The 114,198-nt window shown below is 70.5% G+C and carries 97 protein-coding genes and 1 tRNA gene (2 of these 98 only partly in view); 64 read left to right on the top strand and 34 right to left on the bottom strand.

What is annotated here, in order from left to right:
• Positions 1-381 carry the 3' end of an adenosylhomocysteinase gene (gene ahcY, locus JMJ55_RS17800; protein ID WP_202826928.1) on the top strand. It extends 1,014 nt beyond the left edge of the window, so only the last 381 of its 1,395 coding nucleotides appear in the window; its start codon lies off the left edge, out of view; its stop codon occupies positions 379-381.
• On the opposite strand, the gene JMJ55_RS17795 is transcribed toward ahcY, so the two are convergent.
• The gene (locus JMJ55_RS17795) at positions 375-1,031 is read right to left on the bottom strand and encodes a DUF1275 family protein (protein WP_202826927.1); all 657 of its coding nucleotides are present in this window, start codon (positions 1,029-1,031) and stop codon (positions 375-377) included. The two genes, ahcY and JMJ55_RS17795, sit on opposite strands and share 7 nt — an antisense overlap.
• 104 nt (positions 1,032-1,135) lie before the next feature.
• Here JMJ55_RS17795 and JMJ55_RS17790 point away from each other — a divergent pair, with 104 nt between their 5' ends.
• Entirely contained in the window at positions 1,136-2,221 is a 1,086-nt protein-coding gene (locus JMJ55_RS17790) for a TRAP transporter substrate-binding protein (RefSeq protein ID WP_202826926.1), read from the top strand.
• Between the two features lie 68 nt (positions 2,222-2,289).
• Positions 2,290-3,093: an undecaprenyl-diphosphate phosphatase gene (locus tag JMJ55_RS17785; protein ID WP_202826925.1), complete on the top strand. Its 804-nt coding sequence runs from the start codon at positions 2,290-2,292 to the stop codon at positions 3,091-3,093.
• A 3-nt stretch (positions 3,094-3,096) separates the two neighbouring features.
• Here the strand turns inward: JMJ55_RS17785 and JMJ55_RS17780 are convergent, their stop codons facing one another.
• From JMJ55_RS17780 to JMJ55_RS17770, 3 genes are all read right to left on the bottom strand, one after another.
• Entirely contained in the window at positions 3,097-3,606 is a 510-nt protein-coding gene (locus tag JMJ55_RS17780) for a hypothetical protein (RefSeq protein ID WP_202826924.1), read from the bottom strand.
• Between the two features lie 60 nt (positions 3,607-3,666).
• A complete protein-coding gene (locus tag JMJ55_RS17775; RefSeq protein WP_202826923.1) occupies positions 3,667-6,147 on the bottom strand; it encodes a PAS domain-containing protein in 2,481 nt (826 codons plus the stop codon).
• A gap of 92 nt (positions 6,148-6,239) precedes the next feature.
• The gene (locus JMJ55_RS17770; protein ID WP_202826922.1) at positions 6,240-7,190 is read right to left on the bottom strand and encodes a serine/threonine dehydratase; all 951 of its coding nucleotides are present in this window, start codon (positions 7,188-7,190) and stop codon (positions 6,240-6,242) included.
• A 102-nt stretch (positions 7,191-7,292) separates the two neighbouring features.
• Here JMJ55_RS17770 and JMJ55_RS17765 point away from each other — a divergent pair, with 102 nt between their 5' ends.
• From JMJ55_RS17765 to JMJ55_RS17695, 15 genes are all read left to right on the top strand, one after another.
• Positions 7,293-7,754: an HPr kinase/phosphorylase gene (locus JMJ55_RS17765; RefSeq protein ID WP_202826921.1), complete on the top strand. Its 462-nt coding sequence runs from the start codon at positions 7,293-7,295 to the stop codon at positions 7,752-7,754.
• Positions 7,754-8,683 (top strand): RNase adapter RapZ, encoded by a 930-nt coding sequence (rapZ, locus tag JMJ55_RS17760; protein WP_202826920.1) that lies wholly within the window; start codon positions 7,754-7,756, stop codon positions 8,681-8,683. The genes JMJ55_RS17765 and rapZ overlap by 1 nt, the downstream gene beginning before the upstream one ends.
• Positions 8,680-9,126, top strand: coding sequence for a PTS sugar transporter subunit IIA (locus tag JMJ55_RS17755; protein ID WP_202826919.1), 447 nt, complete (start codon positions 8,680-8,682; stop codon positions 9,124-9,126). Before rapZ ends, JMJ55_RS17755 begins: the two co-directional genes overlap by 4 nt.
• Entirely contained in the window at positions 9,123-9,476 is a 354-nt protein-coding gene (locus JMJ55_RS17750) for an HPr family phosphocarrier protein (protein WP_202826918.1), read from the top strand. Before JMJ55_RS17755 ends, JMJ55_RS17750 begins: the two co-directional genes overlap by 4 nt.
• Positions 9,466-11,313, top strand: coding sequence for a phosphoenolpyruvate--protein phosphotransferase (ptsP, locus tag JMJ55_RS17745; protein ID WP_202826917.1), 1,848 nt, complete (start codon positions 9,466-9,468; stop codon positions 11,311-11,313). Before JMJ55_RS17750 ends, ptsP begins: the two co-directional genes overlap by 11 nt.
• 50 nt (positions 11,314-11,363) lie before the next feature.
• Positions 11,364-13,211, top strand: a complete 1,848-nt coding sequence (locus JMJ55_RS17740; RefSeq protein ID WP_202826916.1) for a transglycosylase domain-containing protein — start codon at positions 11,364-11,366, stop codon at positions 13,209-13,211.
• A 103-nt stretch (positions 13,212-13,314) separates the two neighbouring features.
• Positions 13,315-13,932, top strand: a complete 618-nt coding sequence (locus JMJ55_RS17735; protein WP_202826915.1) for a histidine kinase dimerization/phospho-acceptor domain-containing protein — start codon at positions 13,315-13,317, stop codon at positions 13,930-13,932.
• 274 nt (positions 13,933-14,206) lie between these two features.
• The gene (locus JMJ55_RS17730; RefSeq protein ID WP_202826914.1) at positions 14,207-15,259 is read left to right on the top strand and encodes an amino acid ABC transporter substrate-binding protein; all 1,053 of its coding nucleotides are present in this window, start codon (positions 14,207-14,209) and stop codon (positions 15,257-15,259) included.
• Positions 15,260-15,337: 78 nt separating this feature from the next.
• Positions 15,338-16,540, top strand: a complete 1,203-nt coding sequence (locus tag JMJ55_RS17725; RefSeq protein ID WP_202826913.1) for an amino acid ABC transporter permease — start codon at positions 15,338-15,340, stop codon at positions 16,538-16,540.
• Positions 16,541-16,544: 4 nt separating this feature from the next.
• Positions 16,545-17,675: an amino acid ABC transporter permease gene (locus JMJ55_RS17720; protein ID WP_202826912.1), complete on the top strand. Its 1,131-nt coding sequence runs from the start codon at positions 16,545-16,547 to the stop codon at positions 17,673-17,675.
• Between the two features lie 13 nt (positions 17,676-17,688).
• Positions 17,689-18,474 (top strand): amino acid ABC transporter ATP-binding protein, encoded by a 786-nt coding sequence (locus JMJ55_RS17715; RefSeq protein WP_328702687.1) that lies wholly within the window; start codon positions 17,689-17,691, stop codon positions 18,472-18,474.
• Positions 18,475-18,532: 58 nt separating this feature from the next.
• Positions 18,533-20,434, top strand: coding sequence for a potassium transporter Kup (locus JMJ55_RS17710; RefSeq protein ID WP_236033800.1), 1,902 nt, complete (start codon positions 18,533-18,535; stop codon positions 20,432-20,434).
• Between the two features lie 91 nt (positions 20,435-20,525).
• Positions 20,526-20,891 carry a hypothetical protein gene (locus JMJ55_RS17705; protein WP_202826911.1) on the top strand — a complete coding sequence of 122 codons (366 nt, stop codon included), beginning with the start codon at positions 20,526-20,528 and terminating at the stop codon, positions 20,889-20,891.
• 114 nt (positions 20,892-21,005) lie between these two features.
• Positions 21,006-21,539 carry a YciE/YciF ferroxidase family protein gene (locus JMJ55_RS17700; protein WP_202826910.1) on the top strand — a complete coding sequence of 178 codons (534 nt, stop codon included), beginning with the start codon at positions 21,006-21,008 and terminating at the stop codon, positions 21,537-21,539.
• Positions 21,540-21,605: 66 nt separating this feature from the next.
• Complete coding sequence (locus JMJ55_RS17695; RefSeq protein ID WP_202826909.1) at positions 21,606-25,250, top strand: DEAD/DEAH box helicase; 3,645 nt, start codon at positions 21,606-21,608, stop codon at positions 25,248-25,250.
• 27 nt (positions 25,251-25,277) lie between these two features.
• Here JMJ55_RS17695 and JMJ55_RS17690 read toward each other — a convergent pair whose 3' ends face one another.
• The 3 genes from JMJ55_RS17690 to JMJ55_RS17680 all read right to left on the bottom strand — a co-directional run bounded on the left by JMJ55_RS17690 (position 25,278) and on the right by JMJ55_RS17680 (position 35,348).
• Entirely contained in the window at positions 25,278-27,764 is a 2,487-nt protein-coding gene (locus JMJ55_RS17690; protein ID WP_202826908.1) for a response regulator, read from the bottom strand.
• Positions 27,765-27,779: 15 nt separating this feature from the next.
• A complete protein-coding gene (locus JMJ55_RS17685; RefSeq protein ID WP_202826907.1) occupies positions 27,780-34,055 on the bottom strand; it encodes a HAMP domain-containing protein in 6,276 nt (2,091 codons plus the stop codon).
• Between the two features lie 270 nt (positions 34,056-34,325).
• Positions 34,326-35,348: an isocitrate/isopropylmalate dehydrogenase family protein gene (locus JMJ55_RS17680; protein WP_202826906.1), complete on the bottom strand. Its 1,023-nt coding sequence runs from the start codon at positions 35,346-35,348 to the stop codon at positions 34,326-34,328.
• Between the two features lie 682 nt (positions 35,349-36,030).
• Between JMJ55_RS17680 and JMJ55_RS17675 the strand changes: the two genes are divergently transcribed.
• The 11 genes from JMJ55_RS17675 (at position 36,031) to JMJ55_RS17625 (ending at position 47,327) form a co-directional block, all read left to right on the top strand.
• On the top strand, positions 36,031-36,198 hold the full coding sequence (locus tag JMJ55_RS17675; protein WP_202826905.1) for a hypothetical protein: 168 nt from the start codon (positions 36,031-36,033) through the stop codon (positions 36,196-36,198).
• An 87-nt stretch (positions 36,199-36,285) separates the two neighbouring features.
• The gene (locus JMJ55_RS17670) at positions 36,286-36,801 is read left to right on the top strand and encodes an A24 family peptidase (RefSeq protein WP_202826904.1); all 516 of its coding nucleotides are present in this window, start codon (positions 36,286-36,288) and stop codon (positions 36,799-36,801) included.
• 3 nt (positions 36,802-36,804) lie between these two features.
• Positions 36,805-37,647 carry a Flp pilus assembly protein CpaB gene (gene cpaB / locus JMJ55_RS17665; protein WP_202826903.1) on the top strand — a complete coding sequence of 281 codons (843 nt, stop codon included), beginning with the start codon at positions 36,805-36,807 and terminating at the stop codon, positions 37,645-37,647.
• Positions 37,644-39,206: a type II and III secretion system protein family protein gene (locus JMJ55_RS17660; protein WP_202826902.1), complete on the top strand. Its 1,563-nt coding sequence runs from the start codon at positions 37,644-37,646 to the stop codon at positions 39,204-39,206. Before cpaB ends, JMJ55_RS17660 begins: the two co-directional genes overlap by 4 nt.
• On the top strand, positions 39,203-39,511 hold the full coding sequence (locus JMJ55_RS17655) for a hypothetical protein (protein ID WP_202826901.1): 309 nt from the start codon (positions 39,203-39,205) through the stop codon (positions 39,509-39,511). The genes JMJ55_RS17660 and JMJ55_RS17655 overlap by 4 nt, the downstream gene beginning before the upstream one ends.
• Positions 39,501-40,760: an AAA family ATPase gene (locus tag JMJ55_RS17650; RefSeq protein WP_202826900.1), complete on the top strand. Its 1,260-nt coding sequence runs from the start codon at positions 39,501-39,503 to the stop codon at positions 40,758-40,760. The genes JMJ55_RS17655 and JMJ55_RS17650 overlap by 11 nt, the downstream gene beginning before the upstream one ends.
• Complete coding sequence (locus JMJ55_RS17645) at positions 40,757-42,121, top strand: CpaF family protein (protein ID WP_202826899.1); 1,365 nt, start codon at positions 40,757-40,759, stop codon at positions 42,119-42,121. The genes JMJ55_RS17650 and JMJ55_RS17645 overlap by 4 nt, the downstream gene beginning before the upstream one ends.
• Before the next feature lie 2 nt (positions 42,122-42,123).
• Positions 42,124-43,077, top strand: a complete 954-nt coding sequence (locus JMJ55_RS17640) for a type II secretion system F family protein (protein ID WP_202826898.1) — start codon at positions 42,124-42,126, stop codon at positions 43,075-43,077.
• Positions 43,077-44,036, top strand: a complete 960-nt coding sequence (locus JMJ55_RS17635) for a type II secretion system F family protein (RefSeq protein ID WP_202826897.1) — start codon at positions 43,077-43,079, stop codon at positions 44,034-44,036. The genes JMJ55_RS17640 and JMJ55_RS17635 overlap by 1 nt, the downstream gene beginning before the upstream one ends.
• A 2-nt stretch (positions 44,037-44,038) precedes the next feature.
• A complete protein-coding gene (locus JMJ55_RS17630) occupies positions 44,039-44,776 on the top strand; it encodes a tetratricopeptide repeat protein (protein WP_202826896.1) in 738 nt (245 codons plus the stop codon).
• Between the two features lie 88 nt (positions 44,777-44,864).
• The gene (locus JMJ55_RS17625) at positions 44,865-47,327 is read left to right on the top strand and encodes a sensor domain-containing protein (RefSeq protein WP_202826895.1); all 2,463 of its coding nucleotides are present in this window, start codon (positions 44,865-44,867) and stop codon (positions 47,325-47,327) included.
• A 15-nt stretch (positions 47,328-47,342) separates the two neighbouring features.
• Here the strand turns inward: JMJ55_RS17625 and JMJ55_RS17620 are convergent, their stop codons facing one another.
• The gene (locus tag JMJ55_RS17620) at positions 47,343-47,942 is read right to left on the bottom strand and encodes a helix-turn-helix domain-containing protein (RefSeq protein WP_202826894.1); all 600 of its coding nucleotides are present in this window, start codon (positions 47,940-47,942) and stop codon (positions 47,343-47,345) included.
• Positions 47,943-48,190: 248 nt separating this feature from the next.
• On the opposite strand from JMJ55_RS17620, the gene JMJ55_RS17615 reads away from it, so the two are divergent.
• Genes JMJ55_RS17615 through JMJ55_RS17595 form a run of 5 tightly spaced genes read left to right on the top strand, consistent with a single transcriptional unit; the run spans position 48,191 to position 53,774 of the window.
• Positions 48,191-49,855 (top strand): peptide ABC transporter substrate-binding protein, encoded by a 1,665-nt coding sequence (locus JMJ55_RS17615; protein ID WP_202826893.1) that lies wholly within the window; start codon positions 48,191-48,193, stop codon positions 49,853-49,855.
• Between the two features lie 4 nt (positions 49,856-49,859).
• Positions 49,860-50,816 carry an ABC transporter permease gene (locus JMJ55_RS17610; protein WP_202826892.1) on the top strand — a complete coding sequence of 319 codons (957 nt, stop codon included), beginning with the start codon at positions 49,860-49,862 and terminating at the stop codon, positions 50,814-50,816.
• Entirely contained in the window at positions 50,813-51,718 is a 906-nt protein-coding gene (locus JMJ55_RS17605) for an ABC transporter permease (protein ID WP_202826891.1), read from the top strand. The genes JMJ55_RS17610 and JMJ55_RS17605 overlap by 4 nt, the downstream gene beginning before the upstream one ends.
• Positions 51,715-52,779, top strand: a complete 1,065-nt coding sequence (locus JMJ55_RS17600; RefSeq protein ID WP_236033799.1) for an ABC transporter ATP-binding protein — start codon at positions 51,715-51,717, stop codon at positions 52,777-52,779. Before JMJ55_RS17605 ends, JMJ55_RS17600 begins: the two co-directional genes overlap by 4 nt.
• Positions 52,776-53,774 (top strand): ABC transporter ATP-binding protein, encoded by a 999-nt coding sequence (locus tag JMJ55_RS17595; protein ID WP_202826890.1) that lies wholly within the window; start codon positions 52,776-52,778, stop codon positions 53,772-53,774. Before JMJ55_RS17600 ends, JMJ55_RS17595 begins: the two co-directional genes overlap by 4 nt.
• Positions 53,775-53,787: 13 nt before the next feature.
• Here JMJ55_RS17595 and JMJ55_RS17590 read toward each other — a convergent pair whose 3' ends face one another.
• Genes JMJ55_RS17590 through JMJ55_RS17575 form a run of 4 tightly spaced genes read right to left on the bottom strand, consistent with a single transcriptional unit; the run spans position 53,788 to position 58,817 of the window.
• Positions 53,788-55,458 (bottom strand): peptide ABC transporter substrate-binding protein, encoded by a 1,671-nt coding sequence (locus JMJ55_RS17590; RefSeq protein ID WP_202826889.1) that lies wholly within the window; start codon positions 55,456-55,458, stop codon positions 53,788-53,790.
• A 45-nt stretch (positions 55,459-55,503) separates the two neighbouring features.
• On the bottom strand, positions 55,504-56,775 hold the full coding sequence (locus tag JMJ55_RS17585; RefSeq protein ID WP_202826888.1) for an NAD(P)/FAD-dependent oxidoreductase: 1,272 nt from the start codon (positions 56,773-56,775) through the stop codon (positions 55,504-55,506).
• A 2-nt stretch (positions 56,776-56,777) separates the two neighbouring features.
• Entirely contained in the window at positions 56,778-58,115 is a 1,338-nt protein-coding gene (locus tag JMJ55_RS17580) for an NAD(P)/FAD-dependent oxidoreductase (RefSeq protein ID WP_202826887.1), read from the bottom strand.
• A 30-nt stretch (positions 58,116-58,145) separates the two neighbouring features.
• Positions 58,146-58,817, bottom strand: a complete 672-nt coding sequence (locus JMJ55_RS17575) for a haloacid dehalogenase type II (RefSeq protein WP_202826886.1) — start codon at positions 58,815-58,817, stop codon at positions 58,146-58,148.
• Between the two features lie 250 nt (positions 58,818-59,067).
• Here JMJ55_RS17575 and JMJ55_RS17570 point away from each other — a divergent pair, with 250 nt between their 5' ends.
• The 4 genes from JMJ55_RS17570 (at position 59,068) to JMJ55_RS17555 (ending at position 62,688) form a co-directional block, all read left to right on the top strand.
• A complete protein-coding gene (locus JMJ55_RS17570; RefSeq protein ID WP_236033798.1) occupies positions 59,068-59,937 on the top strand; it encodes a GNAT family N-acetyltransferase in 870 nt (289 codons plus the stop codon).
• 4 nt (positions 59,938-59,941) lie between these two features.
• A complete protein-coding gene (locus tag JMJ55_RS17565) occupies positions 59,942-60,868 on the top strand; it encodes a 2-hydroxyacid dehydrogenase (protein WP_202826884.1) in 927 nt (308 codons plus the stop codon).
• A 78-nt stretch (positions 60,869-60,946) separates the two neighbouring features.
• On the top strand, positions 60,947-61,444 hold the full coding sequence (locus JMJ55_RS17560) for an Lrp/AsnC family transcriptional regulator (protein ID WP_236033797.1): 498 nt from the start codon (positions 60,947-60,949) through the stop codon (positions 61,442-61,444).
• Positions 61,445-61,728: 284 nt separating this feature from the next.
• Complete coding sequence (locus JMJ55_RS17555) at positions 61,729-62,688, top strand: Bug family tripartite tricarboxylate transporter substrate binding protein (protein ID WP_202826883.1); 960 nt, start codon at positions 61,729-61,731, stop codon at positions 62,686-62,688.
• Positions 62,689-62,695: 7 nt separating this feature from the next.
• On the opposite strand, the gene JMJ55_RS17550 is transcribed toward JMJ55_RS17555, so the two are convergent.
• Complete coding sequence (locus JMJ55_RS17550) at positions 62,696-63,940, bottom strand: NAD(P)/FAD-dependent oxidoreductase (RefSeq protein WP_328702684.1); 1,245 nt, start codon at positions 63,938-63,940, stop codon at positions 62,696-62,698.
• A gap of 136 nt (positions 63,941-64,076) precedes the next feature.
• On the opposite strand from JMJ55_RS17550, the gene JMJ55_RS17545 reads away from it, so the two are divergent.
• Positions 64,077-64,991 carry an SMP-30/gluconolactonase/LRE family protein gene (locus JMJ55_RS17545; protein ID WP_202826882.1) on the top strand — a complete coding sequence of 305 codons (915 nt, stop codon included), beginning with the start codon at positions 64,077-64,079 and terminating at the stop codon, positions 64,989-64,991.
• Between the two features lie 6 nt (positions 64,992-64,997).
• On the opposite strand, the gene JMJ55_RS17540 is transcribed toward JMJ55_RS17545, so the two are convergent.
• The 5 genes from JMJ55_RS17540 to JMJ55_RS17520 all read right to left on the bottom strand — a co-directional run bounded on the left by JMJ55_RS17540 (position 64,998) and on the right by JMJ55_RS17520 (position 70,116).
• Positions 64,998-65,846: a formate/nitrite transporter family protein gene (locus JMJ55_RS17540; RefSeq protein ID WP_202826881.1), complete on the bottom strand. Its 849-nt coding sequence runs from the start codon at positions 65,844-65,846 to the stop codon at positions 64,998-65,000.
• A gap of 28 nt (positions 65,847-65,874) precedes the next feature.
• Positions 65,875-66,198 (bottom strand): nitrite reductase small subunit NirD, encoded by a 324-nt coding sequence (gene nirD / locus JMJ55_RS17535; RefSeq protein ID WP_202826880.1) that lies wholly within the window; start codon positions 66,196-66,198, stop codon positions 65,875-65,877.
• Between the two features lie 5 nt (positions 66,199-66,203).
• Entirely contained in the window at positions 66,204-68,648 is a 2,445-nt protein-coding gene (nirB, locus tag JMJ55_RS17530; protein ID WP_456237078.1) for a nitrite reductase large subunit NirB, read from the bottom strand.
• 384 nt (positions 68,649-69,032) lie between these two features.
• The gene (locus JMJ55_RS17525; RefSeq protein ID WP_236033796.1) at positions 69,033-69,848 is read right to left on the bottom strand and encodes a Crp/Fnr family transcriptional regulator; all 816 of its coding nucleotides are present in this window, start codon (positions 69,846-69,848) and stop codon (positions 69,033-69,035) included.
• A 58-nt stretch (positions 69,849-69,906) separates the two neighbouring features.
• Positions 69,907-70,116, bottom strand: coding sequence for a hypothetical protein (locus tag JMJ55_RS17520; RefSeq protein ID WP_202826879.1), 210 nt, complete (start codon positions 70,114-70,116; stop codon positions 69,907-69,909).
• Between the two features lie 571 nt (positions 70,117-70,687).
• Here JMJ55_RS17520 and JMJ55_RS17515 point away from each other — a divergent pair.
• Positions 70,688-71,635 carry a polysaccharide deacetylase family protein gene (locus JMJ55_RS17515; protein WP_202826878.1) on the top strand — a complete coding sequence of 316 codons (948 nt, stop codon included), beginning with the start codon at positions 70,688-70,690 and terminating at the stop codon, positions 71,633-71,635.
• Positions 71,636-71,853: 218 nt separating this feature from the next.
• Here JMJ55_RS17515 and JMJ55_RS17510 read toward each other — a convergent pair whose 3' ends face one another.
• Positions 71,854-72,540: an O-methyltransferase gene (locus JMJ55_RS17510; RefSeq protein WP_202826877.1), complete on the bottom strand. Its 687-nt coding sequence runs from the start codon at positions 72,538-72,540 to the stop codon at positions 71,854-71,856.
• Between the two features lie 229 nt (positions 72,541-72,769).
• On the opposite strand from JMJ55_RS17510, the gene JMJ55_RS17505 reads away from it, so the two are divergent.
• The gene (locus JMJ55_RS17505) at positions 72,770-73,849 is read left to right on the top strand and encodes an acyltransferase family protein (RefSeq protein WP_202826876.1); all 1,080 of its coding nucleotides are present in this window, start codon (positions 72,770-72,772) and stop codon (positions 73,847-73,849) included.
• Positions 73,850-74,558: 709 nt separating this feature from the next.
• On the opposite strand, the gene JMJ55_RS17500 is transcribed toward JMJ55_RS17505, so the two are convergent.
• The 3 genes from JMJ55_RS17500 to JMJ55_RS17490 all read right to left on the bottom strand — a co-directional run bounded on the left by JMJ55_RS17500 (position 74,559) and on the right by JMJ55_RS17490 (position 75,411).
• Positions 74,559-74,633 (bottom strand) — tRNA-Thr (locus JMJ55_RS17500).
• 39 nt (positions 74,634-74,672) lie between these two features.
• Complete coding sequence (locus JMJ55_RS17495) at positions 74,673-75,005, bottom strand: FKBP-type peptidyl-prolyl cis-trans isomerase (RefSeq protein ID WP_202826875.1); 333 nt, start codon at positions 75,003-75,005, stop codon at positions 74,673-74,675.
• A gap of 73 nt (positions 75,006-75,078) precedes the next feature.
• The gene (locus JMJ55_RS17490; protein WP_202826874.1) at positions 75,079-75,411 is read right to left on the bottom strand and encodes a hypothetical protein; all 333 of its coding nucleotides are present in this window, start codon (positions 75,409-75,411) and stop codon (positions 75,079-75,081) included.
• Between the two features lie 172 nt (positions 75,412-75,583).
• On the opposite strand from JMJ55_RS17490, the gene JMJ55_RS17485 reads away from it, so the two are divergent.
• The 3 genes from JMJ55_RS17485 to dut all read left to right on the top strand — a co-directional run bounded on the left by JMJ55_RS17485 (position 75,584) and on the right by dut (position 76,911).
• Positions 75,584-75,814 (top strand): hypothetical protein, encoded by a 231-nt coding sequence (locus JMJ55_RS17485; RefSeq protein WP_202826873.1) that lies wholly within the window; start codon positions 75,584-75,586, stop codon positions 75,812-75,814.
• 74 nt (positions 75,815-75,888) lie between these two features.
• Entirely contained in the window at positions 75,889-76,440 is a 552-nt protein-coding gene (locus JMJ55_RS17480; RefSeq protein ID WP_202826872.1) for a pyridoxamine 5'-phosphate oxidase family protein, read from the top strand.
• A 3-nt stretch (positions 76,441-76,443) separates the two neighbouring features.
• Positions 76,444-76,911 carry a dUTP diphosphatase gene (gene dut / locus JMJ55_RS17475; RefSeq protein WP_202826871.1) on the top strand — a complete coding sequence of 156 codons (468 nt, stop codon included), beginning with the start codon at positions 76,444-76,446 and terminating at the stop codon, positions 76,909-76,911.
• Here the strand turns inward: dut and JMJ55_RS17470 are convergent, their stop codons facing one another.
• Positions 76,912-77,739: an SDR family NAD(P)-dependent oxidoreductase gene (locus JMJ55_RS17470; protein ID WP_202826870.1), complete on the bottom strand. Its 828-nt coding sequence runs from the start codon at positions 77,737-77,739 to the stop codon at positions 76,912-76,914.
• Positions 77,740-77,765: 26 nt separating this feature from the next.
• Positions 77,766-79,322: an acetyl-CoA acetyltransferase gene (locus tag JMJ55_RS17465; protein WP_202826869.1), complete on the bottom strand. Its 1,557-nt coding sequence runs from the start codon at positions 79,320-79,322 to the stop codon at positions 77,766-77,768.
• Between the two features lie 70 nt (positions 79,323-79,392).
• On the opposite strand from JMJ55_RS17465, the gene JMJ55_RS17460 reads away from it, so the two are divergent.
• From JMJ55_RS17460 to JMJ55_RS17400, 13 genes are all read left to right on the top strand, one after another.
• The gene (locus JMJ55_RS17460) at positions 79,393-80,778 is read left to right on the top strand and encodes an amidohydrolase family protein (RefSeq protein ID WP_202826868.1); all 1,386 of its coding nucleotides are present in this window, start codon (positions 79,393-79,395) and stop codon (positions 80,776-80,778) included.
• 126 nt (positions 80,779-80,904) lie between these two features.
• Positions 80,905-82,479: an ABC transporter substrate-binding protein gene (locus tag JMJ55_RS17455; RefSeq protein WP_202826867.1), complete on the top strand. Its 1,575-nt coding sequence runs from the start codon at positions 80,905-80,907 to the stop codon at positions 82,477-82,479.
• Positions 82,480-82,537: 58 nt separating this feature from the next.
• The gene (locus tag JMJ55_RS17450) at positions 82,538-83,602 is read left to right on the top strand and encodes a ketopantoate reductase family protein (RefSeq protein ID WP_202826866.1); all 1,065 of its coding nucleotides are present in this window, start codon (positions 82,538-82,540) and stop codon (positions 83,600-83,602) included.
• A 14-nt stretch (positions 83,603-83,616) separates the two neighbouring features.
• Positions 83,617-84,579: a tripartite tricarboxylate transporter substrate-binding protein gene (locus JMJ55_RS17445; protein WP_202826865.1), complete on the top strand. Its 963-nt coding sequence runs from the start codon at positions 83,617-83,619 to the stop codon at positions 84,577-84,579.
• Positions 84,580-84,601: 22 nt separating this feature from the next.
• Entirely contained in the window at positions 84,602-85,411 is an 810-nt protein-coding gene (locus JMJ55_RS17440) for a HesA/MoeB/ThiF family protein (RefSeq protein WP_202826993.1), read from the top strand.
• Positions 85,411-85,785 (top strand): DsrE family protein, encoded by a 375-nt coding sequence (locus JMJ55_RS17435; protein WP_202826864.1) that lies wholly within the window; start codon positions 85,411-85,413, stop codon positions 85,783-85,785. Before JMJ55_RS17440 ends, JMJ55_RS17435 begins: the two co-directional genes overlap by 1 nt.
• Positions 85,786-85,825: 40 nt before the next feature.
• A complete protein-coding gene (locus JMJ55_RS17430; RefSeq protein WP_202826863.1) occupies positions 85,826-86,746 on the top strand; it encodes an SH3 domain-containing protein in 921 nt (306 codons plus the stop codon).
• Between the two features lie 41 nt (positions 86,747-86,787).
• Positions 86,788-87,078, top strand: a complete 291-nt coding sequence (locus JMJ55_RS31645) for an SH3-like domain-containing protein (RefSeq protein WP_202826862.1) — start codon at positions 86,788-86,790, stop codon at positions 87,076-87,078.
• Entirely contained in the window at positions 87,075-87,389 is a 315-nt protein-coding gene (locus tag JMJ55_RS31640; protein ID WP_202826861.1) for an SH3-like domain-containing protein, read from the top strand. Before JMJ55_RS31645 ends, JMJ55_RS31640 begins: the two co-directional genes overlap by 4 nt.
• Positions 87,386-87,988, top strand: a complete 603-nt coding sequence (locus JMJ55_RS17415; protein WP_202826860.1) for a nitrile hydratase subunit alpha — start codon at positions 87,386-87,388, stop codon at positions 87,986-87,988. The genes JMJ55_RS31640 and JMJ55_RS17415 overlap by 4 nt, the downstream gene beginning before the upstream one ends.
• A gap of 36 nt (positions 87,989-88,024) precedes the next feature.
• On the top strand, positions 88,025-89,371 hold the full coding sequence (locus JMJ55_RS17410) for an MFS transporter (RefSeq protein WP_202826859.1): 1,347 nt from the start codon (positions 88,025-88,027) through the stop codon (positions 89,369-89,371).
• A gap of 3 nt (positions 89,372-89,374) precedes the next feature.
• The gene (locus JMJ55_RS17405; protein WP_202826858.1) at positions 89,375-90,484 is read left to right on the top strand and encodes an acyl-CoA dehydrogenase family protein; all 1,110 of its coding nucleotides are present in this window, start codon (positions 89,375-89,377) and stop codon (positions 90,482-90,484) included.
• A gap of 2 nt (positions 90,485-90,486) precedes the next feature.
• On the top strand, positions 90,487-91,656 hold the full coding sequence (locus JMJ55_RS17400) for an acyl-CoA dehydrogenase family protein (protein ID WP_202826857.1): 1,170 nt from the start codon (positions 90,487-90,489) through the stop codon (positions 91,654-91,656).
• A 10-nt stretch (positions 91,657-91,666) separates the two neighbouring features.
• Here the strand turns inward: JMJ55_RS17400 and JMJ55_RS17395 are convergent, their stop codons facing one another.
• Entirely contained in the window at positions 91,667-92,554 is an 888-nt protein-coding gene (locus JMJ55_RS17395; protein WP_202826853.1) for a TauD/TfdA dioxygenase family protein, read from the bottom strand.
• A gap of 319 nt (positions 92,555-92,873) precedes the next feature.
• Between JMJ55_RS17395 and JMJ55_RS17390 the strand changes: the two genes are divergently transcribed.
• Positions 92,874-93,608: a hypothetical protein gene (locus JMJ55_RS17390; protein WP_202826851.1), complete on the top strand. Its 735-nt coding sequence runs from the start codon at positions 92,874-92,876 to the stop codon at positions 93,606-93,608.
• Between the two features lie 117 nt (positions 93,609-93,725).
• Here the strand turns inward: JMJ55_RS17390 and JMJ55_RS17385 are convergent, their stop codons facing one another.
• The 5 genes from JMJ55_RS17385 to JMJ55_RS17370 are packed head-to-tail and all read right to left on the bottom strand — an operon-like array spanning position 93,726 to position 97,518.
• Entirely contained in the window at positions 93,726-94,715 is a 990-nt protein-coding gene (locus JMJ55_RS17385) for a Bug family tripartite tricarboxylate transporter substrate binding protein (RefSeq protein ID WP_202826850.1), read from the bottom strand.
• A gap of 14 nt (positions 94,716-94,729) precedes the next feature.
• Entirely contained in the window at positions 94,730-95,434 is a 705-nt protein-coding gene (locus tag JMJ55_RS31635) for an NAD(P)/FAD-dependent oxidoreductase (RefSeq protein ID WP_268885332.1), read from the bottom strand.
• Complete coding sequence (locus tag JMJ55_RS31630; protein WP_268885331.1) at positions 95,328-95,870, bottom strand: NAD(P)/FAD-dependent oxidoreductase; 543 nt, start codon at positions 95,868-95,870, stop codon at positions 95,328-95,330. Before JMJ55_RS31630 ends, JMJ55_RS31635 begins: the two co-directional genes overlap by 107 nt.
• Positions 95,867-97,234 (bottom strand): FAD/NAD(P)-dependent oxidoreductase, encoded by a 1,368-nt coding sequence (locus tag JMJ55_RS17375; protein WP_202826849.1) that lies wholly within the window; start codon positions 97,232-97,234, stop codon positions 95,867-95,869. Before JMJ55_RS17375 ends, JMJ55_RS31630 begins: the two co-directional genes overlap by 4 nt.
• Positions 97,216-97,518, bottom strand: a complete 303-nt coding sequence (locus tag JMJ55_RS17370) for a (2Fe-2S)-binding protein (protein WP_202826848.1) — start codon at positions 97,516-97,518, stop codon at positions 97,216-97,218. The genes JMJ55_RS17375 and JMJ55_RS17370 overlap by 19 nt, the downstream gene beginning before the upstream one ends.
• A gap of 109 nt (positions 97,519-97,627) precedes the next feature.
• On the opposite strand from JMJ55_RS17370, the gene JMJ55_RS17365 reads away from it, so the two are divergent.
• The 3 genes from JMJ55_RS17365 to JMJ55_RS17355 all read left to right on the top strand — a co-directional run bounded on the left by JMJ55_RS17365 (position 97,628) and on the right by JMJ55_RS17355 (position 102,641).
• A complete protein-coding gene (locus tag JMJ55_RS17365; protein WP_202826847.1) occupies positions 97,628-98,548 on the top strand; it encodes a LysR substrate-binding domain-containing protein in 921 nt (306 codons plus the stop codon).
• Between the two features lie 89 nt (positions 98,549-98,637).
• Positions 98,638-100,680, top strand: coding sequence for a hydantoinase/oxoprolinase family protein (locus JMJ55_RS17360; protein ID WP_202826846.1), 2,043 nt, complete (start codon positions 98,638-98,640; stop codon positions 100,678-100,680).
• A gap of 5 nt (positions 100,681-100,685) precedes the next feature.
• Entirely contained in the window at positions 100,686-102,641 is a 1,956-nt protein-coding gene (locus JMJ55_RS17355; protein ID WP_202826845.1) for a hydantoinase B/oxoprolinase family protein, read from the top strand.
• Between the two features lie 12 nt (positions 102,642-102,653).
• Here the strand turns inward: JMJ55_RS17355 and prfB are convergent.
• Positions 102,654-103,785 (bottom strand): peptide chain release factor 2 gene (prfB, locus tag JMJ55_RS17350; protein ID WP_202826844.1). Its coding sequence is split into 2 segments (ribosomal slippage): positions 102,654-103,715 and positions 103,717-103,785, totalling 1,131 coding nucleotides; the frame shifts between segments, so codons are not numbered across the junction.
• A gap of 156 nt (positions 103,786-103,941) precedes the next feature.
• On the opposite strand from prfB, the gene JMJ55_RS17345 reads away from it, so the two are divergent.
• Positions 103,942-105,504: a DUF1800 domain-containing protein gene (locus JMJ55_RS17345; protein ID WP_202826843.1), complete on the top strand. Its 1,563-nt coding sequence runs from the start codon at positions 103,942-103,944 to the stop codon at positions 105,502-105,504.
• Between the two features lie 15 nt (positions 105,505-105,519).
• A complete protein-coding gene (locus JMJ55_RS17340; protein WP_202826842.1) occupies positions 105,520-106,731 on the top strand; it encodes a DUF1501 domain-containing protein in 1,212 nt (403 codons plus the stop codon).
• A gap of 155 nt (positions 106,732-106,886) precedes the next feature.
• On the opposite strand, the gene argC is transcribed toward JMJ55_RS17340, so the two are convergent.
• The 3 genes from argC to JMJ55_RS17325 form a co-directional block, all read right to left on the bottom strand.
• Positions 106,887-107,864, bottom strand: coding sequence for an N-acetyl-gamma-glutamyl-phosphate reductase (gene argC, locus JMJ55_RS17335; RefSeq protein ID WP_202826841.1), 978 nt, complete (start codon positions 107,862-107,864; stop codon positions 106,887-106,889).
• Between the two features lie 299 nt (positions 107,865-108,163).
• Positions 108,164-110,698 carry a penicillin-binding protein 1A gene (locus JMJ55_RS17330; protein WP_202826840.1) on the bottom strand — a complete coding sequence of 845 codons (2,535 nt, stop codon included), beginning with the start codon at positions 110,696-110,698 and terminating at the stop codon, positions 108,164-108,166.
• Between the two features lie 72 nt (positions 110,699-110,770).
• Positions 110,771-111,913 carry an N-acetylmuramoyl-L-alanine amidase family protein gene (locus JMJ55_RS17325; RefSeq protein WP_202826839.1) on the bottom strand — a complete coding sequence of 381 codons (1,143 nt, stop codon included), beginning with the start codon at positions 111,911-111,913 and terminating at the stop codon, positions 110,771-110,773.
• A 669-nt stretch (positions 111,914-112,582) separates the two neighbouring features.
• Here JMJ55_RS17325 and JMJ55_RS17320 point away from each other — a divergent pair.
• On the top strand, positions 112,583-114,198 hold the 5' portion of the coding sequence (locus JMJ55_RS17320; RefSeq protein WP_202826838.1) for an Rne/Rng family ribonuclease. 1,351 nt of this gene lie beyond the right edge of the window; 1,616 of the gene's 2,967 nt are visible here — the first part of the coding sequence; the start codon lies at positions 112,583-112,585; the stop codon falls past the right edge of the window.

Here is a 114,198-nt window from a genome sequence, read left to right as displayed (position 1 = left end):
GAAATCCAGGTCGCGGCGCTGAAGAACCTGAAGTGGCAGAATGTGAAGCCGCAGGTCGATGAGATCGAGTTCCCGGATGGCAAGCGCATCATCCTGCTCTCCGAGGGGCGGCTGGTGAATCTCGGCAATGCCACGGGCCATCCGAGCTTCGTGATGTCGGCCAGCTTCACCAACCAGACGCTGGCGCAGATCGAGCTGTGGTCGAACCCCGGCAAATACGAGAAGAAGGTCTACGTCCTGCCGAAGCACCTGGACGAGAAGGTGGCCGCCCTGCACCTGGAGAAGGTCGGCGCCAAGCTGACCAAGCTCAGCGCGCAGCAGGCCGCCTATATCGGCGTGCCGGAGCAGGGCCCCTTCAAGGCCGAGCAGTACCGCTACTGAGCCCGACCTGACTGAGGCCAACCGGCGGCGGCCAGCCCGGCCGCCGCCAATGCCGCCGCCAGGGCCGGCACGACCAGCGCGTCCTGGCCCATACGCGTTTCGAGCCAGGCGCCCGCCGTGGCGCCGGCCACCAGCGCCATCCAGGCCGCGATCTGCACCATCCAGGCGCCGTGCCGCCCTGCCCCGGCCAGCGCCGTGATCAGCGCATCGGCGAAGCGGGTCAGCGCGCCGGTGACGAAGGTGATACCCCCGACGCCGGGCAGCGCCATGTTCAGCGCCCCCATGGCCGGCACCATGGCGAAGGCCATGGGCGGCAGCCCCGCCCCGCCGATCCAGGAGAGGCGCCAGGCACAGGCCAGCAGCGCCGCCACCACGCCGAGCACCACCGGCGCCCGCCAGGCCCCGGCCAGCCGCGCCAGCCCCGCCCCGGCCACCGCCCCGCCGGCAAACAGCAGGACCACCAGCCCCAGCTCCGCCGCCCGGTCCGGCTGCCCCTCGGCCAGGGCCAGGCCGAGCAGCGTGCTGGTTCCGCTCATGAAGCTGACGAAAAGCTCCCGCAGGCGCAGCCAGCCGATCGCATCGACGCAGCCGCCGATCGCCACCAGCGGCACCGCCATCCAGGCCCGCCGCAGCGCCCCATCTACCGCCATCCACCTCTCCACCATGAAGGGGGTATTGCGTCCGCGCCCGGTTCGGGCTTTTCCATCCCCCGCCTTCGCACGCAATTCCGCCAAGCCCGGGAGGATCGAATTCCATGAACCGTCGCCGCATCCTGGGCGCCGCCACGCTGGCCGCGCCCGTCGCCCTTGCCACACCCGCCTTGGCGCAAACGGCGCCGGAGGTGAATTGGCGCGTCTCCTCCGCCTTTCCGCGCAATCTCGATGTGCTGTTCGGCACCGGCGACGCCATCGCCAAGCGGGTCGGCCAGCTGACCGAGAACCGCTTCCGCATCCGCTTCTTCCCGGCCGGCGAGGTGGTCCCGGGCCCGGCGGTGCTGGATGCGGTGCAGTCCGGCTCGCTCGAGGGCGGGCATGCGCCGCTCTATTACTTCTCGGGCAAGGATGCGGCGCTCAACTTCTTCACCGCGGTGCCCTTCGGCCTGAATGCCCGGCAGAACATGGCCTGGCTGCAGTATGGCGGCGGGCAGCAGCTCTGCAACGAGCTGCTGGCCGAGTTCAACTGCGTCGGCTTCCCGGCCGGCGATACCGGCGCCCAGATGGGCGGCTGGTTCCGCAACGAGGTGCGGAACCTCGAGGAGCTGAAGGGGCTGAAATTCCGCACCCCGGGGCTGAACGGCCAGCTCTTCTCCCGGCTCGGCGCCGTGCCGCAGGCGATCGCGCCGGCCGATATCTATCCCTCGCTGGAGCGCGGCGCGCTGGATGCGGTGGAATTCGTCGGCCCGCACGATGACGAGAAGCTCGGCTTCGTCCGGGTCGCCCGCTACTACTACTATCCGGGCTTCTGGGAGGCCGGGGCGCATCTGCACTTCATCGCCAACCGCGACGCCCTGGCCAAGCTGCCGGAGACCTACAAGGCGGCGCTGGAAGTGGCCTGCGGCGAGGCCAATGCGAACATGCTGGCGCAGTATGACCACCTGAACCCGCAGGCGCTGCGCCGCCTGGTCGCCGCCGGCGCCCAGCTCCGCCCCTGGCCGCGCGAGGTCCTGCAGGCCGCCTGGCGCGAGGCGACCGCCATGTATGAGGAGATGTCGGGCAAGAACGAGCGGTTCAAGAAGATCTGGACCGCCTACCGCGCCTACCGGGATGAGGAATACCAGTGGTTCCGCATCGCCGAGAGCAGCTTCGACAATTTCGCGTTCCCGGCCTCGGCGCAGCGCTAGCGGCCGCTACCCGGATGCGGCGGCGGCAGCTATAGCCGGCTGCCGCCGCATCCGGAGCCTGCCCCTTCATGGACCTCGCCGCGATCCTTTCCGCCATCGCCATGGGCGTGCTGGAGGGGCTGACCGAATTCCTGCCGATCTCCTCGACCGGCCATCTGATCCTCCTCGGCTCGCTGATCGGCTTCCAGGGCCCGCCGGGCAAGGTCTTCGAGATCGGCATCCAGCTCGGCGCCATCTGCGCCGTGGTCTGGATCTACCGCGACCTGCTGCTGCGGCTGATCGGCGGCTTCTGGCGGCCGGGGCAGGAACGCTACTACGTGTCGAACCTGTTGCTGGCCTTCATCCCGGCGGCCGTCATCGGCGCGACGCTGCACAAGACCATCACCGAGCGGTTGTTCAATCCCTGGGTCGTCTCCGTCGCGCTGATCCTGGGCGGCATCGCCATCATCCTGATCGAGCGGGCCCGCCCGCGCCCGAACATCCATTCGGTGCCGGAGATCGGCCCAGTGGCGGCCCTGCTGGTCGGCTTCGGCCAAGCGCTGGCGATGATCCCCGGCACCTCACGCTCCGGGGCGACCATCATCACCGCCCTGCTGCTCGGCGTGGACCGCAAGGCGGCGGCGGAGTTCAGCTTCGTCCTCGCCATCCCAACCATGCTGGCGGCCAGCGCCTACAGCCTGCTCAAGGTCCGGCACGAGATCGCGGCCGACGGCCTGGGCCAAGTGGCGATCGGCTTCGTCACCGCCTTCGTGGTGGCGCTGCTGACGGTGCGCTGGGTGCTCTCCGTCATCGGCCGCATCGGCTTCACGCCCTTCGGCTGGTACCGGATCGCGATCGGGACCGTCATGCTGCTCTGGCTGGCCCTTCACTAGACTTCAGCGGCCAGTCCCGGCAGCCGGGGGCGTAGCGCCTCCGCTACCCGAGGCGCTGGCCGCCTGCATCACCTGCTGCCGCAGCCCGGCCAGGATCTGCACCGCCCGGTCGGCCGCCTGCAGGCTGCCCTGCCCGCCCTCCCGCTGGGCGGAGATGAAGCCCGACAGCGCCTCCCGCAGCTCCCGGTCGGCGGTCTTGTAGGCGTCCGTGCCCATGAAATCGGCCGGCGCGCGGTGCAGGCTCTCCTGCGCGCCACGCGCCACCTGGCTCAGCTCGACCCGCTGCTGGGAGACGGCGCCGCCCTGCCGCTGGGTCGGCGCCCCGGTCGCCTCCTGCTGCGCCTGGCGCAGCCGGTTCTCCGCATCCTGCAGCATGGTGGCGTAGGATTGCAGGTCGGTCGCCGCCGGACGCCCGGTGCCCTGGTCCTGATCGGGGGTGGAGCGGAACTGCGCCCAAGCCCCGGGCACCGGCCCGGCCAGCATCGCCGCCACCAGCAGAATTCTCGCGCGCATCCCCGCCTCCTCGCTCACGCCTCAGCGAACGCGAGGCGCGGCGGCGGGGTTGCCCGAGGCTCAGACCGGCTCGCGCTGCGTGGCCTGGTCCAGGGCGATGGCATCCTCCGGCTCGGGCTCCGGCCCGTCCCGCTGGACGATCCGGCTCAGCGGCAGGTCCAGGGTGCAGGCGAGGCCGGCCGGGCGCCAGTCGAGGGAGAGGCTGCCGCCGAGCTGCCGCAGGGTCGCCTTCAGCAGCCGGGACCCGAAGCCCGCCCGCCTGGGCGCCCCGGCGATGGCCGGACCGCCGGTCTCCACCCAGTCGAACAGGAGCTGGTCCGCCGCGCCGTCGAGCCGCCAGGCGATCGAGACCGCGCCTTCCGCCACCGAAAGCGCGCCGTATTTCACGGCATTGGTGGCGAGTTCGTGGAGGACCATGGAGATCGGCTGCGCCGCCTCCGCCGAGACGGTGAGCGGCGGGCCGGCGATGCCGATCCGGGGTCCGCTCTCGAGGTTGATGAAGCCCGCCAGCTCGGCCTCGACGAGGGTGCGGAGATCGGCCCCGGTCCAACGCCCCTGGGCGAGCAGGGTCTGGGCGCGGGCCAGGGCGCCGACCCGGCCGGAAATGGCGGCCGCGAAGGCCTGCGCATCATCCTTCGTCGTCAGCCGCAGCGCGGCCTGCACGACCGCGAGCGCATTCTTCGACCGGTGGTCCACCTCCCGCGCCAGCAGCATCTGGCGCTCCTCCGCGAGGTGGCGGTCGGTGACGTCCTGCACCGCGGCGATCAGCCGCGCCTTCTGCCGGCCGGCCTGCGGCACCAGGGATGCGGTGATGCAGGCCCAGCGGATGGCGCCATCCCTGCGGCGGAAGCGTACCTCGCCCTGATAGGGCTGCCCGCCCGCCAGCGTGGCGCGGAAGGCCGGCTCCCAGCGCGCGCGGTCGTCCTCATAGACGATGTCGAGCAGGCTCAGGCCGGTCAGCGGCTCGCCGGCCGCGGCGCCGATGACATCGCGGAAACAGGCATTGGCCCGCGTCAGGCGAAGCGAGGCGGCATCGCACTGGATGTTGCCGATGGCCGAATTCTCGAAGATGGCGCGGAATTCGGCCTCGCGGCCGGCGATCTCCTGCTCGGCCGCCTTGCGTTCGGTCACGTCGATGCTGATGCCGATGAAGCGTTCCCCCGCCGCGCCCTGGCGGCGAATCCAGCGGGCCCGGGCCAGGATCACGCGCTCCTCGCCGGTATCGGCGCGGCGGATGCGGAACTCGTCGCTATAGGTGGCGCGGGAGTCGAGGGCGGCCCGCCGACGCGCCGCGGCCCGGTCCCGGTCCTCGGGATGCAGCATGGCCAGCCAGGCCTCCCAGCCCAGCCCATCGGGGAAGGCATCTTCGGGCAGCCCATACAGCCGGAGCTGGGAGGCGCTGGCCAGCATCCGCAGGTTCTGCGGCTCGATCTCCCAGGACCCGATCCCGCCGGCGTCCTGGGCCAGCAGGAGCCGCTCCTCGCTGGTGGCCAATTCCCGGGTGCGCCATTCCACCCGGGCTTCCAGGTCGAGATTGGCCCGGCGCAGGCGCTGCTGCTGCCGATGGATGGTTCGGGCCAGGAGGCAGAGCAGGGCGGAGGCCAGCAGGCTGATCGGCACCTCCCAGGCGATGGAGGCGAGCCATTGCGCCCGGATCGCCCCCCGCGGCCGGCTGGTGACGGCATAGACCGGCCAGCCGGCGACGCGCCGGGCCGCCGCGATGCTGCCATCGGTCTCCGCCTCGATCCTGGCATCGCCGCGCCGCATCGCGGCGACGATCGGACGCTCCGGCGGGATCGGCGGCAGCGGCGCGTCGAGGCCGGTGGAGCGGGCCAGGATCTCGCCATCGCTGCGGACGAGGGTGAGGACATCGCCCTCGTCCCGCGTCAGCTGCGTCAGGCCGGCGGCGAGATCCCTGGGATAGACGGAGACATTGACCAGGCCGTCATACTCGGTCGGCGGCAGCCCGCTCCCGGTCTCGGTGCGGCGGCGGCTGACGGCGAAGAAGGTCTGCCCGACGGCCCGGCCGCGATAGATGCGGCTGACATGGGTCTCCGGCGGGTCCGCCTGGCGGAGCGCCTGGCTGAATTCCCGGTCCGAGAGATCGAGGTTCGGCGGCACGGGGTAGAGGTTGGTCGCAAGCAGGAGCCGCCCGTCCCGGCCATGCACGAAGCCCGAGAGTCCGGGATGCTGCGCCAGCAGGGCACGGGTCTTCTGGTGGAGGGCCTCCTCCCGGGCGCGGATCTCCGCATCGGTGATGCCATGCAGGGTGTCGTCGAGCCGCATGACCATGATCCGGTGGGTGTCGAGCACCCGTCCGGCATATTCGGCCGCCGCATCGGCGGCCCGTGCCAACTCGGCGCGCGTCCTGACCTGGGCATCGTCCCGGGCGGACCAGAGACGGATGCCGGCAACCGCCAGGGGAAGCAGGGCCACCGCCGCCAGCAGCACCGTCGAAGCGCGCCGCCATGGCCCGCCCCGATCGCCACCTCCGGCCTTGGCGCCACCGTCCTCGGGATCGCTGGAAGGTTGCTCCGACAACTCGGCCCGCGCTCACATTGGTCGTTAACCATGGACAATGGCAGGGGCGAGATGGCTTGTCTGTAGACGACTCGCAGGGGTCGTCCAGGCTGTCAGGCGCCCGCTACACTCCCGGGTGCACAATTGCCGCCACAGACCAGCACGCCCACCTGCGCGCCCGGCGGCGCCACCCAGGCGCCGCAGATCAGCGCCGCCAGCGCCACGGCGCCGCCCGGTTCCGCCACCAGCCGCGCCGCATCCCAGAGCAGCCGCTGCGCCGCGAGGATCGCCGCATCCGGCACCAGCACCGCGGCCGTGACGGCGCGTTGCGCCAGCGGGAACATCAGCGCGCCCACCTGCCGCGCGCCCAGGCTGTCCGCCGCCACGCCGCCGACCGGCGCCGGCACCGGCCGGCCCTCGCGCAGCGCGGTGGCCAGCGTCGGGCAGCCCTCCGGCTCCACGCTGACCAGGGCGGTGCCGCTGCCGGCATACCAGGCGGACATGCCGCCGATCAGCCCGCCGCCGCCGGTCGCCACCAGCACATGCGTCAGCGCCGGCGCGTCTTCCGAGAATTCCAGCGCGACGGTGCCCTGGCCCGCCAGCACCGTCGCCTGGTCATAGGCATGGACCTGCAGCGCCCCGGTTTCGGCCGCCCTCGCCTCGCTCGCCTGGCGTGCCGCGTCATAGGCGGCGCCGCCCACCACCAGCCGGGCGCCATACCCCTCGATCCGCGCCCGCTTGGCCGGGCCGGTGAGTTCGGGGACGAAGATCTCCGCCGGGATGCCCAGCGCCCGCGCCGCATAGGCCACCGCCGCACCGTGGTTGCCGCCCGAGGCGGCGACCACGCCGGCCGCCGGCACCGGGCCCGACAGCAAGGTGTTGAAGGCGCCGCGCGGCTTGAAGCTGCCGCTCGCCTGCAGCAGCTCCAGCTTCAGGATCACGTCATGCGGCAGGCCCAGATCGGCGCCGGCCAGCCGCATCAGCGGCGTCCGGCGGATATGGGGGGCGATGCGCGCGGCCGCGGCGCGGATCGCCGCCTGGTCCGGAAGGGATGTGTCGGTCATGCGGCGCCACGGGTGGCATGGCCTGCCCCCCGGCGCAACCTGTAGTGCCCTTGGAACGTTCGGGCCTTTCTGCCATGGTGAAAATCCTGTTCGGTGGCGGCCATGATGCTGCTCCATGCAAGTTCGGTCGCCCGGGGCAGGGATGCCGTCCTCCTCCTCGGGCCGTCAGGGTCAGGGAAGTCCGATCTGGTGCTGCGCCTGCTGCAATCGGGATGGTGCCTGGTCGCCGATGACCAGGTTGCGCTCCGGGCGGAGGCAGGCGAACTGCGCCCGGATGCGCCCGCCGCCCTGGCCGGCCTGCTGGAAGTGCGGGGCCTCGGCATCCTCGGCCCCTTCCCTCGTGCCATTGCTCCCGTGCTGCGCCTCGTCGCCCGGCTGATGCCGCGCACCGAGATTCCCCGCATGCCCGAAGCCGAAGCCTGGACGGCCGAGGGCGTCAGCCTGCCCGCCATCCGCCTGCATGCCTTCGATGCCTCTGCCCCCGCGCGCCTGGCCTTCGCCCTGGATGCCGCGCTCGGCCGTCTCGGCGCGCCGGCCGGCGCCTTCGCCAAAGGCATGCCGTGATGGCGGCGCGGCCGGTCGTGCTCGTCACGGGACTTTCGGGCGCCGGCCGTGCCTCCATCCTCCGGACACTGGAGGATCTCGGCTTCGAGACGGTGGACAATCCGCCGCTCGACCTGCTGGAGGAGCTGGTCGGCGATGGCGACCTGCCACTGGCCGCCGGCGTCGATATCCGCAGCCGCGGCTTCGATCCGGCCGGTGTGCTCCGCACCCTCTCGCGCCTCCGGCTGCGTCCCGACATCGCGGTGACGCTGGTCTATGCCACCGCCGAGGATGCCGTCCTGCTGCGCCGCTTCAGCGAGACACGGCGGCGTCATCCGCTGGCCCCTGGCGGCTCGCTCGGCAGCCGCGTCGCCGACGGCATCGCCCGTGAGCAGGAGCTGATGGCGCCGCTGCGCGACGCTGCCGACATGCTGATCGACACCTCCGACCTGCCGCTGCCGGCGCTGCGGCAGATGATCGACCGCCGCTTCCGCGGCGAGGGCGCGCCCGGGCTGCTGATCCACATCCAGTCCTTCGCCTTCCCGCGCGGCCTGCCGCGGGAGGCGGATCTGGTCTTCGACCTGCGCTTCCTGCGCAACCCGCATTACGACCCGGTGCTGCGCCCGCTGACCGGCCGCGACCCGGCCGTCGCCGCCTATGTCGAGGCCGATCCGGACTTCCCCGGCTTCTGGACCCGGCTGACCGGCTTCCTCGACCCGCTGCTGCCGCGCTATGTCGCCGAGGGGAAGAAATACCTCACGGTCGCGATCGGCTGCACCGGCGGCCGCCACCGTTCGGTCCTTGTCGCGGAGAGGCTGGCTGCCCATTTGCGCGCCCTGGGCTGGCGGGCCGATGTGACGCATCGGGAACTCGATGGTATGGCGCCCCGCGCCGCCACCACGCCGGAAGCCCATCTAGGGGGTCGGGAGGCCCTTTCACCGTCCCCATGATCGGATTGGTCCTGGTTACCCATGGCCGGCTGGCCGACGAGCTTCGCCTCGCCATGGAACATGTGGTGGGCCCGCAACGCGCGGTCGCCACCGTCTGCATCGGTCCCGAAGACGACATGGAGCGTCGCCGGCAGGACATCCGCGAGAGCATCGCGGCGGTCGAGCAGGGCGATGGCGTGGTGGTGCTGACCGACATCATGGGCGGCACCCCCTGCAACCTCGCCGTCTCGCTGGCCGATCACAACCATGTCGAGGTCATCGCTGGCGTGAACCTGCCGCTGCTGGTGAAGCTGGCGAAGATCCGCTCCTCGGAACCCCTGGCCGAGGCGGTGGACCATGCCGCCGCCGCCGGTCGCAAATACATCGCCGCCGCCGGAGACATCCCGAACGGGATCGCCCGCGCCCATGGCGGCACCAACGGAACGGGTGGAAGCAAGCCATGAGCGAAACCGGCAGCCAGGCGACCAGCACCGCCCCCAGCACCGCCCCTGGGACCGAAGGCTCCGCCGCCGGCGGCGAGGATCTGGTGCTGCGGCAATGCGTCACCATCCGCAACAGCCGAGGGCTGCATGCCCGCGCCGCCGCCAAGCTGGTGACGCTGGCCGAGCGCTATTCCGCCTGCCTCAGCGTCACCCGCGATGGGCAGAAGGTGCCGGCCTGTTCCATCATGGGGCTGATGATGCTGGGCGCCGGCCAGGGCAGCCGGATCACCATCGAGGCGGAGGGCTGGGACGCGCGCGAAGCCCTGGACGCGGTCACCGGCCTGGTCGAGGCCGGGTTCCATGAAGACTGAGCGCGGCGAGAAGACCGAGGCGCGGCCCGCCGACATCCTTCGCAAGCCCGGGCCGCGGCGCGGCCGGGAACATGCCATCCGCGGCATCCCGGTCTCGCCCGGGGTCGCGATCGGCCCGATCTTCGACACCGCCGAGGTGCCGACGGAGGCGCCGCGCCGCGCCATCGGCACGGAGCAGGTCGAGGCCGAGAAGGCCCGCCTCGCCGAGGCCGTCAATCTCTCCCGCAAGCAGCTCGGCAAGCTGAAGATGCGGCTCTCCGTCCTGCCGGAGGAAGCGCAGGAGGAGCTGGCGCCGCTGCTCGACGCCTATGTGCTGATGCTGGGCAATTCCCGGCTGCTGCGCGGCGCCCGCAAGCGGATCGAGACCGAGCTGCTGGCCGCCGAGACCGCCGTGCAGGACGAGGCGGAGGCGATCGCCGCACTGATCCTCGCGGCGCGGGACGACGACAAGCCCGGCCTGCAACGCCGCGCCGGGGAGGTGCGGGAGATCGCCCGCCGCCTGACCCGCAACCTGACCTCCACCCCCTTCCGCAGCCTGAAGGGCGTGCCGGAAGGCGCCATCCTGGTCGCCGAGGAACTGACCCCGGCCGATGCCGCCCTGCTCGACCCGACGCGCATCGCCGGCGTCGCCACGGATGAGGGCGGGGCCGATGGCCATACCGCCATCATGCTGCGGGCGCTGGGCATCCCCGCCATCCTCGGCGCGACCGGCCTCAGCGAGAGTGCCGAGCGCGGCGACATGGCGGTGCTGGACGGTGCCGCCGGCACCCTCGTGCTCCGCCCCGGCGAGAAGGCGCTGGAGAAGGGGCGCGCGGCGCTCACCGCCTTCGCCAAGGAACGCACGAAGCTTGCCAAGCTGCGCCGCCTGCCCGCCGTCACCACCGATGGCGAGCTTGTGGAGTTGCAGGCCAATCTCGAGATTCCCGCCGAGCTGCCGCTGATCGCCCAGTCGGGCGCCATCGGCATCGGCCTGCTGCGCACCGAATTCCTCTTCATGGGCCGGGAGGATCTGCCGGACGAGGAAGCCCAGCTCATCGCCTATACCCAGGTGGTGGAGGCGATGGGCGGTGACCCGGTCACCATCCGCGTCCTCGACTGGGGCGGCGAGAAGGACATGCAGGCGCTGAGCGAGGGCGTGGCGCCGACCCATTCCGGGCCGAACCCGGCGCTCGGCCTGCGCGGGCTGCGCCTGCTGCTGAAGCGGCCGGAACTGCTGGAGGCGCAATTCGCCGCCATCCTCCGTGTCTCCGAGCGCGGCAAGGTGCGCATCCTGCTGCCGATGGTCACCAACCCCTCCGAGGTGAAGGCCGCCCGTGACATCTATGAGCGCGTCGCCCGCCGCCTCCGCCGCAAGGGCGTGACGCTGCCGGAGAAGCTGCCCGAGCTCGGCGTGATGATCGAGACGCCGGGTGCCGCGCTGGCGGCCGATGCCATCGCGCTGGAGGCGGATTTCTTCGCCATCGGCACCAATGACCTGGCCATGTACACCCTGGCGGTGGACCGGGCGGAGGCGGAGGTCAGCCACCTGTACGACTCGCTGCACCCGGCCGTGCTGCGGCTGATGCAATTCGCCACCGAGGCAGCGCTGCGGCTGCGCATGCCGGTTTCGGTCTGCGGCGAGATGGCGGGCAATCCGCGGCTGGTGCCCTTGCTGCTGGGCCTCGGCATCCGCTGCCTGTCGATGAATGCCAGCGCCATCCCGCGCGTGAAGCAGGCGGTCCGTGCGCTCGATATTGCCGATTGCGCCCGCTTCGCCCGGCGGGTGATGGAACAGTCGGATCCGGCTCGCATCCATGAACTGGTGCTGAACTTCGAGACCGGGTCGGAGAAGGGGTAGGGCGCTCTATCCGGATTCCGCGCCGGCCTGAGGGGCGCTATACCGGGGCCATGCCGCCGGCGCAGGCCGGCCGGACACGGTCGCGCCGGCCCCCCCCGCCCGCCCCGCCGTCCCGGCCAGCCCCAGCATCCCCCCCTGCCCCGTCCCGCGCGGCCCGCCGCAGCGGCTGGCACTGGCTGCGCTGGCCGCTGCTCATCGCCATCTGGGGCGCGGTGGCGCTGGCCCTGCTGCTGCTGGTCTTCGCCTGGGACCTGCCGCGGCCGGACAGCCTGCCGGCCGCCACCCGCCGTCCCTCCGTCACCCTGCTGGCGGCCGATGGCACCATGCTCGCCACCCAGGGCGACCTCTATGGCGAGGTGGTGCGGCTGCGCGACCTGCCGGCGCATCTGCCAGCCGCCCTCATGGCGGTCGAGGATCGCCGCTTCCGCAGCCATTTCGGCATCGACCCCTGGGGCATGGCCCGCGCGGCCCTGGCCAATTGGCGCGCCGGGGAAGTCGTCCAGGGCGGCTCCACCCTCACCCAGCAGCTCGCCAAGAATCTGTTCCTGACGCCGGAGCGGAATTTCCGCCGCAAGGTGCAGGAGGCCCTGCTGGCCCTCTGGCTGGAGCGCCGCTTCAGCAAGGACCAGCTGATGGAGATCTACCTCAACCGCGTTTATCTCGGCGCCGGCGCCTATGGGGTGGATGCCGCCGCGCGGCTGTTTTTCGGCCTGCCCGCCCGGCGCCTCCAGCTCTGGCAATCGGCGCTGCTGGCGGGGCTGCCCAAGGCGCCCTCGCGGCTCAACCCGCGCGCCTCGCCCGACCTCGCCGTCGCCCGCGCCTCGGAGGTGCTGGAGGCGATGGTGGTCAACCGCGCCATCACCCAGGCCCAGATGGAGGCGGAGCTGGGCCGGATGCGCCTGCCATCGCCGCGCGCCGGCCAGGCCGGCTGGTTCGCCGACTGGGCGCTGGAGGATCTGGCCGAGGCCTTCCCCGGCAATGCCGACCTGGTGCTGCGCGCGACGCTCGACACCCGGCTCCAGGCGGCGGTCGAGGCCCGGCTGGAAGCGCTGCTGGCCGGGCCCGGAGCGCGGGCCGGCGTCACTCAGGGCGCGGTGGTGGTGCTGGAGGCATCGAGCGGCGCGGTGCGGGCCATGGCCGGCGGGCGGGACTACCGCGCCAGCCAGTTCAACCGCGCCACCACGGCGCGGCGCCAGCCCGGCTCGGCCTTCAAGCCGGTCTTCTTCCTGGCCGCGCTGGAGGCGGGGATGCGGCCGGATGACGAGGTATCCGACGCGCCGCTCAATCTCGGCGGCTGGTCACCCGGCAACGGCACCTGGCGGCCGCGCGGCGAGATCACGCTGGAGGAGGCGCTGGCGCATTCGGTGAACACCGCCGCGGTCCGGGTGCTCTACCGTGCCGGCGGACCGCGCGTCGCAATGGAGATGGCGGCCAGGCTCGGGATCGAGGGGCGCTTCCCGAATGATGCCTCGCTGGCCCTCGGCACCGGGGAGGTGACGCTGCTCGACCTCGTCGCCGGCTATGCCGCGATCGCCAATGGCGGGCTGAGGGTCGCGCCCTTCGGCATCGCCGGGGCCAGCGCCGGCGGCCGGCCGCAGCCGGTGCGGCGCACCCCGCCGCGCCGGGTGGTGGCGGCCGAGCAGGCCGGGACGCTGCGGCGCATGCTGGAAGCGGTGGTGGCGCGGGGCAGCGGAAGGGCGGCGGCGCTGCCCGGCCGCGCCGTCGCCGGCAAGACCGGCACCACCCAGGATTCCCGCGATGCCTGGTTCATCGGCATGGTCGGTGGTCAGGTGATCGGTGTCTGGCTCGGCAATGACGATGCCCGGCCGATGGATGATGTCCGTGGCGGCACCCTGCCCGCCCGGCTGTTCCGGGAGGTCGCGGAAGCCCTGCCCTGAACGGGGTTGAAGCACGCATCCGTGACCCCCATCCTGAGGGGATGCCATCTTTCGCGAGGCGGGGTAGAGCGAGACCATGACGCAGACTGATGCCCCTCTTGCCATGGCAGCCGAACCGGCCGGGCTGCGACCCCGCGCCCGCCGGATGGGATCGGTCGCCATGCTGGCGCGGCCGGTGCAGCATGATGTCAACAACCTGCTGACCGTGGTCTTCGCCAACCTGGAATTGCTCAAGCGCACCGCCGCCGAGGGCCCGCCCCAGCGCCAGCTCGACCGCATCCAGGTTGCGGCCCGCCGGCTCGACAGCTCGACCCGCGCCATGCTGAACCTGCTGCGCCGGCCGACCGGCCAGGTGGGCGAGCTGCGCCTGTCCGAAGCGGTGGGCGCGCTGGAGCCGCTGCTCGGTCTGTTGCTGACGGCCGGGACCCTGGACCTCGAACTGCCGGAGGGCGACCCCATGGTCCGCCTGGACCGCGCCGCCTTCGAGGACGCCCTGCTCGCCATCGCGCAGCAGGCGTCCGAAGGGATGCCGCGGGAGGGCAAGCTGCGGATCGCGGTCGAGGCCGGGCCGGACGAGGCAAGCCTCGTCCTGACCTGGCCGGAGGGGCTGGTGCTGCCGGGCCTGCCCGCCCTGGCGGCACTCGGGCGCGAACTGGACGGCCGGGTCGAGGAAGCCGCGGGCCTGCTGCGCCTCTCCCTGCCGGCCGAACCGGCGACCTGACTCCGCCGGCCTGATCGGCCTCGGCGCCCGGAATCTGGGCAGGCGCCGCCTGTTCCCCCGCCAATGCGGGCCCGGGACGGGCCGCCGCCCAAATCCGCTTGCTTCGCAAGCCCGGAAGGCTCTGCTATCGCCCATGGGTCGGCAATGTGTCCGGCCAGGGACTCCGCGCAAGAAACGTTGCGCTGGTGGGCGCCCCTGGCGCAGCATTTGCTGGACAAACAGGGACAAGGTCCGCCCCCGTGAAGCGGGGCGGCCGTAACGGGAGACGGAGTTGATGCCCCCATTTGGGCTTTCCATCGCGCGTGCCATGGGTGCGGCCGCCCTTGGCCTGGCGCTCGCCCTGCCGGGCGTGGCGCAGGCACAGCAGGCACCGGCCGCCAATGCCAATACCTTCGATGCCGTCCGCGCCCGCGGCCAGCTCGTCTGCGGGGTGAATACCGGCCTCGCCGGCTTCGCCCAGCCCGATAGCCAGGGCGTCTGGCGCGGCTTCGACGCGGAATACTGCCGCGCCATCACCGCCGCCATCTTCGGTGACCCGAGCAAGGTGCGTTTTGTGCCGACCACCGCCCAGGTGCGCTTCACCGCGCTCCAGTCCGGCGAGGTGGACGTGCTCTCGCGCAACACCACCTGGACCCTCTCGCGCGACACCGCGCTCGGCCTCGACTTCGCCGCGACCAATTTCTTCGATGGCCAGGGCTTCATGGTGAAGACCGCCCTCGGCGTGAAATCGGCGAAGGAGCTGGAAGGCGCCACCATCTGCGTCCAGCCCGGCACCACCACTGAGCAGAACCTGTCCGACTGGGCGCGCGCCAACCGCATCCGCTTCACCCCGGTGGTGATCGAGCGGCTGGAGGAGATCGTCGGCGCCTTCGTCGCCGGGCGCTGCGATGCCTACACGACCGATGTCTCCGGCCTCGCCGCCACCCGCTCCGCCCAGCCGAAGCCGGATGACTACGTCATCCTGCCGGAGGTCATCAGCAAGGAGCCGCTGGCGCTCGGCGTCCGGCAGGGCGATGCCCGCTTCGCCGATGTGGTCCGCTGGACCCATTTCCTGCTGCTGAGCGCCGAGGAATTCGGCATCACCCAGGGCAATGTGGACCAGATGGCCAATGACCCGCGGCCGGAAGTGCAGCGCATGCTGGGCAGGAATGGCGAGCTCGGGAAGATGCTCGGCCTCGACAACCTCTGGGCCGTCAACGTCATCAAGGCGGTCGGGAACTACGCCGAGCTGTTCGACCGGACCCTGAAGCCGATCGGCATCCAGCGCGGCCCGAACGCTCTCTGGACCACCCAGGGCGGGCTGCAATACTCGCCGCCCTTCCGCTGATCCTACCAGCCTGACCAGGGGGGCCGGCGCCCGGCCGGCCCCCGCCTTCCCGCTGACGGCCTGGAACCAGAGGGCGCCATGTCCCAGACCACCATCGACCCGCGTTCGCTGCGCGCCCCGCCCCGGCGGCCGCTGCGCCTTTCCTGGTCCGACGAACGGGTGCGCGCCATCGTCTGGCAGATCCTCGTCGTCGGCCTTCTCGGCGCCATCGTCTGGTGGCTGTGGTCGAACACGGTCCACAACCTCGAGGTCCGGCGGATCGCCACCGGCTTCGGCTTCCTCAACCGGGAAGCGGGGCTGCCGATCGCCGAGAACCTGATCCCCTACAGCCCGACCGATACCTATTTCCGCGCCCTGCTGATCGGCCTGCTCAACACGCTGAAGGTGGCGGTGGTCGGCATCATCCTGGCGACCGTCTTCGGCACGCTGATCGGCATCGCCCGGCTGTCGAAGAACTGGCTGCTCTCCAAGATCGCCGGCGTCTATATCGAGGTGATCCGCGACCTGCCGCTGCTGCTGCAGCTGCTGTTCTGGTACGCGATCCTCCAGGGCCTGCCCGGGCCGCGCCAGGCGCTGCATCCGGTGGGCGGCGTGTTCCTCTCGAACCGCGGGCTGAAGCTGCCCTGGATCGAATGGCAGGACGCGCATTCCTATGCGCTGCTGGCCTTCGCCCTGGGTGCGGTCTTCACCTGGTTCTACCGGCGGGATGCCATCCGCAAGCGCATCGCGGATGGCAGGCCGCGGCCGGTCTGGCCGGTGGCGCTGGGCTGCCTGGTGGTGCTGCCGGTCGCGATCTGGGCCGCCGCCGGCGCGCCCTGGACCGTCGATTGGCCGGAGCTGCGCGGCTTCAACTTCCGCGGCGGCCTCAACATGTCGCCCGAGTATTTCGCCCTGCTGCTGGGGCTGACCACCTACACCGCCGGCTTCATCGCCGAGATCGTGCGCGCCGGCATCCTCGCCGTGCCGCATGGCCAGTGGGAGGCGGCGCAGGCGCTCGGCCTCCGGCCGGGCCAGGTGCTGAAGCAGGTGGTGCTGCCCCAGGCGCTGCGGGTCATCATCCCGCCGATGACCAGCCAGTATCTCAACATCACCAAGAACAGCTCCCTGGCGGTGGCGATCGGCTACCAGGACATCGTCTCGATCGCCAATACCACGCTGAACCAGACCGGCCAGGCGATCGAGGGCATCGCCATCATCATGGTGGTCTATCTCTCGATCAGCCTGTCGATCAGCCTGTTCATGAATTGGTATAACGCGAAGATCGCGTTGGTGGAGCGCTGAGCCCATGAGCGACATCACTCTCAACGCCGCCGCCAAGGTCGCCGAGGCCGCGCCGCGCAGCGCGCCGATCACCCAGATCGGCTTCGTCGGCTGGCTGCGGGCCAACCTCTTCTCCGGCTGGCTCTCGACCGCGGTCACCCTGCTGCTGGCCTATCTGATCGTCCGCTGGGCCATCGGCTTCGTGGACTGGGCCTTCGTCAACGCCGTCTGGTCGGTGCCGAACAACCAGACCCAGGCCTGCCGCGACCTGCGCGGCACCGGCGCCTGCTGGGCGGTGGTGACGGAGAAGCACCGCTTCATCCTCTTCGGCACCTACCCTTATGACCAGCACTGGCGGCCGGCGCTCTGCATCGCGCTCTTCGTCGGGCTCTACATCGTCTCCGCCATGCGGCGCTTCTGGCGGAAGGAGCTGGCGCTGATCTGGGTGGCGGTGCTGGCCGTGATCGGCGTGCTGATGTGGGGCGGCGTGCTGGGCATGCCCTATGTCCCGCAGGAGCGCTGGGGCGGCCTTGTCATCACCCTGATCCTTGCGACCTTCGGCCTGGCGCTGGCCTTCCCCCTCGCCATTCTGGTGGCGCTCGGGCGGCGGTCGCAGCTGCCGGCCATCAAGGCGATCTGCGTCCTCTATGTCGAGCTGATCCGCGGCGTGCCGCTGATCTCCCTCCTCTTCATGGCGAGCGTGATGTTCCCGCTCTTCCTCCCCGAGGGGATGAATATCGACAAGCTGCTGCGCGCCCAGCTCGCCATCATCCTGTTTGCCGGCGCCTATCTGGCCGAGGTGGTCCGCGGCGGGCTGCAGTCGCTGTCCAAGGGGCAGTACGAGGCGGCGGATGCGCTCGGCCTGTCCTACTGGCAGAAGACCGGCTTCATCATCCTGCCGCAGGCGCTGCGGCTGGTCATCCCGCCGCTGGTCAACACCTTCATCGGCTTCTTCAAGGACACCTCGCTGGTACTGATCATCGGCATCTTCGACCTGCTGACCGCAGGCAAGACGGCGATCATCGAGCCGGCCTGGCAGGGCTTCGGCATCGAGGTCTACCTGACCGTCGGCGCCATCTATTTCATCTTCTGCTTCGCCATGAGCAAGTACAGCCAGGGCCTGGAGGCGGAGCTGAACCGCCACCGCCGGCACTGAGGGGAACCCAACGATGAGCGAGACCCTGGACCACATCGCCTCGGCCGCGCGGACGGATGCCCCGCCGGCCATCATGCTCGACAAGGTCAACAAGTGGTTCGGCGCCTTGCACGTCCTGCGCGACGTGTCGCTGAACGTGGCGCTCGGCGAGCGGGTGGTGGTCTGCGGCCCCTCCGGCTCCGGCAAGTCCACCATGATCCGCTGCATCAACCGGCTGGAGACGCATCAGGAAGGGCTGATCAAGGTCAACGGGATCGAGCTGTCCGATGACCTGAAGGCGCTGGACGACATCCGCCGCGAGGTCGGCATGGTGTTCCAGAGCTTCAACCTCTTCCCCCACCTCACCATCCTCGAGAACTGCACCCTGGCGCCCATCTGGGTCCGCCGGATGCCGAAGAAGGAGGCCGAGGAGCTGGCGATGGAATACCTGACCCGGGTGCGCATCCCGGAGCAGGCGAAGAAATATCCCGGCCAGCTCTCGGGCGGGCAGCAGCAGCGCGTCGCCATCGCCCGGGCGCTCTGCATGAAGCCGAAGATCATGCTCTTCGACGAGCCGACCTCGGCGCTCGACCCGGAGATGATCAAGGAGGTGCTGGACACCATGGTCAGCCTGGCCGAGACGGGCATGACCATGATCTGCGTGACGCATGAGATGGGCTTCGCCCGGCAGGTGGCGGACCGGGTGGTGTTCATGGACCGCGGCGAGATCGTCGAGGTCGGCGCGCCGACCCAGCTTTTCGAGAACCCGCAGACCGAGCGGCTGAAGACCTTCCTCAGCCAGATCCTCCGGGGCCATTGATCGGCGAAGGCGCCGGGCCTATGCCTTGGCGCCTTCCCTTCCCCCCGGGCCACGATCCTTGACCGCATCCCCCGACGCTGGATCCCCTGACGCCGGCCACCGCCGCGCCCTGTCCCCCGCCCTGATCCTGGGTGTCCTCGGGGTCGTCTATGGCGATATCGGCACCAGCCCGCTCTATGCCCTGAAGGCCTCCGTCCTCCATTTCGCCGCCGATGGCGTGGAGCGCTGGGAGGTGCTGGGGCTCCTCAGCCTGATCTTCTGGTCGCTGATCCTCACCGTCACCATCAAATACGTCGTCTTCGTCCTCCGCGCCGACAACCGTGGCGAGGGCGGGATCCTGGCCCTGATGGCGCTCGCCCAGCGCTGCGCCCGGACCGAGCGCGGCCGCTGGCTGGTGGCGCTGGTCGGCATGGCCGGCGCCTGCCTCTTTTTCGGCGACGGGATCATCACCCCGGCCATCTCCGTCCTCTCGGCGGTGGAGGGGTTGAAGATCGTCTCCCCGGCCTTCGAGGAGGCGGTGATCCCGCTCTCCCTCGTCATCCTCTTCGCCCTCTTCCTGGTGCAGTACCGCGGCACCGGCAGCATGGGCGCCATCTTCGGCCCGGTCTGCGCCCTCTGGTTCGCCAGCATCGGCCTGCTCGGCCTCATCGAGATCGTGCGGGAGCCGGAGGTGCTGGTCGCCCTCTCGCCGACCTATGCCATCCATTTCTGCTACGTCTATCGGCTGGCTGCCTTTATCGCCATGGGCAGCGTGGTCCTGGCGGTCACGGGGGCGGAGGCGCTCTATGCCGATATGGGGCATTTCGGCAAGCGGCCGATCCAGTTCGCCTGGATGAGCTTCGTACTGCCGGCGCTGGCGCTGAACTATTTCGGCCAGGGGGCGCTGCTGCTCTCGACGCCGGAGGCGCTGGAGAACCCCTTCTTCCTGCTCGCCCCGGAATGGCTGCGGCTGCCGCTGGTGGTGCTGGCCACGGCGGCCACCATCATCGCCAGCCAGGCGATGATCTCGGGCGCCTATTCCATCGCCCGGCAATGCGTCCAGCTCGGCTTCTCGCCGCGGCTTGAGGTGCGGCATACCTCGGTGACGGAGGAAGGTCAGATCTACCTGCCGCAGGTGAACTTCGCCCTCCTCATCGGCGTGGTCATCCTGGTGATGGAGTTCCGCAATTCCGACAGCCTGGCGGCAGCCTATGGCATTGCCGTCACCGGCACCTTCCTCTGCACCTCGACGCTGGCCATCCTGGTGTTCCGCCGGCAGTTCCACTGGTCGCTGCCGCTGACCCTCGGGGTCTTCACCCCGCTGCTGGCGCTGGATGCGGTCTTCTTCATCGCCAATGTGCTGAAGATCCCGGATGGCGGCTATGTGCCGCTGGTGCTGGGCGCCATCCTGATGCTGCTGATGACCACCTGGTACCGCGGCCGGCAGCTGCTGTTCGCCCGGTTCCGCCAGGACAGCCTGCCGCTGAAGAGCTTCCTCGCCCGCCTGCCGCAGAGCCGCACCATCCGCGTCCCTGGCATCGCCGTCTTCATGACCGGCCAGGCGGACTACGTCCCCGGCGCCCTGCTGCACAACCTCAAGCACAACAAGGTCCTGCATGAGCGGGTGCTGTTCGTCACGGTGCTGAACGAGGACGTGCCCCAGGTCGGCCCCGACCGGCGGCGGGAGGTGCAGGAGCTCGGCGCCGGCATCCACCGGGTGATCCTCCGTTACGGCTTCCAGGAAAGCCCCAATATCCCGCGGGAGCTGGAAGGGCTGCGCGAGATCGGCGTCCCCTTCGACACCATGCAATCCAGCTACTTCCTGGGGCGCGAGACGCTGGTGCAGGCGGTGGTGCCGAAGATGTCCCGCTGGCGGCAATGGCTGTTCACGCTGATGAGCCGGAATGCCGTGCCAGCCACCGAATTCTTCCGCATTCCCTCCGACCGGGTGGTGGAGCTGGGGGTCCGGGTCGCGATCTAGCGGTGGTGCGGGTTGGTACGGGGGTCATGAACCAGCCCGGTCCGGGGACGTTGCGTGTGACTGCCCTTCCGGATGGAGGTTCGAGCCGCCGATGCCCCTGGTGACCCTGGTGATGGCCAATGGCCCCGGCTACCCGCAGGGCAGCGCCGACCACCGCTACGAGATGGTCGCGACGCTGACGCCGGGCGGCCATCTGGACCCCGATGCCTGGCTGACCGATCCCAACCCCTGGCCGGCGACTCGGGTCACGCGCGGGGCGCCGCCGCGCCAGGGCGATGTGCAATGGGACGAGCATACCGGCTGGTCGCTGCGCTTCTTCCCGGCCGACGGGGATGCGGCGGATGCCCCGCTGCATGCGCTGATCCGCCATGCCGGCCAGCTCCGCCCCGGCGAATATGTCACCATCCAGGAGCCGAACGGGGTGGACTTCGCCTATCGGGTCGTCGGCCTGGGCTGACCGGCCGCGACCGAAGCGTGACGTTCCGCCCGGCATCGGCAACCGCGCCCCGTCCGCCTCCGTTCCTGCCCCGCGCCGCGAGTCCTCGCGGCCGATGTCCGGAGGAGCGCCACCATGGCGGATACGATCAAGGACCTGCTCGAACTATCCCTGCAGGACACCTACAGCGCCGAGAACCAGATCCTTGCCGCCCTCCCGGAGCTGGAGGAAGCTGCCACCTCCCCCAAGCTGAAGCAGGCCTTCCGCGAGCACCGCGAGCAGACCGAGCGCCAAGTGGAGCGGCTGGAAGAGGTCTGCCAGATGCTCGGCATTGAGCCGGATGGCGAGACCTGCGCCGCGATGGAAGGCCTGGTCGAGGAAAGCGACGACCTGATGGAGGAGCTGGAGGCCGGGCCGGTGCTGGACGCCGCGCTGATCGGTGCCGCCCAGAAGGTCGAGCATTACGAGATGGCGGCCTATGGCACGCTCTGCTCGATGCTGAAGTCGATGGGCCAGACCAAGGCCGTGGACCTGCTCTCCCAGACCCTGAAGGAGGAGAAGGACACGGATGAGTTGCTGACCACCATCGCCGAGAGCGAGGTCAACCCAGCGGCGCTGCAGACCCTGCCGGCGAATGAGCAACTGGGCGGCTCGCGCGGCGCGGCCTGACCCTTTGCGACCGGGCGGACGGGGCCGCTGCCCCGCCTTGACCAAGCCGGCCCTGGTGGACGACACGTGCCGCCAGGGCTGATCGCCGAGCCGGAAGGCCTGCTCGCGGCGCGCCTCGTCGAGGCCATGCTGGCGGCTGGTGAGGCTGGCCTCGTTCTTGTCACCCGCAGCGAAGGGCGCGCGGCACGGCTGCACCGCGCGGCACGGGCCTTGGCACCTGACGGTACTGCGGTGCTGCTGCTTCCGGGCTGGGATTGCCTCCCCTATGACCGGGTCTCACCCTCCCGCGCCGTCATGGGCGCGCGAATGGTGCTCGCCGCCGGCTTGGCGGAGGCGGGGGCACGGCTGCTGATCGCCTCGGCAGAGGCAGCGAGCCAGCGCCTGCCGCGCCCGCCAAGGGGGCTGCGCCTGGCCCTCGGCGATGCGCCCGATCCTGCCGCGCTGCAACGGGACCTGCTCCGGCTCGGCTACCTATTGGATGAGCGGGTGGACGAGCCCGGCGAGGCGGCGCTGCATGGCGAGGTGGTCGATCTCTGGCCCCCGGCCGGCAAGGCTGCCTGGCGGCTGCGGCTGGAGGAGGGCCGCATCGCCGGCATCCAGCGCTTCGACATCGTGACCCAGCGCAGCACGGATGAGGCGGCCGAGGCGCTGGAGATCGGCCCCGCCTCGGAGGTGGTGCTGGCCGAGGACGATCCGCTGCTGGAGGCGCGGCCGCCCGGGCTGGAACATGCGCTGACGGCCCATGCCGAGGCATTGATGGCGCCGCTCGACCTGCTGCCGGCGGCGGCGGTGCTGCTGGATGACGGGGCCGAGGCGGCGCTGGCGCAGCGCCGGGCCGAGGTGGCGGAAGCCTTCCGCACCCGCATCACCCTCGCGCCCGCGGGCGAGCAGCCCCTGCCGCCACCCGACCAGCTCTATCTGGATGAGGCCGCCTGGGACGCCTCCCTCGCCGGCCACGAGGTCGGGCGGATCGCGGCGCCGGATGGCCCGCCCGCCCTGCCGCCGCGCTTCATCGAGGAGGAGGATCCCGAGGACGCCTTCGTCGCCTATGCCGAGGCGCAGCGCGAGGCCGGGCGGCGCATCGCCATCGCCGGCGGGTGGGGACGTGGGGCGCGGCGCCTGGCCCGGCGGCTGGGCGAAGTGGTGACGGCGACCGATTGGCCGGCGCTGCTGGCGGCGTCACCCGGCAGCATCGCCCTGCTGCCGGCGGAGGTGCCGGGCTTCGAGAGCGAGGCGGCGGTGGTGGTGCCCTATGCCACCATCCGCCCCAGCAGCGAGGCCGGCACGGATCGCGGCGCCGCCGCCCTTTTCGCCGCCAGCGCGCGGTTGCAGCCGGGCGATGCGGTGATCCATCTCGACCACGGGCTCGGCGCGCTGGAAGGCGTGGAGCGGGTCGATACCGGGGAGGCGCAGCTGGATTGCCTCCGCCTGCGCTATGCCGATGCCACGCAGATCGTGCCCTTCGACGAGCTGGACCGGATCTGGCGCTATGGCGCGGAGGCGGAGGGGCTTTCGCTCGACCGGCTGGGTGGCGAGGCCTGGCCGAAGCGGCGGGCGGAGGCCGAGGCAGCGGTCGCCGAGAGCGCCAGGGCCCTGCTCGCCCTGGTGCGGGCCCGGGAGACGGCGCGCGCCCCGATGCTGCGGCCGCCGACCGAGGAATACACCCGCCTCGCCGCCCGCTTCCCCTATGAGCTGACCGAGGACCAGGCGGCGGCCTCCACGGCCGTGCTGGGCGACCTCGCCTCCGGCCGGCCGATGGACCGGCTGGTCTGCGGCGATGTCGGCTTCGGCAAGACCGAGGTGGCGCTGCGGGCCGCCGCCGCGGCGGCATTCTCGGGCAAGCAGGTGGCGCTGCTGGCGCCGACCACCGTCCTGGTGCGGCAGCATCTGGAGAGCTTCCGCCGCCGCTTCGAAGGCTTCGGCCTCCGGATCGAGGCGCTGTCCCGCCTGACGCCGCCGGGGGAGGCGCGGGCAATCAAGGCCGCCCTGGCGCGGGGGGAGGTGGCGATCGCCATCGGCACCCAGGCGCTGGCGGCGCGCGGCATCCGCTTCCGCGACCTCGGCCTGCTGATCGTCGATGAGGAGCAGCGCTTCGGCGCGGCGCAGAAGGAGCAGCTGAAGCGCCTCGGCCATGCCGAGGGGATGCACATGCTGACCCTGACGGCGACGCCCATCCCGCGCACCCTGCAGGCGGCGCTGGTCGGGCTGCGGGAGCTGAGCGTCATCGCCACCCCGCCGGCCCGGCGCCAGCCGGTGCGGACGCTCCGGGCGCCGATCGAGGATGCGCTGCTCGCCGGCGCCCTGCGGCGGGAGGCGCGGCGCGGCGGGCAGAGCTTCTGCGTCTGCCCGCGCATCGAGGACATCGCGCCGATGCGGGAGCGGCTGGCGGCGCTGGTGCCGGACCTCACCCTGATCGAGGCGCATGGCGGGATGCCGGCGGCCGATGTCGATGCCGCCATGGTGCGCTTCGCCGAGGGCGAGGGCGATGTCCTGCTCTCGACCAATATCGTCGAGGCGGGGCTCGACGTGCCGCGGGCCAATACCATGCTGGTCTGCCGCGCCGACCGCTTCGGCCTGGCGCAGCTGCACCAGCTGCGCGGCCGGGTCGGGCGCGGGCGGGTGCGCGGCGTGATCTACCTGCTGACCGACCCCCAGGCGCGGATCGGCGCGGCGACCGATCGCCGGCTCGCCATGCTGGAGGCGCTCGACCGGGTCGGCGCCGGCTTCGCCATCAGCGCCCGCGACCTCGACCTCCGCGGCGCCGGCGACCTGCTGGGCGAGGAGCAGGCGGGGCATCTGAAGCTGGTCGGGCTGGAGCTGTACCGCCACCTGCTGGACCGCGCCCTGGCCATGGCCCGCGGCAAGGCGCCGCCGGAGGCCTGGAGCCCGGGCCTCGCCATCGGCGTCGATGCCTATGTGCCGGAGGAGCATGTGCCGGAGGAGGCGCTGCGGGTCGGGCTGCATGGCCGGCTGGCCGGCATCCTCCGCGCCGGTGATGCGGCGGCGGTGGAGGCGCTGGAGGACGAGATCGAGGACCGCTTCGGCCCGGCGCCGGCGCCGCTCGCCAATCTCTTCGCCCTGGCGCGGATCGCGGCGCGCTGTCGGCGCTTCGGCATCGAACGGCTGGAGGTCGGGCCGAATGCGGCGGCGGCGACGCCGCGCGGGCCGGGGAAGCGCCTGCTGCTGCGCCGGCCGAGCACGACGCCCGAGGAGCGGCTGGCGACGGCGGAGGCGCTGCTCGCCTCCCTCGCCCGGTCCCGCGCCAAGGCCGCTTCGGCTCCGCACCGTCCTGCAACGGGTCCGGCCAAGGGGCGTTCGCCCCGGGCACCACAAAGCGGGAAAGGGACAGGAATGCGCCCCGAGGACAACCAGGCGGCGGACAGCCCGAACATCGCCATCCACGGCCATCAGATGGATGTCGGCGAGGCATTGCGGACGCATGTGACCGACAAGCTGATGGGGGTGGCGGAGAAATATCTGGGCGCCGAGGACATGACGGCGCGCTTCTCCCGCACCGGGCATGGCGGCTTCTCCTGCTCCGTGCGGGTCCATGCCGGGAAGAACCTGTTCTTCGACGGCTCCGCCGAGGCGGCCGAGGCGCCGATCGCCTTCAACGAGGCGCTGGAACATGTGGCGAAGCAGCTCCGCCGCCGGAAGCGGGAGCTGCGCGAGGACAAGCCCGTGAACCCGGACAAGCAGGGGCTGGTCTGAACCAGCCCTGAACCGCCCGCCCGGGACTCAGGCCCGGCGGGCGGCCTCGATCGGCACGACATTGCCGGGCAGGCGGCGGTCCAGCAGCCGCTCCATCGCCGCCGCCAGCTCCTCCTGCCGGTAGGGCTTGGCCAGGCGCGGGCGGTCGCCGAATTCCGCCTCCGGCAGGTCGGCATAGCCGGTGGCGATCATCACCGGCAGGCCGGGCCAGGATTCCTCGATCCGCCGGGCCAGCTCCAGCCCGGTCATGCCGGGCATGGCATGGTCGGTGACGACCAGGTCGACCTCGGAGCCGGCGCGCAGCGCCTCCAGCGCCCGCGCGGCGGAGGCCGCCTCGATCACGGTATGGCCGAGATCCTCCAGCATGTCGGCGGTGCCGGCACGGATCAGCGGGTCGTCATCCACCATCAGCACGCGGCAGGGCCGCAGGGCCGCACCCCCGGAGGCCTCGGCCGGGCGCGATGCCGGCTGTTCGGCGGGCACTGACTGCTCCTCCGCCACCGGCAGCCAGAGCTCCACCTCCGTCCCGCTGCCGGGCGCGCTGGTGATGCTCATCACCCCGCCGGATTGCGCCGCCAGCCCATGCACCATGGACAGGCCGAGGCCGGTGCCCTTGCCGACGCCCTTGGTGGTGAAGAAGGGCTCGGTCGCGCGCTTCAGAGTCGCCTCGTCCATGCCGAGGCCGGTATCGGCGACGGCGATGCGGATATAGGCCCCCGGCCGCAACCCCTGCTGTGCCTCCGCGACGGATACCGGCCGGGCCGAGATGGTGACCGTACCGCCCCCCGGCATCGCATCCCGCGCATTGACCGAAAGATTGAGCAGCGCCAGCTCGAGCTGGTTCGGATCGACCCGGGCCCGCGGCAGGTCCTGCGGGAATTCGGTGCGGATGGTGATGGTGGGGCCGAGCGAACGGCGCAGCAGATCGGCCATGCCATCGACCAGCCGGACCACCTGCACCGCCTTCGGCTTCAGCTCCTGCCGCCGGGCGAAGGCGAGCATGCGCTTGGTCAGCGTTGCGCCGCGCTCCGCCGCCTGGATCGCGCCATCGATCAGCCGCATCGCCCGCGGCTCCTCCGGCAGCCGCTTGCGCAGCAGGTTGAGGTTGCCGAGCATGGCCATCAGCAGGTTGTTGAAATCGTGCGCCACGCCGCCGGTGAGCTGGCCGAGGCTTTCCAGCTTCTGCATCTCATGCACCTGGGCGAGCGCCGCCTCCCGCTCCCGCGTGCGCTCCTCGACCCGGCGCTCCAGTTCCTGATTGGCCTCGGCCAGGATCTCGGCGGTGCGGCGGCGTTCGGTGATGTCGATATCGGTGCCGATCATGCGCACCGGCCGGCCCGTGGCGTCGCGGATGACCTCGCCCTGCCCGGCCAGCCAGCGGATGCCGCCTTCGGTGTTGCGGATGCGGAATTCCACCGCATAGGGCCGGTCGCCCCGCAGCGCCGCCTGCAGCTCCGCCCAGACGCGCGCCTGGTCCTCGGGGTGGACGATGCGCTGGAAGAGCTCGGTATGGTTCTCCCCCGGTCGGGTCGAGAGGCCCCAGTGGCGATAGGCATCGCCGGTGAAGATCACCCGTTCCGCCAGGATGTCCCAGTCCCAGATGCCGATCCCGCTGGTCTCCTGGGCGATGCGGAGGCGCTCCTCGCTCTCAGCGAGCGCCATCTCGGCCACCTTGCGGCCGGTGATGTCATGAGTCACGCCGCTGATCCGCACCGGGCGGCCGGCGCCGTCCAGCGCCGGCGCGCCGCCCACCACGCACCAGCGCAGCGCCCCATCCGGCCGCTGGATGCGGAATTCGGCATCGAAGGCATGCCCTGCCTCGACCGCCTCGGCGACCAGGCTGCGGTAGCGGTCGCGGTCGTCGGGATGCAGCATGCCGAGCGCCGCCTCGGCCGTGGGTGCCGCGCCGGCCGGATCGGTGCCGAAGATGCGGTGCTGGCCCTCGTCCCAGATCTGCCACCCGCTCGCCAGGTCCCATTCCCAGGAGCCCATATGGCCCGCGGCCAGGGCCAGGCTGCGGCGCTGCTCGCTCTGCCGCAGCCGCTCGGTCGAGGCTTCCAGCGCGGCGGTGCGGGCGGCGACGCGCCGCTCCAGCTCGGCATTCAGCCGCTCCAGCTGGCGGGTCTTGCGGTGGAGATCGGCGAAGACGCGAACCTTGGCCCGCAGCAGGTCCGGCACCACCGGGACAGGGACATAATCCACCGCCCCGACCTCATAGCCGCGCAGCCGGTCGAGATCGGTCATATGCACGGCGGAGACGAAGATGATGGCGGTCCGCTCGAAGCGCGGATGCTCGCGGATCATCGTGGCCAGTTCGAACCCGTCGAGATCCGGCATCACGACATCGATCAGGATCAGGGCGATGTCGTTGCGCAGCAGCTTGTCGAGCGCCTCCCGCGCCGAATTGGCGCGGATCAGCCTCTCGCCGAGGCCGGCCAGGATGGCCTCGTAGCTCAGCAGCTTGGCCGGCTGGTCATCGACCAGGAGGATGTTGACCGGCTCCTCGGCGCTCATCGCGGGCTCCATCGGCTACCGGTGCAGCCACATCCGCAGGGCGGAGAGGAGCTGTTCGGTATTCACCGGCTTGGCGAGGTAGTCGGAGGCGCCGGCTTCCAGGCACTTCTCCCGGTCGCCCTTCATCGCCTTGGCGGTGAGGGCGATGATCGGCAGCCGGCGGAATTGCGGGTCGGAGCGGATGACCTGGATCGTCTCGTAGCCATCCATCCCCGGCATCATGATGTCCATCAGCACGATCGCCACATTGGAGACGGAGCCGAGCAGCGAGATCGCCTCGCTGCCCGTGGTCGCGGTCAGCACCCGCATGCCGCGCCGCTCGAGGACGGAGCTGAGGGCGAAGATGTTGCGCGCATCGTCATCGACCAGCAACACGGTGCTGCCGACCAGATCCTCGTCCGAGCTGTGCAGCCTCTCCAGCATGCGCTGCTTGGCCGGCGGCAGGTCGGAGACGATGCGATGGAGGAAGAGCGCCGTCTCGTCCAGCAGCCGCTCGGGCGATTCGACGCCTTTCACCACCACGCTGCGGGCGACATCGTGCAGCCGCGCATCCTCCTCCGGCGAGAGCTCCCGCCCGGTGAAGACGACGACGGGGAGGTCGCGCAGCGTCTCATCGGCGCTGATCTGCTGCAGCACCTCGAAGCCCGAGATGTCGGGCAGGCGGAGGTCGAGGACCATGCAGTCCACCGGCCGTTCGCGCAGCAGGGCGAGGGCGCCGGCGCCGGTATCGGCGATCTCGATATCGACATCGTCATGGCCCAGCAGCTCGGCAATGCTGAGCTGCTCCATCGGGTTGTCCTCGACGACGAGGAGGCGGCGCCGGCGCGGCTGGGCGAAATTCTTGATGCGGGTGAGCGCGCCGGTCAGGCCTTCGGTCGAGGTCGGTTTGGTCATGAAGGCGAAGGCGCCGCGCGCCAGGCCATGCTGCCGGTCCTCCTCCAGTGTCACGATCTGCACCGGGATATGACGCGTCTCGGGATCCTGCTTGAGCTGGCTGAGCACGGTCCAGCCGAGCATATCAGGCAGGAAGACATCCAGCGAGACGGCGGTCGGCCGGTATTCGCGCGCCAGCGCCAGGGCATCGGCGCCGCGGCCGGCGACCAGCACCTTGAAGCCGTTGTCGCGCGCCAGGTCGGCGACGACACGGGCGTAGTGCTGGTCGTCCTCCACCACCAGCAGGATGGAATCCCCGGGCTGGATCACCTCCCGGTCGTCCGGCACCACTTCCAGCGGGCGTTCGGTCAGCAGCCGCGCCCCGGCCTGGGTCGGGTTGCGCGGGGGCAGGCTGATCGTGGGCGCCGGCGCACCGGCATATTTCAGCGGCAGATAGAGGGTGAAGGTGCTGCCGGCGCCCGGCGTGCTGCGCAGCTGGATCTCGCCGCCGAGCAGGTTCGACAGCTCGCGGCTGATGGCGAGGCCGAGGCCGGTGCCGCCATATTTGCGGCTGGTGCTGGCATCGGCCTGCTGGAAGGCTTCGAAGATGATCTTCTGCTTCTCGGGCGGGATGCCGATGCCGGTATCCGAGACCTCGAAGGCGACGACGGCCGGGGCGTGCTTCAGCACCGGATGGTCCGCCGCCCAGCTATCCGCCGCCGGCGCCACGGTCAGGCGGACGCCGCCATGTTCGGTGAATTTGAAGGCGTTGGAGAGCAGGTTCTTCAGCACCTGCTGCAACCGCTTGCTGTCGGTGATCATGCTGCGCGGCAGCCGCGGGTCGAGCTGGATGTCGAAGGACAGGCCGCGCCCCTCGGCCTCATGCCGGAAGGGCCGGGCCATCATTTCCAGCAGGTTGGAGAAGTAGATCTCCTCGGCATCGACCGAGACGGTGCCGGATTCGATCTTCGACAGGTCGAGGATGTCGCTAATGAGGTTCAGCAGGTCGGTGCCGGCGCCATGGATGGTGCGGGCGAATTCCACCTGCCGGCCGCTCAGATTGCCATCGGCATTATCGGCGAGCTGCTGGCCGAGGATCAGGATGCTGTTCAGCGGCGTCCGCAGCTCATGCGACATGTTGGCGAGGAACTCGGACTTGTATTTGGAGGTCAGGGCCAGCTCGGTCGCCTTCTCCTCCAGCGCGCGGCGGGCCTGCTCGATCTCCTGGTTCTTGCGCTCCACCTCGACATTGCGCTCGGCAAGCTGCTGCGCCTTCTGCTCCAGCTGCTCATTGGTCTGCTGCAACTCGCGCTGCTGGGTCTGCAGCTCGGCCGCGAGCTGCTGCGACTGGGTCAGCAGGCCTTCGGTCTGCATCGTCGCCTCGATGCTGTTCAGCACGATGCCGATGCTGGCCGTCAGCTGTTCGAGGAAGGAGAGCTGGAGGTCGGTGAAGGCGGCCAGCGAGGCCAGTTCGATCACCGCCTTGACCTGGCCCTCGAACAGCACGGGCAGGACGATGATGCTGCGCGGCACGGCGCGGAACAGGCCGGAGCGGATGGGCACCACCTCGGGCGGGACATCGGTGATGACCTTGCGGCGGGCATCGGTGGCGCACTGCCCGATCAGCCCCTCGCCCAGGCGCAGCCGCGCCGGATGGCCGTTGACATCGTCATCGGCATAGGCCGAGAGCAGCCGCAGCTCCGGCTCCGGGCTGCCGCCGATCTGGTAGATGACGCCCTGCTGCGCGCTGACCAGCGGCGCCAGTTCCGACAGCAGCATGCGGCCGACGGTGGCGAGGTCGCGCTGGCCCTGGAGCATGTTGGTGAACCGGGCGAGGTTGGTCTTCAGCCAGTCCTGTTCGGTGTTCCTGTCGGTGGTCTGCCGCAGGTTCTCGATCATCGTGTTGATGTTGTCCTTCAGCTCCGCCACCTCGCCGCGCGCATCGACCTGGATCGAGCGGGTCAGGTCGCCCTTGGTGACGGCGGTCGCCACCTCGGCGATGGCGCGGACCTGGGTAGTGAGATTGGCGGCCAGCAGGTTCACGTTGCCGGTCAGGTCCTTCCAGGTGCCGGCGGCGCCCGGGACATTCGCCTGGCCGCCGAGCCGGCCCTCCACGCCCACCTCGCGCGCGACGGTCGTCACCTGATCGGCGAAGGTCGCCAGCGTATTGGTCATGTTATTGATGGTCTCGGCCAACGCCGCGACCTCGCCCTTGGAATTCACCGTCAGGTTCTGCTTCAGGTCGCCGCCGGCGACCGCCGTCACCACCTTGACGATGCCACGCACCTGCTCCGTCAGGTTGGAAGCCATGACGTTGACGGTATCCGTCAGGTCCTTCCAGGTGCCGGCGACGCCCGAGACCTGCGCCTGGCCGCCGAGCTTGCCCTCCGTGCCGACCTCGCGCGCCACGCGCGTCACCTCGGAGGCGAAGGCGTTGAGCTGATCGACCATCGTGTTGATGGTGTTCTTCAGCTCCAGGATCTCACCCTTCACATCCACGGTGATCTTGCGGCTGAGATCGCCGCGCGCCACCGCCGTCGTCACCTCGGCGATGTTGCGGACCTGGGTGGTGAGGTTGCCGGCGAGGAGGTTGACGTTGTCGGTCAGGTCCTTCCAGGTACCGGCCACGCCCGGCACCACCGCCTGCCCGCCCAATCGGCCTTCGGTACCCACCTCACGCGCCACCCGCGTCACCTCGCCGGCGAAGGAGCGGAGCTGCTCCACCATCGTGTTGATGGTTTCCTTCAGCTGCAGGATCTCGCCACGCACATCGACGGTGATCTTCTTCGACAGGTCGCCGCCGGCGATGGCCGTCGCCACCTCGGCGATGTTGCGGACCTGGCCGGTGAGGTTGGAGGCCATGAAGTTGACGGACTCCGTCAGGTCCTTCCAGGTGCCGGCCACGCCGAGCACATTGGCTTGGCCGCCGAGCTTGCCTTCCGTGCCGACCTCGCGCGCCACGCGCGTCACCTCTCCGGCGAAGGCGTTGAGCTGATCGACCATCGTATTGATGGTGTTCTTCAGCTCCAGGATCTCGCCCTTCACATCCACGGTGATCTTGCGGCTGAGATCGCCGCGCGCCACCGCCGTGGTGACCTCGGCGATGTTGCGCACCTGGCCGGTGAGGTTGCCGGCCATGGAGTTCACGTTGTCGGTCAGATCCTTCCAGGTGCCGGCGACGCCGGGGACATTGGCCTGCCCGCCCAATCGGCCCTCGGTGCCCACTTCGCGCGCCACCCGCGTCACCTCGCCGGCGAAGCGGTTGAGCTGGTCCACCATGGTGTTCAGCGTTTCCTTCAGCTGAAGGATCTCGCCACGCACATCGACGGTGATCTTGCGGCTGAGATCGCCATTGGCGATGGCGGTGGCGACCTCGGCGATGTTGCGGACCTGGCCCGTAAGGTTCGAGGCCATGGAATTGACCGATTCCGTCAGGTCCTTCCAGGTGCCCGCCACGCCCGGCACCACCGCCTGGCCGCCCAGCCGCCCATCCGTGCCGACCTCGCGCGCCACACGCGTCACCTCGCCGGCGAAGGCGTTCAGCTGGTCGACCATCGTGTTGATGGTCTCCTTCAGCTGGAGGATTTCGCCGCTGACATTCACGGTGATCTTCTTCGACAGGTCGCCGCGCGCCACGGCCGTCGCCACTTCGGCGATGTTGCGGACTTGCGCCGTCAGGTTGGAGGCCATGGAATTGACGCTATCCGTCAGGTCCTTCCAGGTGCCGGCCACGCCCTTCACCTGCGCCTGGCCGCCGAGCTTGCCTTCCGTGCCCACCTCGCGCGCCACGCGCGTCACTTCGGAGGCGAAGGCGTTCAGCTGATCGACGGTGGTGTTGATCGTCTCCTTCAGCTGGAGGATCTCGCCGCGCACATCCACGGTGATCTTCTTCGACAGGTCGCCATTGGCGATGGCGGTCGAGACCTCGGCGATGTTGCGGACCTGCGCCGTCAGGTTGGAGGCCATGGAATTGACCGATTCCGTCAGGTCCTTCCAGGTGCCGGCGACGCCCAGAACATTGGCCTGCCCGCCGAGGCGGCCATCGGTGCCGACCTCGCGCGCCACGCGCGTCACCTCGCCGGCAAAGGCGTTCAGCTGGTCGACCATGGTGTTCATGGTCTCCTTCAGCTGGAGAATCTCGCCGGAGACGTTCACGGTGATCTTGCGGCTGAGATCGCCGCCGGCGATCGCCGTCGCCACCTCGGCGATGTTGCGGACCTGGGCGGTCAGGTTGCCGGCCATGGAATTGACGCTGTCGGTCAGGTCCTTCCAGGTGCCCGCCACGCCCGGCACCTGCGCCTGTCCGCCGAGCCGCCCGTCGGTGCCGACCTCGCGCGCCACGCGCGTCACCTCGGAAGCGAAGCCATTGAGCTGATCGACCATCGTGTTGATGGTGTCCTTCAGCTCCAGGATTTCGCCACGCACATCGACGGTGATCTTGCGGCTGAGATCGCCGCGCGCGACGGCCGTGGTGACCTGGGCGATATTGCGGACCTGGGCCGTCAGGTTGCCGCACATGGCGTTCACCGAATCGGTCAGGTCCTTCCAGGTGCCGGCGACGCCCGGCACCAGCGCCTGCCCGCCCAGCTTGCCTTCCGTGCCGACCTCCCGCGCGACGCGCGTCACCTCGGAAGCGAAGGAGCGCAGCTGATCGACCATCGTGTTGATGGCTTCCTTCAGCTGCAGGATCTCGCCACGCACATCGACGGTGATCTTCTTCGACAGGTCGCCATTGGCCACCGCGATGGTGACATCGGCGATGTTGCGGACCTGCGCCGTCAGGTTGGAGGCCATGGAATTGACCGATTCCGTCAGATCCTTCCAGACGCCCGTCACCTCCCGCACCTGGGCCTGGCCGCCGAGCTTGCCGTCGGTGCCCACCTCGCGCGCCACGCGCGTCACCTCGGAGGTGAAGACGCTGAGCTGCTTGATCATGGTGTTGACGATGGTGGCGGAGCGCAGGAATTCGCCCTTCAGCGGCCGGCCATCGACATCCAGCTGCACGGTCTGCAGCAGGTCGCCCTTCGCCACCGCGGCCACCGCCTGGGTCACCGCCGTGGTCGGCCAGAGCAGGTCGTCGATCAGGGTATTGACCGAGGCTTCCATCTCGCCCCAGGCGCCATCCGCCATGCCGAATTGCACGCGCTTGCCGGTCATGCCCTCCCGGCCGACGACATGGCCCACCTTCTCCAGCTGCTGTGCCATGCGCTGGTTGGCGGCGACGATCTCGTTGAAGGTATCGGCGATCTTGCCGGCGAGGCCGAGCTGGTCGCCGGGCAGCCGGACGGAGAAATCGCCGACCCGCACCGCCTGCAAGGCCTGGAGCAGGCTGTTCAGGACCTCCGGCTGGGCTGCTTCCATCCCCTGGGCCGGGGCCTGGGCGCCGTTCAAGACGAGCGTATCGCCGGTAGCCTGCATCGGTACGGTCCTTGGCCTGATCGGGATGCGGGGATTCGGTTCAGCACGCGCCGCGGGGCGCGGGCATGGCTGGGCGGCAGGGGGCGATGCGGAGCGGGTTCGTCATTCTTCCTCGTCCCTGCCATCGGCAATGCCGCTCTGGCCCCGCTGTTGCGGGGAGCCAGGCTCCGACAACCGACAGTAGTAGAGCTGCATCACGTCCGCGCAACGAGGATCGCAATGCAGCACGGCGAAGTGATGGAACCGGCTGCTCCGTCCCCGATCCTGGCCCTACTTGTCCAGACGACGGACGACGGCCGCGGCGAATTCCATGGTGGAGGCCTCGCCGCCCAGATCCCGCGTGCGGACCCGGTCGGTCTCCAGTGTCAGGGCGATGGCGTCGCGGATCGCGGTTGCCTTCGCGCCCTCGTTCACATGGTCCAGCATGAGGCAGGCGGCCAGCAGCAGGGCCAGGGGGTTGGCGATGCCCTTGCCGGCGATATCGGGCGCGGAGCCATGCACCGCCTCGAACACCGCCGCGTCGGGGCCGATATTGGCACCGGGCGCCATGCCGAGTCCGCCCACCAGTCCGGCCAGCTGGTCCGAGAGGATGTCGCCGAACAGGTTGGTGGTGACAATGACGTCGAACTGCTCCGGCTTCAGCACCAGCTGCATGGCGCAGGCATCGACGATGCGGTCGTCGCAGGCAACCCGGCCCTCATACTCCTTCGCCACCTTCCGCCCGGCCTCGAGGAAGAGGCCGGTCAGCGCCTTCAGCACATTCGCCTTATGGACCAGCGTCACCTTCCGCCGGCCGTGGCGCACGGCATAGCCGAAGGCGAAGCGGACAATGCGCTCGCATTCGGTGCGGGTATTGACGCCCTGGGAGATGGCGACCGCGCGCGGGTCGTCGCCAACGGCGATGTAGTGCTCGAAGGCGACATAGAGGCCTTCCAGGTTCTCCCGCACCAGGACGATGTCGATATCCTCGTAGCGGCCGCCCTTCACCATGGTCCGCACCGGGCGGAGATTGGCATAAAGGCCGAAGGCCTCCCGCATGCGGACATTGACGCTGCGGAAACCACCGCCGACCGGGGTGGTGAGCGGCCCCTTCAGCGCCAGCCGGGTGCGGGCGATGCTGTCGAGGGTGGCCTGCGGCAGCGGATCGCCGCCCTGCTCGATGCCGGCCATCCCGCCCTGCTGCCGGTCCCAGGCGAAGGGCGCGCCGGCCGCTTCCAGCACGGCAAGGACGGCCTCCATGATCTCGGGGCCGATGCCGTCGCCGGGGATCAGGGTCGCGGGGATCGTCGTCATGGGCTGGCTCCAGGGGCGCCGGTCGGCGGACCGGTTCGCTGCGGTGCAGCAGGATGGCGACCTCGCGGAAATACTCAACCTCATCTGCCCTTGAATCCGGGCACGATCACCGGCGCCGGTGGCAGGTCGTCGCGACCGCGGCGATAGCGACCGAGGGCCGGTTCGGGGCCAGGGGACCGCCAAGCTCGCCTACCGCGGACTGGCTCTCTTGTTGAGACGAACCCAAGGAAAGAGCCGACCATCCAGCATCTTGTCGAAGCACAACCGCAACACCAATGGCCGGAAGAAATCCGCCACCACAGGTTGTGGATCACCTCAGTTCCTTAACCTTCGCCCCTAAGCTGCGGATGAACCGCCTTTTGCGCGCCGCAACAAGATCTGTTTTCAGGCGATCTGCACGGGAGACAGGCAAATTTACCTCTACCTTAAGTTGCGTCGACCTGTGCTTTAACTCGCTTGGCCTTCCGGTGAGACGCCCTGTCGCCAAATCCTGGCGGCAGGATCTCGGTAAGGCCCGGACCGGTATCGCTTCTCTGGTCCGTTGACTCGGCGTTAAAATCTATCATAAGTTGTAGTGCATGGAGCGCGAACAACTTTTGCGTGTCCATCGGCGACCAAGCCCAGGGCATGAGACAGCGCCGGGCGAGGCCAGCCGACAACCCCAACCAGGAAGGTCCGCGTCATGATCCACAGCCTGATCGCTTCCGCCGCCGCTGCCCTCCAGAGCCGCAAGGGCGTCACCGCCGCCGAATACGCCGTGCTGGCGACCGGCATTGTCGCCGCCGTCGGCGCCGCGGCGATCGCCTTCGGTGGTCGCCTCTCCACCGTCTTCTCCACCCTGGCCCTCTAACCGGCCGGTGGCAGGGCCGGCCCGTGCCCCGGGCCGGGCCGGTTCCCCGCCCCCGGTTGCAACGCGCAAGCACACACGGTCATTCCCATGATGGCGACCAAGCTTGCGATCGGCTTGCTGCTGATCCTGGCCGCCGGGCGGGACGTCGCCACCCGCACCATCCCGGACGGGATCGTGCTGCTGATCGCTCTGCTCGGCCTCGTGGGCCGCCTGGCGATCGGCCCCGCCGCCATGTTCCAGGCGCTGCCTGCCGCGCTGCTGCTCTTCCTCGTCCTGCTCGGCCTTGCCATGCGCGGCTGGCTCGGCGGCGGCGATGCCAAGCTGGCCGGCGCCCTCGCCCTCGGCCTGCCGCCCGCCACCACCTGGAACTTCGTGTTGTTCACCAGCCTGGCCGGCGGGGTGCTCGGCCTCGGCTATATCGCCGGCCGCGTCCTGCTCGCCGGGCGGGCGCCGCGGCAGCCCTTGGCCGCCCCCTTGGCCTCCCCCGCCGCGCCGCTGGCGCGCGTCCTGGCGGTCGAGGCCTGGCGGCTCCGCCGCGGCGGTCCCCTGCCCTATGGCGTCGCCATCGCCGCCGGCGGGTTGCTCGCGCTGCTGGAGGGTTAGGCGATGTATCTCCGCCTGCTGGTCATCTTCTCCCTCATGCTCAGCGCCATCGGCCTGGGCGGGCTTGGCTACCAGCTCCTCGCGCCACGCCGCACCGCGCCGGCTGCGGTCGCCGAGGCACCGCCGGCCCCGCCGCCGGCCCGCATCTCCGTCGCCCTGGCCAGCCGCCCGCTGCCCGCCGGCACCCTGCTGAAGGACGCTGACATCACCCTGCGCGAGATGGCGCCCGAGGCGGCGCCCGAGGATGCGATCACGGACGCCACCCGCGCCGAACTCCAGGGCGCGCTGATGCGCCGCTATGTCGAGCCGGGGATGCCGCTGCGCCGGGCCGATATGCTGCGCCCGCGCGACCGCGGCTTCCTCGCCGCCGTGCTGCGCCCGGGCTCGCGCGCCGTCTCGGTCGGCGTCGATGTGGTGACGGGCGCCGCCGGGCTGATCTGGCCCGGCGACCAGGTGGACCTGATCCTCACCCAGGAACTGGCGGCGAATGACGCGCCGCTGGCGACGCGGGTGGTCGGCGAGACCGTCCTGAGCGATGTCCGCGTCATCGCCGTGGACCAGCTCTTCACCCGCGGCGCCAATACGGGCGAGACCTCGCCCGGCGTCGCCCGCACCGTGACGCTGGAAGTGACAGCCGAGCAGGCGGAGCGCGTCGTCGTCGCCAGCCGGCTCGGCCGCATCTCGCTGGCCGTCCGCGCCATCGAGAAGCCTGGCCTCGAGATCGCCACTGGCGGCAGCCCGGTCTTCGGCGCCGATGTCTCGCCCGCCCTGGCCCGCTCGATCTCCCACGGGGTCCGGATGAAGATCATCCAGGGCGACGAGCAGCAGGAAGTGATCTTTCGATGAGCGCCCGCCACGCCAGCCCGGTCGCCCTGCTCGCGCTCGGCCTCCTCGCCCTCGGCGGCCCCGCCGCCGGCCAGACCCGCCGCGCCGATCCGCTGGAGGTGCCGCCCTGGCCGCGGAAGGACACCCAGCGCGCGGCGCCGACGGCGGTGCCGGCCGCGACGGGGCAGCCGGTGCCGGTCCTGCTGGAAGCGGGCGCCGGGCGGCTGCTGCAACTGCCCGGCCCGGCCATCACCGTCATGGCATCCGACCCGCGGATCGCCCGTGTCCAGCCGGCCTCGCCGACCAGCCTCTTCGTCATGGCGGTGGCGGCGGGGCGCACGACGGTCGTCGCCCTGGCCGAGAATGGCACGCCCGTCGTGGAATACGATATCACCGTCCAGCCCGGCCGCGCCGCCGCAGCCCCGGCGCCGGCCGCCGCCGCGCCGGCCGCCCCGGCCGGGCCGGCCACGACCCCGCCGCCCAACCCGGCCGCGGTGCAGAGCATGATCCGCCGCATGGTCCGCGGTGCCGAGGGCGTCCAGGTCGCGGCCGCCGGCACGCGCGGGCTGCTGCTCAGCGGCGAGGTCCCGAGCGCGGCCGAGGCGCAGCGGGCCGAGGCGATCGCCCGCGTCTATGGCGGCGAGGAGCGGGAGGTGATCAACGACCTCTCCCTGCTCTCCTCGATCCAGGTGAATCTGCGGGTCCGGGTCGCCGAGATCTCCCGCCAGGTGAGCCGGGAGCTGGGCTTCAACTGGCAGGACATCGCCAATAGCGGCAGCGGCCTGATCTACGGCCTGCAGACCGGCGGCGTCGGCACCGTGCTGAATGCACTGACCAGCCGGCCCTTCGGCACCGACGCGCAGGTCGGCCGCCTCGGCCTCGGCTACCGGTCCTCCCGCTTCGACATCAACTCGGTGGTCGATGCGCTGGCCTCCGACCAGCTCATCACCATCCTGGCCGAGCCGAACCTGACCGCGCAGTCGGGCGAGGTGGCAAGCTTCCTGGCGGGCGGCGAATTCCCGGTGCCGATCGCAGCCAGCTCGGTGAACAACAGCATCACCATCGAATACAAGCAGTTCGGCGTCAGCCTGGCCTTCGTGCCGACCGTGCTGGGGCCGGAGCGGCTGAACCTGCGCGTCCGGCCGGAGGTGAGCGAGCTCTCCTCCAACGGCGCCGTCAGCCTGCCGCTCGGCAATGGCGTGGTGCAGATCCCGGCCCTCGCCGTCCGCCGGGCGGAGACGACGGTGGAACTCGGCAGTGGCCAGAGCTTCGCCATCGCCGGGCTGCTCCAGCGCAACACCACCCTGACGAATAGCGGCCTCAACGGCCTGGGCGACATACCCGTGATCGGGGCGCTGTATCGCTCCGACCGGTTCCGCCGTGGCGAGACGGAGCTGGTGATCATCATCACGCCCTATCTGGTCCGTCCGGTCTCCAACCCCCGCGCCCTGGCGGCGCCGACCGACGGCTTCCAGCCAGCCACCAATCTCGACCGGGTCCTCTTCCGCCGGCAGGTCGCACGCGGCCGGCCGGCCACGCCGCCGCGCGGCAACATCGATGCGGGATTCATCCTCGAATGAACATCCGCCCTTCCCTCCTCCTCGTGCTGCTGCCGCTGGCGGCCTGCAACGACTTCGACCGGCCCGGCACCTGGCGCGCGACCGGCGCCAACGACGCCAACCTCAAGGCGATGCTGGCCGAGCCGCGCCACGCCATCGCCGGCGCCGCGGCCCGGACCGAGCGCGGCCAGCCGGGCAGCCAGGCGATCCGCCTGCTCGAGACCGATCGCCGGCGGCCGTTGCCGGACAGCCGGGCCGCCAAGGTGGGCATGGCACCGCCGATGGCGCCACCGGCCCCGCTGCCGGGGGCCGGCGATGCACGCTGACCGCCCCACCCCGCGCGACATGGCGGATGCCGGCCGCGGCGCAGCGCGCCCGGCCCCGCCGCCGGACGGAGACCGGCCGGATTTCCTCGCCTTCGTCGCCGATGAGGCCAGCGAGACCGCGCTCCGCGGCGGCCTGCCGCATACCGCCGGCCGGCTGGAATTCCGCCGCGGCGATATCCGCACCGCGACCCGCCTGCTGGAGCGGGAGGCGACGCCATCCGTCCTGCTGGTCGATATCGCCGGCGTTGACGAACCCTTGCAGGCGCTGGAGACCCTGGCCGGGGTCTGCATGCCCGATGTCCGCGTGCTGGTGATCGGCGACCGGACCGAGATCGGCTTCTACCGCCGCCTGACGCGGGAACTCGGCATCGCCGAATACCTGCACAAGCCGCTGACGCGCGACATGGTGGCACGGCTCTTCGGCCCGCATCTGGCCGGCGATGCCGCGGCGGCGGCGGCCGAGGCGCTCGGCCGCGGCAGCCAGGTGGTGGCGGTCTGCGGCGTGCGCGGCGGCGCCGGCGCCACGACCCTCGCGGTGAACCTCTCGGTGCAGCTCGCAGAGCAGGGACGCAGCCATGTCGCACTGCTCGACCTGCATCTGCGCGGCGGCACGGCCGGGCTGATGCTCGGCCTTCGTCCCGGTGGCGGGCTGCGGGTAGCGCTGGAACAGCCGGACCGCGCCGATGCCCTCTTCCTCGACCGCGTCGGCATCCCCGTCTCCGACCGGCTGCGGCTGGTCGCGGCAGAGGAGCCGATGGAGGCGATGCCGCAGCCGACCGAGGCGGCGGTGCAGGGCGTGCTGTCGCTACTGCGGCAGCGCTTCAACATCGTCGTGGTGGACCTGCCGATGCCGCCCGGCCCGGCGGAGCGGGTGGTGCTGGCGGCGGCGCGGCACAGCGTGCTGGTGCTGGGGCCGGATATCGCCGGCCTGCGCGATGCGCTGGCGCTGCGCCGGCTGGTCGCCGCCAGCGGCGCCGCGCGCGCCACCATGGTGCTGAACCGCGCCACCATGCCGGGCGGGCTGAAGCCGAAGCTGGTGGAGGAGGGGCTCGGCGCCCCGCCGGATGTCACCATCCCCGACCTGCCGCGCCACCTGCCGCGCGCCGCCAATCTCGGCCAGCCCGCCTCGCGCGAGAGTGCCGTGCTGCGCCGCGCCCTGGCGCCGCTGCTGCAGGAGATCGGCGGCGTCGCGGCCGAGCGGAAGGGCGGATCGCTGTTCGGGCGGCTGTTCGGCCGCGCCGCGCCATGATCCCCCGCGCCTTCGGTCGCCGCCCCGCCCTGGTGCCGGAGGCGCCACCCCCGCCGCCACCGGCAGCGCCGGAGCCCGCCGCCCTGCCGGCCCCGCCCGAGGGGCGCGGCCCCGCCACCGAGCGGCTGCGGCAGCTGGTGATGGAACGGGTCGATCCCGTCGTCGCCGCGGAGCTGCCGGCGGCGGCGCTGCGCGGCCAGCTCGAATCCCTGGTGCATGAGATCGCCAACCGCGAGCGGGTCGAGATCTCCGCCCGCGAGCAGGCCCGCATTGCCGAGGAGATGGCCGACGACATGGTCGGCTATGGCCCGCTGGAGCCGCTGCTGCAGGACGAGAGCATCAGCGACATCATGGTGAACGGGCCGGAGCGGGTCTTCGTCGAGGTCCGCGGCAAGGTGCAGCAGACCCATGTGCGCTTCCGCAGCGCCGCCCAGCTCGCCGCCATCGCCCAGAAGATGGCCGCGAGCGTCGGCCGCCGGGTCGATGAGAGCAGCCCGCTGGTGGATTGCCGCCTGCCCGATGGCAGCCGGGTCAATGTCGTCTTCCCGCCCCTGGCGATCGACGGCGCCTGCATCTCCATCCGCAAATTCGCCAAGCGCAAGGTGGATTTCGAGGGGATGGTGGCCGGCGGCTCCATGTCGCCCGCGGTCGCCCGCATCCTTGAGATCGCGGCGCGCTGCCGGCTGAATGTGGTGATCTCCGGCGGCACCGGCTCCGGCAAGACCACGATGATGAATGCGATGAGCCGGCTGATCGACCATGGCGAGCGCATCGTCACCATCGAGGATGCGGCCGAGCTGCAGCTCCAGCAGCCGCATGTGGTGCGGCTGGAGACGCGGCCGGTCAATCTCGAAGGGCGCGGCGAGATCACCCAGCGCGACCTGATCAAGAACGCGCTGCGGATGCGGCCCGACCGCATCATCGTCGGCGAGGTCCGCGGCGCCGAGGCCTTCGACATGCTCCAGGCCATGAATACGGGCCATGACGGGTCCTACTGCACCGTCCACGCCAACACCACGCGCGACGCGGTGATCCGCATCGAGAACATGGTGCAGATGGGCCAGAGCAGCCTGCCGAGCCGCGCCATCCGCACCCAGATCGCCAGCGCCGTCGATATTATCGTCCAGGTGGCGCGCATGCGCGATGGCGGCCGCCGCGTCCTCCAGGTCTCCGAGGTCTGCGGGCTGGAGGGCGAGGTGGTGACGATGAACGACGTCTTCGCCTTCGAGTATGGCGGCGAGGACCAGAACGGCCGCATCCGCGGCCGCTGGGTCACGCCCGCGCTCCGTCCCGGCTTCTATGAGAGGCTCGACTATTTCGGCCTCGGCGAGGCCTGGATGAATGCCTTGCGCGGCACCTGACGATGGCGCCGGCGCTGATCCTGGTGCTCGGGGTGATGCTGCTGCTCGCCCTGCTGCTCGGCGGACTCGCCCTGGCCCATGGCGGCTCCGGCCGGGTGCTGCGGGAGAGGGTGCGGAATCTGGCCGGGACGCAGCCCGCGGCCTCGGCGACGGCGCTGCCCAGCATCCGGGTGGGCGGCGCGACGCATGGCGGCCTCTCGCTCCGCCTGTTCCGGCTGATCCGCTACAATCCCGACATCCCGCAGGAGCAGATCATCGGCTGGCCGGTGGTGGTGGCCGCCAGCCTCGGCGCCGGCGCCGGCGGGGGCTGGGTGGCGGCCGGGCCGCTCGGCCCCGTCCTTGGCTTCGTCGCCGCGCCGCTCTGCGCCGTGCTGGCCGCCCGCCTGATCTTCGGCTGGCAGCACGGGCGCTATTGCGACGCGGTGTTCCAGCAGTTGCCCGATGCGCTCGGGCTGATGATCCGCGCCATCCGCGCCGGCCTGCCGCTGGCCGAGGCGCTGCGCAGCATCAGCCGCGAGATGCCCTCCCCCAGCAAGGAGGAATACGCCCGCGTGGTCGGCGACATGGCGATCGGCCGGCCGGTCGATGCCGCGCTGGTCCGGCTGCATGAACGGACCGGGCTGACCGAATATGCCTTCCTCGCCGTCACCCTCGGCCTGCAGTCGCAGACCGGCGGCAGCCTGGCGGAGACGCTGGAGAACCTGGCCGAGATGGTGCGCAAGCGCGTGGCCATGGCGAAGCGCGCCAAGGCGCTGGCAGGCGAGGCCAAGGCGCAGGCGGGGCTGCTGGTGATCCTGCCCTTCGTCGCCGCGCTGGCCATGTCCTTCATCCAGCCCTTCTATATCGAGGCCTTCCTCAGCCCGACCGGCCAGACCATGGCGATGACCGGGCTCGGCCTGATGCTGCTCGGCCTGCTGACCATGCGCTGGCTGATCCGCCGCGCGGGGCGCGACTGATGCCGGCGCTGCCCGATGCCGAGACGCTGCTGCTGGCCGCCGCCGCCGCAGGCGCAGCGATCGGCCTCGCCCTGCTGGCCGCGGCGCTGCTGGCCCAGGGCGCGGAGGAGGGGGATCTCGGCCGCCGGCTGCAATCCGTGCTGCAGCCGGAACTGCAGGGGGCCGCCGCGCCGCGGGCCGGCGCCGGCCTCGGCGCGCGCCTGGCCCGGCCGCTGCTCTGGCTCGGCCAGATGCTCCGCGACAGCGCCGTTGTCTCCCCGAAGGAGATCGAGGAATTCGCCCGGGCCATGACCGCGGCCGGGCTCGATGCCCGCCGCGCCGTGCCCTTCTTCCTCGGCGCCAAGGTGGTGGCGCTGGTGGCGCTGCCGCTGGGCGGACTCGGCCTCGCCTGGCTGCGGGACTATGACGGGATGGACACCATCCTGGCCGGGATCGGCGGGCTGGTGCTCGGCGTGCTCGGGCCGAATTGGGTGCTGGGCGGCCTGCGCCGGCCCTATCAGGAAAGGCTGCGGCGCGGCCTGCCGGATGCGCTCGACCTGCTGGTGGTCGGGGCCGAGGCTGGGCTGGCGCTGGAGACAGCGCTGGACCGCGTGGCGCGGGAGATGGAGGGATCCAACCGCGCCATCGCCGGGGAGCTGAACACGCTGCTGCAGGAGCTTCGCATGCTGCCCGACCGGCGCATGGCGCTGGAGCGGATGGCGGAGCGGACCGACCTCGAAGGCTTCAAGCGGCTCGGCTCCACCCTGTCGCAGACGCTGCGCTACGGCACGCCGCTGGCCCAGGCGCTGCGGGTCCTAGCCGCCGAGATGCGGCAGGAACGCATGCTGCGGCTGGAGGAGAAGGCGATCCGCCTGCCGGCCATGCTGATCGCCCCCCTCATTCTCTTCATCCTGCCGGCGCTCTTCATCGCGCTGCTCGGCCCGTCGATCCTCGAGATCGGCAAGTCCTTCGGAGGCTGACCATGACCCTGCCCCTTCGCCGCTTCGGCGCCGGCCTCGCCCTGCTCCTCCTCGCCGCCTGCGGCAGCGCCCCCTCCGGCGGGCCCGATAGCGGCGCGCGCTTCCGCGCGGCGGAGGCCGCCGAGGCGGCCGGCCAGGCGGAGGCGGCGCTGTCGCTCTATGCCGCGGCGGCGGTGGCCGAGCCGGGACGGGCGGAGGCCCAGGCCCGCTTCGCCGGCGCCCTGGCCCGCCAGGGCAATGTGGTGGAGGCCGAGCAGGTGCTGGGCCGGGCCCTGGGGCGCCAGGGCAATGCCGCACCGCTGCTGGCCGAGCAGGCCCGGCTCCGGCTCCGCACCGGCCAGGCAGAGCAGGCGCTGGCGCTGTTCCGCCGCCTGCTGGCCCAAGCCCCGCGCGATGCCGCGGCGCTGGATGGGCAGGGCGTCGCCCTCGACATGCTCGGCCGCCATGCCGAGGCGGAGGCGAGCTACCGCCAGGCCCTGGTGCTGGCGCCGGAGGCGGTGGCGCCGCGCAACAACCTCGCCGTCTCGCTCATGCTGGCCGGGCGCACGGCGGAGGCGGTGGCGATCCTCGAACCCCTGGCGCTGCGGGCCGATACCCAGCCGCGGGTCGCCACCAACCTCGCCATCGCCCGCGCCGCGCTCGGCGAGGCACCGGCCGGTGCGGAGGCGGGGGACCAGTCCGGCGAGCTGGCGACCCTGGCGCGCGGCCTGGCCGCAGCCATGCCCGGCGGGCCGAGCTGAGATGAATAACTTCGCATACACCCGCAGGTTGATGCATGGTATGCAGGCCCCAGTTCACCAGTCTGTGAGTAAGCGGGGCATGGCCAGCATGACCGAATCTGGCCGGCAGGATGCGGCGGTGCAGGACGCCGAGGCAGGGCTCGATCCGCTGGCCGGCATCGCCGCGGCCTATGCCGCCGCCCCGGTCGGGCTCGCCTTCAGTGACCGCCGCCTGCGCTACCTCGCCATCAACGAGCATCTGGCCGCCATCAATGGCTACCCCCGGGACGCCACGCTGGGCCGGACGCCGAGCGAGGTCTTCGGCCCGAAATTCGGTGGCATGATCGAGGCCTCGCAGCGCCAGGCGATGGAGAGCGGCCAGCCGCTCAAGGGGCTGGAGATCCGCACCGAGACACCGGCGCATCCGGGCGAGGAGCGGGACTATCTCGCCAGTTACCATCCGGTGCGCAATCCGGCAGGCGAGATCGTCGGCGTCAGCGTCGCCGTGGTCGATATCAGCAAGCTGAAGGAGGCCGATGCCGCCTTCCGCCTGTTGTTCGACCACAACCCGGTGCCGATGTGGGTCTATGACCGCCAGGGCCTCGGCTTCCTCGAGGTGAACGAGGCCGCGACCGCGAGCTATGGCTGGTCGCGCGAGACCTTCCTCGGCATGAACATCCTCGATATCCGTCCGGCGACGGAGCGGGAGATGACGCTCCGCTCCGCCGCGGCGCCCCGGACCGCGCACAAGATCAGCGGGCCCTGGCGGCACCTGGATGCCTGGGGGCGGGAAAGGCTGGTCCAGGTCATGTCCTACCGGCTCGAATTCGCCGGCAAGGATGCGGTGCTGGTCGGCGCCTGGGACGTCACCGACCGGATCCGCGCCGAGGAGGCGCTGCGGGAGAGCGAGGCCTTCGCCCGCAGCGTGGTCGAAAGCAGCCCCGACCGGATCGAGGTCCTCGACCTGGAGGGCAACCTCCTCTTCATGAACGGCCCCGGCCGCCGGCTGATGGAGGTGGAGGATTTCGCCGCGATCGAGGGCCGGCCCTGGTGGACCGGCCTGCCCGAGACAGTGGCGGAGGCGGCGCAGCAGGCCGTGGCCGAGGCGCGGCTGGGCCGGTCGAGCCGCTTCACCGGCGCCTGGCAGGGGGTGCATGGCACGCCGCGCTGGTGGGACATCGTGGTCTCCCCCGTGCACGGGCCGGGCGGGGAGGTGGTGCGCCTGCTCTCCATCGCCCGGGACGTCACCGAGCAGCGGGCGGCGGAGGAGCGCATCGCCCATCTGGCCCTCCATGACCCGCTGACCGACCTGGCCAATCGCCGGCTGTTCCGACAGCGGCTGCAGCAGGCCCTGGCCGGCCTCGGCCAGGGCGAGCGGCTGGCGCTGCATTGCCTGGACCTCGACCACTTCAAAGGCATCAACGACACGCTCGGCCATCCGATCGGCGACGCGCTGCTGCGGCAGACCGCCCTCCGGCTGCGCGGCTGCCTGCGGCAGGGCGATTTCATCGCCCGGATCGGCGGCGATGAATTCGCCATCATCCAGGCCGCGCCCAGCGATGCCGAGACGGCGGCGGAACTCGCCGGCCGGGTGGCCGCAGCGCTGGAGGAGCCCTATGACATCGAGGGCCACCACATCGCCGCCGGCACCAGCATCGGCATCGCCCTGTCCGGCGAGGCCGGGCAGACGCCGGACGACCTGGTCCGCAATGCCGATATCGCGCTCTATCGCGCCAAGGCGGATGGCCGCGGCACCTTCCGCTTCTTCGAGCGGGCGATGGATGAGGCGGTGCAGCGCCGGCAAGCGCTGAAGACCGCGCTGCGGGCGGCGCTGGAGCGGGGCGAGCTGGCGCTGCAATTCCAGCCCCTGGTCGCGCTGGACAGCGATGCGGTCACCTGCTGCGAGGCGCTGATGCGCTGGCGGCATCCGGAGCTCGGCCCCGTCTCGCCGGCCGAGTTCATCCCGATCGCGGAGGAAACCGGGGCCATCATCCGCATCGGCGAATGGGCCTTGCGGACCGCCTGCCGCGCCGCCACCACCTGGCCGGCCTCGGTCCGCGTCGCGGTGAACCTCTCGCCGGTGCAGTTCCGCAATCCGGGCCTGGTGCAGGCGGTGCGGCGGGCCCTGGCCGAAGCGGGGCTGGCCCCCGGCCGGCTGGAGCTGGAAATCACGGAATCCGTCCTGCTGCGCGACGACGAGGCCAATCTCGCGGTGCTGCGGGAGCTGCGCGCGCTCGGCGTGCGGATCGTGCTGGATGATTTCGGCACCGGCTTCTCCTCGCTCGGCTACCTGCTGCGCTTCCCCTTCGACAAGATGAAGCTCGACCGCGCCTTCGTCGCCGGCCTGCCGGACCGCGAGCAATCGATCGCGATCGTCCGCGCGGTGCTCGGCCTCGGCCGCAGCCTCGGCATTCCGGTCGCGGCGGAGGGGGTCGAGACGGGGCGGCAGCTCGATGCCCTGCGCGGCTATGGCTGCGAGGAGGTCCAGGGCTATCTGTTCAGCCGGCCGGTCCCATCGGCGGCGCTGGATTTCGGCCGGGCCAAATGGGCCGATGCGGTGGCGGCTGGCTGAAGCCAGCCCCATGCCTCACAGGTGGCTGTCGGGCACGGTCATGATCCAGAACACCACCGCTTCCTCCTCGAATGGATTGGCGAGCTGGTGCGGCTGGTGGCTCTCGAACTGGAAGCTGTCGCCCTCCGCGAGTTGCGAGCGCCGCCCGTTCACGGTGAGCTCGACCCGGCCGGAGAGGACATAGCCGCCCTTCTCGCCCCGGCCGACCAGCACATCCTCGCTGACGCCGCCCGGCGGCAGGGTGATGAGCATGAAGCGCAGCGGGCTGTCGCCGCGGGGCGAGAGCAGCTCCTTCACCAGCTGCGTCCGGCCGACCAGGATGCGGGCGCGCTGCCCGGGGCGGCGCACGAAACCGGGCTCGGCCTCATCCGCCGCCGCGGCCTCGCCGAAGAATTCCCAGATATTGACGCCGAGCGCGGTCCGCAGCCGCTGGATCGTCTTCATCGACGGGTTGGAGGTGCCGCGCTCGATCTGGCTGATCAGCCCGGCCGAGAGGCCGGCCCTGGCGGCGAGTTCAAGGATGGTCAGCCCATGTTCGGCCCGCAGCGCGCGGAGGCGGGCCCCGACCTGCCTGGCGCCCTCCTGCACCGGCAGGGCCGCCTTCACCACCGTCATGCCGCGAAATCTCCCAGGGGCGCCGGATATCGATGCCGCTTTCATTATGCGGTATCGCTGGCGAGGAAAAGCCGGATGCCCGCAGAGGGGCAGAAACCTGCCCGCTTGCTGGTCAGACAGCGATATTTCCGCAAGAATCAGCCCGATTGCGCTTGACGGGGGCGGAAATCCCGCTTGACCGCAATTTCAGTATAATGAACCATCCCCCTGCCCGCGGTGCAGCCGCTGTCGGCGCAGAGGAGATGGGCATGAGCGACCCGAGCCATCCCGCCCGCCATCCGTCCACGACGACGATCCCGCGCCGCGGCCTTCTGCTCGGATCGGCGGCCGCCGCCCTGGCGCCTGCGGGCGCCGCGCTGGCGCAGCCGCGGCCCCCCGCTGCGCCGCGCGGCCAGTGCGTCCTCGGCTTCTCGCAGGAATTCACTGTCGCCCATCCGCTGATGCCGGCGAATGAGGTCGACCAGGCGGTGTGGTGGAACCTGTTCAGCCCGCTCTGGGGCCTGGACCCTGCCGGGCGATTCTACCCCATCCTCGCCAAGGCGGTGCCGAGCCTGGAGAATGGCGGGATCTCGGCCGATGGGCTGGACTGGCGGATCGAACTGCGCGAGGGCGTGCGCTGGCATGACGGCCAGCCCTTCACCGCCGAGGACGTGAAGTTCTCTCTCGCCCTGATCATGAACCCGAATTTCCGCGCCCGCGGAAAGGATGGCTACGACCGCATCGAGAGCGTCACCGTCGAAGGGCCACAGGTGTTGCGCTGGCGGCTGCGCCAGCCCTATGCGCCGCTGATGTCGATCCTCTCGCAATTCTTCATCGTGCCGGCGCATCGGCTCGCCGGCGCCGAGGATCCGAACAATACGCCCTTCCATGCCGCGCCCATCGGCACCGGGCCGTTCAAATGGGCCGAGCGCCGCACCGGTAGCCATGTGATGCTCACGGCCAACCGGGACTATTTCGGCGAGGGGCCCTATCTCGAGCGGCTGGTCTTCCGCTACGTGCCCGATGTGAACGTGATGTACACCCAGTTCCGCACCGGCGAGCTGGACTATATCGGCCTGCTCGGCATCCCCGCGAACCACTATGCCGAGGCGCGGACGCTGCGGGACCGGGTGATCCATGTCATCCCGCGCGGCTCGGTGGAGAACCTGACCCTCAATCTCGGCCACCCCGTGCTGCGGGAGAAGGTGGTGCGCCAGGCGCTCTATCTCTCGCTCGACACCAGGGCGATCACCGGCGCGCTCTATTACGGGCTGCCGAAGGAAGCGGTCACCTTCCTGCCGCCGGAAAACTGGGCCTATAACGACGCGCTGCCGCGGCACGAATACGATCCGGCCCGCGCGGCGCGGATGCTGGACGAGGCCGGCTGGAAGCCGGGGCGCGACGGCATCCGGGTGAAGGACGGGCTGCGGCTGGAATTCACCAATTCCACCACCACGGGCACCGAGCTCCGCACCCAGGCGCAGCAGCTGCTGGCGCAGAGCTGGGCGAAGATCGGCATTGCGATGAAGATCCACAACCTGCCGGCCGCGGTGCTCTGGGGCAAGTTCTGGGCGGAGTCGCAATTCGACAGCCTGATGACGAACACCACCTACACCATCGCCTCCGACCCCAATGTGCTGCACCGCTTCGGCAGCCATGCCATCCCGAAGCGCGCCGGCTATGGCTCGAATGTCAGCCAGTTCGAGAATGCCCGGGTCGATGAGCTGCTGGCGCGCGGCGTGGTGTTGAACGGGATCGAGGAGCGGCGCGCCATCTACCGGGAGGTGCAGGCGATCATACGGGAGGAATTGCCGATGCTGCCGATCTTCCAGGGCATGCAGATCGAGGGCACCAAGGCCGGGCTGATGGGCTTCGAGAACAACCTCCACGTCCTGGCGAATAGCTGGAACGCGGCGCGCTGGTACTGGGCGTAGGGCGATGGGGGGCTATGTCGCCAGGCGGGTGCTGCAGGCCGCCGGCCTGCTGCTGATCGTCTCCATGATCGGCTTCGCCATCCTGCATCTGGCGCCGGGCGGCCCGCTCTCGCAATTCGCCGCCGGCGGCGACATGACGCAGGAGGATCTGGACCGGCTGGCCCGGCAGCTCGGCCTCGACCGCCCGCTGCCGGTGCAATATCTCGACTGGCTCTGGCGCATGCTGCGCGGCGACTGGGGCGCCTCCTTCCGCGACCAGCAGCCGGTCCTCGCCGTCATCGGCTCCCATGTGGGGGCGACGCTGGAGCTGATGCTCAGCTCGACCCTGCTGGCCATGATCATCGGCGCCTGGGTCGGCATCCTCGGCGCGGTCCGGCGCCATTCGCTGTTCGATGCGCTGGCGACGGTCGGCGCCATGGTCGCGCTGTCCATCCCGACCTTCTGGTTCGGGCTGGTGGTGATCTATGTCTTCTCCGTCGGGCTGGGTTGGCTGCCGGCGGGGAACCGCACCACCATCGGGAATGAATCCTTCCTCGACCAGCTCCATCACCTGATCGGCCCCTGCATCGTGCTGGCGCTGGTCAGCACGGCGGTCTGGAGCCGCTACATGCGATCCTCGATGCTGGACGTGATCCACCAGGACTATATCCGCACCGCGCGGTCGAAGGGCATCCCGGAGCGGCGGATCCTGATCCACCATGCCGTGCGCAATGCGCTGCTGCCGATGATCACCATCACCGGCCTGCACCTGCCGACCCTGCTCAGCGGCGCGCTGGTGACGGAGACGGTCTTCACCTGGCCGGGGATGGGGCGGCTCTTCCTCGATTCGATCAGCTACCGCGACTATCCGGTGGTGATGGGCATCCTGATGTTCACGGCGGTGCTGGTGCTGCTCGGCAGCCTGCTGGCGGACCTGCTCTATCACGTCGCCGATCCGCGCCTCGGGGCGCATGGCGCATGAGCGGCGCGAGCGAAGCCCCGATCGGCCTGGCGGCCGCGCCGGCCGCCGCGCCGCGGCCCCGGCGGCGGGACGGGGCGCTGCGGCGCTTCCTGCGGCACCGGCTGGCGGCCTTCGGGGCGGGCGTCATCACCCTCATGGTGCTGGCCTGCGCCATCGGCCCCTATCTGCTGCCCTTCACCGATACCGAAATCGACATCATGCAGCGCTTCGCCCCGCCCTTCTCGGGGCCGCATCTGCTGGGGACGGATCCGCTGGGGCGGGACATCCTGGCGCGGCTGCTCATGGCCGGGCGCATCTCGCTCTCGGTCGGCTTCTCCGCCATGGCGATCAGCATGGTGATCGGCATCACCGTCGGGCTGGTGGCCGGCTATTACCGCGGCTGGGTCGGCATGGTGCTGATGCGCTTCGTCGATGCCATGCTCTGCTTCCCGAGCATCTTCCTGCTGCTCGCCATCTCCGCCCTGATCGGGCCGGCAGTGGGGTCCATCATCATGCTGATCGCCGTCACCTCCTGGATGGAGGTGGCGCGCATCGTCGAGGCACAGATCCGCGCCCTGAAGGCGCGTGACTTCGCGGTGGCGGCGGAAGCGCTCGGGGCCAGCGATGCGCGGGTGATGCTGCGGGAGCTGCTGCCCAATGCCATCGCGCCCATCGTCGTCGCGGCCACGCTGAACGTGGCACATGCGATCCTGGCGGAATCCTATGTCAGCTTCCTCGGCTACGGCATCCAGCCGCCGACGCCGAGCTGGGGCAACATGCTCGATAATGCGCAGAGCTATCTGACCAGCGCCCCCTGGCTCGCCATCATCCCCGGCGCGGCCATCACGCTCGCGGTGACGAGCTTCAACTTCATCGGCGACGGGCTGCGCGATGCGCTCGACCCGCGGATGGGGGGCCGATGATGCCGGAGGCCGTGACGGACCGGGGCGCGCTGCCGGCGGCGCTGGCGGAGGATGAGATCCTGGCGGTGCGGGACCTCTCCATCGCCTTTCAGACGCCGGCGGGTCGGCTGGCGGCGGTGCAGGACGTCTCCTTCACCCTCCGCCGGGGGGAGACGCTGGCGCTGGTCGGGGAATCCGGCTCGGGCAAGAGCGTCACCAGCCTCGGCATCCTGCGCCTGACGCCGCGCGCCCCCTTCTGCCGCATCACCGGCCAGGTGCTGCTGCGCGGGCGGGACGGGCGGGTGCGCGACCTTGTCGCCCTCCCTGAGGAGGCGATGCGCGAGGTGCGTGGGCGGGATGCCGCCATGGTCTTCCAGGAGCCGATGACCTCCCTCAACCCGGTGCATCGCGTCGGCGAGCAGGTCGCGGAGGCGATCCGCTTCCATGAGGGGCTCGGCCGCCGGGCGGCGCTGACGAAAGCCGCCGAGCTGCTGGAACTGGTCGGCATCCCCGATCCGCGCCGGCGCCTCGCCAGCTATCCGCATGAGCTGTCGGGCGGCATGCGGCAGCGGGTGATGATCGCCATGGCACTGTCCTGCGAGCCGCAGCTGCTGATCGCGGATGAGCCGACGACGGCGCTCGACGTGACGATCCAGGCGCAGATCCTCGACCTGCTGCGGCGGCTGCAGGAACGGACGCGGATGGCGGTGATCTTCATCACCCACAATCTCGGCGTGGTCGCCGAGATCGCGGACCGGGTGATGGTGATGTATGCCGGCCGCGTGGTGGAACAGGCGCCGGTCCGCCCGCTCTTTGGCGCGCCGCTGATGCCCTATACGCGCGGGCTGCTGCGATCCGTCCCCCGGCTGGACCTGGCCGGGCTGGGGCGGGAGAAGCTGGCCGCCATCCCGGGCACGGTGCCGGACCCGCTCGACCCGCCCCCTGGCTGCAGCTTCGCCCCGCGTTGCGACCATGTCGAACCCGGCCGCTGCGACGCCGCCCTGCCGGGGCTCGACCTGGCGAGGCCGGAGCATCGCGTGCGCTGCGTACGCTGGGCCGAGCTGGCCGGAGGCGTGGCATGACGGCGCTGCTGGAAGTCCGCGACCTGCGTAAATGGTTCGCCGGCCCGCGGCCCGGGCCGTTCCGGCCGCGCGCCAAGCTGCATGCGGTGGATGGCGTGTCCTTCGACATCCAGCGCGGGGAGGTCCTGAGCCTCGTCGGCGAATCCGGCTCGGGCAAGACCACGGTGGGCCGCACGGTGCTGCGGCTGGCGCGGCCGGATGGCGGCACGATCCGCTTCGGCGGGACGGAGATCACCAGCCTCTCGCGCGATGCGCTGCGGCCCTTCCGCCGGCGGATGCAGCTGGTCTTCCAGGACCCCTATGCCTCCCTCAACCCGAAGATGACGGTGGAGGAGATCGTCGGCGCGCCGCTGGCGATCCATGAACCCGCCATCGGCACGGCGGAGCGGCGGCGGCGGGTGGAGGAAGCGCTGTCGCTGGTCGGGCTGCTGCCCTCGCATATCGGGCGCTATCCGCATGAATTCTCCGGCGGGCAGCGGCAGCGCCTCGGCATCGCGCGCGCGCTGATCCTGCGGCCGGAGCTGCTGATCGCGGATGAACCGGTCTCGGCGCTCGATGTCTCCGTCCAGGCGCAGGTGGTGAACCTGATGCTGGAGCTGAAGGAGAGGCTGGGGCTGACCATCCTCTTCATCTCGCATGACCTGGCGGTGGTGGGACACATCTCGGACCGGATCGCGGTGATGTATCTCGGCCGGCTGGTGGAGGTGGCGCCGACCCGCGCCCTCTTCACCGCACCGCGCCATCCCTATACCGAGGCGCTGCTCTCGGCCGTGCCGATCCCCGATCCCATGGTGCGGCGGGAGCGGATCGTGCTGACCGGGGACGTGCCGAGCCCGCTCAACCCGCCCTCCGGCTGCCCCTTCCGCACCCGCTGCCGCTACGCGCTGCCGGCCTGCGCCGAGGCGCCGCCCGCGCTGCGCGAGATGGCGCCCGGACACTGGAAGGCCTGCATCCGGGACGACATCGCCTTGGCCTCCCCGGTCGGGGTGGCGTAGGCGCGCCGGCGCCTCAGTTCGCCCAGTACCACTCCCGCATGTTCCAGGTATTCTGCCGGGCATTCACATTCGACCGGAAGCCGACCAGCGTATCCTTCGTGCCCTCGGCGGTCTGGTACTGGTAGATCGGCAGGATCGGCAGCTCCTCCCGCACGATCTCCTGCAGGCGGGCATAGGCAGCCTTGCGGCGCGCCTGGTCGAAGCTGGTCTGGCCCTCGGCCAGCAGGCGGTCGGCTTCCGGGTTCACCCATTGCATGTAGTTGCCGCCGCTGCCGCCGCGCACGGGGATCGCATCGCTCGAGAAGCGCGTGGCGGGATCGGGGTCGATGCCGGTGCGGAAGGCGGTGCCGACCATCAGCATCTGGAATTTGGAGCGGACATAGAACTCGCCCCAGATCACCGCCGCTGGCATGTTGTTGATCTTCATCGCCACGCCGAGCTTGCCCCAGTCCTGCATGAGGAGCTGCTGCACCTGTTCGCGCAGCGCCGCACCGGTGGTGGTGGAGACGGCGAATTCCAATGGCACGCCATTCTTCTGCCGGATGCCGCCGCTGCCGCGCGTCCAGCCGGCCTGGTCAAGAATACGGTTGGCCTGCGCCAGATCGTAGCGATGCGCCGGGAGGTTGGGGTTGTAGGCCCAGGATTCCTGCGGCGCGAAGGATTCGGTCGGCTTGTGCATGCCGTAGAAGATGACGTCGATAATCCCCTTCTTGTTCATCCCCGCATAGAGCGCCTGGCGCACCGCCTTGTCGGACAGCACGGGGTGTTCGAGATTGGGCATCAGCACTTCGAGCGAGCCGCTCGGCGCCGTCGCCACGCGCCGGCCGGGCAGCTTCATCGCCTCGGCGAGGAAATTCGCCGGGATGCCGGTGCCGATGATCGCATCCACCGCGCCGGTGCGGAATTGCGCATAAAGAGCCGTCTGGTCGGGCACGTATTTGAGGACGGCACGCTCCAGATAGGGACCGCGGCCATGATATTTGTCGTAGGCAGCAAGCTGGATGTGGTCGCCCGGCACGCGGCGGTCCCAGCGGAAGGGCCCGGTGCCGATGGGGCTGGCATTGAAGGGCGCGTTGTTCGGATCCGCCGCCTTCTCCAGCACATGCTTCGGCACAATATAGGTATTGGCCAGCAGGGCGAGATAGGGCGCATAGGCCTTCTCCATCCGCCAGGAAATCTCCTGCGGCCCCTTCACCACGATGTCGCGCACCAGGCTGTGGCCGACCCGCGTGCGGGCGCGGAAGGAGGGGTTGTTGATCAGCTCCAGCGAGTAGCGCACATCCTCGGCGGTGAAGGGCGTGCCGTCATGCCAGGTGACCCCGTCGCGCAGCTTGACGGTCCAGGCCAGCCCATCCTCCGAGATGCCACCATTGGCCTGCGACGGGACCTCGCTGGCCAGGTCGGCGATCAGCTCGCCCTCCGGGGTCGGATACCAGAGGGCGCTGAAGACGTTCATCCAGATCGTCTCATCCACCTCGATGCCCGGCATCAGGGGGTTGAAGACGGTCGGCTCCTGGGAAATGCCGACGACCACCTGCCCCTTCCGGGTGACGGGCGGCGGCGGCACCGGGCGCGCGGACTGGGCCCGCGCGCCCAGGGGCGAGAGCGCCGCCCCGGCGCCGAGGGCGAGAAGGCCACGTCGGTGCAGCGCGGGGCGTGAGAGGATCGGGCCGGTCTCGTCCATGCTGCGAACTCCTGTTCTATGCGGTGGCGGAGGGGCCGCGGCGGATCACGAGGTCCGATCCTTCACGCGGTAATAGAGGCCGACGAGGGGCATGAACCAGGGTGGGCCGAAATGGCCGGGCACGGGCCGCCACTCCAGGTCGCGGAAGGGATTGGCCTCGGCGCGGCCGCCCATCACCTGGGCCATCACTTGCCCCATATGAACGGACATCTGCACGCCATGGCCGCTATAGCCGGTGGCGTAGAAGATGCCGTCCTGCTCCCCCGCCCGCGGCAGCCGGTCCTGGGTGGCATCGATGGTCCCGCCCCAGCAATACTCGATCCGCGCCGAGGCGAGCTGCGGGAACAGGCGGTGCAGCTGCGCCGCGAGCACCCGGCCGCTCTTCGCATCCGAGATCAGGGAGGGGAGCGCAAAGCGCGCCCGCCCGCCCCAGACCAGCCGTCCATCCGGTGTGGTGCGGAAGTAATTGCCAATGAGGCGCGTCGTGGTCGCGGTGCGCTGCGTCGGCATGGCGGCGGCGATGCGCTCCGCGCCCAGCGGCTCGGTGACGATGACGAAGGAGCCGAGCGGCACCAGCCGGCGGCGGAAATACAGCGGCCCGAGGCGGCTGAAGCCGGTGGCGAGCAGAACCTGCCCGGCCTCGATCGTGCCGCGCGGCGTGGCGATGCGGTGCCCGCCCGCCTGCCGCTTGAGGGAGGTGACCGGCGTGTCCTCGAAGATGCGGGCGCCGTGGCGCCGCGCCGCCTCGGCCAGGCCCATGCCGAAGCGGCCGACATGCATCTGCGCGCTTTTCGGGAAGACGATGCCGCCGAAGAAGGCATCGGAGACGATCTCGCGGTGCAGCTCGGCACGGGGGATCAGCCGCGCCTCCGGATCGGCCTCGCGCTGCAGCAGGTCGAAGCCGCGCGCGATGGTTTCGTAATGCTCGGGCTTGGCGGCCAGCTTGATCTTGCCGGAGCGGCGGAAGTCGCAGGCGATGCCCTCCTCCCGCACGATGCGCTCCACCGCATCCACCGCATCGTCGAAGGCATGGTAGAGCCGCCTTGCATGGTCGAGGCCGAGGCTGCCGGCCAGGGCGGCGAAGTTGTGGGCGGTGCCGTTGTTGACATGGCCGCCATTGCGGCCGGAGGCCTGGCCGACGACCCGGCCCGCCTCCAGCACCACCACGCTCGCGCCGCCTCGGGCCAAGGCGAGGGCGGCCGAGAGGCCGGTGAAGCCGCCGCCGATCACCGCCACATCCACCCGGCCTTCCACCGGCCCCGCCTCCGCGCCGGAGAAGGGTGTCGCGGTGTCGAGCCAGTAGGGCACCATCCGCATCGTCACATCATCCCGGGTTTCTGGATGCGGGACCCGTCGATCAGGCGTTCGTAGCGGAAGGGCTTGGGATCCACCGCCGGCGTCCGGCCCAGGACAATATCGGCGGCAAGCTGGCCGGCGCCCGGCCCGATCCCGAAGCCATGGCCGCTATAGCCGGTCGAGAGATAGAGGCCGGGCAGCGCCCCCACCGGGGCGATCACCGGCACCGCATCCGGCGTCGAGTCGATCCAGCCGCCCCAGATCTGCCCCATCTTCACCCCGGACAGGGCGGGGTAGGAGGCGGCGAGCTGCTTCAGCGCCGGCTCCGCCACGCCCTGCTTGGGCGTGGGGTCGAGGGTGCGCATGTCCTCCGCCTCGAAGATCGTCGGCTGGTCCATGCGCCAGCGGCCCTTGGCGGCCTGCGGGCCGCGGAAGAAGGACTCGCCGATGCCGAATTTCACCATCTTCCGCCGCGCCACCAGGGTCGGCCAGAATTTGCGGGCATAGCGCAGGCCCTGCGGCGTGATCTCGATCTGGCCGCGGTTGTTGGCGGCGATGATGTAGCTGCCATCCTCGCGCCGACCGACAGTGATGTCGGAGGTATAGAGACCGCCCGGCGTGATCTCGGGCGCCGGCTCGGTGGCGAAGACGGTGGAGCGGATGCTCGATTGCGGCAGGTCCAGCCCATGCCGGCGCAGCATCATCGAGGACCAGGCGCCGCCCGCCAGCAGCACCTGCGGCGCGCGGAGGCGGCCATGTTCGGTGATGACGCCGGCGATCCGGCCGCCCTCGATATCGAGCCCGCGCACGGCGCAGCGCTGGTGGATGCTGGCGCCGAGCCGCCGCGCCGCGGTAGCGATGGCGGGCGCGGCCTTGCGCGGGGACGCCATGCCGTCATGCGGCGAATGGATGCCGCCGACCCAGTCCTTCGCGGTGCCCGGCACCATCGCGCGCGCCTCCTCGGCCGAGAGGATGCGGCTGTGGAATTGGTAGCCGCGGGCCATCTCCACCCATTGGCGCCAGGTCTCCAGCTCGCTCTCGCTGCGCGTCGCGTAGATCAAGCCGGTGCGCCGGAAGCCAAGATCGATCCCGGCCTCCTTCGGCAGGCTGTCCCACAGCTCCATGCTGCGCAGCATGACCGGGATCTCGCGCTCGTCGCGGTTCTGCACGCGACACCAGCCCCAGTTGCGGCTGGACTGCTCGCCGGCGATGACGCCCTTCTCCAGCAGGGCGACGCGCTGCCCCGCCTTGGCCAGGAAATAGGCGGCTGTCACACCGGCGATGCCGCCGCCGATGATGGCGACATCCACCTCGGCGGGCAGGTTCGGATCGCTGGTGACGGGATCGACGGGTGGCGACATAGGCGCAGGCTCCGGGAAGGGCGGTGAAGGTTAGAGGCCGAGCAGGCCCGGCAGTCCGCCGATATCGGCGATCTCGTGGAAGCCGTAGAAGGCATTGCCCCGCGGCTCATGCCCGCGATTGACCCAGGCCTTGTCGCGGATGCCGAGGTCATGCGCCGTCATCATGTCGTAGCGGAAGGAGGAGGAGACATGCAGCAGCTCCTCCGGCCGGGCATTCAGCTGGCCCAGCATGTATTCGAAGGCCTGCATGCGCGGCTTGTAGGCCTGGGCCTGCTCGGCGGTGAACACCGCATGAAAGGGCGCTTCCAGCTTCGCCACATTGTGGTGGATCTGGTGGTTGGCGGCGTTGGACAGGATGACGAGGGGGAATTCCTTCGCCACGCGCGTCAGCGGCGCCGGCACGTCGGGATGGGGGCCCCAGCTCGGGATGGCGTCCGAGAAGCGGGCGCCGTCACCCTCCCGGTAGGCGATCCCGTGCTTCACGCAGGTGCGGCGCACGGCATTCTCGAGCACCTCGACATAGGGTTTCCAGGCGCCGAGAACCTCGTCCAGCCGATAGGCGCTGAAGTCGCGGACGAAGGCATCCATGCGCTCCGCCGGCACGCGGTCCGCGAAATGCTCGCGCGTCAGCGGGCCTATCTGGAAATTGGTCAAGGTGCCGTAGCAGTCGAAGGTGATGTATTTGGGCCGCAGATGGGACATGGGGGCATCCTTCGATCCGGCCGGCATCGCCGGGCTGCGACTGATCCTAAGGGTCGGCCGCCCGCACGATACCATCGGCATCACGCCGTGAAGCGAAGATTATGCCGATTGCAGGCGGGCTATCGGCATAAACCGCGGTGCGGTGCCCCACGCGGCGGATGATGCCGAATCCTCCGCAACTTCGGAAGCTCGTGCCGCGCGCATCCGGTATCCATGCGGCAGGCGAGAACTGCATCGAATGGGGCCACGCATGGTGAAGGAACCGGCAGACAGGGTAGAGGGCGCCGTGCGGCTGCGCCCGCTCACCAGCGCGGACCTGCCTTCGGCGCAACCCCTGACGGCGGCGCTGCGCTGGCCGCACCGGGTGGAGGACTGGGCCTTCGCCCTCGCGCTCGGCGATGGGCTGGCGGCCGAGCTGGATGGCCGCCTGGTCGGCACGATCATGGGCTGGCGCTACGGGGCGGATGCGGCGGCGCTCGGCTTCGTCGTGGTCGCCGATGCGGCGCAGGGCCGCGGCATCGGGCGTGCGCTGACCGAAGCCATGCTGGGCATCCTCGGGCAGCGGAGCGTGACGCTCACCGCCACCGAAGCCGGGCTGCCGCTCTATCGCAGCCTCGGCTTCACCGGCACGGGCCTGGTGCGGCAGCATCAGGGCGGCACCTTCTCGGCGGAGCTCATCCCGCTGCCGCCGGGGCAGCGGCTGCGCCCGCTCGGCCGCAGCGACGCGCCGGTTCTCGCCACGCTCGACCGGCGGGCGCTCGGCCTCCAGCGCGATTCCCTGATCGAGGCGCTGCTGCCCGTCTCGGACGGCGTGGTGCTGGACCGGGAGGGCGAGGCGATCGGCTTCGCGCTCATTCGCCGCTTCGGACATGGGCAGGTGATCGGGCCGGTGGTGGCGCCCGACCTGGCGGGCGCGCGGGCGCTGATCGCCCATTGGCTGGGCTCGCGCTCGGGGCAATTCATCCGGATCGACGTGCCGGAGGAGAGCGGCCTCTCGCCCTGGCTGCAATCCCTGGGCCTGGAGGAGGTCGGGACGGGCGCGGTGATGGTGCGCGGCACGCCGCCGCAGGGCGATGGCACGCTGCGCGGCTTCGCCCTCGTCAGCCAGGCGATGGGCTGAGGCGATGAGCATCGTCTACAAATCCGAACCGCTGCGCGGCGAGGCCTGGCGCCGGCTTTTCGCCGAGGCGCTGCCGGACCTGCCCTTCCATATCTGGCCGGAGACCGGGGACCCGGCATCGGTGCGCTACCTCGCCGCCTGGCAGCCGCCCGAGGATCTGGCGGCACGCTTCCCCGCGCTGCGGGTGCTGTTCTCCGTCGGCGCCGGGGTGGACCAGTTCGACCTGCGCGCCCTGCCGCCTGCGGTGCAGGTGGTGCGGATGCTGGAGCCGGGGCTGACGGCGGGGATGGTGGAATATGTCACCCTCTCCGTGCTCGCCCTGCATCGCGACCTGCCGCTTTTCCTCGACCAGCAGCGGCGGCGCGTCTGGGCCGCGACCCGGAGCGTTCGGGCGGAGCGGCGGCGCGTCGGCATCCTCGGCCTCGGCGTGCTGGGCCTCGCCACGATCGAGGCGCTGCGGGGCTTCGGTTTCGCCGTCTCGGGCTGGAGCCGCGGGCGGCGCGACCTGGACGGCGTCGCCTGCTTCGCTGGGATGGAGGAGCTGCCGGCCTTCCTCGCCGAACTCGACATCCTGGTCTGCCTGTTGCCGCTGACGGCGGAGACGCGGGGGATGCTGAATGCGGCGCTCTTCGCCGCGCTGCCGCGCGGGGCGAGTTTGGTGAATGCCGGCCGCGGCGGGCATCTGGTGGAGGCTGACCTTCTGGCCGCGCTGGACTCCGGCCAGATCGCCGCCGCCATCCTCGATGTGACGGAACCTGAGCCGCCGCCGGAGGATCACCCTTTCTGGTCGCATCCGCGGATCTGGCTCACGCCGCATGTCGCCAGCATGACCCATGCGGAGACGGGCGGCGAGGCGATCATCGACAACATCCGGCGGCACCGGCGTGGCGAGCCGATGCTCGGCCTGGTGGATCGCAGCCGCGGCTACTGACCGCCCGCGCTTGTCAGCCGCCCTGGCCGCGCGCTAGCGTCTCGCGCGGTGGGATTCTCCACCGCCGGATGGTTCCGCATGGTGGCTGGCGTCCCGAAACTCGACCGGATCGACCTTCGGATCCTGGCCCATCTGCAGAAGAACGGCCGCGCGACCAATGTCGATCTCGCCGAGGCGGTGGGGCTCTCGCCCAGCCCCTGCCTCACCCGCGTGAAGCGGCTGGAGAAGGCGGGCTACATCGCCGGCTATGGCGCGCATCTCAACCTGCAGAAGCTGGGCGACACCGTGACCATCTATACCGAGGTCACGCTGTCGGATCACCGCAGCGCCGATTTCCAGCGATTCGAGGCCAGCATCCGCGGCATGAGCGAGGTGGTCGAATGCCACCTCGTCAGCGGCGGCTACGACTACCTGCTGAAATTCATGACCCGCTCGATCCCGCATTACCAGGAGCGGATCGAGCATATGCTGGCGCTCAGCATCGGGATCGAGAAGTATTTCTCCTACATCGTCATCAAGTCAGTCTTCGTGAAGCACGCCTACGACCTGGAAGTCTTCTTCCCCGCCGAGGGCTGAGCCCGGCGCCACGCCCGCGACCCGGTCCGCGGAGTCAAGCAAAGCCTCATCCCCAGCCCTGTGGACAAGCCTCTGGATAAGGCTTGGGGTAGTCGCGACCGGGCCTGGAGACTCCTGGCCTCCCTATAGCGTTCGTTGTCCGTTCCCTGTCGCCCCCGCGCACTGCCATGCGCCGCCGCCTGTGGCGCCCCGGCCACAAGCGGGGCATGGCGCCCGCCGCGCGATCCTGCCAGCCTGTTGCCGAAGCGCGCCCGGAGAGGCGCCAGCACGGGAGAGAGATGGGAATGAGGATGCCACTGCCCTGGATCGCCGGCCTGCTGCTGCTGGGCCTCGCCCAGACCGCCGCCGCCTTCCCCGACAGGCCGCCCCGCATCCTGGGCGGCTTCGCCCCGGGCGGCACCAGCGACATCATCAACCGCCTGACTGCCGAGGCGGTGGCGCAGGATTTCGGCCAGCGCCCGGTGGTGGAGATTCGCACCGGCGCCAATGGCTTCGTCGCCGCCGAGGCCGCGGCGCGCAGCCCGGCGGATGGGCATGTGGTGGTGCAATGCTCGACCGGGCTGCTGACCATTACCCCGGAGCTGCCCGGCGCCATGCTGCCGATCGACCCGGCGCGGGAGCTGGTGCCGATCGCCAATATCGTCCACTCCACCCAGGCCGTGGTGGTCTCGGCGCAGTCGCCCTATCGCAGCATGGCGGAGCTGCTGGCGGCGGCGCGGGCCAGGCCGGACAGCATTACCTATGCCAGCGCCGGCATCGGCTCCGTCTCGCATCTCTCGGGCGCGCGGCTGGCGCAGCTTGGCGGGCTGCGGCTGGTGCATGTGCCCTATCGCGGCGCGGCGCCCGGCGTGCTGGATGTGGCGGGCGGGCGCACCGACCTCATCATCACCAATCTTGGCGATGTCGCGGGGCAGATCGGCGCTGGGCTGCGGCTGCTGGCCTTCGCCGACGGCATCGGCTCGCCGCGCTACCCAGGGGTGGCCCAGGTCTCGGAGGCGCTGCCCGGCTATGCCGTCAGCGGCTGGTTCGGCCTCTGCGGCCCACGCGGCATGCCGGAGGAGGTGGTCGGCCGCTGGTTCACCGCGCTGCGCGCCGGCTTCGCCGACCCGGCCCTGCAGCAGCGCCTGCAGGAGAACGGGCTGGCGCTGCGGCTGGAGGACCCGGCGCAATTTGCCCGGACCATCGAGGCGGATCGCCGCCTCTGGGGCGGGACGATTCGCGCGGCCGGGATCCGCGCGGAGTAGAGGCGGATCAGAACCGCTCCGCCCGATAGGGCTGCGGGTCGATGAAGGGCGCCTCGCCCAGCATCATCTCCGCCAGCATGCGGCCGGTGGTCGGGCCGAGGGTGAGCCCCTGATGCGCATGGCCGAAGGCGCACCAGGCGCCGTTCTGGCCTGGCAGCGGGCCGATGATCGGCAGCATGTCCGGCGTGCAGGGGCGCACCCCCATCCAGGGCTTGTCCTCCACCTGCTCCGCCAGGGGCAGCAGCCCCCGCGCCACCGGCTCGGCGCGTTCGAGCTGGATCGGGCTCGGCGGCGCATCGGGGCGAGCGAATTCGGCGCCGGTCGTCAGCCGGATGCCGGCCCGCATCGGCGCCAGCAGGAAGCCGCTCTCGGTGTCCAGCACCGGGCGATGCAGCACCGCATTGCCACGCAGGCCGAAATGCAGGTGGTAGCCGCGCTTGCCGAAATAGGGCGGCGCATAGCCGAAGCGCCGGGTGAGCTGCACCGCGGCGGCGCCGAGGGCGACAACCACCGCCTCCACCTCGACCGGCCCGGTCGCGGACTGCACCCGCCAGCCCTGCCCCACTCGTTCCAGCGTCATGGCATCGCCGGTGGCCAGCGTGCCGCCGGCCTCGGCGAACATCCCGGCATAGGCCAGGGTCAGGGCATGCGGGTCGCTGACCGAAAGCGGGTCGGTCCAGTGGATCGCGCCCGCCCGCCGCGCCAGCAGATGCGGCTCCGCCTCGGCCAGGCCGTCGCCATCGAGCGCGGCATAGTTGATGCCGTAGTCGCGGTGCGCCGTCTCGGCCTGGGCCAGGGCGGCTTCCAACAGGCGCGGGTCGCTGTAGAGGCGCATCCAGCCGATCGGCCGCAGCAGCGCCATGGCTTCGGTGTCGCGCGCCAGGGCCAGATGCTCGTCGATGCAGGTGGCGATGAGGCGGGCATAGGCCTGCACCGCGCGCAGGTAGCGGCGCGGCTCGGAATTCCACCAGTAGCGCAGCAGCGGCGAGACGAAGCCGGGCAGGGCGAGCGGGTGGTAGGCGACGTCGATCGCCCGGTTGCCGGCGATCCGCCGCAGCTCCGCCAGCGCCCGGGGGAAGGGATGCGGATAGACCGCCTCGCGCTGGATCAGCCCGCCATTGCCGAAGGAGGCGCCCTCCCCCGGCCCCTGGCGGTCCAGCAGCACGGTGGCGCAGCCGCGCCGCTGCAGGTGCAGCGCGACCGAGACGCCCACCATTCCCGCCCCGAGCACGATCGCCGACCGTGGTGCCACGCCTCACCTCTCGCCTGTCCCATCCGTTCGCAGCAAGAACCAAGCCGGGCGGTGCTGGCAAGGGGGGTCGGCGCGTTTGACGGCATGGCCGGCCCGGAGGAATGCTGGCCCGGCCCAGCTCCGGAGGGGTAACGCGATGAGCCTCTTCCCACCACCCTGCATCATCGAAACGACGGTCCTGACCGAGATGCCGTCCGGGCTGCGCCGGCCCCTGGTCACCGAATGGTCGCGCGCCAACAAGGGCGGCGCCGCGGTGGACTGCTTCCTCGAGGGCCCCTGCTTCGATCCGGCGGGCAACCTCTTCGTCACCGATATCCCGCATGGGCGGATCTTCCGCATCGCCCCGGATGGCGGCTGGACCGCCATCGCCGAGTATGACGGGGAGCCGAACGGGCTGGCGCGGCATCCCGATGGGCGGCTCTTCATCGCCGACTACCGCAGCGGCATCCTGGCGCTCGACCCCGCCACGGGCCGGATCGAGACGGTGCTCGGGCGCAACAACGGCGAGCGCTTCAAGGGCGTGAACGACTTGGTCTTCGCCCGCAATGGGGACCTGTATTTCACCGACCAGGGCCAGACCGGGCTGCACGACCCGACCGGCCGGGTCTACCGCCTCTGCGCCAATGGGCGGCTCGACCTCCTCATCGCCAATGGGCCGAGCCCAAACGGCCTCGCCCTCTCGCCGGCGGAGGATGTGCTGCATGTGGCGATGACGCGGGACAATGCGGTCTGGCGGGTGCCGCTGCTGCCGCAGGGCGGCACGGCGAAGGTGCATCGCTTCGCCTCCTTCCACGGTCCCTCGGGGCCGGACGGCATGGCGGTGGATGCGAAGGGGAACCTGCTGGTGGCGCATGCCGGGCTCGGCCATGTGCTGGTCCATGGCGCCTTCGGGCAGGTGATCGCGGCCATGCGGTCCTGCCGGGGCCACACCACCACCAACCTCGCCTTCCGCCCCGATGGCGGCGTGGTCATCACCGAATCCAGCAGCGGCACCGTGCTCCAGGCGCCCTGGGACATCCCCGACGCGCATGGGATGCGCGCCGGGGCCTAGGCCGCTCTACTCGGCCGGGGCGTAATGTGCGGCGGGTGCCGGTGCGGGCAGGCCGCGCTTCGGCGCCGTCCGCGCATGGGTCGAATAGAGCGTCAGGCCGACGAAGGTGATGCCCCCGACGAGGTTGCCGAGCACGGTCGGGATCTCGTTCCAGAGCATGTAGTCCATGAAGGAGAACTGCCCCCCGAGCATCAGCCCGGACGGGAACAGGTACATGTTCACGATCGAATGCTCGAAGCCCATGTAGAAGAAGACCATGATCGGCATCCACATCGCAATCACCTTGCCGGAGACCGAGGTGGACATCATGGCGGCGACCACGCCGGTCGAGACCATCCAGTTGCAGAGCACGCCGCGGATGAACAGGGTCAGCATCCCCGCGGCGCCATGCGCCGCATAGCCGACGGTGCGGCCCTCGCCGATGGTGCCGATGCGCTGGCCGACGGCATTCGGCGCCTCGGTGAAGCCATAGGTGAAGATGATCGCCATCATCACCGCCACCAGCAGCGCGCCGGCGAAATTGCCGAAGAAGACCAGCGTCCAGTTGCGCAACATCCCGCCCGCGGTGACGCCCGGCCGGCGATCGATCAGCGCCAGCGGCACCAGGGTGAAGACACCCGTCAGCAGGTCGAAGCCGAGCAGATAGAGCAGGCAGAAGCCGACCGGGAAGAGGATGGCGCCGACCAGCGGCTGCCCGGTCTGCACCGTGACGGTGACGGCAAAGGCAGCGGCCAGCGCCAGGATGGCGCCGGCCATGAAGGCGCGGATCAGCGTGTCGCGGGTGGACATGAAGACCTTGGATTCGCCGGCATCTATCATCTTCGCCACGAATTCCTGGGGTGCCAGATAGGCCATCGGATTCGGTTCCTTGGTATCGCGGGGATCAGGCCGGCAGCGCCAGCAGGATGCGGTCGCCCTCCAGCCGCACCGGCCGGCGGTTGACGCAGCCGCTGTCGGGCGCCTGCGCCTCGCCGCTGGCGAGGTCGATGACCCAGTTGTGCAGCGGGCAGGTTACGGCATAGCCGTGGACGATGCCCTGGCTCAGCGGGCCGCCCTTGTGCGGGCAGCGATCGTCGAGCGCGAAGACGCTGTCATCGGCGCAGCGGAACAGCGCGACATCGCCGCCGGCGGTGGCAACCACCCGGCTGCCGAGCCGGGGGATGTCGGCCAGCCGCGCGACCGGGGTCCAGGTGAGCGTCGTCTCCATGCTCGTCACTCCGCCGGGACCAGGGTCTTGAAGGCGTCGCTCCCGGCCTGCTCGGCCCAGGGATCGACCTGCGCGAAGCGCTGGGCATAGAGGAAGCGCTCATGCAGGGCGCGGCGGCCCTCATGGTCCTCGGCCACGCGCTGGCGGACATGGTCGATGCCGACGCGCGCCACCCAGGGCGCGGTGCGTTCCAGGTAATGCGCCTCCTCGCGGTAGAGCTGGAGGAAGGCGCCGCAATGCTCCAGCACCTCCTCCTCACTCGTGACCTTGCACAGGAATTCGGTGGCGCGGACATGAATGCCGCCATTGCCGCCGACCGACAGCTCCCAGCCGCTATCGACCGCGACCACGCCGAAATCCTTGATCGTCGCCTCGGCGCAGTTGCGCGGGCAGCCGGAGACGGCAAGCTTCACCTTATGCGGGTGCCAGCTGCCCCAGGTCATCTTCTCCAGCTTCACGCCCATGCCGGTGCTGTCCTGGGTGCCGAAGCGGCACCAGGTGGAGCCGACGCAGGTCTTCACCGTGCGCAGCCCCTTGGCATAGGCATGGCCCGAGACCATCCCGGCCGCGTTGAGCTCGCGCCAGACGGCCGGCAGGTCTTCCCGCTTCACGCCGAACAGGTCGATGCGCTGGCCGCCGGTGACCTTCACCTCGCGCACCGCGTATTTGTCGGCGACATCGGCGATGGCGCGCAGCTCCCGCGGGTTGGTCAGCCCGCCCCACATGCGCGGCACCACGGAATAAGTGCCGTCCTTCTGGATATTGGCGTGCATCCGCTCATTCACGAAGCGGGACTGCGCGTCGTCCACATACTCGCCGGGCCAAGCGCAGAGCAGGTAGTAGTTCAGCGCCGGGCGGCAGGAATGGCAGCCATTGCTGCTGCGCCAGCCGAGGCGCTGCATCACCTGCGGGATGGTCCTGAGATCCTGCTCAAGGATGGCGCGGCGCACCGCGTCATGGCCATGCGTCGTGCATTTGCACATCGGCTTGGGGCCGGTCGGCGCGGCGACGCCGGCGGTCATTGCCAGCAGCGCCTCGACCTGCGGGGTGCAGGACCCGCAGGAGGCGCTGGCCTTGGTATGCGCCCGCACCGCATCCAGCGTGGTCAGCTTGAGATCGGCGATGGCGCCGGTGATCCTGCCCTTGCAGACGCCGTTGCAGCCGCAGATTTCCGCCGAATCCGGCAGGGCGGCGAGCGCCGCCTTCGGGTCGGCCGCCGTCAGGCCGCAAGCGGCCTCGCCCATGATCAGCCTGCCGCGGATGGCGCCGATGTCGGTGCCTTCCCGCATCAGGCGGAAGTACCAGGGCCCGTCCGCGACTTCGCCATACAGCACGGCGCCGACCAGCCGGTCGTCCCGCAGCACCAGCTTGCGATAGGTGCCGCGCTTGCGGTCCTGCAGCACCACCTCCTCATCCTCCTCGGAGGCGGCGGAGAGGGCGCCGGCGGAGAAGACGTCGATGCCGGTGATCTTGAGCCGGGTCGAAAGCGGCGGGGTGACATAGGCGGCCGTCGCGTCGCCCGCGAGTTGCGCGGCGCAGGCCTTGGCCTGCTCCCAGATCGGCGCCACCAAGCCGAAGACCTGGCCTCGATGCTCGATGCACTCGCCGACCGCATGGATATCGGCATCCGCCGTCGTCGCCATGTCGTCGCCGACGACGATCCCGCGGTTCACTTCCAGATCGGCGGCGCGGGCCAGGTCGATATTCGGCCGGATGCCGATGGCGACGACGACGAGATCGGCCGGAACCTCCCGCCCATCCGCCAGGCGCACACCCTCGGCCCGGTCGGTGCCGAGGATTTCCTCGGTCTGGCCATTGGTGAAGAAGGCAATGCCGCGCTCATCCAGGGCGCGCTGCAGCATCTGGCCGGCGGCCTCGTCCAGCTGGCGCTCCATCAGCGTCGGCATCAGATGCACCACGGCGACGCCCATGCCGCGGCGCTTCAGGCCCCATGCCGCTTCCAGCCCGAGCAGGCCGCCACCGATGACCACCGCGCGGCGCTGCGTCTCGGCGGCCGCGATCATCGCCTCGACATCGGCGATGTCGCGGAAGGTGCAGACGCCGGGCAGGCGCAGCCCCGGCAGCGGCGGCACCAGCGGGCGGGAGCCGGTGGCGATCAGCAGCTTGTCATAGGGCGCGACATGGCCGGCGGCGCTGGTGACGGTGCGCGCGGCGCGGTCGATCGCCACCACCGGGTCGCCCGCGATCAGCCGGATGCCGTTCTCGGCATACCAGGCGAGCGGGTTGATGACGATCTGCTCCAGGCTCTTCTCGCCGGCGAGGACGGAGGAGAGCGCGATGCGGTCGTAGTTCGGATGCGGCTCGGCGCCGAAGACGGTGATGTCGTAGCGCTGCGGCGCGCGGGACAGCAGTTCGCTGACGGTGCGCATGGCGGCCATGCCGTTGCCGACGACGACCAGGCGGCGCCGGGGGGCAGACATCATGTTCATGCCAGGGCCTCCGCGACGGGGCCGGGCTGCTGGGTGGGGAAGCTGGGCTGGTGCATAGCCGGTCCGCGCAACGCCCGGTGGCTGATGCGCCCAGGGGGCGCCCGACCACTGCGTGCCTGCAAGCCGCCTTTGACTTGCCGATGTCGACAGAGGACCGATCGGAGGGGAGACGCCGTTGCCTCGGCTCCGCGCTGCGGGGCAGCGGCGCATTTCTAGGCAAAGGCGCGGATTTGCGCAAGCCTTCGTTGGTGCGGCGCCCAAGGCACAAATTAAGACTATTTATTGTGCAACAGACAATATCTTGGGCGATAAGGTTCGGGCTGGATCGGAGGCATGGCGGTTTTGGCTTAAGCCTGAGCCGCCGATCTATTACTTCCCATCAGGCTACCGCGCCGCGGGCGCATCCAAGGCGAAAGGCCGTTCCTCAGCACGACGGACCACGTGGTAGCACTCGCAAGCCGCCGCCTCGAGCCTGGGCCGGTCGGTAATGGTGACGCGGCCGCGCGCATAGCGGACGAGGCCCGCCTTCTGCAGCGCGCTGGCGGCGACCGTCACGCCGGCCCGTCGCACCCCAAGCATCATCGCCAGGAATTCGTGCGTGATGGGGAAGGTATCATCCTCGCAGCGGTCATGCGCCATCAGCAGCCAGCGCGCGAGTCGCTGGTTCAGCAGGTGGCGCCCGTTGCAGGCCGCGGTCCGCGCCACCTGGCCATGATGCGAGAGGGCATAGCGCCGCAGCAGCCGGGCGAATCCAGGCAGGCGGACAAGCGCCTCCCGGAAGGCCGGGGCCGCCATGCGGAAGGAGGTGCCCGGAGCCTGGACCATGCCCTCCAGATCATCGAGCTCGTCATCGAGCAGCAGCGGCAGGCCGACCATGCCCTCGGGACCGACCACGCCCACTTCGGCACTGTCGCCATTCCTGAAGGACGCCACCATCGAACAATAGCCAGATTCGATGAAATGGACGGCCGGCATGGGCGTGGCTGGCTCCTGCAGTATGGCCCGCATGGGAAGCTCCACCAGATCGAGCCGGGGAAGGAGCTGCTCCAGCTCCTCGGGCGGCACAGCCTTCAGCAACCGGTTCCGGGGCCGGGGCGGCACCGCGGTATGGGACATGATGTCGTCCTTGGGACGGGCCGGCGCGCGGAGCAAGTGCCGCAGCGCATGGCCAGGGATGGGCGGGATCGCCACCGCTCGCATCGCCCCTGCATCATTGTCTGTACAGAAACCGACAAGGCCGCCTTCGGGATCGGAAGGCCTAGGTTTCCTGCGTCGGTCGTGGTCGACGCAACACCACGAAGCGGCTTTCGCGGAGGAAGCGCGCCTGCCATTCCGCCGTGGCCAGGGCATCGATACGGTCCCGCCACTGACGCGGCTTCCCGTCCCGATCGAAGGACAGCGCGTGATAGAGCGCCTCCGCCAGGTCAGCGAGCTCAACCTCCGACAGCGGTTCGAGATCGTCCGGCATGACTCGAACAAACCACGAACGGCTTCGGGGTTCAATCTTGTTCCGGTGAGGCCTTCGGTCGGCCGCTACCTGCCCGTTGAGGCGGCGATGGCGCCGGGTGAGGGATTTGAACCCCCGACCTCCGATTACGAATCAGCAAAACCGTGCCGCCATGAGACGCCACACGCACCCATAGCGGACCTCCTCGCTGGGTCCGCAAGCCTGAAGCTGCACCTGCCACCAGGTGGCACCATCTTCGCTGCAGGACAGGCATACCGCCTAATTCCAGCGGAAAGGACCTTTGGACCGCAGCCATGCGCGGCAAGGGCGCCTGTATCGGCGGTTGAGGGAGGAGGACTATCGCTCTTTCGAGCAGCCCACATCCCCTCGCCGGCCGAAAGGAATGCGATGGGGGATCTATCAGCGGCCTGTGGCGCAGCTTGAAGGCGCAATGGAACAGCATGGGGACATCTTCGCCACAGAGGCGGCGCGGATCTTGGCCGAAGCGAATGGGCGGTAGCGCCTGGAAAGCCTTGTTTCAAGCAGGGCACAGACGGTACGATACCCTTTTTCAGGTCGAAGGTTGAAATTCGTGAACGAACAACACAGCCGCATTCGCTGGCCAAATGGTAAGTCGTTCGCATTCACGGTATTTGACGACACCGATTTCGCCGTCCCGGGAAACTTCGAGCGGGTCTACGGTCTGATGCAGGATTGCGGCTTTCGAACGACAAAATCCGTTTGGCCGTGCGCCGGGACACGTGAGCCTTTAGTCCGGGGAGCCACTTGTGACGACCCAGCCTATCTTGCTTACGTGCTCGGATTGCAGAGGGACGGGTTCGAAATCGGTTTCCACGGGACAACCAATCACAGCGTTTGTCGCCCCGATATTCAACGCGGTCTCGACCGCTTTCGCGATCTTTTCGGACATGATCCCCGGACCATGGCCAACCACGCGGACCTAGCCGAGAACATCTATTGGGGCGCGGCCAGAGTGAGTGGGGCTCAGCGATTGGTGTACAACGTGCTTACACGAGGGCGCATGATGAATGCGTCGTTCGGCCATCGTGAGGACAGCCCCCATTTCTGGGGTGACCTGTGTCGCAGCCGGGTCGAGTACGTCCGCAACTTCATTACTCAGAACATCAATACAGCGGCGGCGTTTCCTAAAATGCCCTACCATGACCCAGAACGGCCCTATGTGAACCAGTGGTTCTCCTCCACGGAAGGACCTGATCTCGAGTCCTTCGTTCGTGCTGTTTCAGAGGCCAACCAGGATCGCCTTGAGGCAGAAGGCGGCGCATGTATCATGTATACTCATTTCGCTATCCGCTTCCAGGACAAGAGCGGGGACGTTGACCCGACGTTTCGTCGGCTCCTCACTCGCCTTTCTAGGAAGAATGGATGGTTTGTTCCCGTAGCAACATTGCTGGATTACATACGGCAATACCGGGGTGAACATGTGCTCACCCGCTTCGAGCGGTCACAAATGGAGCGGAGCTGGCTAGTACATAAACTTCGGGTCGGAGGAACAAGTTGATCCGCTGCGAAATGAGGTTTTGCTGATCCGCCTACGACTGACCTCATATCGCAAAGCAGTAAATAGTCTTCCGCATCCCAGAGCGTTCAACAGTCCTGGTCACCACCCCCGGGCAACGAAATCAACTCAGGACAAGTTCGCCAACGGCCGTTGAGGCCTCCTGGCAGTCACTGGACAACGTCTTTGACAAACACCGCTAACGTTTGGACCGGTGAGCTTCAGTAGTCCTTCAACACGAGAGCCAAGGTTGTTGCGTTTGTTCCCTGCTTCGTTGCCCACGGCAGTGCACCAAGAGGTAAAATTCCGATCGCCCGGTTCTCTTCGTGTATTCTGCGCATCGCACGGAACGGGCCTTGCAGTATTTCCTTGTCGGGACACAAAGATTCTCCCGCAGGAAAGTAGTCGTGGAGCAGAATAGTTCCACCAGGGTTGAGAAGATTCAGTGCTGCACTAACTTCTTGGTAGACGTCGTGAGATTTATGCGAGCCATCAAGGAAAATGAAATCGAAAGACTGATCAGTCGATCGCATAAAATCCTGTGCCGGCGCTGTCACAAAGTTGACTCTGTCGTGGAAGTTCAATGAGCCAGCAAAATCACTTGGCGACCCATCCAAGCCTATTTTTCTCCACGGGCCATTAGCCCGATCATTCACATCAAATATATCAACAGTTGTGATACTGCTGCCCTCGCCTAACCGCTTCAAAGCAGCAGCCATTGAAATTGTTGACGCGCCGACATGCGTTCCGATCTCGAGTATCTTTTTGGGCCTGAAGGCCATAACCAAAAAGTAGATGGCTTGCCGATTTCGTGAGCCAAGGCGAACGGAGCCGCACGCTTCACCGCAAACCCGCACCGCCAAATCCCGGGACCAAACACCTAGCCTCTGAAAGCCGGAGAACTTCATTAGGATGCGGCCTGAGGATTATTTCTTCTTCCACCCCCGCTCGCTATGCGCCGTCGGCATTATTAGCAAGGACGTCATTCAAATGCAGGATGAATCTGATCGGCGCTTCGCTAATCTGAAGTGCGGACTGTCCACACTGCGGAGGATCGTGCAGTCGCGCTTCTGCCGGAACATACAGTAAATCCGCAGGATTGTCCAATCCTGTGAATGACGAAAAGCAGGACATGCAATGAAATATAGGCCGTTCGGTGCACTTAGGGTAATACTTGCTCTGCTCGTCCTAGCGCAGCATGTGGGCCACGTAGGTCCAGCAGGCATGAACTGGGGTATGTGGGGTACTGGATCTGTTGCGGTTCTCGTGTTTTTTTGCCTGTCTGGATTTATCATGACTGAAGCTGCAGAGCGGCACTATAATAACCGCCCTGTTGCTTTCACGGCAAACCGTGCACTGCGCATTATGCCTCAGTATCTATTCTCGCTTTGTTTTGCAACTTTAGCTATTCTGGTCGTCCAAAGCTTGCGACCTGGCTTTCTCCCGAACAGGTTGGTCACGGCCCCACCGACCGATCTGATTACGATGTCAAACCTGGCAGTAAATGTCGTTATGGTGTTGCCTGGGGTAGGCCAGGATGATCTGGCCCTAATTCCCTATGTGTGGGCGCTCAGGGTGGAAGTTCTATTTTACGCCGTGGTGGCTTTGGCACTTGGTGCAGGCATTCTCGGCCGGACGGAAGCATGTGCGGCGGCGCTATTTCTTTCAATGTTTGGGTATGCGCTCGCATGCATCGGAATGGCTCCACCCATACTGCAGTATGGGCCATATTTCATACTCGGCACCATTTCCTATTTCGCCGAAACCCGACGTTTAAAAAGATATTATTTTGCAATTTTTGTTGTTTATTTAATCTGCCTTTGGACCTGCGTTACCATCAATATGCCCGACTTCTATCGAGGCAAGGCATTATCATTAGTGCAGCTATCCTCTCAAGCAGCACTTTTTTCAGCCTTAATAGCTTCTGTTCTCTTGTTGGCTCACATGAGACCGAGTGGCCGCCTCAAACGATGGGACCGAGACCTCGGCGACCTATCATATCCGCTCTACCTGCAGCATTTTGTCATTCTGATCCTTGTGTCAGCATTTCTCCCGCAGTCTTATTTCGCCATGGTAACAGCCTTTGCGGCAGCGCTGGTCGCGGCTTCCATAGCCAACTATGCTGTGGAAGCACCAATCAAATCCATTCGGGACTACATAAGAGGGGGCGATTTAGGACAGGGGAGTGCGAGGAGGTCTGGGGAGGGTGTCGCATAAGGGGAACCCTGACAACAAATACACGGCGAAGCTCTGGTCAGCCGTGAAGGTGATGACCGAGAAAGTCGGCGGCAAAGGATCGCAGTAGCCCCGCATTCGCCGCTTTAATCAGCCCGTTGGCGAGTTTGGCTTGGGCGAATTCTGTCGCCTTTGGGGATGGTGGCAGGTTCGAATGGCTCTGGGTCGGCAGCGGGACCGTCAGGCAGAGATGTTATACCAAGTCCCAATGATCCCAACCTATCAACAGCTCTTATACCAAATCCCGCTGATCAGAACCTATGCAGTAAAGCGGCTCCGCCGAGGCCGGGGCAGGCTGCGTCGGAGCGCCCCCCCCCCGGCCGCCGATAGGTTGGGATTAAGGGACTTGGTATGAGTGGCGTGGTCGGAGATGCCGCGCTCGCCAGGCCAAGCCTCCTATGACTGACTGCCGGCGGAGCTTACAGCCGGCGCGGGTTCGACGGCTTCGCCAAGGGGCTCTGCGTCGCCTAATACGCCGCGCCGGGGCCAGCCGTCACTGCTGCCGGGTACTACTTCCGCATGCTGCTGGTCGCTTACTTTGAAGGCATCAACAGGGTTCGGCGCGACGTCTGGGCTTGTGGCGGAAACTCCGAAACCAAGCTGCCCTCATCTATAAGGTCCGCACCAGGTCCGCGAACTGGAGACCCGTCGCACCTTCCCGCGTAATTGCTAGTCAACTATCTAGAAACATTGGTGCCGGGTGAGGGATTTGAACCCCCGACCTTCTGATTACAAATCAGCTGCACTACCCCTGTGCTAACCCGGCCCCGGGACGGATCCGCTGTAGCAGACCCGTCCCCTGCGGTCAGCCCACCGCCAGCAATTCGACGTCGAAGACCAGCGTCGCATTGGGCGGGATCACCCCGCCGGCGCCGCGGGCGCCATAGCCGAGCTCGGGCGGGATGGTGAGGGTTCGCTGGCCGCCAACCTTCATCCCCTCCACGCCCTGGTCCCAGCCGGCGATCACGTGGCCGGCGCCAAGCTCGAACTCGAAGGGCTGGCCGCGATCGCGGGAGCTGTCGAATTTCCGCCCCTTGTTGTCGGACGCCGCCGGGTCGTACAGCCAGCCGGTATAGTGGACCGAAACGGTCCGGCCGGCCGTGGCCGTCTCGCCGGTGCCGAGCTTCTGGTCGGTCATGCGCCTTCTCCCATCATGCGGCGGGGATCATGCACGGCCCGGCCGCCCAGGGCCAGGAGGGGTCGGCCCTGCCCTACATCATCCATTGCGGCGCACGGCGTTCGTCATCGGACCATTGGCCGACCAGCAAGGGCGGGTCGGTTATGGTCTCGGCATAGGCCTCGATCATGTGGTTGGTGTTGACGGCGAAGGTGACGGCGAAGGTCACCGCCAGCTCCCCACGCCCGGCACGCAGCCGCACCGGACGGCGCCAATGACCGCCATCCCGGCCATGCTGCGTCCATTCCCCATAACTGACTATGTCATGACCGAAATCGTAGCAGCGCCATCGATGCTCGGCCGCCCGGCGGCGGCGCTCGTCCAGGCGGCGCGCCTCGATCCTCTGGTCGGTGACGGGCCTGATCACAAGGTCTCCCTCCATCCGGTCCAGATCGAACCGACTACAGCCTGGGCCGCGGCCAGGCCAGCACGCATCGGTTGTAACGGTAGACAAAATACACGCAACCGCGGCTGGCGCGATGTGTCGGCGCATGCACCAATGCCTCAGAGGACCCAGAACGAGACGAGGAATACGAAGCATGCCGATGCAGCCGCACCGGGCGATCACCGCCCATCTGTCCAGGAATCGGGCTCTCTGGGCCGGCCTCTTCGCCCTCGCCACGGCGCTCTTCATCTTCGGCCGTTGGGAGGCCGGCACCGGCTGGCATCTCGGCGACCTCGCCTCGCTCTCCGGCGCCATCTGCGGCGCGTTGCTCATGCTGATGAGCGAGAAGGGCTTCGCCCCAACCCCGGCCGGCGAAGCAGCCTAAGCCCCTGCCCTGCCCCCTCGACCGGGGCCGCCATGCCCTGGTAGCCAAGGGTTGGTGGCCAGTGGGGGCAGGACATGGCGAAGCAGTTTCCACGCATCGAACCGGCCCATGCCGAGTTCATAGGGCGGCAGCGCATCTTCTTCACCGCCTCCGCAACCGCGGAGAGCCGGGTGAATGTCTCGCCGCGCGAGGCCTCGGCCCTGCGCCTGCTCGGCCCGAATGCCGTCTGCTACCTCGACCAGACCGGCAGCGGGGCCGAGACGGCGGCGCATCTCCGCGCGGATGGGCGGCCGACCATCATGGTCTGCGCCTTCGAGGGACCGCCGCTGATCCTCCGCCTCTATGGCCGCGGCCAGAGCCTGCCGCGCGGCACTGCCGGTTACGCCGCCCTGCTCGCTGACCACTACGGCGAGGAGCCGCCCGGCGCGCGGCAGATCGTCCGGCTGGAGATCGACCTGGTGCAGACCTCCTGCGGCTATGGCGTGCCGCTCTTCGCCCCGATGGGCGAGAGGCCCAATCTCCGCCGCTGGGCGGAGGCCAAGGGCGAGGCCGGGCTCATCGCCTATCGCGCCGAGAAGAATACCCGCAGCCTCGACGGGCTGCCCGCCCTGCCTGCCGGAGTCTGAGCCATGCCCGCGATCGAGCTGAAGCTGCTGGACGAACGCCTGCGCGACTGGGGCCTGCCCCGCTACCAGACCGGCTTGGCGGCCGCCATCGACCTGCATGCCTGCCTCGATGCCCCAGCCCTGCTGGAGGCGGGGGCGCCGCCCCAGCTGATCTCGGCCGGCTTCGCGCTGCACATGGCCGATGCCGGCATGGCCGCGCTGGTGCTGCCGCGCTCCGGCCTCGGCCACAAGCGCGGGCTGGTGCTCGGCAACCTGGTCGGGCTGATCGATGCCGACTATACTGGCCCGATCCTGGTCAGCGCCTGGAACCGCAACACGCCCGGCGCCGAGCCCATCCGCATCGAACCGGGCGAACGCTTCGCCCAACTCGTCTTCGTGCCGATCCTGCGGCCGGAATTCACGCTGGTGGAGGAATTCACCACCGTCTCGGCGCGCGGTGCCGGCGGATTCGGCTCCACCGGCACCGGCTGATCAGGGCCTGCCGCCGCCCACGACCAGCACCTGGCCGCTGACGTAATTCGATTCCGGGATGCAGAAAAGGTAGACGGAGCCCGCTGCCTCCTCCGGCCGGCCGCCGCGGCCGAGCGGGATCATCTGCTCGGCGGTCTTCAGCACCTGCGGATTGACGCCCACCGCGATCTCTCGGCCCGAGATGTCGATGGTCGCGCCGCCATGCGCCGGCGCCTCGGTCAGCCGCGTCATGATGAGGCCGAAGGCGACTGCATTCACATTGACCTTGTAGCGGCCCCATTCCTTCGCCATCGCCTTGGTCAGGCCGACGATGCCCGCCTTGGCGGTGGAGTAGTTCGCCTGCCCCGCATTGCCATAGACGCCGGAGGTGGAGCTGATATTCACCACCTTGCGGAACACCTCGCGGCCTTCCGAGGCCTCCTGCCGCGCCGCCTCGCGGATGAAGCGGGAGGCCGCGCGCATGATGCGGAAGGGCGCCGTCAGATGGACGTTGAGGATCGCCATCCACTGCTCGTCCGACATCTTCTGGATGACATTGTCCCAGGTATAGCCAGCATTGTTGACGATGATGTCGAGCCCGCCGAAGCTGTCGATCCCGGCCTGGACGAAGCGTTCGGCGAAGCCTTCCGCCGTCACGTCGCCATTGCAGGCGATGGCCGTGCCGCCCGCCGCGGTGATCTCGGCGACGGTCTCGGCGCCCGGTCCGTCATCCAGGTCGTTGACGACGACGCGGGCGCCTTCGCTGGCCAGCTTGAGCGCGATCTGCCGGCCGATGCCACGACCGGAGCCGGTGACGAGCGCGACCTTTCCTTCGAGCTTGCGGGACATGCTGTTCTCCTCCTCTGGATTGGGATTCAGTCCGGCCGCCATTCGGGCACGCCATCCCCGGCAAGGGCGGCAAGGCCGGGGGTGCCGATCGGCGTGCGGTCGCGCCGCAGCAGCAGGGCGATGGCATCGGCATCCGCGGCCGGCACCCGTGCCAGCCCGCGCCGCCCATCCGCGAGGCGCAGGATGACGACGCCCTGTTCCGGCGCGCCTTCGCGGTCATGCAGCACGGTGAAGGTCTCGATGCGCGCCGGTCCCTCGGCGGCTTCGGCGAAGGCGGGCACCGGGCCGCGCCGCGCATCCGCCTCGGCCTGCACGCTGTAGGTCTCGGCCAGCTCATCGCGCGCCGGCCGCCGCGCCAGCACCACCGCATGATGCTTGGTGACGAATTCGCCCTGGCCATAAAGCAGCGCCGCCTCGTCGCGCCCGGCGCGCAGCGCCCGCAGCATCGCGGCCGCTGCATGGGTCATGTAGTTGTTCAACGGCGCGCCGAAGAAGGTCAGCCCACCCGTCGTCGTCGGCGCCATCCCTACGGGCAGGCCGAGTCGCCGCGCCGCCATCTTCGGCACGCAGGGGAAGCAGGAATAGAGCTCGCAGATGCCGAAGCCGCTGCCCTCCGCTGCGGCGATCCGGGCGCAAGCATCGAGCACGGCATTCTGCGCATGCGCCTCGTGGTAGTGGTCGCGGTTCAGGTAGTCGCGCGGCTCCACCCCCGCGGCGCCGCCCCAGAGGAAGGCCATCCGCTCCTCCGGCACGCCCGCCGCCCGGGCACGATCGAGGCTGGTCAGCAGCAGCGCCGCACCCTGGTTCACCATCGGGTTGGCGACCTGCAGCTTGGTATAAGGATAGGCGATCGGGCGGTTAGCCGGGCCCGGCGTGCCGATCTCCTCGGCACTGTATTCCCGCTTCAGCCAGGCTGCCGGGTTGCGCGCCGCGACGCCGGAGAAGGCCGACCACAGCGCCGCCGATTCCGCCTGACCTTCGGCCGGGCTCTGGCCCAGATGGGCCTCCACCGCATTCTCGTAGAAGGGATAGACCGAGACGGGGTCGGCGACGCCGAGCCGCACCGAGAGCGGGTGCAGGTAGTCGCGCCCGCGGGTGCGTCGCCAATTCGGGTCACCCTCGGTCCAGGGCAGCTCGATCCCGGCCTTGCGCGCCTGGGCCACGGCATGCGTCGCCTCGCCGCCCACCACGGCCGAGACCTCGCTCTCGCCGCGGGCAATGCGCAGCGCCGCCTCATGCAGGAAGCGCACCGGGCTCTCGCCGCCGACCGGCCCATAGACCAGCCGCCGCGGCGCCCCGCCCAGCCGCGACGCCAGCGCCGCCGGCAGGTCGGCATAGGGCCAGGAGACGCTGTTGACGATGTCGAGGCTGTCGATCGCCGCGAGCAGCGCCGGCGCCCCGGCATCCTCGGCGGCGCGGCGCAGCGCCTCGGTCATCAGCGCCGCCGGCTCCAACGCCAGGCGCGGCTCGACCGGCCGGTCCACGACCTCGCCGGCTCCGATCAGGACGGGAATGCGTGCCGCCGCCTGCCCTGCCGCCATGCCTGCCTCCCCTTGCGTCTTGCCGCCCAGGGAAGCGCGCATGCGGCGCTTTGTCCAACCCCCCGCTTGCCGGGCACCGCCATTGCTGGTCGGATGGCGGCGGAGGCCCCGCATGACCCTCATCATCCATGGCACCACCATCCTCACCGCGGATGACGCGGACCGCGTGCTGCATGGCGCGGCCATCGCCATCGAGGGCGACCGGATCGCCGCCATCGGTCCGGAGGCGGAGGTGCTGCCGCGCTATCCCGGCGCGACGCTGGTGGATGGGCGGGACCGCGCCGTGCTGCCGGGCTTCGCCAATATCCACACCCATCTGCACATGACGCTGGCGCGCGGCATCTTCGAGGATCTCTCGCCGCCGCACCGCCCGCCCTTCTGCGGCGGCCTCTCGCCCATTCCCCTGCCGGCGCTCTCGGTGGAGGAGACCACCGTGATGTGCCAGCTCGGCGCGCTGGAGGCGATCCGCAGCGGCACGACGGCGGTGCTGGAGGACGGCGCCGGGTTGCTGGGCAGCGCCGAGGCGATGGCGGCGACCGGCCTGCGGATGCTGCTGACCGAGCGCTGCTGGGACCGTGCCGGGGCCAATATCGGCGACCCCTCCCCCTTCGATCACTCGGAACGCCTGGGCGAGCAGGGGCTGGAGCGCGTCGCCCGGCTGCATGCGGCCTGGAACGGCAAGGCCGAGGGGCGGCTGCGCGTCGGCGTCTCCGCCTGGGCGCCGGATATGTGCTCGCCCGGCCTGCTGCGGCGGCTGGAGGAGCTGCGGGCGCGGCTGGATACCATCGGCACCATCCATCTCAACCAGATCTGGGGCGAGGTCGCCGCCGTCCAGGCGCATCGCGGCCGACTGCCGACCGAATACCTGGAGGATTGCGGCTTCCTCCAGCCCCGGCTGGTGGCCGCCCATTGCCGCTGCATGGTGCATCAGGAGGAACGGCTGCTCGGCAAGGCGCGCGCCTCGGTCGCCTTCAATTCCGCCATCGCCGCCCGGCGGGGCCTCTCGCCCCGCATCTCCGTGCTGCAGGCGGAGGGCTGCACCATCGGCATGGGCACCGACAACATGGCCGAGGACATGGTGGAGGTGATGCGCACCGGCCTCTTCATGGAGCGCATCCGCCGCGAAGATGGCCGCAACCCGGCGCCGGAGGAGGCGCTGCGCTGGGCGACGCGCAATGGCTATGCCGCGATGGGCGTGCCGGATGGCGGCTGGCTCGCCCCCGGCAACCGCGCCGACCTCATCCTGATCCGCACCGACCGGCCGCATCTGGTCCCGCGCCTGAACATGGCCAGCGCCTTCGTCCATCAGGGCCAGGCCGCCGATGTGGAGAGCGTGATGGTGGACGGACAGTGGATCATGCGGGAAGGCCGGGTGCTGACCATGGATGAGCCCGCCATCCTGCGCGAGGCGGAACGGATCGCCACCCGCGCCTGGGGCCGGCTGCGGGCCGAGCGGCCCGACCTGCCCTGGCCACCCGGCCTGGCCCCGCTGGACTGAACGGCCCGCGCCGCGCAGACTGGCCGCAACGAGGAACAGCCGGCCCCGGATCAATCTTCTTGGTCGCATGATTCACGCCTTCGGCCGTGCCGGCCTACGGCGATCATGCTCTGCAAGGATCCGCCCATGATCGCCCGTCGCCCCCTGCTGCAATCTGCGCTCGGCCTGCCGGCCCTGATCACCGCCGCCCGGGCGCAGGATGCGCGCTCGGTCATCCGGTCGGTGCCGATCGGCGACCTGCGGGCGCTCGACCCGATCTGGACCACCACCTACCTCACCCGCAACCACGCCTATCTGGTCTGGGACACGCTCTTCGCGCTCGATGCGCAGAACCAGCCGCGGCCGCAGATGGTCGAGGCCTGGGAGACCAGCGCCGACGGCACCATCTGGCGCTTCCGCCTCCGCCCCGGCCTGCTCTGGCATGACAGGACGCCGGTGCTGGCCTCCGACTGCACCGCCTCGATCCGCCGCTGGGGCGCACGCGACGGCATGGGCCGCGCCCTGATGGGCGTGACCGAGAGCCTGGAGCCGGACGATGCGCGGAGCTTCAAGCTGGTGCTGAAGCGCCCGGTCGGCTTCGTGCTGGACGCGCTCGGCAAGATCGACAGCAACGTCCCCTTCATGATGCCGGAGCGGCTGGCCCGGACCGATCCGACCCAGCAGATCCCGGAGGTCATCGGCTCCGGCCCCTTCCGCTTCCTGCGCGAGGAGTGGGTGCCGGGCATTAAGGTCGTCTATGAGCGCTTCCGCCAATATGTTCCGCGCGACGAGCCGCCGAGCCAGGCCGCCGGCGGCAAGCTGGTGAAGATCGACCGCGTCGAATCCCTCTACACGCCGGATTCGGCAACGGCGGCGAACGGCCTGCTGACGGGCGAATACGACCTGCTGGAAAGCCCGGCGCCGGACCTGCTGCCGCGCCTGGCCCGCGCGCGGGATGTGGTGGTGGCGCCGAACGACCCGCTCGGTTACCAGCTCTTCGTCGCCATCAACCATCTGCATCCGCCCTTCGACAAGCCCGAGGCACGGCGGGCGCTGATGGCGGCGATCCGCCAGGACGACTTCATGGCCGCCTCGGTCGGCGACCGGAATCCCTGGCGCGAATGCGCCGCCAGCTTCGGCTGCACGCCGGAGGATGCGGCGCAATTCGACAGCCTCGGCTGGCCGCGCCTTGAGGCCGCCAAGGCCGGGGAGGCGCTGCGCGCCGCTGGCTATGACGGCCGCCCGCTGGTGGTGATGGACCCGGCCGACAATGCCACGCTGCATCCCGGCGCGCTGGTCCTGGCCGATACGCTGCGGAAGATGGGCGCCAATGTGGACCTCCAGGTGATGGACTGGAGCGCGCTGGTGCAGCGCCGGTCGCAGAAATCCCCGCCGGGCCAGGGTGGCTGGAACCTCTTCGTCACCAATGCGACGCTGACCGGCATCGCCAACCCGCTGCTCAACACCTTCGTCCGGCATTGCGAGGATGCCTGGTTCGGCTGGCCCTGCGACACCCGCGTGCCGAAGCTGATCGAGGACTGGACCTTCGCCACCGACGCCGCCGCCCGCCAATCCGTATTGAAGTCGCTGGAGCGGACCCATGCCGAGACGGTGACCAATATCCCGCTCGGCCAGTATCGCAGCTCCATCGCCTATCGCCGCAGCCTGAAGGGGCTGATCCCCGGCCCGGCGCTGTTCTACTGGAACCTTGAGAAGGGCTAGGCGGCTTGCTGCCGGCGGAGGAGGGCGCATAATCCCGGCCCAAGGGCAGGAGACATCCATGGGCAACCGCATCGCCATCATCGGCGCCGGCGCGGTCGGCGGCTATGCCGGAGCGCATATGGCACAGGCCGGCGAGGACGTAACCTTCGTCGATATGTGGCCGGAGAATGTGGAGGCGATGCGGAGCCGCGGGCTGCGCATCTCCCATCTGCGCGACGTGCCGGAATTCACCGTCCCGGTCCGCGCCATCCATCTGACGGAATTACAGCATGTCTCGAAGGAGCGGCCCTTCGACATCGCCTTCATCTGCGTGAAGTCCTACGACACCGCCTGGGCCACGCTGATGGTGCGGCAGTATCTGGCACCCGGTGGCTACTGCGTCTCCTTGCAGAATTGCATGAACGAGGAGACCATCGCCGGCATCGTCGGCTGGGGCCGGGTGCTCGGCGCCATCGCCTCCTCCATCACCGTCGATCTCTGCGAGCCGGGCCATGTGCGGCGCGCTGCCGGCAAGTCCGGCGCCTCCCACACCGTCTTCCGCGTCGGCGAGGTGCATGGCCGCATCACCGACCGGGCGCAGGAGATCGGCCGGCTGACGGCGCTGTCCGACAGCACGCAGGTCACGGGCAATCTCTGGGGCGAGCGCTGGTCGAAGCTGGTGACCAATGCCATGGCGAACGGTCTCTCGGCCTGCACCGGCCTCGTCTCCCGCGACATCCTGCTGGACGATACGCTTCGCGCCTTCACCGCCCGCCTCGGGAGCGAGGCGATCCGGGTCGGCCAGGCCCTCGGCTACAGCCTGGAGGAGATCCATCATATCGAGCCGGAGGTGATCGCCCGCGCCGGCGAGGGCGATCCGGAGGCCCGGCATGCCTATGACGAGCACCGCCTGGCCGAGGCCCGCAAGCCCGGCGGCGGCGCGCATCGCCCCTCCATGGGCCAGGACATGGTGAAGGGCCGCCGCACCGAGATCGAATTCCTTAACGGTTATATCGTGGACCGGGCGAAGGAGATCGGGCTTTCGACGCCCGCCAACGCGGCCCTGACGGATATCGTGAAGCGCGTGGAACGGGGCGATTTGCAGCCCGACCCGCGTCACATCCTCGACCTGCGGCTGAACTAGGGGAGCGCGACGCCATGGCCATCCTCCGTCTTGCCTGCCTCCTGCTCCTCGCCGGCCTCGGCACCGCCGGGGCGCAGCCCTTCCCCAGCCGTCCCATCACCATCGTCGCCGCCGGCGCCGCGGGTGGGCCGACCGATACGATCACCCGCATCCTCGCCGATGCGCTGGGCCGCGCCCTGCCCCAGCCGGTGGTGGTGGAGGCGATCGGCGGCTCCCTGGTCGGGCCGCAGCGCGCCGCCCAGGCGCGGCCGGACGGCTATACGCTGCTGGTCAACAATATCGGCTTCGCCGCCAGCGCCACGCTCTATCGCAAGCTGCCCTATGACGTGCTGGAGAGCTTCGCGCCGCTCGGCCTCGTCTCCGACGCGGCGATGACCTTCGTCGCCAAGCCGGGCTTCCCGGCGACCGATCTCCGCAGCTATATCGCCGCGCTGCGCGAGGGCGGGGACCGGCTGAACCTCGCCCATGCCGGGCTCGGCTCCGCCGCGCATCTCTGCGGCGTGCTGTTGCAGCAGGCGGCCGGGGCCCGGGCGACGACGATTGCCTTCCGCGGCACCGGCCCGGCCATCGCCGAGCTGATGGCGGGGCGGCTCGACCTGCTCTGCGACCAGGCGACCAACACGGTGCCCTTCATCAAGGACAACCGCATCGCCTCCTACGCCGTCACCAGCACGGCCCGGCTGGCCGAGCTGCCGGACCTGCCGACCACGACGGAGGCCGGCTTCCCGGCGCTGGTCATGACCACTTGGCATGCGATGTATGCCCCGGCCGGCACGCCGGCGGAGGTGCAGGAGGCGCTCTCGGCCGCGCTGCGGATGGCGATGCGGGACGGGACGCTCCGCCGCCGCTTCGCCGAGCTGGCGACCGCGCCGGCGACGGAGGAGCGCGCCAGCATCGCCTTCCACCGCCGCTTCCTGGCCGAGGAGGTGGCGCGCTGGCGGCCGATCATCCAGGCCGCCGGCGCCTTTGCCGATTGAGGCCGGAACGCCCCCGGCCCATATGCGGGGGATGGACCTCGATTTCTCCGATGCCGAGCTGCATCGCTATTCCCGCCACATCCTGCTGCAGGATGTGGGGGCGGTCGGGCAGGCGCGGCTGCGGGCGGCGCGGGTGCTGGTGGTCGGCGCGGGCGGGCTCGGGGCGCCGCTCGCGCTCTATCTGGCGGCGGCGGGCGTCGGCACGATCGGAATCCTCGACCACGACGCGCTGGAGCTGTCGAACCTCCAGCGCCAAGTGATCCACAGCACTGCCCGGATCGGCCGCAACAAGGCTGAGAGCGCTGCCGAGACCCTGGCCGGGCTCAATCCGGAAGTCCGGGTCGAGGTACATCCCCGCCGCATGGATGCGGCTACGGCACGGGATCAGATCCCCCGCTACGATCTGGTCTGCGACGGCACCGATAATTTCCCGACCCGCTTCCTGCTCGGCGATGCCTGCCACCTGCTCGGCCGGCCGCTGGTCTCGGCCGCGGTGCTGCGCTTCGAGGGACAGCTTTCCACCTTCAAGTCGCATCTCGGCGCGCCGCATCCCTGCCATCGCTGCCTCCACCCGGAGCCGCCGCCGCCGGGCCTGGTGCCGAGCTGTTCCGAGGCCGGGGTGCTCGGCGCCGTCACCGGCGTGATGGGCACGCTCCAGGCCGCCGAGGTGCTGAAGGAGATCCTCGGCATCGGCGAGGGGATGTCGGGGCGGCTGCTGCTCTGGGATGCGCTGGATGCCCGCTTCCGCACCATCCGCCTGCGCCGCGACCCGGCCTGTGCCCTCTGCGGCGAGGCGGCGACGATCCACGACCTTTCGGCGCATGCCGCCTGATGGCCCGGTCGCTCGGCATCCTGCTGATCTCGGGCGGGCATGAGCGGGCGCATTACGCCCTGGTGCTGGCGACCGGGGCGGCGGCGCTGGGACGGGAGGTGACGCTCTTCGCCACCAATGCCGGCTGCCGGCTGTTCCTGGCCGATGCGCCGCTCCTGCGCGAGCCGCGCGAGGCGGAGGTCGCCGCGACGGGTGTGGCCGGCATCGGCACGCTGATCGAGGCGGCGGAGGAGCTCGGCCTGCGGATGATCGCCTGCGAGGCCGGGCTGCGGACCGAGGCGCTGGAGGCCGCGGCGCTGCGGCCCGGTGTCGAGGTCGCCGGGGTGGCCAGCTTCCTCGCCGCCATCGGCGATGGCCAGATCGCCACGCTATAGCAGCTTGACCGCGGGGGTCCCGGCTTGGCATGCCAGACCCGTGATACATCCCCGCCCCCTCGCCCTGCTGCTCTCCGGGCTGGCCCTGGCCCCCACCGCCTGGGCCCCTTCCGCCTGGGCGCAAAGCAGCCTGGGCCAGCCGGGCAGCCTGCCGCCGCCCCGCGCCGCGCCGGCTGCCCCCGCGCCGGCGCATGCCCCCGCACCGGCCGCGCCGCAGCAGCCGAGCCAGCCGCGCGCCGGGGCTGCCACGCCGCCCCGGCCGAGCCCCGCCCCGCCCCGCCCGGCCACGCCGCCCGCCGCCCCGTCTGCCAGCACCGCCAAGCCGCCGGCGCCGACGGTGCAGCCCCGCCCCGGCGCCACCGCCAGCCCGCGCCCGGCCACGCCACCAGCCGCCGGCCAGCAGCCGCCGCGCCGCCGCGCCCCGGCCGCCGCCGCGGGGGCCGCGGCCGGGGCTGCCGCCGGCGCCGCGGCGGCCATTGTCCCGCCGGTGGCCCCGGCTGCCCCACCGCCGCCGCCCCAGCCCTCGGTCGGCTCCGATACCGGCCGGCCGCTGCCGCGCTATGCCGCGCTCGGCTCCAACCAGGTGAATCTGCGCGTTGGGCCCGATCTCCGCTTCCGCATCGACTGGACCTATCAGCGGAAGGATCTGCCGGTGCAGATCATCGAGGAGCACCAGGCCTGGCGCCGCATCCGCGACCCGGAGGGTACGGAGGGCTGGGTGCAGAAGCCGCTGCTGACTGCCCGCCGCAGCTTCCTGGTGCAGGGCGAGGAGCGGGCGCTGCGCCGCCGGCCGGAGGAGGGGTCAGAGCCCGTCGCCCGGCTCCGCCCCGGCGTCATCGGCAGCCTCCGCCGCTGCGAGGCCGGCAGCGCCTGGTGCGAGGCCCGGGTCGGCGACTATCGCGGCTGGATCAAGCGCTCCGAGATCTGGGGCGTGGCGGCGGATGAGGCGGTGGGCGACTGAGGCTGGACGCGAACGCCCGCCCCGCCCTAGCCTCTCGTCCCATGAGCGACGCCCCCACTCCTGCCATCCATGACCTCGGCGGTGCCAGCCGCTACCGCTGCTCCCCGGTCGAGCGCGACGAGGCACCGCCCGATGCCTTCGGCAAGCGGGTCGATGCGCTGCGGCAGATCCTCGCCCAGAAGGGCATGATGACGGTCGATGAGCTGCGCCGGGGCATCGAGAGCATCCCCGAGGCCGACTACTTCACCATGACCTATTACGAGCGCTGGCTCACCTCGATCAGCACGCTGATGGTCGAGAAGGGCGTGGTCGCGCCGGAGGACCTCCGGTGAGCGAGGCCGCCTTCTCTCCCGGCACCCGCATCCGCGTCCGGGACGACTGGCCGGAGCGCCGCGGCCCCTGCCATATCCGCACGCCGCATTATCTGCGCGGTCGGGAGGGCACGGTGGTCCGCCTGCTCGGCCGCTTCGCCAATCCCGAGGACCTGGCCTTCGCCCGCCCGGCGCCGCGCCGTGCCCTCTATCACGTGCTGTTCGACCAGCCGCCGATCTGGGCCGAAGGCGAGGCCGGCGACAGCCTGCTGGTCGAGATCTTCGAGCATTGGCTGGAGCCCACCGCCACCCCGACCCAGGAGGCCGCATGAGCGCCCCCGCCCGCCCCGAATCCCTCCTGAAGCTCGAGAAGCTGGTCGCGGCGCTGACGGCGCGCGGCCTGGTGACCGAGGAGGAGATCGCCGCCCGCCAGGCCAGCACCGACCGCGCCAGCCCGGAAATCGGCGCCCGCATGGTGGCCCGCGCCTGGCTCGACGCCGATTACCGCCGCCTGCTGCTCTCGGATGGCGCCACGGCGGCCGAGCAGATGGGCGTCTCCATGGCCGGCGCGCCACCGCTCGGCGTGCTCGAGGATGCGCCGGGGCTGCATCACCTGGTCGTCTGCACCCTGTGCAGCTGCTACCCGCGCGCCGTGCTGGGCTACCCGCCGCACTGGTACAAATCCTTCGAATACCGCGCCCGGGCGGTGCGGGAGCCCCGCGCGGTGCTGGCCGAATGGGGCACCGTCCTGCCGGCCGGGACGCAGGTGCGGGTGGTGGACAGCACCGCCGACTACCGCTGGATGGTGCTGCCGATGCGCCCGGCGGGGACCGAGGGCTGGAGCGAGGACCAGCTCACCGCCATCGTCACGCGGGACGTGCTGGTGGGCGTGGCCCTGCCGCGGCTTCCGGTGGCTGTCGCCGCGGAATAGGCTGCCGGCGGGAAACGCCGGGGACCAGGCCAGGGAATGATTCCGCAGGACGGACTGCCACAGCCGCGCCGCACCCTGGCGGTCGCGGCGATCCTGGTCTCCATCGTCGTCACCGTGCTCGACACTGCCATGGTCAATGTGGCGCTGCCGGCCATCGCGCAGGATCTCGGCGTCGGCCCGGCCAGCGTGATCTGGCTGACCAATGGTTATCAGATCGTCGTGGTCTCGACGCTGATCTCCTTCGCCTCGCTGGCCGAGATCCTGGGTTTCCGCCGGGTCTTCCTGGCCGGCATGGTGCTCTATGTCTGCGCCTCGCTCGGCTGTGCGCTCGCGCCCTCCTTCCCCCTGCTGGTCGCGGCGCGGGTGGTGCAGGGGCTCGGTGCCTCGGCGGTGATGGCGCTGACGGCGGGGCTGGTCCGCTACACCTATCCGGGGCGGGAGCTGGGCCGCGCCATCGGCGTGAATGCCATGACCGTCGCCGCCTCCGCGGCGGCGGGGCCGACCATCGGCTCGGCGATCCTCGCCCTCGGTCCCTGGCCTCTGCTCTTCGCGGTCAATGTGCCGCTCGGCATCGCCGGCATCGTCATCGGCGCCCTGACCCTGCCCGAGACGCCGCGGGCGAATCGCCGCTTCGATGGGGTGGCGGCGGGGCTGGCGGCGGTTGCCTTCGCCCTGGTCTTCCTCGGCGCCGATCTGGTGCTGGCGATGCCCTGGCTGGCCGCGGCCTGCCTCGTGGCGGGGCTGCTGGCGGCGGTGGCGCTGGTGCGGCGGGACCTGGCGACGCCGACCCCGCTGCTGCCGCTCGACCTGCTGCGGCTGCCCTCGGTCGGCTTCTCGGTCATCGCCTCGGTCTGCGCCTTCGCGGCCTGGGCGCTGGGCTTCGTCTCCCTGCCCTTCCATTTCACCAGCAACGGCCATCCGCAGGTGACGACCGGGCTGATGATGACGCCCTGGCCGCTGGCCCTCGCCTTCTCGGCCCCCTGGGCCGGGCGGCTCTCGGACCGGATGCCGACCTCGCGGCTCTGCATGTTCGGCGGCTCGGTGCTGGCGGTGGCACTGCTGGCGCTGGTGCTGCTGCCGGGGGATGCCTCGGTGGTCCTGCTCGGCCTCGCCGTCGCGCTGGGGGGCTTCGGATTCGGCTTCTTCCAGACGCCGAACAACCGCACCATGCTCTCCGCTGCGCCCAAGGCGCGCAGCGGCGGGGCGGGCGGGATGCAGGCGACGGCGCGGCTGTTCGGCCAGGCCCTCGGCACCACGCTGGTGGCGCTGGCCTTCCAGACCGGCGGCGGGCCGAAGCTGGCGATCGCGGCGGGGGCCTGCTTCGCCCTGGCCGCCGCGCTGTTCAGCCTGCTGCGCGGTGGGCGGGGCTCCAGGGGAGGGTAAGGCATGGCCGGCATCGGCAGGGAGGAGGCGCTCGCCTTCCGGGACCAGCTCCGGCGGCTGCTCGCCGCCCGTGCCGGTGAGGCCGAGCTGCGGCGCGTGATGGAGACGCCGGCGGGCTACGACCCCACCCTCTGGCGGCAGCTCGCCGAGCTCGGCCTGGTCGGGCTGGTCGTCGAGGCCGCGCATGGCGGCACCGGTGCCGGGCCGGTGGCGCTGGAACTCGCCATGGAGGAGGTGGGAGCGGCACTGCTGCCCGGCCCGCTGCTCGGCAGCGGGGTGCTGGCGGCGGGGCTGGTCGCGGCGCTCGGCGATGAGGCGACGGCGGCGCGGCTGTTGCCGGGGATCGCCGATGGCTCCCGCATCGCCGCCGCGGCCATCACCGGGCCGGCCGGGAGCTGGACCGAGGCGGGCGTGGCGGTCGAGGCCGTGCCGGACGGCGGGGGCTGGACCCTCTCCGGCACCGCCTCCTTCGTCCTGCACGGGCAGAATGCCGACCTGCTGCTGGTCGCCGCCCGCACCGCCGAGGGCATCGCCGTCTTCGAGGCCGATCCACGCGCCGCCGGCCTGGTGGTCGCGGCGCTGCCCTGCTTCGACCACAGCCTGCGCATCGCCGAGATCCGCTTCACCGGCGCCCCGGCGCGGCGGCTGGGTGGGCGGCCGGGCTGGGCGGCGGTGGAGGCGGCGCTCGACCTCGCCCAGGTGGCAATGGCCGGGGAACAGGCCGGCGCCGGGCGGCGGGTGCTGGAGATGACGGTCGAGTACGCCAAGACCCGCATCCAATTCGGCCGGCCGATCGGCAGCTTCCAGGCCATCAAGCACATGGCGGCCGACCTGCTGCTGGAAGCCGAAAGCGCCATCTCCGCCGCCCGCCATGCCGCCGAGGCGCTGGAGGGGCGCGCGGTGGGGGCCGGCGCCGCGGTCCATCTCGCCGGCTTCGCCTGCGCCGAGGCCTTCGCCACCATCGCCGCCACCGCCATCCAGATGCATGGCGGCATCGCCTTCACCTGGGACCACCCGGCGCATCTCTATCTCCGCCGGGCACGGGCCGATGTGCAATTGCTCGGCGCCCCGGCCTGGCACCGCGAGCGCTATCTCCAGGCGCTGGGAGCATGAGCATGACCGACGCATTGCGGGACGAGGTCCGCGCCTGGCTTGCCGCCCATTGGACCGGCCCCGCCGCGGATGAGGCCGCCGCCCGCGCCTGGCTGGCCAAGGTGGTCGAGGCACGCTGGGCGGTGCCGCGCTGGCCGGTCGAATGGGGCGGCCGCGCCCTGCCGGATGCCGAGGCGCGGATCATCGAGGCGGAATTCGCCGCCCTCGGCGCGCCCGGCACGGGGCAGGACCGCACCAACCTCTATGCCAATACCCTGCTCGCCTTCGGCACCCAGGCGCTGAAGGAAAGGCTGCTGCTGCGCATGCTGCGCGGCGAGGTGCCGATGTGCCTGCTCTATTCCGAGCCCAATGCCGGCTCCGACCTCGCCGGTCTGCGCTGCCGGGCGGAGCGGCGGGACGGGCAATGGGTGGTGAACGGGCAGAAGGTCTGGACCTCCTACGCCGCCGTCGCGGAATACGGGATGCTCGTCGCCCGCACCGATTGGGACGCGCCGAAGCACCGGGGCATCAGCTTCTTCTTCTGCCCGATGCGCCAGCCGGGGGTGGAGGTGCGGCCGCTGCGTCAGATCACCGGCGAGAGCCGCTTCAACGAGGTCTTCCTGACCGATGCGCTGATCCCCGAGGAGAACCTGCTCGGCCAGCCGGGCCAGGGCTGGGCGGTGCTGCAGACCGCGCTGGCCTATGAACGCTCGGTGATGGGGGAGGCAGCGCGCGGCCCGCGCAGCGGCGTGGCGGAGGGCACGGGCGAGCCGCCGCTGATCGCCCTGGCGCGGGAGGCCGGGCGGCTCGGCGATCCGGTGCTGCGGCAGGACCTGGCGCGGGTGCTGGCCTATCGGGCGCTGAACGCGCTCAACACGGCGCGGGCCAAGGCCGACCTAGCGCAGGGCACTTCCTCGCCCCTGATGAGCCTCGGCAAGCTCGCCATGTCGCGCATCCTGCATGAGGAGGCGCGGCTGCGCACCGCCATCCTCGGCCCGGAGAGCCTGTTCGAAGGGCCGGAGCATCCCCGTGCGGAGGATGCCAATTTCCTGACCCTCAATGCCTATTTCACCTCGATCGGTGGCGGCACCGACCAGATCCAGCGCAACATCATTGGCGAACGGGTGCTGGGCCTGCCGAGGGAGCCGGAGGTGGACCGCGACCTGCCCTTCCGGCAGGTGCGGAGCCAGTAGCGAGGCGGCCCTAGGCCGCCTGCTCCAGCGTCGGCGCCACATCCGCGACTGTCGTGCGGTGCAGGTCGCGCACCTTGGTGGCATCGTAGCGCCGCGCACGGTGCATGGTGGCGCGGTTGTCCCACATCACTAGGTCATGCGGCCGCCAGACATGGGCATGCACGAATTCCCGCTGCGTCGCATGCTCCGTCAGGTCGCGCAGCAGCGCCCGCGCCTCCGGCACCGGCCAGCCCCGGATCGCCCCGGCATGGGAGGAGAGGAAGAGCGAGAGCCGCCCCGTGCTCGGATGCCGCCGCACCAGCCGCTGCGGCACGGGCTGCCACTTCGCCAGCTCCTCCGGCGTGAAATCGGTGAAGCCGAGCACGCCGCGGGAATAGATCTGGCTGTGCTCGCAGATCAGGTCCCGCACCAGCGCCCGGGTTTCCTCGTCCAGCGCATCCCAGGCGGCGCGCATATCGGCGAATTCGGTGTTGCCGCCGCCTTCCGGGATGACACGCGCCGAGAGCAGCGAATACTTGGCCGGCGTCGCCTTGAAGCTGCTGTCGCTGTGCCAGAGCATGTTGCCCAGGCCGAACAGCCGCTTGCGGTCGTCCCGCGCCATCACCGACCCGTCGCGCTCGAGGTTGGAGATGTCGTTGATCTCCATCGAGAGGCGGCGGGCCTGGCCCTGGGCAAGGTCGCCGGTGGCCAGCTCCAGCTCACCGAAATTCCGGCTGAAGACGATCTGCTGCTGGTCGTTGATATCCTGGTTGCGGAAGACCAGCACGGCATAGCGGTCCATGCCGGCCTCGATCGCCGCCACCTCGGCCGGGCCGAGAGGCTGGCGCAGGTCGGCCCCCGAGACTTCACCCACGAAGTCGGGGCGGGACGGGTTGGCGGGGCGAATGGCAAGGGTCATGGCGCAGAGTTCCTCCTCGGGGCTTCGGCCCCTTTGGCGCAAATCTAGAGCATGATCCGTCTGCACTGAAGCATGGCCGAAGTTGGCCGGCGGGGCGACGGGCGTGCTGCCGGACCTGGGAGAACGGGGACCTTGCTAACCCTGCATATGTCGAGACTGCAGCCTCATTCGTAATGGACCGCACCCAGCACAATATTGCCTGGGACCCTCCCAGCCTCGCAATACTAGATTGCGATACGATTATTGGGCCGTTTGTTCCGCATCCGGCGCTTCTCCCGGCCCGTAGGGTGTTCGGGCCCATACGGCTCGGGAGGAAGACATGGCACACGACACCTACGTCCAGGACGGCAAGCTGCTCTACTCGACCGACCTGACGGCGCTGAACAATTCGGGCGTCGAGGGCCGGGCCGTCCTGCTGATTGATCAGGATGCCCGCACCCTGACCGTGGACATCCAGGCTGCCGGCCTGGAACCAGGTCCGATGCACATCCAGCACATTCACGGCTTCACCGACGACACCGACGCCAAGTCGCCCACCATCGCCCAGGACAGCGACGGGGACGGCTTCGTGGAACTGGCTGAGGGCCTCGCCACCTACGGCCCGATCCAGCTCAACCTGACGCTGAACCCCGAGAACTCCGCCCATGACCATGGCACGGACGGCCATGATCACACCGACCAGGCGATGTTCCCGACCGTCGGCGCCGATGGCAGGCTGAGCTACCACGAGGTCTTCACCTTCGCGGCCGACGACCCGAATGCGAGCGCCATCTTCGATGGCATCACGCCGCTGGAGGCCAAGGAGATCGTCATCCATGGCCTGACCACCAACGCCAACCAGGGCGCCGACACGACCGGCGAGGTTGATGGGACCGACGGATACAAGCTGGCCCTGCCCGTTGCCTCTGGCGAGCTGAACGGCGTGGCCCCGGCAGCCGATGTGCTTGCGGCCGTGGACGACCTTGGGCTCGACGCGAACGACGTGGTTGACTGGAACGCCATCGCCGCCCAGGTCACCGAGAATTTCGCGGCGACCGGCAACTGGTACCTATGACCCTGGCGGCACCCTAGCCGCCTGGCCCTGGCAGGCCGCGCAGGCGGCCTGCCATCCGGTCGCCCGGGATGGTGGCGCCCGGCGGGATGATCCGTGGCGAGGAGCCTGGCCCCGGCCTCAATTCTGCTCGGCGCCGGAGGCGCGGACCAGGGGACCCCAGAGGGCCGTCTCGTCCTTCACGTATTGGGCGAAGCGCTGCGGCGTCCAGCCCGGCATCCCCGGCGTGCCGAGCCCTTCGAGCCGCGCCAGGAGGGCCGGATCGGCCAGGGCATGTTCCACCGCCGCGGCCATCCGCGCCTGGATCGGCGCCGGGGTCCCGGCCGGGCCGAACAGGCCGAACCAGGAATAGGCCGGGTAGTCGGGGATGCCCGCCTCCTTCGCCGTCGGCACATCCGGCATCACCGGCGAGCGTTCCTGCGAGGTGACGAAGAGGCAGCGGATGGTCCCCGCATTGGCATGCGGCTGCAGCAGGCCGGTGATGTCGTGCAGGAATTGCACCTCCCCCTTCACCAGCGCGCCGAAGGTCTCGCCGCCGCCGCGATAGGGAATGTGCACCGCCTGGGCGCCGATACGGGTCAGGAAATTGGCGCTGGCCAGGTGCCCGGTCGCGCCGATGCCGTTGCTGCCATATTGGTAGCGGTTGGGGCTGGCCCGCAGCGTCTCCACCAGCTGCGCCGGCGTGCGGATGTCCCAGCCCGTGGTCGTCACCGCCAGCACCAGCGGGACGAAGACGGTGGGCGCGATCGGCGCCAGGTCGCGGATCGGGTCATAGGGCAGATGGCGATACAGCGCCGCGGCGATCCCGGTGGAGGAAAGCGTCGCATGCACGAAGACCGAGCCATCAGGCGGCGATTTGGCAACGAGGTCGGTGCCGAGCGTGCTGCCGGCGCCCGGCCGGTTCTCCATCACCAGCGGCTGGCCGAGAAAGGCCGACATGCGGGGCGCCATCAGCCGGATGGTCACATCCGTGCCGCCGCCCGGGGCGAAGGGGATGATGATCCGCACCGGCCCGCTCGGCCAGGCAGGCTGGGCCAGCGCCGGCGCCGCGAGCCCGCCGGCCGCGAGGCCGAGCAGCCCGCGACGGGGAAGGGACGGTGGGAGCAGCATCCTCGGCACTCCTGTCAGGCCGCGCCGGCTTCGGCGAAGCGGGCGATGTGGAAGGCATCGATCGGCACGCCGGGCGCGCCGGTCGCCAGCAGTTCCGCCATGGTGGCGCCGACGCCGGGGCCAAGCTGGAAGCCATGGCCACAGAAGCCGAAAGCATAAAACAGGCCAGGCAGCACGCGGCTCGGCCCCATCACCGGGATGTCGTCGGCCATATAGCCCTCGACCCCGCTCCAGCTGCGGATGACGGCGAGGCGCGCAATCGCCGGCAGCAGCCGGGCGATCATCGGCAGCTGGCGCAGCGTGTTCATCGGGTCGAGCGTCGCGCGCTGCGTGACGAGGCCGGCGGTGCCGCGGAAGCCGCCGCCGAAGACGATGTTGCCGCGCTTCACCTGGCGCAGATAGACCACTTCCTGCGCCACGCCGCTCTGTACGCCGAGGACGGGAGCGATACGGTAGGGCGCCGGCTCCGTCACGCCCATCTGCGGCGCGCGGGCGATGATCGGCACCGGCTCGCCCAGCGCCGCGGCCAGCGCCCCGCCCCAGGCCCCGGCCGAGACCTGCAGCAGGGGCGCGCGGAAGCTGCCGGCCCCGCGCGTCTCCACCACGAAATCCTCACCGGGCTTGCCGATGCCCAGGACTTCCGTGTTCTCCAGCACCGTGGCGCCGGCGCGGCGGGCGGCGCGGCCGAAGGCCGGGGCGGCGAGCCGCGGATTGGCCATGCCCATCCACCGGCGAGTAGGAGGCCATGACGACCTCCGGCGAGAGGAAGGGAAAGCGCTCCCGCAGCGCGTTGTGGCTGATCAGCTCCAGCTCCAGCCCATAGGGCCGGGCATCGCGCGCATAGGCTTCGAGCTGCGCCGCATCTGCCTCCCGGAAGGCGAGGCGAAGATGGCCGGAGGGCAGGAATTCCACATCCTCGCCCAGCAGCTCCGGCAGCTGGCCCCAGATCTCGCGGGAGCGGTTGGCGAGGGGAAGCTGCGGCAGGAAGCGGCCCTGGCGGCGGACATTGCCGAAATTCACCCCGCTTGCCGCCTGACCGAGCAGGTCGCGCTCCAGCAGGATCACCGACATCCCGTGCTGGCGGAGGAAGAAGGCGGTGGCGGCGCCCATGATGCCGCCGCCGACGATGATGGCATCGGCCTGGCGCGGGATCATTCGGCGAACTCCGTCGCGGCGGGCAGCGGCTTCACCGGTGCGGCGCCGCGCAGCCGGCCGACCTGCTCCACCGGCACGCCGCGCGCCGCAGCCAGGACCTCGGCGGCGGCCAGGCCGCAGACCCGCCCCTGGCAGCGGCCCATGCCGGCGCGGATGAAGGCCTTGGCGCGATTGACCTCCGGCGCGTCCAGCGCCCGGGCGCTGGCGCGGATATCGCCGGCGGTGATGCTCTCGCAGCGGCAGATCACAGTCTCGTCCGGCAGGCCGGCGGCGAGACGGGCGGGCCAGGGGAAGGCGGTCTCGATCCCGCGCCGGAAGCGGCCCATCGGCCGCAGCCGGCCGCGGAGCGTCGTCATCTCCAGCTCATCGACGGGGTGGCCGAGGTCGCGCAGCGCGGCGCAGGCGGCGAGCTGCCCGGCCGCCTCCGCCGCATCGGCGCCCCGCGCCAGCGCCCCGTCGCCGGCCAGATAGACGCCGGTGCGGGTGCTGCGGCCATCCGCATCCCGCACCGGCAGCCATTGCCGCGCCACAGGATCGAAGGCGAAGTCGCATTGCAGCAGGTCGGCGAGCTGCGTCTCCGACCGCAACCCATGGCCGAGGCCGATGGCATCGCACTCGGTCCGCTGTTCCCGCCCGGCGGCATCGCGCCAGCGCAGCGCCGCCACCTGGCCTTCGCCTTCGATGCCGAGCGGGGTGACGCCGCCCGCCAACCGGACACCGCGGCGGCGCAGATCGGCGGTATAGCGCAGCCCGCGCGCCAGCATCCCCGGCCGCGCCGCCAGCCAGGGCGCCGCGCGCAGCCGCAGATGCCAGGGGCTGGTATCCAGCACCGCCTGCACATCGGCGCCCGCCTTCGCATATTGCCAGGCGACCAGGTAGAGCAGCGGCCCGGTGCCGAGGAAGACCGGCCGCTGTCCGATCAGCGCCGCCTGCGCCTTCAGCGCGATCTGCGCCCCGCCGAGCCCATAGACGCCGGGCAGGGTCCAGCCGGGCACCGGCATCACCCTCTCGGTCGCGCCGGTCGCCAGGATCATGGCTTGCCAGGGCAGCGCCTCGGCGCGGCCCTCGCGCAGCAGCATCAGCCCGTCCTCGGTCACGCCCCAGGCCAGCGTCTCCGGCCGCCAGTCGATCTGGGCGCGGAGCGCGGCGAAGTCGCCATGCAACCGCGTGGCGCGCCCGGCATCGGCGCCGTAGAGCGCGGCGGGCGGGCGGGTGAAATTTGCCGGCTGGCGGCGATAGATCTGGCCGCCCTCGCGGCCGCCTTCCTCGATCAGCACCGGCCGCAGCCCGGCCTGCACCAGCCGCGCCGCGGCGCGGATGCCGGCCGGGCCGGCGCCGATGACGATCACGGCTGGCCGGTCCATGCCACCTCCCGCGTCAGGATGCGCATGCCCTCGGCGACGGGCGTGGAGCAGGCGCGCAGGCTCTCGCCCGCCTCGGTCCAGACCCGGCAATCCTGGCAGGCGCCCATCAGGCAGAAGCCGGCACGCGGCCCGCCATCGAATTCGTTCAGCCGCAGCGCGGCCCGCTGCGTCAGGATGGCGACCAGCAATGTGTCGCCCTCCAGCGCCTCGAGCGGGGTGCCATCCACCACGAGCCGCACCGGCCGCCGCTCCCGCTCACCGATGCGGTGGAACAAGCCCGCCATCGCCTGAAATCCCCCAACCAGGCAAGCTTCGGCCACGTAACGGGGCCTGTCCAATCGGCTTTCCGGCTGCTTTCATAAGCTGGACCTATGGCGAAAGGGCCCGGCCCCGGTGAATGCGCGGCAGATCGAGGTGTTCCGCACCATCATGCGCTGCGGCACGCTGACCGGGGCGGCGCAGGCGCTGCATGTCTCCCAGCCGGCGCTGAGCCAACTGCTGCTGCATGCCGAGGACCAGCTGGGCTTCAAGCTGTTCCAGCGCCTGGCCGGGCGGCTGGTGCCGACGCCGGAGGCGGAGTTGCTCTTCCCCGAGGCGGAGCGGCTGCACCGCGACCTGGAAGCCTTCCGCCGCCATGCCGCGGCGCTGCGCGGCGGCACGGCCAGCACGCTCCGCCTCGCCGCCTCGGCGCCGCCGGCCCTGTCCTTCGTCCCGGCCGCGCTGCAGGCCTTCCGTCAGGCCTGGCCGGAGACCCGGCTGGTTTCCTTCGTCGTCCCGGTGCAGGCGATTGTCGAGAAGCTGGAGCAGGGCGAGGCCGATCTCGGCATCGCCATGAACGATACCGGGCATGCGGCCATCCAGCCGGAGACGATCGGCAGCAGCGAGGTGATCTGCGTCCTGCCCGCCGGCCATCGCCTCGCCGCGCTGGAGGAGGTCGGGCCCGCCGACCTGCAGGAGGAAACGCTCATCGCCTATCGCCGCGATACATTACCGGGGATGCGGCTGGACGCGGTCTTCGCCGCCGCCGGGGTGCCGCTGCGGCCGCAGGTGGAGATCGATGTCTCGATCATCGCGCTGGCCTTCGTGCAGGCCGGCATCGGCATCGCCCTGGTGGATGGGCTGATCCCCTGGGCCGGCTTCGCGGGAATCGTCGCCCGCCCCTTCCGGCCGCTGGTGCCGTTGCCGATCTCCCTCCTCGTCCCGACCCGGCGGCCCTGGACCCGCCAGCAGGCAACCCTCAGGGAGGAGCTGCGCCGGTCGCTGGCGGCCCAGGCGGCCGACCCGGCGCATCGGGGGCGGCTCCGCCTGGCATAAGCGGGGCTTATCCTCTTCGGCCATATCCGTCTTGGACAGGCGCTGACCCGGCCCGGAGACTGCGGCACCGGGTTGGCGGGGGTGGGACGATGGGTTGGCGCATCGGTGTCGATATCGGCGGCACCTTCATCGATTTCTGCGCGCTGGATGAGGCGACCGGGCAGCTCCACACGCTGAAGGTGCTGACCACACCCGACCGGCCGGGGCAGGAGGTGATGGAAGGCCTCGCCCTGCTGCAAAGCCGCCACGGCCTGGCCCCGGCCGAGGTCGAGAGCTTCGTCCATGGCACCACCGTCGGCATCAATACCGTCATCCAGCGCCGCGGCGCCCCGCTCGCCCTGCTGGCCACGGCCGGCTTCGAGGACGTGATCGAACTGGCCCGGCTGCGCATGCCGGAGATGTATGGCCTGTTCTGCGCCCGGCCGGACCAGCTCATCCCCCGCGACCGCATCTTCGGCGTCGGCGGCCGCATCCTCTCGGACGGGACGGAGGAAGTGCCGCTCGATGCCGCGGGGGTGCGGGAGGCTGCGCGGCGGGCGCGGGCGGCCGGCGCGGCGGGCATCATCATCTCCTTCCTCCATGCCTACCGGAACCCGGCGCATGAGCTGGCCGCAAAGGCCCTGCTGCAGCAGGAGGCGCCCGACCTTTTTGTCTTTTGCGGCGCCGAGATCTGGCCGGTGATCCGCGAATACGAACGCACCACCACCGCCATCCTGAACGGCTATGTCCATCCGCGGGTCGATTCCTACCTCGCCTCGCTGGAGGCGGCCTTGCAGGCGCGCGGCATCGCCGCCCCGCCAATGATCACCAAGTCCAATGGCGGGATCATGAGCGCGGCGCTCGGCCGCACCGCCTGCGTCAGCATGCTGCTCTCCGGCACCGCCTCCGGCGTCATGGGCGCCGGCTTCCTGGCGCGGCAGGCGGGGGTGGAACGGGCGCTCACCCTCGATATCGGCGGCACCAGCGCCGATGTGGCGCTCATCATCGGCGGCGAGGCGCAATTCGGCACCGGCGAGCAGGTGGGCGACTTCCCGCTGCACATGCCGACCGTCTCGGTCACCTCGATCGGCGATGGCGGCGGCTCCATCGCCCGGGTCGATGGTTTCGGCGTGCTGAAGGTGGGACCGGAAAGCGCCGGCTCGGTGCCCGGCCCGGCCTGCTACGGCCGCGGCGGGGAGAGGGCGACGATCACCGATGCCATGGCGGTGCTCGGCTGGCTCGGCCATGCGCCGCTGGCCTACCAGTCGGTCGGCATCGACCGCGCCCGGGCCGAGGCGGCGGTGGGCGAGCTCGCCGCGCCGCTCGGCCTCTCCACCGCGGCGACGGCGGAGGCGATCGTGCAAGTCTCCATCGCCTCCATGTTCGCCGAGGTGAACAAGCTGGTGGCGCGCCACGGCGTCGATGCGCGGGAATTCACCCTGGTGCCCTTCGGCGGCGCCGGGCCGATGCTCGGCTGCCTGCTGGCGCGGGAGCTCGGCATGGCGCAGGTGATGATCCCGCGCCGGCCGGGCGTGGTCAGCGCGCTCGGCGGGCTGATCGCGGATGTGAAGAACGACTTCATCCGCACCCTCTTCGTCGAGCTGGAGGAGGCGAGCCTGCCGGCGCTGCGCGCGGCACTGGCCGGGCTGCGCGACGCGGCCGAGACCTGGCTGCGGCACGACCAGGGCTTCGAGGGCCCGGCCGTGCTGCGGCTCTCGGCCGATATGCGCTATCGCGGCCAGTCCTTCGAGATCGAGGCGCCGCTCGAGCTCGGCTGGATCGAGGCGGGCGACCTGGACGCCCTGCGCGGCGCCTTCCATGCCCGCCATGCCGCCATCTACGATTTCAGCGACGAGGCGGCACCGGTCCAGCTGGTGAATCTCCGCCTCGTCGTCGCCGGCACCACCGCCCCGCCGGACTTCCCCCGCTGGCCCGAGGCCGAAGGTGAGCCCGTGCCGGAGCGCGAGGTATCCGTCTGGCAGGATGGCGCCGCGCGCCCGACGCCGCTGTTCCGCCGCGAAGCCCTGCTGCCCGGCCACCGCTTCCGCGGCCCCGCGGTGGTGGTGCAGGAGGATGCAACAAGCTGCATCCCCGCCGGCTTCGCCGCCCGGGTCGATGCCCATGGCAACCTGCACCTCTCGGCCGAAGGATAGGCGCGATGGACAAGGTGACGCTCGAGATCTTCGCCAACCATGCGCGCGCCGCGGCCGAGAACATGGCCTACACGCTGTACCGCACGGCGCATTCGACCTTCGTGAAGGAGACGGAGGACTTCACCGTCCAGCTGACGGATCCCAGCGGCAATGTGGTCGCGGTGCCGATGGATCTCGGCGCCACCTGGTATCCCGGCATCACCTATGGCCGCGCCATCGGCATGATCCCGGAGTACGAGCCGGGCGATATCGGCTTCACCAACGACCCCTATAGCGGCTTCCTGGCCACCCATGCGCCGGACCTGCATATGTGGAAGCCGATCTTCCACGAAGGCGAGATTGTCTGCTTCGCCTGCGGCCATATCCACAACACGGATATGGGCGGCGCGGTGCCGGCCAGCCTCTCCCGCACCCTGACCGAGATCCATCAGGAAGGCATCCGCTTTCCGCCGATGAAGCTCTACCGCCGCGGCGAGCTCAATGAGGAGCTGCTGCGGGTGATGCTGCTGAATGTCCGCAAACCGGAGCAGAATCTCGGCGATCTCAAGGCCTTTATCGGCGCGCTCAACACGGGCGAGCGCAAGGTCCGCGCCATGCTGGAGAAATTCGGCGTCGAGCGCTTCCGCGCCGGCCTCCAGGGGCTGCAGGACTATGCCGAGCACCAGGCGCGGGAGATCCTCCGCGCCATCCCCGACGGGCAATGGAGCTTCAGCGACTTCGCCGATGAGGATTCGGTCGGCGGCAATCCCTGCCGGCTGCGGCTGACCCTGACGATTCAGGGCGATTCCGCCGTGCTGGACTTCACCGGCAGCGACCCGCAGCTCACCTCCTCGCTCAATGTCCCGACCGGCAGCGACCCGCGGCACACGCTGCTGCTGGTCGGCGTCTATTACGTGCTCTGCACGCTCAACCCGCAGCTGCTGCTGAATGGCGGGCTGACGCGGCCCTTCACCTGCATCGCGCCCGAGGGGACGGTGCTGAACCCGGTCTTCCCCGCAGCGGTCGGCATGCGCAGCCTGACCTGCGCCCGGCTGCGCAGCCTGATTTTCGGCGCCTTCAGCCAGGCAGTGCCGGAGAAGCTGCCGGCGGCGCCGGCCGGCACCAGCTCCATCATGAATGTCATGACCACCGACAACCGTACCCAGCAGACGGTGCTGGCGGCGGTGAACCCGGTGGTCGGCGGCGGCGGCGGCATGCCGCATCGCGACGGCACCAATGGCTCGGGCGCCGATGGCGCCTATCTCAAGAACACCCCGATCGAGATCACCGAGACGGAGGTGCCGATCCAGTTCCTCCGCTACGGGCTGCTGCCGGATTCCGGCGGTGCCGGGCGCTGGCGGGGCGGGCTGGCGACGGTGCTGGAGTTCAAGGTCTTCGCGCCGAATACGCGCATCACCGCCCGCAACCGCGACCGGTCGCGCTTCCGGCCCTGGGGCATCCTCGGCGGCGGGCCTGGCCGGCCCTCCGACTTCGTCCTCAATCCTGGCACGGCGCGGGAGAGGGTGCTGGGCAATACGGACATCGTCACCATGGATCCGGGCGACGTCATCCATATCCACTCCCCCGGCGGCGGCGGCCGCGGCAGCCCGCTGGAGCGGGAGCCGGAGCGGGTGCTGGAGGATGTGACGCGCGGCTATGTCTCGGCGGCGGTGGCCGAGTCCGATTACGGCGTCGTCATCCGCGACGGCGCGGTGGACCTGGCGGCGACCGAGGTGCTGCGCGCCCGCCTCGCCGGCAACCGGACGCCGGCGCATTTCCGCTTCGGCCCGGAGCGGGAGGCGTTCGAGCAGGTCTGGACCGAGGCGGCCTATGCCGAGCTGACGGCGATCCTCGCCGCCCTGCCGGTGCATTGGCGCTTCTTCATCAAGGGCCGGCTCTTCGCCGAGCGCGCCGCGCATCCGCAGATGGGCGTGCGGGAGGTGTATGAGCGGGTGAAGGCAGGGCTGCCGGGCCTCGCCTGAGGGGCAGCGGCCCTACCGGGCCGCCGCCGAGGCCTCCGACCGCGTGGCGCCGACCCGAGCGGCCAGCGCCGCGGCCATGAACTCGTCGAGGTCGCCATCCAGCACGGCGGCCGGATTGCCCTTCTCGACATTGGTGCGCAGGTCCTTCACCAGCTGGTAGGGCTGCAGCACGTAGTTCCGGATCTGGTGGCCCCAGCCGATATCGGTCTTGCCCGCCTCGATGCCCGCCGCCACCGCCTCGCGCTTCGACAGCTCCAGCTCATAGAGCCGGGCCTTCAGCATGTTCATGGCGATGGCGCGGTTCTTGTGCTGGCTGCGGTCCTGGGTGGAGGCCGCGACGATGCCGGTCGGGATATGGGTGAAGCGCACGCCGGATTCGGTCTTGTTGACGTGCTGCCCGCCGGCGCCCGAGGCGCGGAAAGTGTCGGTCTTGATGTCCGCCGGATTGATCTCGATCTCGATCTTGTCGTCCACCACCGGGTAGACATAGACGCTGGCGAAGCTGGTCTGCCGCTTGTCGTTGCCGCCGAAGGGGCTGATGCGGACCAGGCGATGCACGCCCGTCTCCGTCTTCAGCCAGCCATAGGCGGCCGGCCCGGTGACCTGGAGGGTGGCCGACTTGATGCCGGCCTCTTCCCCGTCCGACTGCTCGGTCAGCGCTACCTTGTAGCCATGCTGCTCGGCCCAGCGCTGGTACATGCGCAGCAGCATCTCGGCCCAGTCCTGCGCCTCGGTCCCGCCGGCCCCGGCATTGACCTCGATATAGGCGTCGTTCTGGTCGGCCTCGCCCGAGAGCAGGCTCTCGATCTCGCGCCGCTTGGCCTCGGAGGCCAGGGCCTTGAGGTCGGCGACGGCGGCATCTGCGGTCGCCGCATCGCCCTCCGCCTCGGCCAGCTCGATCAGCTCCAGCGCATCGGCGACGGCTTGCTCCATCCGCCGCACGCCCTCGGTCTGGTCGGCCAGGCGGGAGCGTTCCCGCATCAGCTTGTTGGCAGCCTCGGCATCGTTCCAGAGGCTCGGGTCTTCCGCCTTGGCGTTCAGCTCATCGAGGCGGCGAAGGGCGGCATCCCAGTCAAAGATGCCTCCTCAGCAGGGACACCGAAGCGGTGATCTGCTCGTTCAGGGATTCTGCATCAGCGCGCATGACGGGGCCGATAGGCCATGCCGGGCACGCTGTCCAGGGCCGGGGGGTGAAGGCCGCATGGCCGGCGAGTTCACTCGACCGCCAGCCCCGGCTCGGCCTAGCCTCGGCGGAACAAGCGGCCCGCCCCGGGCCGCGCCTGGTAGGGAGTCCCCGGCCATGGCTGCCGCACCGCCGCTCGACCTGGCCAGGGCGCATCGCCTCCTCGCCCGCGCCGCCTATGGCGCCCGCCCGAGCGAGGCGGAGACGCTGGCCCGCAGCGGCCTCGACCCCTGGCTCGACCGCCAGCTCGCCCTGCCGGCCGAGGAGCCGGCGGTGGAGGCACGGATCGACGCGCTGGCCATCCCGATCCGTTATGCCCCCGGCCCCGGCGAGCAATGGAGCGACGAGGTCCGGCCCCCGCTGGCCCTGCGGCAGAGCCAGGCCGAGCGCTGGCGCCTCGCGGATTTTCGCCCCGCCTATCGCGCCCCGGGCGCCGAGCGCGACCGGCCGCGACTGGAGCTCACCCTCGCCACCCTGCTGCGGAAGGTCGCGGCCGAGGCGCAGCTGCGCGAGCGGCTGGTCGAGTTCTGGCACGACCATTTCAGCCTCGCCTACCAGGCGGATGGCCGCGTCTCGGTCTCGCTGCCGGATCACGACCGGCGCATCCGCGCCCATGCGCTGGGCTCCTTCCGCGCCCTGCTGGAGGCGATGGCGACCAGCCCGGCCATGCTCTTCTACCTGAACAATGAAAGCTCCCGCGCCGGCGCGCCGAACGAGAACTACGCGCGGGAGCTGCTGGAGCTGCACACCATGGGCCGCGCCGCCTATCGCGGCAGCGCCCGGTCAGGACGGGAGGTGCCGCGCCTGCCGGATGGCCGCCCGGCCTTCTATGTCGATGCCGATGTCTGGGAAGCCGCCCGGGCGCTGACCGGCTGGAGCGTCGCCAATGGGCAGAATTTCGACGGCGCGCGGACCCTGCCCCGCAGCGGCGAGTTCACCTATGTCGCCGCCTGGCACGACCCCTACCAGAAGCGTTTCCTCGGCCAGGATCTGGATCCCTTCGCGCCCGCCATGGCGCATGGCCGGGCGGTGCTGGATGCGCTGGCCGCCCATCCGGCCACGGCCCGCTTCCTCTGCACCAAGCTCGCCCGTTTCCTGCTCGGCGATCCCGCCCCGCCCGCCGCCATCGTCCGGGCCGAGGCCGCCTGGATGCGCCATGCCGGGCAGGAGGACCAGATCGCCCAGGTGGTGCGCGCCCTGCTGACCGGGCCGGAGGCCAGCGATCCGGCCATCTTCCGCATCCGCCGCCCGGTCGATGTCATGGCTGCCGCGGCGCGCGCGCTCGACCTGCCCTTCACCCCGGCGCCGGCGCTGATCGGCCAGCTCGCCATGGCCGGGCAGGTGCCCTTCGGCTGGCTGCCGCCGGATGGCCAGCCGGTGGAAGGCGAGACCTATCTGGGCGCCACCGCCCTGCGCGCACGCTGGACTATGGTGCTCGCCCTCGCGCGCAATGCCGGGGGCGCCGGCCTCTCGCCGCATTATGCCGAACTGGCCCATGCCCCGGCCGAGGCGGCGGTGCGGCGGCTGGCGGCGCTCGCGCTCGGCCCGGCCGGGGCTCCGGTCGCCGAGACCGTGGCGGGCGTCTGGACTGCGGCTGGCCGTGCTGCCCGGCCGGGGCCCGCCGAGGTTGCCGAACTCGCCGGCTGGGTGCTGAACGCCCCCGCCTTCCAGATCGCCTGAGATAGGGAGACCGCCATGCCCCTCCTGCTCGGCCGCCGCCACCTGCTCCGCGCCGGTCTCGGCGCCGCCGCCCTGCCCGCGCTGCGCGGCCTTGCCTTCGCCGAACAGCCGGGGGCGCCCCTGCTGGTGCTGGTCAATCTCCGCGGCGGGATGGATGGGCTGCATGCCCTATCGCCGGCCGACGACGCCAATTTCGTCGACCAGCGGGCGGAGAACCTGCGCAACCCGACGGGCGGCCGGCAGGCCGGGCTTCGCCTCGACGCCTCCTCCGCCGTGGATTTCCGCGCCCATCGCGAGGCCGCACCGCTGGCCGAGATCTGGCGGGACCGCCGCATGGCGATCTGGCCCGCTGCCGGCGTGCCGCAGGCGACGCGCAGCCATTTCGAGGCCCAGGCGATGATGGGCCTCGGCCAGGGGCTGCGCGCCGAGCATGGCGGCAGCACCGGCTGGCTCGCCGCCTGGGCGGCGGGCGCCGCCCCCACCGGTGCCAGCGTTGCGGCGCTCTCCGCCCAGGGCAGACTGGCGCCGGAGCTGATGGGGGGGCGGCACGGGATCGCCGTCGCCAGCCTCGCCGAGGGGCTGGCGCCACCCGGCGGGGCCTTCGGCGATGCGATGCTGGAGGCGCTCTACCGTGGCGGCCATGGCCCGGCCGCCCAGGCAGGGCAGGAAGCGCTGGCTGGCCTCCGCGGCATCGACCGGCTGCTGCCGCGCGATGTGGAGGGGCGCCCGCTGGCCTACACGCCCGCCGGCGGCGCGGATTACGGCCCGGGCCGCGAATTCGGCCGGGCGCTGGCCGTGGTCGCCCAGACCGCGAAGCTGAACCCCGCGCTCATCGCCGCCACGGTTGATCTCGGCGGCTGGGACACGCATGAGGGGCAACCGGGGCGCTTCGCCGACCGGATGCGGGTGCTGGCACGCGGCCTCGGCGCCTTCGATGCCGATATGGCCGGGCTGCCGCGCCGCTGGACGGTGCTGGTGGCCAGTGAATTCGGCCGCCGGCTGCGGTCCAACCGGAGCAACGGCACGGATCACGGCCGGGCCGGGGTGATCCTGGCCTTCGGCCAGGGCTTCGGCCTCGGCCGGCACTTCGGCGCCTGGCCGGGCCTTGCGCCCGACGCCCTGGACGAAGGCGTCGACCTGCGCGTGGCGACGGATTACCGCGAGGTCTTCCGCACCGTCATCGCGGATCTGGCGCCGGCCGCACCGCCGCCTTTCGCGCGAAGCTAGACGGGAGGGGCGATCGGAGGCAGTGCCTCCGATCCTCTCGCGCTCTCCCCGCCAAGGGCCGAAAGGCCCTTGGAACCCTCGCGCTTCGGGTAGCGGAGGGTATCCTGAAAAGATCTAAGACGTGGATTGGGTAGCTACCCGGAGGCCGGCCTTCATCACGGCCAGACCGGCGCGCCCTCCAGCCCCGCGGTCTCCGGCAGGCCGCAGATCAGGTTCGCATTCTGCACCGCCTGGCCGGCCGCGCCCTTGCCGAGATTGTCGACCACGCTCATCGCGATCACCAGCTCGCGCTCCGGATCGGCGGCATAGCTGACGAAGGCGAGGTTCGAACCGGTCGCCCATTTGGTCTGCGGCGGCGCCTCGGTCACGCGGACGAAGGCCCGTCCGGCATAGAAGCGCCGGGCCGCCTCCAGGCACTCGCCCGTGGTGGCACGGCCGCGGCAGTAGATGGTGGCGAGCACGCCGCGGGTCATCGGCACCAGATGCGGCGTGAAGACCAGCCCGGCCGCGCTGCCGCCACCGAGCCGCTCGATCGTCCGGGCCATCTCGGGCATGTGGGTGTGCCTGAGCAGGCCGTAGGGCAGCAGGTTCTCGTTGCTCTCGGCATAGCCGAACCGGCTGTCGGCGCCGCCCCGTCCGGCACCGGAGATGCCGGTCTTGGCGTCGATGATGATGCTGCCGGGCTCGATCAGCCTGTCAGAGAGCAGCGGGGCCAGCGCGGTCAGTGTTGCTGCGGGGAAGCAGCCGGGATTGGCGATGCGGGTCCGGCCCTCGATCTCGGCCGGCCAGACATCGGCCAGACCATAGGCCCAGCCATCGACATAGCGATGGTCGCCGCCGATATCGACGATCTTCACCGTCTTGGGGACGCGCGCCAGCGCCTCGGCCGAGGTGCCCGTGGGCAGCGAGGCGAAGAGCAGGTCGAGCTTCGGCAGGGCCGCGGGGTCCCACTTCTCGATCACCAGCCCGGCCAGCCTGGCCGGCACGCCGGGGAAGCGCTCCGCCAGCCGGCTGCCGGCGCTGCCCTCGCCCGCGGCGTAGACCAGCTCGAAGGAGGGGTGGCCCGCGACCAGGCGCATCGCCTCGCCGCCGCCAAAACCGCTGATGCCGACAATGCCGACGCGAATGCTCATGGTGGTGTCCTTCCGGGGTTCGGGCAAAGAAAAACCCCCGGAGCCGGGGGCTGCGGGGGTTCAGGAATGCGGGCCGGGACTGCTCCCGCGGGTGGGGGCCTCAGGGTAAGGCCGTCACCACGCGGAGGGATGCCGATCGACGCGCAGCCCAGGGAGCCGCCGCTTGGGTGCAGCGGCGTCGGCGTCGGTCACAGAGGATCCGGGTCCTGGGCATGTCCCGCGACACTGTTGCTACCCACATTCACCGTCAAGCGGAATGTCTGCTGAGCAACCATCGCGGACGCCAACCAGCGGGGCCCTCAGTACAGCCCCCCAAGCCCCCTCTCGAGCCCCACCGCCGTCCCGCGTGCCGGGTCTTCCTCCGGCGGCCGGGCGGCGTTCTCGGTGCCCGGGCGGAAAGCCTCCATGATCGTCTGGCCATCCGCCTGCACCCGCACCAGCGCCACGCCGGGCGGCGTGCGGAAGGGCACGGCCGGGCTGCCGCGCAGCGCCGCTTCCAGCACGTCATGGAAGATCGGCGCCGCATTGCCGCCGCCGGTCTCGCCATTGCCGAGCGTCCGCGGCTCGTCGAAGCCCATCCAGACGGCGATGACGATGTCCGGGGTGAAGCCGACGAACCAGTTGTCCACATAGTCATTGGTGGTGCCGGTCTTGCCGGCGATCGGCCGGTTCAGCCCCTTGCCGGCCGCAGTGCCGGTGCCGCGCTGCACGACGCCGGCGAGGAGGTTGGCCATCTGGTAGGCGGCGACCGGATCGGTGATCTGGCGCCGGTTGTCGGCCAGTTCCGGCGGCCCGCCCTCCGGGCTGCGGGTGGCGCAGCCGGGGCAGGCGCGGGTGTCGCTCCGCCAGATCACCCGGCCGCGCTGATCCTGCACGCTGTCGATCAGGGTCGGGGAGACCTCCCGCCCGCCATTGGCGAAGGCGGCATAGCCGGCCGCCATGCGCAGCACCGTGGTCTCTCCCGAACCGAGCGACATCGCCAGGTAGCGCGGCATGTTGGGGATGACCCCGAAGCGCGCCGCCGTCTCCGCCACCTTGTCGATGCCCACCTCCTGCGCCACCCGGATGGTGACGAGGTTCAGCGACTTCTCCAGCGCGGTGCGGATGGAAACATAGCTGTTGCTGACGCCGTCGCCGTAATTGCCCGGCCGCCAGACGCCCTGCGGGGTGTTGATCTCGATCGGCGCGTCGAGGAAGCGCTGGTTCGGCGGGATGCCCGCCTCCAGCGCCGGGAGATAGACGAAGGGTTTGAAGGAGGAGCCGGGCTGCCGCTGCGCCTGGGTGGCACGGTTGAACTGGCTTTTCTCGAAGGACCAGCCGCCGGCCATGGCGAGCACGCGGCCGGTGGCGGGGTCGAGCGCGACGATGGCGCCCTCGACCTGCGGAATCTGCCGCAGCGCCAGGCGCTCCGGCCGGGCCGGGGCGCGGCCCTGGGCGGGCTGGGCCGGCAGAACCTCGACCAGCACCACATCGCCCGGCGCCAGCACATCCTGCATGCGCCGCGGCGCGGCGGCGAGCCGGCCTTCGCCCAGTGCCCGCCGGGCCCAGGACGCCTCCTCCAGCGGCAGCGTCCCGGTGCGGGGCTGGGCCGGGCCACGCGGATCGGGCCGGTCGATCCAGCCGAGCCGCGCCTCGCGGTCCCGCACCTCCAGCGCCACCGCCAGGCGCCATTCGGGCAGGGCGCCGCCTGGGCGCTGCACCGCCTCCAGCGCCGGGAGCCATTCGGTGGCGCCGGCGGCGATGCGCGTCACCGGGCCGCGCCAGCCGCCGCGCCGCCGGTCATAGCCGGTGAGGCCGGTGCGCAGCGCCGCCTCGGTCGCCGCCTGCAGACCGGGGTCGAGGCTGGTGCGGACGACGAAGCCGCCCATGGTCGTCTGCTCGGGCCCGAAGCGGGCCGAGAGCTCGCGCCGGACATCCTCGGTGAAATACTGGCCGACCGGGACCACCTCGGGCCGCCGCATCGGGCGGGGGATGATCGGCTCGGCCTTGGCGGCCGCGGCCTCGGCCGGGGTGATGGCCTTGTCCTCGGCCATGCGGTCCAGCACCCAGTCGCGCCGGGCGCGGGCGGCGTCCGGGAAGCGCATCGGATTGTAGTTGTTCGGCCCCTTCGGCAGCACCGCGAGGAATGCGCTCTCGCCGAGGGTCAGCTCATCCAGGCCCTTGTTGAAATAGGCCGCCGCCGCCGCGGCCACGCCATAGGCCTGATAGCCGAGGAAGATCTCGTTCAGGTAGATCTCGAGGATGCGGTCCTTCGGCAGCGTGTCCTCGATGCGGAAGGCGAGGATCGCCTCGCGCAGCTTGCGGGTCAGCGTCCGGTCGGCGCCGACCAGCATGTTCTTCGCCACCTGCTGCGTGATGGTGGAGGCGCCGCCGAGCCGCCGCCCGCTGCCGTAATTCTCGACCGCCGTCAGGGTCGCCCGCAGGATGCCGATGGGATCGACGCCATGGTGTTCCCAGAAGCGCTGGTCCTCGGCGCTGACGAAAGCGGCCTGGATCTGGCGCGGGATCGCCTCGATGGGCACGAAGACGCGTCGCTCGGTGGCGAGCTCGGCCAGCAGCCGGCTGTCGGCGGCATAGATGCGCGACATCTGCGGCGGCTGGTAATCCGCCAGCCAGCGATAGTCGGGCAGGTCCGCCGCCACCTGGCGATAGAGGCCATAGGCGACGATCCCGCCGCCGACCAGCGCGATGGCGATCAGGGTCAGCAGGCCGCCGAAGACGCCGCGGAAGGGCGCCCGGCGCCGCTTCGGCTTGGGCGGGGGCTGACGCGGCGGCGGAGGAGGAGGGGGCGCTATGTCGAGCTTCGGCTCGGGGCGGTCATCAAGCGGCGGCATGGCGGTCCCAATACAGCGTCTGGCCGGCGGCGGCGACGCACAGGGCCGACATAGTGCCGGCCCGTCAGGCTTTCACCCTGTGGCCGCGACCACCGCCCTGCCCTGCCCGGCGCCGAGGAAGCCATGCACCGCCTCGGCCAGCGAGGCCGCCACCCGGGCCCGGTGGGCGGCCCGGTTCAGCGCCGCCTCGTCCTGCGGGTTGGAGAGGAAGCCCATTTCCACCAGCGCGGCCGGGACATCCGGCGCCTTCAGCACGACGAAGCCGGCGCGGCGGTGGGTATTCGGCAGCAGCGGCACCTCGCCTTCCAGCGCGCCGACCACCAGCCGCGCCATCCGCTCCGAGCCTGACCGCGTCTCCTGCCGGATCAGGCTGAGCAGGATGCGCTGCACCTCGGGCGGGACGCTCGGCAGGCGAAGGCCACCGGCGCGGTCGGCCTGGTTCTCCCGCTGGGCGAGGCCGGCGGCCAGCCCGTCCGAGGCGGTCTCCGACAAGGTATAGACGCTGGCGCCGCGCGCGCCCGGCGCGCTGTCGGCATGCATCGAGAGGAACAGCGCCGCCTGCCGCCGCCGGGCGAATTCCACCCGGTCGCCGAGCGGGATGAAGACGTCGCGGCTTCGGGTCAGCGCGACGCGGCAGCGCCCTGCGGCCTCCAGCTGCCGCTTCAGCTCCAGCGCGGCGGCGAGGGTGATGCGCTTCTCATGCGTGCCATGGCCGCCGATGGTCCCCGGGTCCCGCCCGCCATGGCCGGGATCGAGCACGACCAGCGGCAGCGGCCCACGCTGAGCCAGCGCCGCGATGGCCAGCGGCTTTCCATCGGCGAGTCGGGCGAAGCCGGCGGCGGAGCCGGGCCCGAGCAGGATGGTCAGCCGCCCGCCCGCCACCCGGACCTGCGGCGCGGCGACCGGCCCGGCCAGCAGCAGGACCAGGGACTGGCTGGCGCCGCTGCCCTCGCGCCGCGCCTCGGCCACCAGCCCGGCGCCGGGCAGGCGGTCCGGCCCGCGCCAGGGGAGGTTCGGCAATTCGAGGATCAACCGCGCCGGGCGAGCGGTGGCCGACAGGCGCCAGGCCACCGGCCGCGCCATGGGCACCACCAGGCTGGTCTGCCCCCTGCGGGCCGTGAGCACCGGGCCCGCCGGCGCCGCGGCCGGCAGCAGCAGCCCCGCCGCCCCCGCCAGCAAGGCCCGGCGCCCGGGCCCGCCATCCCCCTGATCCATCGCTGCCACGCCCCCCAAAGCGTTGCACATCCTAGCCTATCGGCCCGCCCGGGTGGGGTGAAGCCGCATGTCCGGGTAATATCGTGCCGGCCTGTGACCAAATTGCGGGCGATCCCGGCCCGGCGACCCAGCGGGAGGGTTGCAATGGCGGCGCGGCAGCCTTGTGGAAGGCGAACCCCTCCCCTATGGTGCCTTGCCCCGGCGGCGCCCGCTGCCGGCGGAGGAGTACGGCGCATCCGCGCCGCCAGGCCAAGGACCCATCGGTCCACCGGGCCTGCGGCGCGTGTCGCGGCAGTGTCCGGCATGGGGGGCGGCCATCCGTCCCCGCGCTTCGCCGGGCCGCCCATCCGCCACCTTCGTCCTTGCGGGACCTGTCGCGTGCGGACCCTTGGCGGCCGATCGAGGCCGTCCCTGGTGCAAGCGTGACCGACGCCGCCCCAGCCGCGCCCCGCGCTGCTGGCACCGGGGGCGCGAGCCCTGGGGCACCGCCCCGGGTCGCCGCCCTGCGCCCCTGCCGGCGCGGCGGCGCCCGGATCCCGGTCCCCGCCGGAGGAGGATGGTTGGCCGCATGACGCAAGGACGCGCCGCGCCACCGCCCCCTTCCGGGTCACGCCACCCCGATCCGCCGTGCCGCACCCCGGTGCCGCGCGGCGCGGAGCCACCGCTTCGATGACCAAGCGCATGCTGATCGACGCATCCCACGCGGAAGAAACCCGCGTGGTGGTGCTGGACGGCACCCGGCTCGAGGAGTTCGACCTCGAGGCCGCGAGCCGCCTGCCCCTGAAGGGCAATATCTACCTGGCCAAGGTGGTCCGGGTGGAACCCAGCCTCCAGGCCGCCTTCGTGGAATATGGCGGCAACCGCCACGGCTTCCTCGCCTTCAGCGAGATCCATCCCGACTACTACCAGATCCCCGTCGCCGACCGGCAGCGCCTGCTGGAGATGCAGGCCGCCGAAGCCCGCGAGCAGGAGGAATCCGAGGAGCGCGAAGCCGCCCTCGCCGATGCCCTCGAAGCTGCCGCGACCGAGGGCGAGACCCTCCCGCCCGCCGAGGCCCCCGCTGCCGAAGGCGCCATCGCCGAGCCGGCCAGCCCCGAGGCCCCGGCCGAGGCGCCCGCCGCCGAGGCAGCGCCGGCCGAGATCCTCGCCGCCGAGCCCGTGGCCGAGGCATTGCCCGCCGAGGCCCCCGCTGCCGAAGGCCCCATCGCCGAGCCGGAAGCCCAGCCCGCCCCGGCCGCCGCCGGCGAAGGCGACCAGCCCGACCTCGCCCCGCTCGCCAATGGCCATGCCCCCGAGGCCTTCGCCGAGGAGGAGCGCGGCGAGGAGGAGGAGGACGCCCCCGCCCCCGAGACCATCGGCGGCGAAGGCACCGAGGATGTCTCCCGCGAGCGGCGCATCCCGCCCCGCTTCCTCCGCCACTACAAGATCCAGGAAGTGATCCGCCGCCGGCAGATCATGCTGGTGCAGGTGGTGAAGGAGGAGCGCGGCACGAAGGGCGCGGCGCTGACCACCTATATCTCGCTTGCCGGCCGCTTCTCCGTGCTGATGCCGAACAGCCCGCGCGGCGGCGGCGTCTCGCGCAAGATCACCTCGGTCGCCGATCGCCGCCGCCTGCGGGAGGTGATCGACGAGCTCGGCCTGCCGCAGGGGATGAGCCTCATCGTGCGGACCGCGGGCGCGCAGCGGCCGAAGCCCGAGATCCGGCGCGACTGCGAGTACCTGCTGCGGCTGTGGGACAATATCCGCGACCGCACCATGGCCTCGACCGCGCCGGCGCTGATCTATGAGGAAGCGGACCTCATCAAGCGCTCCATCCGCGATGTCTATGCGCGCGATGTCGAGGAAATCCTGGTCGATGGCGAGGATGCCTACCAGGAGGCGCGCGAGTTCATGCGCATGCTGATGCCGCAGCATGCGAAGAAGATTCAGCTCTTCCGCGACGGCGGCCTGTTTGCCCGGCACCAGGTCGAGGCGCAGCTCGATGCGATGCATTCGCCAACCGTGCAGCTCCGCTCGGGCGGTTATCTGGTCATCAACCAGACCGAGGCGCTGGTCGCCATCGACGTGAATTCCGGCCGCTCGACGCGCGAGCGGCATATCGAGGACACGGCGCTCCGCACCAATCTCGAAGCCGCGGACGAGATCGCCCGGCAGCTGCGGCTGCGCGACCTCGCCGGCCTGATCGTCATCGACTTCATCGACATGGAGTCGGCCAAGCACGACGCCATGGTCGAGCGCCGGATCAAGGAGGCGCTGAAGCATGACCGCGCCCGGATCCAGGTCGG

Origin of the sequence: Belnapia mucosa (assembly GCF_016775475.1) — a bacterium.
GTDB lineage: Bacteria > Pseudomonadota > Alphaproteobacteria > Acetobacterales > Acetobacteraceae > Belnapia > Belnapia mucosa.
Note: the sequence above shows the minus strand (reverse complement) of the source record. Positions and strands in the feature narration are given on the sequence as shown.

Coding starts and splice junctions, on each gene's coding strand:
- JMJ55_RS17795 (WP_202826927.1), bottom strand. CDS start 1,031: ATGGCGGTAGATGGGGCGCTGCGGCGGGCCTGGATGGCGGTGCCGCTG.
- JMJ55_RS17790 (WP_202826926.1), top strand. CDS start 1,136: ATGAACCGTCGCCGCATCCTGGGCGCCGCCACGCTGGCCGCGCCCGTC.
- JMJ55_RS17785 (WP_202826925.1), top strand. CDS start 2,290: ATGGACCTCGCCGCGATCCTTTCCGCCATCGCCATGGGCGTGCTGGAG.
- JMJ55_RS17780 (WP_202826924.1), bottom strand. CDS start 3,606: ATGCGCGCGAGAATTCTGCTGGTGGCGGCGATGCTGGCCGGGCCGGTG.
- JMJ55_RS17770 (WP_202826922.1), bottom strand. CDS start 7,190: ATGACCGACACATCCCTTCCGGACCAGGCGGCGATCCGCGCCGCGGCC.
- JMJ55_RS17765 (WP_202826921.1), top strand. CDS start 7,293: ATGATGCTGCTCCATGCAAGTTCGGTCGCCCGGGGCAGGGATGCCGTC.
- rapZ (WP_202826920.1), top strand. CDS start 7,754: ATGGCGGCGCGGCCGGTCGTGCTCGTCACGGGACTTTCGGGCGCCGGC.
- JMJ55_RS17755 (WP_202826919.1), top strand. CDS start 8,680: ATGATCGGATTGGTCCTGGTTACCCATGGCCGGCTGGCCGACGAGCTT.
- JMJ55_RS17750 (WP_202826918.1), top strand. CDS start 9,123: ATGAGCGAAACCGGCAGCCAGGCGACCAGCACCGCCCCCAGCACCGCC.
- ptsP (WP_202826917.1), top strand. CDS start 9,466: ATGAAGACTGAGCGCGGCGAGAAGACCGAGGCGCGGCCCGCCGACATC.
- JMJ55_RS17740 (WP_202826916.1), top strand. CDS start 11,364: ATGCCGCCGGCGCAGGCCGGCCGGACACGGTCGCGCCGGCCCCCCCCG.
- JMJ55_RS17735 (WP_202826915.1), top strand. CDS start 13,315: ATGGCAGCCGAACCGGCCGGGCTGCGACCCCGCGCCCGCCGGATGGGA.
- JMJ55_RS17730 (WP_202826914.1), top strand. CDS start 14,207: ATGCCCCCATTTGGGCTTTCCATCGCGCGTGCCATGGGTGCGGCCGCC.
- JMJ55_RS17725 (WP_202826913.1), top strand. CDS start 15,338: ATGTCCCAGACCACCATCGACCCGCGTTCGCTGCGCGCCCCGCCCCGG.
- JMJ55_RS17720 (WP_202826912.1), top strand. CDS start 16,545: ATGAGCGACATCACTCTCAACGCCGCCGCCAAGGTCGCCGAGGCCGCG.
- JMJ55_RS17715 (WP_328702687.1), top strand. CDS start 17,689: ATGAGCGAGACCCTGGACCACATCGCCTCGGCCGCGCGGACGGATGCC.
- JMJ55_RS17705 (WP_202826911.1), top strand. CDS start 20,526: ATGCCCCTGGTGACCCTGGTGATGGCCAATGGCCCCGGCTACCCGCAG.
- JMJ55_RS17700 (WP_202826910.1), top strand. CDS start 21,006: ATGGCGGATACGATCAAGGACCTGCTCGAACTATCCCTGCAGGACACC.
- JMJ55_RS17690 (WP_202826908.1), bottom strand. CDS start 27,764: ATGAGCGCCGAGGAGCCGGTCAACATCCTCCTGGTCGATGACCAGCCG.
- JMJ55_RS17685 (WP_202826907.1), bottom strand. CDS start 34,055: ATGCAGGCTACCGGCGATACGCTCGTCTTGAACGGCGCCCAGGCCCCG.
- JMJ55_RS17680 (WP_202826906.1), bottom strand. CDS start 35,348: ATGACGACGATCCCCGCGACCCTGATCCCCGGCGACGGCATCGGCCCC.
- JMJ55_RS17675 (WP_202826905.1), top strand. CDS start 36,031: ATGATCCACAGCCTGATCGCTTCCGCCGCCGCTGCCCTCCAGAGCCGC.
- JMJ55_RS17670 (WP_202826904.1), top strand. CDS start 36,286: ATGATGGCGACCAAGCTTGCGATCGGCTTGCTGCTGATCCTGGCCGCC.
- cpaB (WP_202826903.1), top strand. CDS start 36,805: ATGTATCTCCGCCTGCTGGTCATCTTCTCCCTCATGCTCAGCGCCATC.
- JMJ55_RS17660 (WP_202826902.1), top strand. CDS start 37,644: ATGAGCGCCCGCCACGCCAGCCCGGTCGCCCTGCTCGCGCTCGGCCTC.
- JMJ55_RS17655 (WP_202826901.1), top strand. CDS start 39,203: ATGAACATCCGCCCTTCCCTCCTCCTCGTGCTGCTGCCGCTGGCGGCC.
- JMJ55_RS17650 (WP_202826900.1), top strand. CDS start 39,501: ATGCACGCTGACCGCCCCACCCCGCGCGACATGGCGGATGCCGGCCGC.
- JMJ55_RS17645 (WP_202826899.1), top strand. CDS start 40,757: ATGATCCCCCGCGCCTTCGGTCGCCGCCCCGCCCTGGTGCCGGAGGCG.
- JMJ55_RS17640 (WP_202826898.1), top strand. CDS start 42,124: ATGGCGCCGGCGCTGATCCTGGTGCTCGGGGTGATGCTGCTGCTCGCC.
- JMJ55_RS17635 (WP_202826897.1), top strand. CDS start 43,077: ATGCCGGCGCTGCCCGATGCCGAGACGCTGCTGCTGGCCGCCGCCGCC.
- JMJ55_RS17630 (WP_202826896.1), top strand. CDS start 44,039: ATGACCCTGCCCCTTCGCCGCTTCGGCGCCGGCCTCGCCCTGCTCCTC.
- JMJ55_RS17625 (WP_202826895.1), top strand. CDS start 44,865: ATGACCGAATCTGGCCGGCAGGATGCGGCGGTGCAGGACGCCGAGGCA.
- JMJ55_RS17620 (WP_202826894.1), bottom strand. CDS start 47,942: ATGACGGTGGTGAAGGCGGCCCTGCCGGTGCAGGAGGGCGCCAGGCAG.
- JMJ55_RS17615 (WP_202826893.1), top strand. CDS start 48,191: ATGAGCGACCCGAGCCATCCCGCCCGCCATCCGTCCACGACGACGATC.
- JMJ55_RS17610 (WP_202826892.1), top strand. CDS start 49,860: ATGGGGGGCTATGTCGCCAGGCGGGTGCTGCAGGCCGCCGGCCTGCTG.
- JMJ55_RS17605 (WP_202826891.1), top strand. CDS start 50,813: ATGAGCGGCGCGAGCGAAGCCCCGATCGGCCTGGCGGCCGCGCCGGCC.
- JMJ55_RS17600 (WP_236033799.1), top strand. CDS start 51,715: ATGATGCCGGAGGCCGTGACGGACCGGGGCGCGCTGCCGGCGGCGCTG.
- JMJ55_RS17595 (WP_202826890.1), top strand. CDS start 52,776: ATGACGGCGCTGCTGGAAGTCCGCGACCTGCGTAAATGGTTCGCCGGC.
- JMJ55_RS17590 (WP_202826889.1), bottom strand. CDS start 55,458: ATGGACGAGACCGGCCCGATCCTCTCACGCCCCGCGCTGCACCGACGT.
- JMJ55_RS17585 (WP_202826888.1), bottom strand. CDS start 56,775: ATGCGGATGGTGCCCTACTGGCTCGACACCGCGACACCCTTCTCCGGC.
- JMJ55_RS17580 (WP_202826887.1), bottom strand. CDS start 58,115: ATGTCGCCACCCGTCGATCCCGTCACCAGCGATCCGAACCTGCCCGCC.
- JMJ55_RS17575 (WP_202826886.1), bottom strand. CDS start 58,817: ATGTCCCATCTGCGGCCCAAATACATCACCTTCGACTGCTACGGCACC.
- JMJ55_RS17570 (WP_236033798.1), top strand. CDS start 59,068: ATGGTGAAGGAACCGGCAGACAGGGTAGAGGGCGCCGTGCGGCTGCGC.
- JMJ55_RS17565 (WP_202826884.1), top strand. CDS start 59,942: ATGAGCATCGTCTACAAATCCGAACCGCTGCGCGGCGAGGCCTGGCGC.
- JMJ55_RS17560 (WP_236033797.1), top strand. CDS start 60,947: ATGGTGGCTGGCGTCCCGAAACTCGACCGGATCGACCTTCGGATCCTG.
- JMJ55_RS17555 (WP_202826883.1), top strand. CDS start 61,729: ATGAGGATGCCACTGCCCTGGATCGCCGGCCTGCTGCTGCTGGGCCTC.
- JMJ55_RS17545 (WP_202826882.1), top strand. CDS start 64,077: ATGAGCCTCTTCCCACCACCCTGCATCATCGAAACGACGGTCCTGACC.
- JMJ55_RS17540 (WP_202826881.1), bottom strand. CDS start 65,846: ATGGCCTATCTGGCACCCCAGGAATTCGTGGCGAAGATGATAGATGCC.
- nirD (WP_202826880.1), bottom strand. CDS start 66,198: ATGGAGACGACGCTCACCTGGACCCCGGTCGCGCGGCTGGCCGACATC.
- nirB (WP_456237078.1), bottom strand. CDS start 68,648: ATGAACATGATGTCTGCCCCCCGGCGCCGCCTGGTCGTCGTCGGCAAC.
- JMJ55_RS17525 (WP_236033796.1), bottom strand. CDS start 69,848: ATGCGAGCGGTGGCGATCCCGCCCATCCCTGGCCATGCGCTGCGGCAC.
- JMJ55_RS17520 (WP_202826879.1), bottom strand. CDS start 70,116: ATGCCGGACGATCTCGAACCGCTGTCGGAGGTTGAGCTCGCTGACCTG.
- JMJ55_RS17510 (WP_202826877.1), bottom strand. CDS start 72,540: ATGAAGTTCTCCGGCTTTCAGAGGCTAGGTGTTTGGTCCCGGGATTTG.
- JMJ55_RS17505 (WP_202826876.1), top strand. CDS start 72,770: ATGAAATATAGGCCGTTCGGTGCACTTAGGGTAATACTTGCTCTGCTC.
- JMJ55_RS17495 (WP_202826875.1), bottom strand. CDS start 75,005: ATGACCGACCAGAAGCTCGGCACCGGCGAGACGGCCACGGCCGGCCGG.
- JMJ55_RS17485 (WP_202826873.1), top strand. CDS start 75,584: ATGCCGATGCAGCCGCACCGGGCGATCACCGCCCATCTGTCCAGGAAT.
- JMJ55_RS17480 (WP_202826872.1), top strand. CDS start 75,889: ATGGCGAAGCAGTTTCCACGCATCGAACCGGCCCATGCCGAGTTCATA.
- dut (WP_202826871.1), top strand. CDS start 76,444: ATGCCCGCGATCGAGCTGAAGCTGCTGGACGAACGCCTGCGCGACTGG.
- JMJ55_RS17470 (WP_202826870.1), bottom strand. CDS start 77,739: ATGTCCCGCAAGCTCGAAGGAAAGGTCGCGCTCGTCACCGGCTCCGGT.
- JMJ55_RS17465 (WP_202826869.1), bottom strand. CDS start 79,322: ATGCGCGCTTCCCTGGGCGGCAAGACGCAAGGGGAGGCAGGCATGGCG.
- JMJ55_RS17460 (WP_202826868.1), top strand. CDS start 79,393: ATGACCCTCATCATCCATGGCACCACCATCCTCACCGCGGATGACGCG.
- JMJ55_RS17455 (WP_202826867.1), top strand. CDS start 80,905: ATGATCGCCCGTCGCCCCCTGCTGCAATCTGCGCTCGGCCTGCCGGCC.
- JMJ55_RS17450 (WP_202826866.1), top strand. CDS start 82,538: ATGGGCAACCGCATCGCCATCATCGGCGCCGGCGCGGTCGGCGGCTAT.
- JMJ55_RS17445 (WP_202826865.1), top strand. CDS start 83,617: ATGGCCATCCTCCGTCTTGCCTGCCTCCTGCTCCTCGCCGGCCTCGGC.
- JMJ55_RS17440 (WP_202826993.1), top strand. CDS start 84,602: ATGCGGGGGATGGACCTCGATTTCTCCGATGCCGAGCTGCATCGCTAT.
- JMJ55_RS17435 (WP_202826864.1), top strand. CDS start 85,411: ATGGCCCGGTCGCTCGGCATCCTGCTGATCTCGGGCGGGCATGAGCGG.
- JMJ55_RS31645 (WP_202826862.1), top strand. CDS start 86,788: ATGAGCGACGCCCCCACTCCTGCCATCCATGACCTCGGCGGTGCCAGC.
- JMJ55_RS17415 (WP_202826860.1), top strand. CDS start 87,386: ATGAGCGCCCCCGCCCGCCCCGAATCCCTCCTGAAGCTCGAGAAGCTG.
- JMJ55_RS17410 (WP_202826859.1), top strand. CDS start 88,025: ATGATTCCGCAGGACGGACTGCCACAGCCGCGCCGCACCCTGGCGGTC.
- JMJ55_RS17405 (WP_202826858.1), top strand. CDS start 89,375: ATGGCCGGCATCGGCAGGGAGGAGGCGCTCGCCTTCCGGGACCAGCTC.
- JMJ55_RS17400 (WP_202826857.1), top strand. CDS start 90,487: ATGACCGACGCATTGCGGGACGAGGTCCGCGCCTGGCTTGCCGCCCAT.
- JMJ55_RS17395 (WP_202826853.1), bottom strand. CDS start 92,554: ATGACCCTTGCCATTCGCCCCGCCAACCCGTCCCGCCCCGACTTCGTG.
- JMJ55_RS17390 (WP_202826851.1), top strand. CDS start 92,874: ATGGCACACGACACCTACGTCCAGGACGGCAAGCTGCTCTACTCGACC.
- JMJ55_RS17385 (WP_202826850.1), bottom strand. CDS start 94,715: ATGCTGCTCCCACCGTCCCTTCCCCGTCGCGGGCTGCTCGGCCTCGCG.
- JMJ55_RS31635 (WP_268885332.1), bottom strand. CDS start 95,434: ATGGCCAATCCGCGGCTCGCCGCCCCGGCCTTCGGCCGCGCCGCCCGC.
- JMJ55_RS31630 (WP_268885331.1), bottom strand. CDS start 95,870: ATGATCCCGCGCCAGGCCGATGCCATCATCGTCGGCGGCGGCATCATG.
- JMJ55_RS17375 (WP_202826849.1), bottom strand. CDS start 97,234: ATGGACCGGCCAGCCGTGATCGTCATCGGCGCCGGCCCGGCCGGCATC.
- JMJ55_RS17370 (WP_202826848.1), bottom strand. CDS start 97,518: ATGGCGGGCTTGTTCCACCGCATCGGTGAGCGGGAGCGGCGGCCGGTG.
- JMJ55_RS17360 (WP_202826846.1), top strand. CDS start 98,638: ATGGGTTGGCGCATCGGTGTCGATATCGGCGGCACCTTCATCGATTTC.
- JMJ55_RS17355 (WP_202826845.1), top strand. CDS start 100,686: ATGGACAAGGTGACGCTCGAGATCTTCGCCAACCATGCGCGCGCCGCG.
- JMJ55_RS17345 (WP_202826843.1), top strand. CDS start 103,942: ATGGCTGCCGCACCGCCGCTCGACCTGGCCAGGGCGCATCGCCTCCTC.
- JMJ55_RS17340 (WP_202826842.1), top strand. CDS start 105,520: ATGCCCCTCCTGCTCGGCCGCCGCCACCTGCTCCGCGCCGGTCTCGGC.
- argC (WP_202826841.1), bottom strand. CDS start 107,864: ATGAGCATTCGCGTCGGCATTGTCGGCATCAGCGGTTTTGGCGGCGGC.
- JMJ55_RS17330 (WP_202826840.1), bottom strand. CDS start 110,698: ATGCCGCCGCTTGATGACCGCCCCGAGCCGAAGCTCGACATAGCGCCC.
- JMJ55_RS17325 (WP_202826839.1), bottom strand. CDS start 111,913: ATGGATCAGGGGGATGGCGGGCCCGGGCGCCGGGCCTTGCTGGCGGGG.